106 protein-coding genes, 4 tRNA genes and 1 pseudogene (2 of these 111 running past the window's edge) are annotated in these 113772 nt (G+C 72.1%); 68 read left to right on the top strand and 43 right to left on the bottom strand.

The window, feature by feature from the left end; genetic code table 11:
- A protein-coding gene (locus tag SPOPO_RS0126100) for an AAA family ATPase (RefSeq protein WP_019878170.1) crosses the window boundary here: on the bottom strand, positions 1–914 show its 5' portion. It extends 2047 nt beyond the left edge of the window; the window shows 914 of its 2961 coding nt (coding positions 1–914); its start codon is at positions 912–914; the stop codon falls past the left edge of the window.
- Complete coding sequence (locus tag SPOPO_RS0126095; protein WP_019878169.1) at positions 911–2155, bottom strand: exonuclease SbcCD subunit D; 1245 nt, start codon at positions 2153–2155, stop codon at positions 911–913. The genes SPOPO_RS0126100 and SPOPO_RS0126095 overlap by 4 nt, the downstream gene beginning before the upstream one ends.
- Before the next feature lie 123 nt (positions 2156–2278).
- Here SPOPO_RS0126095 and clpS point away from each other — a divergent pair, with 123 nt between their 5' ends.
- The 7 genes from clpS to SPOPO_RS0126060 all read left to right on the top strand — a co-directional run bounded on the left by clpS (position 2279) and on the right by SPOPO_RS0126060 (position 6768).
- A complete protein-coding gene (gene clpS / locus SPOPO_RS0126090) occupies positions 2279–2569 on the top strand; it encodes an ATP-dependent Clp protease adapter ClpS (protein ID WP_019878168.1) in 291 nt (96 codons plus the stop codon).
- 22 nt (positions 2570–2591) lie between these two features.
- Entirely contained in the window at positions 2592–3155 is a 564-nt protein-coding gene (locus tag SPOPO_RS0126085) for a DUF2017 domain-containing protein (protein WP_019878167.1), read from the top strand.
- Between the two features lie 43 nt (positions 3156–3198).
- On the top strand, positions 3199–3615 hold the full coding sequence (locus tag SPOPO_RS0126080; RefSeq protein WP_019878166.1) for a M67 family metallopeptidase: 417 nt from the start codon (positions 3199–3201) through the stop codon (positions 3613–3615).
- A gap of 147 nt (positions 3616–3762) precedes the next feature.
- On the top strand, positions 3763–4035 hold the full coding sequence (locus SPOPO_RS0126075; protein ID WP_019878165.1) for a MoaD/ThiS family protein: 273 nt from the start codon (positions 3763–3765) through the stop codon (positions 4033–4035).
- Between the two features lie 42 nt (positions 4036–4077).
- Positions 4078–5025: a PLP-dependent cysteine synthase family protein gene (locus SPOPO_RS0126070; protein ID WP_019878163.1), complete on the top strand. Its 948-nt coding sequence runs from the start codon at positions 4078–4080 to the stop codon at positions 5023–5025.
- A 178-nt stretch (positions 5026–5203) separates the two neighbouring features.
- Positions 5204–6025, top strand: coding sequence for a glutamate racemase (murI, locus tag SPOPO_RS0126065; protein WP_033385201.1), 822 nt, complete (start codon positions 5204–5206; stop codon positions 6023–6025).
- Positions 6022–6768, top strand: coding sequence for an MBL fold metallo-hydrolase (locus SPOPO_RS0126060; RefSeq protein ID WP_019878161.1), 747 nt, complete (start codon positions 6022–6024; stop codon positions 6766–6768). Before murI ends, SPOPO_RS0126060 begins: the two co-directional genes overlap by 4 nt.
- Here the strand turns inward: SPOPO_RS0126060 and SPOPO_RS0126055 are convergent.
- Positions 6756–9782 (bottom strand): ATP-binding protein, encoded by a 3027-nt coding sequence (locus tag SPOPO_RS0126055; RefSeq protein WP_019878159.1) that lies wholly within the window; start codon positions 9780–9782, stop codon positions 6756–6758. The two genes, SPOPO_RS0126060 and SPOPO_RS0126055, sit on opposite strands and share 13 nt — an antisense overlap.
- A 125-nt stretch (positions 9783–9907) precedes the next feature.
- On the opposite strand from SPOPO_RS0126055, the gene SPOPO_RS0126050 reads away from it, so the two are divergent.
- The 5 genes from SPOPO_RS0126050 to SPOPO_RS0126030 are packed head-to-tail and all read left to right on the top strand — an operon-like array spanning position 9908 to position 13377.
- A complete protein-coding gene (locus SPOPO_RS0126050) occupies positions 9908–10783 on the top strand; it encodes a class I SAM-dependent methyltransferase (protein WP_019878158.1) in 876 nt (291 codons plus the stop codon).
- Between the two features lie 38 nt (positions 10784–10821).
- On the top strand, positions 10822–11556 hold the full coding sequence (gene rph, locus SPOPO_RS0126045; protein WP_019878157.1) for a ribonuclease PH: 735 nt from the start codon (positions 10822–10824) through the stop codon (positions 11554–11556).
- On the top strand, positions 11553–12185 hold the full coding sequence (gene rdgB, locus SPOPO_RS0126040; RefSeq protein WP_019878156.1) for an RdgB/HAM1 family non-canonical purine NTP pyrophosphatase: 633 nt from the start codon (positions 11553–11555) through the stop codon (positions 12183–12185). The genes rph and rdgB overlap by 4 nt, the downstream gene beginning before the upstream one ends.
- Before the next feature lie 11 nt (positions 12186–12196).
- Positions 12197–12661 carry an SMI1/KNR4 family protein gene (locus tag SPOPO_RS33340; RefSeq protein ID WP_019878155.1) on the top strand — a complete coding sequence of 155 codons (465 nt, stop codon included), beginning with the start codon at positions 12197–12199 and terminating at the stop codon, positions 12659–12661.
- A gap of 5 nt (positions 12662–12666) precedes the next feature.
- Positions 12667–13377 carry a sulfotransferase family protein gene (locus SPOPO_RS0126030; protein WP_156870271.1) on the top strand — a complete coding sequence of 237 codons (711 nt, stop codon included), beginning with the start codon at positions 12667–12669 and terminating at the stop codon, positions 13375–13377.
- A 15-nt stretch (positions 13378–13392) separates the two neighbouring features.
- Here SPOPO_RS0126030 and SPOPO_RS0126025 read toward each other — a convergent pair whose 3' ends face one another.
- Genes SPOPO_RS0126025 through SPOPO_RS31750 form a run of 3 tightly spaced genes read right to left on the bottom strand, consistent with a single transcriptional unit; the run spans position 13393 to position 17399 of the window.
- Positions 13393–14481 carry a glycosyltransferase gene (locus tag SPOPO_RS0126025; protein WP_019878153.1) on the bottom strand — a complete coding sequence of 363 codons (1089 nt, stop codon included), beginning with the start codon at positions 14479–14481 and terminating at the stop codon, positions 13393–13395.
- Between the two features lie 19 nt (positions 14482–14500).
- Positions 14501–15766, bottom strand: coding sequence for a nucleotide sugar dehydrogenase (locus tag SPOPO_RS0126020; RefSeq protein ID WP_019878152.1), 1266 nt, complete (start codon positions 15764–15766; stop codon positions 14501–14503).
- Positions 15767–15824: 58 nt separating this feature from the next.
- Complete coding sequence (locus SPOPO_RS31750; RefSeq protein ID WP_019878151.1) at positions 15825–17399, bottom strand: glycosyltransferase family 4 protein; 1575 nt, start codon at positions 17397–17399, stop codon at positions 15825–15827.
- Between the two features lie 61 nt (positions 17400–17460).
- Between SPOPO_RS31750 and SPOPO_RS0126010 the strand changes: the two genes are divergently transcribed.
- Entirely contained in the window at positions 17461–18723 is a 1263-nt protein-coding gene (locus SPOPO_RS0126010; RefSeq protein WP_019878150.1) for a sulfotransferase domain-containing protein, read from the top strand.
- 3 nt (positions 18724–18726) lie between these two features.
- On the opposite strand, the gene SPOPO_RS31745 is transcribed toward SPOPO_RS0126010, so the two are convergent.
- Entirely contained in the window at positions 18727–19722 is a 996-nt protein-coding gene (locus SPOPO_RS31745) for a sulfotransferase family protein (protein ID WP_169577234.1), read from the bottom strand.
- Between the two features lie 103 nt (positions 19723–19825).
- Here SPOPO_RS31745 and SPOPO_RS0126000 point away from each other — a divergent pair, with 103 nt between their 5' ends.
- Together SPOPO_RS0126000 and wecB are read left to right on the top strand one after the other, a co-directional pair.
- Positions 19826–21097 (top strand): sulfotransferase family protein, encoded by a 1272-nt coding sequence (locus SPOPO_RS0126000; protein ID WP_019878148.1) that lies wholly within the window; start codon positions 19826–19828, stop codon positions 21095–21097.
- Positions 21098–21151: 54 nt separating this feature from the next.
- A complete protein-coding gene (wecB, locus tag SPOPO_RS0125995) occupies positions 21152–22249 on the top strand; it encodes a non-hydrolyzing UDP-N-acetylglucosamine 2-epimerase (protein WP_084671566.1) in 1098 nt (365 codons plus the stop codon).
- Here the strand turns inward: wecB and SPOPO_RS31740 are convergent.
- The 6 genes from SPOPO_RS31740 to bcp form a co-directional block, all read right to left on the bottom strand.
- On the bottom strand, positions 22221–23177 hold the full coding sequence (locus SPOPO_RS31740; RefSeq protein ID WP_019878146.1) for a polysaccharide deacetylase family protein: 957 nt from the start codon (positions 23175–23177) through the stop codon (positions 22221–22223). The genes wecB and SPOPO_RS31740 overlap by 29 nt on opposite strands.
- Before the next feature lie 2 nt (positions 23178–23179).
- Positions 23180–25402, bottom strand: coding sequence for a glycosyltransferase family protein (locus SPOPO_RS0125985; protein ID WP_028985128.1), 2223 nt, complete (start codon positions 25400–25402; stop codon positions 23180–23182).
- Positions 25399–26607, bottom strand: a complete 1209-nt coding sequence (locus SPOPO_RS0125980) for a hypothetical protein (RefSeq protein WP_019878142.1) — start codon at positions 26605–26607, stop codon at positions 25399–25401. The genes SPOPO_RS0125985 and SPOPO_RS0125980 overlap by 4 nt, the downstream gene beginning before the upstream one ends.
- A 58-nt stretch (positions 26608–26665) precedes the next feature.
- Positions 26666–26750 (bottom strand) — tRNA-Leu (locus tag SPOPO_RS0125975).
- Between the two features lie 58 nt (positions 26751–26808).
- Positions 26809–28506 (bottom strand): HNH endonuclease signature motif containing protein, encoded by a 1698-nt coding sequence (locus SPOPO_RS33335; protein ID WP_019878141.1) that lies wholly within the window; start codon positions 28504–28506, stop codon positions 26809–26811.
- A 409-nt stretch (positions 28507–28915) separates the two neighbouring features.
- Entirely contained in the window at positions 28916–29386 is a 471-nt protein-coding gene (bcp, locus tag SPOPO_RS0125965) for a thioredoxin-dependent thiol peroxidase (protein WP_019878139.1), read from the bottom strand.
- 196 nt (positions 29387–29582) lie between these two features.
- Here bcp and SPOPO_RS34940 point away from each other — a divergent pair, with 196 nt between their 5' ends.
- The 7 genes from SPOPO_RS34940 (at position 29583) to SPOPO_RS0125930 (ending at position 35502) form a co-directional block, all read left to right on the top strand.
- Positions 29583–29846 carry a DUF3618 domain-containing protein gene (locus SPOPO_RS34940; RefSeq protein WP_169577233.1) on the top strand — a complete coding sequence of 88 codons (264 nt, stop codon included), beginning with the start codon at positions 29583–29585 and terminating at the stop codon, positions 29844–29846.
- A 203-nt stretch (positions 29847–30049) separates the two neighbouring features.
- Positions 30050–30814, top strand: coding sequence for a hypothetical protein (locus SPOPO_RS0125955; RefSeq protein WP_019878136.1), 765 nt, complete (start codon positions 30050–30052; stop codon positions 30812–30814).
- Between the two features lie 153 nt (positions 30815–30967).
- Entirely contained in the window at positions 30968–31264 is a 297-nt protein-coding gene (locus SPOPO_RS0125950) for a co-chaperone GroES (RefSeq protein WP_051098721.1), read from the top strand.
- Positions 31265–31451: 187 nt separating this feature from the next.
- Entirely contained in the window at positions 31452–32456 is a 1005-nt protein-coding gene (locus SPOPO_RS0125945) for a sigma-70 family RNA polymerase sigma factor (protein WP_019878134.1), read from the top strand.
- A 27-nt stretch (positions 32457–32483) separates the two neighbouring features.
- Positions 32484–34163, top strand: coding sequence for a phosphoglucomutase (alpha-D-glucose-1,6-bisphosphate-dependent) (gene pgm / locus SPOPO_RS0125940; RefSeq protein WP_033385199.1), 1680 nt, complete (start codon positions 32484–32486; stop codon positions 34161–34163).
- Positions 34160–34732: an isopentenyl-diphosphate Delta-isomerase gene (gene idi / locus SPOPO_RS0125935; protein ID WP_019878132.1), complete on the top strand. Its 573-nt coding sequence runs from the start codon at positions 34160–34162 to the stop codon at positions 34730–34732. The genes pgm and idi overlap by 4 nt, the downstream gene beginning before the upstream one ends.
- Positions 34732–35502 carry an SDR family oxidoreductase gene (locus tag SPOPO_RS0125930; protein ID WP_019878131.1) on the top strand — a complete coding sequence of 257 codons (771 nt, stop codon included), beginning with the start codon at positions 34732–34734 and terminating at the stop codon, positions 35500–35502. The genes idi and SPOPO_RS0125930 overlap by 1 nt, the downstream gene beginning before the upstream one ends.
- Before the next feature lie 53 nt (positions 35503–35555).
- Here the strand turns inward: SPOPO_RS0125930 and SPOPO_RS0125925 are convergent, their stop codons facing one another.
- Genes SPOPO_RS0125925 through SPOPO_RS0125880 form a run of 10 tightly spaced genes read right to left on the bottom strand, consistent with a single transcriptional unit; the run spans position 35556 to position 47705 of the window.
- Positions 35556–36251 (bottom strand): ABC transporter ATP-binding protein, encoded by a 696-nt coding sequence (locus SPOPO_RS0125925; protein ID WP_019878130.1) that lies wholly within the window; start codon positions 36249–36251, stop codon positions 35556–35558.
- Positions 36252–36264: 13 nt separating this feature from the next.
- Positions 36265–37746, bottom strand: coding sequence for an ABC transporter substrate-binding protein (locus SPOPO_RS0125920; RefSeq protein WP_019878129.1), 1482 nt, complete (start codon positions 37744–37746; stop codon positions 36265–36267).
- Positions 37743–39218, bottom strand: a complete 1476-nt coding sequence (locus SPOPO_RS0125915) for an ABC transporter substrate-binding protein (RefSeq protein ID WP_019878127.1) — start codon at positions 39216–39218, stop codon at positions 37743–37745. Before SPOPO_RS0125915 ends, SPOPO_RS0125920 begins: the two co-directional genes overlap by 4 nt.
- Positions 39215–40699, bottom strand: coding sequence for an ABC transporter substrate-binding protein (locus tag SPOPO_RS0125910; RefSeq protein ID WP_156870263.1), 1485 nt, complete (start codon positions 40697–40699; stop codon positions 39215–39217). Before SPOPO_RS0125910 ends, SPOPO_RS0125915 begins: the two co-directional genes overlap by 4 nt.
- Positions 40696–42213, bottom strand: a complete 1518-nt coding sequence (locus tag SPOPO_RS31725) for an ABC transporter substrate-binding protein (protein WP_169577232.1) — start codon at positions 42211–42213, stop codon at positions 40696–40698. The genes SPOPO_RS0125910 and SPOPO_RS31725 overlap by 4 nt, the downstream gene beginning before the upstream one ends.
- The gene (locus SPOPO_RS0125900) at positions 42174–43643 is read right to left on the bottom strand and encodes an ABC transporter substrate-binding protein (protein WP_156870259.1); all 1470 of its coding nucleotides are present in this window, start codon (positions 43641–43643) and stop codon (positions 42174–42176) included. The genes SPOPO_RS31725 and SPOPO_RS0125900 overlap by 40 nt, the downstream gene beginning before the upstream one ends.
- Entirely contained in the window at positions 43640–45556 is a 1917-nt protein-coding gene (locus SPOPO_RS31720; protein WP_019878121.1) for an ABC transporter permease, read from the bottom strand. Before SPOPO_RS31720 ends, SPOPO_RS0125900 begins: the two co-directional genes overlap by 4 nt.
- Complete coding sequence (locus SPOPO_RS0125890; protein ID WP_019878120.1) at positions 45549–46085, bottom strand: hypothetical protein; 537 nt, start codon at positions 46083–46085, stop codon at positions 45549–45551. Before SPOPO_RS0125890 ends, SPOPO_RS31720 begins: the two co-directional genes overlap by 8 nt.
- A gap of 13 nt (positions 46086–46098) precedes the next feature.
- Positions 46099–46491, bottom strand: coding sequence for a hypothetical protein (locus SPOPO_RS35385; protein WP_019878118.1), 393 nt, complete (start codon positions 46489–46491; stop codon positions 46099–46101).
- The gene (locus SPOPO_RS0125880; RefSeq protein WP_156870257.1) at positions 46491–47705 is read right to left on the bottom strand and encodes a hypothetical protein; all 1215 of its coding nucleotides are present in this window, start codon (positions 47703–47705) and stop codon (positions 46491–46493) included. The genes SPOPO_RS35385 and SPOPO_RS0125880 overlap by 1 nt, the downstream gene beginning before the upstream one ends.
- A gap of 77 nt (positions 47706–47782) precedes the next feature.
- Between SPOPO_RS0125880 and SPOPO_RS0125875 the strand changes: the two genes are divergently transcribed.
- From SPOPO_RS0125875 to SPOPO_RS0125775, 20 genes are all read left to right on the top strand, one after another.
- Positions 47783–48919, top strand: coding sequence for an acyl-CoA dehydrogenase family protein (locus SPOPO_RS0125875; protein ID WP_019878117.1), 1137 nt, complete (start codon positions 47783–47785; stop codon positions 48917–48919).
- A gap of 150 nt (positions 48920–49069) precedes the next feature.
- Complete coding sequence (locus SPOPO_RS0125870) at positions 49070–50023, top strand: pirin family protein (protein ID WP_019878116.1); 954 nt, start codon at positions 49070–49072, stop codon at positions 50021–50023.
- A gap of 19 nt (positions 50024–50042) precedes the next feature.
- Positions 50043–50864, top strand: coding sequence for a lysophospholipid acyltransferase family protein (locus SPOPO_RS0125865; RefSeq protein ID WP_019878115.1), 822 nt, complete (start codon positions 50043–50045; stop codon positions 50862–50864).
- Positions 50865–51207: 343 nt separating this feature from the next.
- Positions 51208–52269 (top strand): hypothetical protein, encoded by a 1062-nt coding sequence (locus tag SPOPO_RS0125855; RefSeq protein WP_156870255.1) that lies wholly within the window; start codon positions 51208–51210, stop codon positions 52267–52269.
- 71 nt (positions 52270–52340) lie between these two features.
- Positions 52341–54284 carry a hypothetical protein gene (locus tag SPOPO_RS0125850; RefSeq protein WP_019878114.1) on the top strand — a complete coding sequence of 648 codons (1944 nt, stop codon included), beginning with the start codon at positions 52341–52343 and terminating at the stop codon, positions 54282–54284.
- Between the two features lie 152 nt (positions 54285–54436).
- The gene (locus SPOPO_RS0125845; RefSeq protein WP_019878113.1) at positions 54437–56155 is read left to right on the top strand and encodes a type 1 periplasmic-binding domain-containing protein; all 1719 of its coding nucleotides are present in this window, start codon (positions 54437–54439) and stop codon (positions 56153–56155) included.
- Positions 56156–56186: 31 nt separating this feature from the next.
- Positions 56187–56546, top strand: a complete 360-nt coding sequence (locus tag SPOPO_RS31710; protein ID WP_033387436.1) for a hypothetical protein — start codon at positions 56187–56189, stop codon at positions 56544–56546.
- A complete protein-coding gene (locus tag SPOPO_RS31705) occupies positions 56543–56872 on the top strand; it encodes a DUF3817 domain-containing protein (RefSeq protein WP_019878111.1) in 330 nt (109 codons plus the stop codon). The genes SPOPO_RS31710 and SPOPO_RS31705 overlap by 4 nt, the downstream gene beginning before the upstream one ends.
- Before the next feature lie 12 nt (positions 56873–56884).
- The gene (locus SPOPO_RS0125830; protein ID WP_019878110.1) at positions 56885–58024 is read left to right on the top strand and encodes an AI-2E family transporter; all 1140 of its coding nucleotides are present in this window, start codon (positions 56885–56887) and stop codon (positions 58022–58024) included.
- Positions 58025–58495: 471 nt separating this feature from the next.
- Positions 58496–59404 carry an acyl-CoA thioesterase gene (locus SPOPO_RS0125825; protein ID WP_019878109.1) on the top strand — a complete coding sequence of 303 codons (909 nt, stop codon included), beginning with the start codon at positions 58496–58498 and terminating at the stop codon, positions 59402–59404.
- A gap of 249 nt (positions 59405–59653) precedes the next feature.
- Positions 59654–60664: a branched-chain amino acid ABC transporter permease gene (locus SPOPO_RS0125820; protein WP_019878107.1), complete on the top strand. Its 1011-nt coding sequence runs from the start codon at positions 59654–59656 to the stop codon at positions 60662–60664.
- Between the two features lie 60 nt (positions 60665–60724).
- The gene (locus SPOPO_RS0125815) at positions 60725–62020 is read left to right on the top strand and encodes a branched-chain amino acid ABC transporter permease (protein WP_169577231.1); all 1296 of its coding nucleotides are present in this window, start codon (positions 60725–60727) and stop codon (positions 62018–62020) included.
- Positions 62017–63030: an ABC transporter ATP-binding protein gene (locus SPOPO_RS31700; RefSeq protein ID WP_019878104.1), complete on the top strand. Its 1014-nt coding sequence runs from the start codon at positions 62017–62019 to the stop codon at positions 63028–63030. The genes SPOPO_RS0125815 and SPOPO_RS31700 overlap by 4 nt, the downstream gene beginning before the upstream one ends.
- Positions 63023–63733: an ABC transporter ATP-binding protein gene (locus SPOPO_RS0125805; protein WP_019878103.1), complete on the top strand. Its 711-nt coding sequence runs from the start codon at positions 63023–63025 to the stop codon at positions 63731–63733. Before SPOPO_RS31700 ends, SPOPO_RS0125805 begins: the two co-directional genes overlap by 8 nt.
- A 43-nt stretch (positions 63734–63776) precedes the next feature.
- Positions 63777–64778 carry an ABC transporter ATP-binding protein gene (locus SPOPO_RS31695; RefSeq protein ID WP_019878102.1) on the top strand — a complete coding sequence of 334 codons (1002 nt, stop codon included), beginning with the start codon at positions 63777–63779 and terminating at the stop codon, positions 64776–64778.
- A gap of 8 nt (positions 64779–64786) precedes the next feature.
- Positions 64787–66832, top strand: a complete 2046-nt coding sequence (locus SPOPO_RS0125795) for an ABC transporter permease subunit (protein WP_019878101.1) — start codon at positions 64787–64789, stop codon at positions 66830–66832.
- Positions 66833–66834: 2 nt separating this feature from the next.
- Entirely contained in the window at positions 66835–67632 is a 798-nt protein-coding gene (locus SPOPO_RS0125790; RefSeq protein ID WP_019878100.1) for a hypothetical protein, read from the top strand.
- A 17-nt stretch (positions 67633–67649) separates the two neighbouring features.
- Positions 67650–68603, top strand: a complete 954-nt coding sequence (locus tag SPOPO_RS0125785) for a peptidyl-prolyl cis-trans isomerase (RefSeq protein ID WP_019878099.1) — start codon at positions 67650–67652, stop codon at positions 68601–68603.
- Complete coding sequence (locus SPOPO_RS0125780; protein ID WP_019878098.1) at positions 68604–69818, top strand: hypothetical protein; 1215 nt, start codon at positions 68604–68606, stop codon at positions 69816–69818. It begins immediately after the preceding gene.
- Positions 69819–69822: 4 nt separating this feature from the next.
- Positions 69823–70374, top strand: coding sequence for a hypothetical protein (locus tag SPOPO_RS0125775; protein WP_019878097.1), 552 nt, complete (start codon positions 69823–69825; stop codon positions 70372–70374).
- 5 nt (positions 70375–70379) lie between these two features.
- On the opposite strand, the gene SPOPO_RS0125770 is transcribed toward SPOPO_RS0125775, so the two are convergent.
- On the bottom strand, positions 70380–70790 hold the full coding sequence (locus tag SPOPO_RS0125770) for a PaaI family thioesterase (protein ID WP_019878095.1): 411 nt from the start codon (positions 70788–70790) through the stop codon (positions 70380–70382).
- Between the two features lie 11 nt (positions 70791–70801).
- Positions 70802–72199, bottom strand: coding sequence for a glycoside hydrolase family 15 protein (locus SPOPO_RS31690; protein WP_084671554.1), 1398 nt, complete (start codon positions 72197–72199; stop codon positions 70802–70804).
- 64 nt (positions 72200–72263) lie between these two features.
- Here SPOPO_RS31690 and SPOPO_RS0125760 point away from each other — a divergent pair, with 64 nt between their 5' ends.
- The 6 genes from SPOPO_RS0125760 to SPOPO_RS33325 all read left to right on the top strand — a co-directional run bounded on the left by SPOPO_RS0125760 (position 72264) and on the right by SPOPO_RS33325 (position 78604).
- Positions 72264–73784 (top strand): ATP-dependent DNA ligase, encoded by a 1521-nt coding sequence (locus tag SPOPO_RS0125760; RefSeq protein WP_019878093.1) that lies wholly within the window; start codon positions 72264–72266, stop codon positions 73782–73784.
- An 11-nt stretch (positions 73785–73795) separates the two neighbouring features.
- Positions 73796–74635 (top strand): C40 family peptidase, encoded by an 840-nt coding sequence (locus SPOPO_RS31685; protein ID WP_019878092.1) that lies wholly within the window; start codon positions 73796–73798, stop codon positions 74633–74635.
- A gap of 11 nt (positions 74636–74646) precedes the next feature.
- Positions 74647–74940, top strand: coding sequence for a DUF1905 domain-containing protein (locus tag SPOPO_RS0125750; protein ID WP_019878091.1), 294 nt, complete (start codon positions 74647–74649; stop codon positions 74938–74940).
- Between the two features lie 25 nt (positions 74941–74965).
- Positions 74966–75493, top strand: a complete 528-nt coding sequence (locus SPOPO_RS0125745; RefSeq protein WP_019878090.1) for an SDR family oxidoreductase — start codon at positions 74966–74968, stop codon at positions 75491–75493.
- A gap of 25 nt (positions 75494–75518) precedes the next feature.
- Positions 75519–76535, top strand: a complete 1017-nt coding sequence (locus SPOPO_RS0125740) for a hypothetical protein (RefSeq protein WP_156870253.1) — start codon at positions 75519–75521, stop codon at positions 76533–76535.
- A 317-nt stretch (positions 76536–76852) separates the two neighbouring features.
- Positions 76853–78604, top strand: a complete 1752-nt coding sequence (locus SPOPO_RS33325) for an HNH endonuclease signature motif containing protein (protein ID WP_028985123.1) — start codon at positions 76853–76855, stop codon at positions 78602–78604.
- A gap of 92 nt (positions 78605–78696) precedes the next feature.
- Here SPOPO_RS33325 and SPOPO_RS0125730 read toward each other — a convergent pair.
- The 4 genes from SPOPO_RS0125730 to SPOPO_RS35985 form a co-directional block, all read right to left on the bottom strand.
- Positions 78697–78772, bottom strand: a tRNA-Lys gene (locus tag SPOPO_RS0125730).
- 346 nt (positions 78773–79118) lie between these two features.
- Positions 79119–79194 (bottom strand) — tRNA-His (locus SPOPO_RS0125725).
- Between the two features lie 58 nt (positions 79195–79252).
- A complete protein-coding gene (gene orn, locus SPOPO_RS31675; protein WP_019878088.1) occupies positions 79253–79903 on the bottom strand; it encodes an oligoribonuclease in 651 nt (216 codons plus the stop codon).
- A gap of 10 nt (positions 79904–79913) precedes the next feature.
- Positions 79914–80657, bottom strand: a complete 744-nt coding sequence (locus tag SPOPO_RS35985) for a hypothetical protein (RefSeq protein WP_028985122.1) — start codon at positions 80655–80657, stop codon at positions 79914–79916.
- A gap of 283 nt (positions 80658–80940) precedes the next feature.
- On the opposite strand from SPOPO_RS35985, the gene SPOPO_RS34935 reads away from it, so the two are divergent.
- A complete protein-coding gene (locus SPOPO_RS34935) occupies positions 80941–81336 on the top strand; it encodes a Rieske (2Fe-2S) protein (protein ID WP_019878087.1) in 396 nt (131 codons plus the stop codon).
- A 23-nt stretch (positions 81337–81359) separates the two neighbouring features.
- Here the strand turns inward: SPOPO_RS34935 and SPOPO_RS0125705 are convergent.
- Positions 81360–81432: transfer RNA gene (locus tag SPOPO_RS0125705), tRNA-Arg, on the bottom strand.
- Between the two features lie 167 nt (positions 81433–81599).
- Here SPOPO_RS0125705 and SPOPO_RS31665 point away from each other — a divergent pair.
- Genes SPOPO_RS31665 through SPOPO_RS0125685 form a run of 4 tightly spaced genes read left to right on the top strand, consistent with a single transcriptional unit; the run spans position 81600 to position 84657 of the window.
- Positions 81600–82040 carry a single-stranded DNA-binding protein gene (locus tag SPOPO_RS31665; protein WP_169577230.1) on the top strand — a complete coding sequence of 147 codons (441 nt, stop codon included), beginning with the start codon at positions 81600–81602 and terminating at the stop codon, positions 82038–82040.
- A gap of 10 nt (positions 82041–82050) precedes the next feature.
- A complete protein-coding gene (gene ettA / locus SPOPO_RS0125695) occupies positions 82051–83715 on the top strand; it encodes an energy-dependent translational throttle protein EttA (protein ID WP_019878085.1) in 1665 nt (554 codons plus the stop codon).
- Positions 83716–83725: 10 nt separating this feature from the next.
- A complete protein-coding gene (locus SPOPO_RS33315; RefSeq protein ID WP_019878084.1) occupies positions 83726–84223 on the top strand; it encodes an acyl-CoA thioesterase in 498 nt (165 codons plus the stop codon).
- Entirely contained in the window at positions 84220–84657 is a 438-nt protein-coding gene (locus tag SPOPO_RS0125685) for an acyl-CoA thioesterase (RefSeq protein WP_019878083.1), read from the top strand. The genes SPOPO_RS33315 and SPOPO_RS0125685 overlap by 4 nt, the downstream gene beginning before the upstream one ends.
- Positions 84658–84672: 15 nt before the next feature.
- Here SPOPO_RS0125685 and SPOPO_RS0125680 read toward each other — a convergent pair whose 3' ends face one another.
- Genes SPOPO_RS0125680 through SPOPO_RS0125640 form a run of 9 tightly spaced genes read right to left on the bottom strand, consistent with a single transcriptional unit; the run spans position 84673 to position 94953 of the window.
- The gene (locus SPOPO_RS0125680; protein WP_019878079.1) at positions 84673–85068 is read right to left on the bottom strand and encodes a globin domain-containing protein; all 396 of its coding nucleotides are present in this window, start codon (positions 85066–85068) and stop codon (positions 84673–84675) included.
- 5 nt (positions 85069–85073) lie between these two features.
- A complete protein-coding gene (locus tag SPOPO_RS0125675) occupies positions 85074–86252 on the bottom strand; it encodes a mechanosensitive ion channel family protein (RefSeq protein ID WP_019878078.1) in 1179 nt (392 codons plus the stop codon).
- Positions 86253–86270: 18 nt separating this feature from the next.
- Positions 86271–86987, bottom strand: a complete 717-nt coding sequence (locus tag SPOPO_RS31655; RefSeq protein ID WP_019878077.1) for a mechanosensitive ion channel family protein — start codon at positions 86985–86987, stop codon at positions 86271–86273.
- Complete coding sequence (locus SPOPO_RS0125665; protein ID WP_019878076.1) at positions 86984–89092, bottom strand: prolyl oligopeptidase family serine peptidase; 2109 nt, start codon at positions 89090–89092, stop codon at positions 86984–86986. Before SPOPO_RS0125665 ends, SPOPO_RS31655 begins: the two co-directional genes overlap by 4 nt.
- Positions 89093–89116: 24 nt before the next feature.
- Complete coding sequence (fdhD, locus tag SPOPO_RS0125660; RefSeq protein WP_019878075.1) at positions 89117–89947, bottom strand: formate dehydrogenase accessory sulfurtransferase FdhD; 831 nt, start codon at positions 89945–89947, stop codon at positions 89117–89119.
- The gene (locus SPOPO_RS0125655; protein ID WP_019878074.1) at positions 89947–90162 is read right to left on the bottom strand and encodes a formate dehydrogenase subunit delta; all 216 of its coding nucleotides are present in this window, start codon (positions 90160–90162) and stop codon (positions 89947–89949) included. Before SPOPO_RS0125655 ends, fdhD begins: the two co-directional genes overlap by 1 nt.
- The gene (gene fdhF / locus SPOPO_RS0125650; RefSeq protein ID WP_019878073.1) at positions 90159–92942 is read right to left on the bottom strand and encodes a formate dehydrogenase subunit alpha; all 2784 of its coding nucleotides are present in this window, start codon (positions 92940–92942) and stop codon (positions 90159–90161) included. The genes SPOPO_RS0125655 and fdhF (SPOPO_RS0125650) overlap by 4 nt, the downstream gene beginning before the upstream one ends.
- On the bottom strand, positions 92939–94480 hold the full coding sequence (locus SPOPO_RS0125645) for a formate dehydrogenase beta subunit (protein WP_019878072.1): 1542 nt from the start codon (positions 94478–94480) through the stop codon (positions 92939–92941). The genes fdhF (SPOPO_RS0125650) and SPOPO_RS0125645 overlap by 4 nt, the downstream gene beginning before the upstream one ends.
- Positions 94477–94953, bottom strand: a complete 477-nt coding sequence (locus SPOPO_RS0125640) for a formate dehydrogenase subunit gamma (RefSeq protein WP_019878071.1) — start codon at positions 94951–94953, stop codon at positions 94477–94479. The genes SPOPO_RS0125645 and SPOPO_RS0125640 overlap by 4 nt, the downstream gene beginning before the upstream one ends.
- 123 nt (positions 94954–95076) lie before the next feature.
- Here SPOPO_RS0125640 and SPOPO_RS0125635 point away from each other — a divergent pair, with 123 nt between their 5' ends.
- A complete protein-coding gene (locus SPOPO_RS0125635) occupies positions 95077–95997 on the top strand; it encodes a LysR family transcriptional regulator (protein WP_019878070.1) in 921 nt (306 codons plus the stop codon).
- On the opposite strand, the gene SPOPO_RS0125630 is transcribed toward SPOPO_RS0125635, so the two are convergent.
- A complete protein-coding gene (locus tag SPOPO_RS0125630; protein WP_019878069.1) occupies positions 95994–96206 on the bottom strand; it encodes a formate dehydrogenase subunit delta in 213 nt (70 codons plus the stop codon). The genes SPOPO_RS0125635 and SPOPO_RS0125630 overlap by 4 nt on opposite strands.
- A gap of 223 nt (positions 96207–96429) precedes the next feature.
- On the opposite strand from SPOPO_RS0125630, the gene SPOPO_RS0125625 reads away from it, so the two are divergent.
- Genes SPOPO_RS0125625 through SPOPO_RS0125615 form a run of 3 tightly spaced genes read left to right on the top strand, consistent with a single transcriptional unit; the run spans position 96430 to position 99039 of the window.
- Entirely contained in the window at positions 96430–96957 is a 528-nt protein-coding gene (locus SPOPO_RS0125625; RefSeq protein WP_019878068.1) for an HNH endonuclease, read from the top strand.
- A 19-nt stretch (positions 96958–96976) separates the two neighbouring features.
- Positions 96977–97213 (top strand): MoaD/ThiS family protein, encoded by a 237-nt coding sequence (locus SPOPO_RS0125620; protein WP_019878066.1) that lies wholly within the window; start codon positions 96977–96979, stop codon positions 97211–97213.
- Positions 97214–97242: 29 nt separating this feature from the next.
- Positions 97243–99039 (top strand): aldehyde ferredoxin oxidoreductase family protein, encoded by a 1797-nt coding sequence (locus SPOPO_RS0125615; protein ID WP_019878065.1) that lies wholly within the window; start codon positions 97243–97245, stop codon positions 99037–99039.
- Here SPOPO_RS0125615 and SPOPO_RS31650 read toward each other — a convergent pair.
- The 3 genes and pseudogenes from SPOPO_RS31650 to SPOPO_RS0125600 form a co-directional block, all read right to left on the bottom strand.
- Positions 99022–99999 (bottom strand): annotated as a pseudogene (locus SPOPO_RS31650) (ATP-binding cassette domain-containing protein); the annotation flags it as partial. The gene SPOPO_RS0125615 and the pseudogene SPOPO_RS31650 sit on opposite strands and share 18 nt — an antisense overlap.
- 20 nt (positions 100000–100019) lie before the next feature.
- Positions 100020–100730: an ABC transporter permease gene (locus SPOPO_RS0125605; RefSeq protein ID WP_019878063.1), complete on the bottom strand. Its 711-nt coding sequence runs from the start codon at positions 100728–100730 to the stop codon at positions 100020–100022.
- A 12-nt stretch (positions 100731–100742) separates the two neighbouring features.
- On the bottom strand, positions 100743–101585 hold the full coding sequence (locus SPOPO_RS0125600) for an ABC transporter substrate-binding protein (RefSeq protein WP_019878062.1): 843 nt from the start codon (positions 101583–101585) through the stop codon (positions 100743–100745).
- 54 nt (positions 101586–101639) lie between these two features.
- Between SPOPO_RS0125600 and SPOPO_RS0125595 the strand changes: the two genes are divergently transcribed.
- The 11 genes in view from SPOPO_RS0125595 to SPOPO_RS0125545 are tightly spaced (at most 55 nt apart) and all read left to right on the top strand, a layout consistent with a single transcriptional unit that may run on beyond the window.
- Positions 101640–102578, top strand: coding sequence for a substrate-binding domain-containing protein (locus tag SPOPO_RS0125595; RefSeq protein ID WP_019878061.1), 939 nt, complete (start codon positions 101640–101642; stop codon positions 102576–102578).
- Between the two features lie 50 nt (positions 102579–102628).
- A complete protein-coding gene (gene fdhF / locus SPOPO_RS0125590; protein ID WP_084671552.1) occupies positions 102629–105517 on the top strand; it encodes a formate dehydrogenase subunit alpha in 2889 nt (962 codons plus the stop codon).
- Positions 105514–107238 (top strand): NAD(P)H-dependent oxidoreductase subunit E, encoded by a 1725-nt coding sequence (locus tag SPOPO_RS0125585; RefSeq protein WP_019878059.1) that lies wholly within the window; start codon positions 105514–105516, stop codon positions 107236–107238. The genes fdhF (SPOPO_RS0125590) and SPOPO_RS0125585 overlap by 4 nt, the downstream gene beginning before the upstream one ends.
- Positions 107235–108470, top strand: coding sequence for a molybdopterin molybdotransferase MoeA (locus SPOPO_RS0125580; protein ID WP_019878058.1), 1236 nt, complete (start codon positions 107235–107237; stop codon positions 108468–108470). Before SPOPO_RS0125585 ends, SPOPO_RS0125580 begins: the two co-directional genes overlap by 4 nt.
- A gap of 29 nt (positions 108471–108499) precedes the next feature.
- Positions 108500–108961, top strand: a complete 462-nt coding sequence (locus SPOPO_RS0125575) for a hypothetical protein (RefSeq protein WP_156870245.1) — start codon at positions 108500–108502, stop codon at positions 108959–108961.
- Positions 108954–110048: a serine/threonine-protein kinase gene (locus tag SPOPO_RS31645; protein WP_084671549.1), complete on the top strand. Its 1095-nt coding sequence runs from the start codon at positions 108954–108956 to the stop codon at positions 110046–110048. Before SPOPO_RS0125575 ends, SPOPO_RS31645 begins: the two co-directional genes overlap by 8 nt.
- 20 nt (positions 110049–110068) lie before the next feature.
- The gene (locus tag SPOPO_RS0125565) at positions 110069–112000 is read left to right on the top strand and encodes a molybdopterin biosynthesis protein (RefSeq protein ID WP_019878052.1); all 1932 of its coding nucleotides are present in this window, start codon (positions 110069–110071) and stop codon (positions 111998–112000) included.
- Positions 112001–112047: 47 nt separating this feature from the next.
- Positions 112048–112833 (top strand): sulfite exporter TauE/SafE family protein, encoded by a 786-nt coding sequence (locus SPOPO_RS0125560; RefSeq protein ID WP_211210965.1) that lies wholly within the window; start codon positions 112048–112050, stop codon positions 112831–112833.
- Between the two features lie 55 nt (positions 112834–112888).
- On the top strand, positions 112889–113092 hold the full coding sequence (locus tag SPOPO_RS0125555; protein WP_028985119.1) for a type II toxin-antitoxin system VapB family antitoxin: 204 nt from the start codon (positions 112889–112891) through the stop codon (positions 113090–113092).
- A 10-nt stretch (positions 113093–113102) separates the two neighbouring features.
- Entirely contained in the window at positions 113103–113477 is a 375-nt protein-coding gene (locus tag SPOPO_RS0125550; RefSeq protein ID WP_019878049.1) for a type II toxin-antitoxin system death-on-curing family toxin, read from the top strand.
- A 53-nt stretch (positions 113478–113530) separates the two neighbouring features.
- Positions 113531–113772 carry the beginning of an amidase gene (locus SPOPO_RS0125545; RefSeq protein ID WP_019878048.1) on the top strand. It continues 1186 nt past the right edge of the window, so the window shows 242 of its 1428 coding nt (coding positions 1–242); it begins with the start codon at positions 113531–113533; its stop codon lies beyond the right edge, outside the window.

Raw genomic sequence — 113772 nt, 5'->3', positions numbered from 1 at the left:
TCGCACTCGGCGGCCAGGGCCGCGATCGCCGGTTCGGCCGCCGCGAGTTCGGCCGCCCTCCGGTCGGCCTCGACCCGCCGCTCCTGGCGGCGGGCCAGCGCGCGCGTCGCCTCGGCCGCGGCCCGGGCGTTCTCGAGGTCCACGCCGCGCTCGGCGACGGTCCGTACGGCGATGTCGACCGCCGCGGCGGCCGTGGCACTCAGGTCCGACGCCCACAGGGCGTCGGGCAGGCCGGCGGGCGGCTCGACCTCGGCGATCGAGGCGATCAGTGCGACTCGCTGGGCGATGCCGTCCCGGCGCCGGTCGAGGGTCGCGCTCGTCGTCCGGCGGCGCTCGGCGAGCCACTGCTCGACGTCGCGGAACCGGTCCGTGCCGAAGAGCCGCTCGAGCAGGACGACCCGCTCGTCGGACGGCGCGCGCAGGAAGCGCGCGAACTCGCCCTGCGGCAGCAGGATCACCTGGAAGAACTGATCCGCCGTCATGCCGAGGCGGGTCGTGATCTCGTCGTCCGCCTCGCCGACGCGGTTGGAGACCAGGTCCCACCCGGCCCCGGTCCAGCGCTCCAGCAGCACCTTCGCCGGCTCGGTCGTTCTGCCCTCGCCGCGGACCTTCGGTCGGGACTGCTCGGGCGTACGGGTGATCCGTAACCGGCGCCCGCCGATCGTGACCTCCAGGCGCACCGACGTCCGCTCGGTCGCGCCCGCGTGGTCCGACCGCAGCCGCCGCACGATCCCGCGCTCACCCGGCACCCGGCCGTAGAGCGCGAAGCCGAGCGCGTCGAGCAGCGTCGACTTGCCGGCCCCGGTCTCGCCGTGGAGCAGGAACAGCCCGGAGGAGGCCAGGTCGTCGAAGTCCACCCGCACGGTGCCGGCGAACGCCCCGAACGCCGTGACCTCCAGGGAGTGCGGCCTCACGCCACACCCTCCAGGCCCGCGAACAGCGTGCCGGGTGCCGCGAACGGGTCCGCGTCCTCGGCCACGCGCACCGCCTCGAAGGCCTGCTCCAGCAGGGCGACCTCCTCGCCGGTGACGCCGGCCCCGCGCACGTGGGCGACGAAGTCGGCGGCCACGGCGAGGTCGGAGCGGCCGCGCACCCGCTCGGTGTACCCGCGCTCGTCGACCAGCGCCCCGACCGGCTCCCAGGTCAGGACGAGCACGTGCGGGAACCGGGTGCGCAGCCGGTCCATCGCCGCCGCGGGGCGGACGACGTCGGTCAGCGTCACGCTGACGAAGTCGTCGACGTGGCCCTCCAGCGCCGGGTCGGACAGCAGCTCCTCGAGGTTCCCGCGCACGACCGCCAGGGCCCGCGGAGTCGGCGCCGGCACGAACTCGACCCGGCTCAGGCCGGACGCGTCGAGCTCCACCAGCCATGAGCCCTTGCGGTGCCCGGCCTCGGAGAAGGAGTAGGCGAGCGGCGAACCGCTGTAGCGCAGCCGGTCCGAGAGCGTCTGCGGGCCGTGCAGGTGCCCGAGGGCGACGTAGTCGACGCCGTCGAACAGCGCGGCGGAGACGGCACCCACGCCCCCGACGGTGATGTCCCGCTCGGACTCACAGGCGGCGCCGCCGGTCACCCAGCCGTGGGCCATGACGACGGACCGGCCGCCGCGGGACTCCCGGTCGGCCCGGACCGCGGCCATCGCGCGGCCGAGCACGTGCGCGTGCCCGCGGGTCGGGACCTCCTCGTCGCAGGAGTGCCCGGCGGCGGGGGCCCCCGTGCTCGGCAGCGGGGGCAGGTCGTCCGCCCCCACCGCCGCGGGCTCCAGGTAGGGGATCGGGTAGACCGCGACCGGCCCGTGCCGGTCCTCCAGCACCACCGGGGTGCCGACGTCGGAGACCCGCGTCCGCAGGTGCACGCCGGCGGCGTCGACCAGCCGGTCGTGGACGCCGAGCCGCTTCGCCGAGTCGTGGTTGCCGCTGGTCACGACCACCCGCGCGCCGGCCTCGCGGAGCCGGAACAGAGCGTCGTTGAGCAGGTCGACGGCCTCCAGCGGGGGCAGCGCGCGGTCGTACACGTCGCCGGGGACCAGCACCGCGTCGACGCGCTCGGCCCGCACCGTCTCGACGAGGTGGTCGAGGAACGCGGCCTGCGCCGGGGCGAGGTCCGCCCGGTGCAGGGAGCGCCCGAGATGCCAGTCCGAGGTGTGCAGCAGCCGCATACCCACGACGCTAGGGGCGGGCACCGACAACTCCCGGCAACGCCGCGCGCCGCGTCGCGCACACCGTCGAGCAGAGCGGGGCGCACCGGACCAGCCGCCGCTCGTGGGGTGCAAGATGGAGGCATGTCGGTCGCACCCGTCGAGCTCGAGCAGCCGGAGGCCTCCGAGCAGCTCCGCACGGACGTTCCCTGGGTGACCATCGTCTGGAACGACCCGATCAACCTCATGTCGTACGTGACGTACGTGTTCCAGACCTACTTCGGCTACAGCAAGAAGCAGGCCACCAAGCTCATGCTCGACGTCCACCACGAGGGCCGCGCCGTCGTCTCGACCGGCTCTCGCGAGGAGATGGAGCGCGACGTCAGCGCCATGCACGGGTTCGGCCTGTGGGCGACCCTGCAGAAGGACGACTGAGCGCGCCCGACACAATCGCCGGGTGAGTCTGGACATCAAGCGCGAACGCGGCGGCGTGATCACCGTCGCCCTCGACGAGCACGAGGTGCGAGTCGTGCGCAGCGCTTGTGAGCAGATGGCGGAGCTGTTCGACTCGCGAGACCGGGACACGCCCCGCGGCGGCACGGAGTCGGTGATCCCCGGCGTCCTCGACCCGTTCGCGGACAACGAGGAGAAGACGCGCCCGGACGACCCCGCGCTCGCGCGCCTGCTGCCGGACGCGTACCCGGACGACGTCGAGGCGACCGGCGAGTTCCGCCGCTACAGCGAGTCCGACGTGATCGCCTTCAAGCGGGGCAACCTGAACACGATGCTCGCGACGCTGGGCGACGGCACCGAGCCCGTCCGGCTGGACCGCGAGCAGGTCCACGCCTGGATGTACGCGATCAACGACCTGCGGCTGACGATCGGCACCCGGCTGGAGCTGGAGGAGGGCTACGTCGAGCAGATGGCGGCCCTCCCGCCCGAGGACCCCCGGCTGCCGCTCTACTACCTGTACGAATGGCTGTCCGCGCTCCAGGACGGCCTGATCCGGGTCGCGAGATAACGTCCGGACAAGTGGTCCGGTCGGTCCTGGATAATCTGGCCCCGTGCTGACCATCGAAGCGTCGCTCCGCGAGGCGATCATCGCCCACGCCCGCGCCGACCACCCCGACGAGGCCTGTGGCGTGATCGCGGGCCCGATCGGCTCGGACCGCCCGGTGCGCTTCATCCCCATGGCCAACGCGGCGCGCTCGACCACGTTCTACGAGTTCGACTCGATGGACCTGCTGCGCCTGTACAAGGAGATGGACGCAAACGACGAGGTGCCGGTGGTCGTCTACCACTCGCACACCGCGACCGAGGCGTACCCGTCCCGCACCGACATCCACTACGCGTCGGAGCCGGACGCCCACTACGTGCTGGTGTCCACCCGGGAACCCGACGAGGTGGAGTTCCGCTCGTTCCGCATCGTGGACGGCGAGGTCACCGAGGAACCGGTGAACGTCGTCACCAGCTACGACTGATCCCCGCACGATCTCCCGCCCAGCACCCACCCCGGGGCGCGGGGGAGAATGACCGCTCGGAATGTCCACCGCTCGTGCACGGTTTGCGCGGGCAGCACCCCGAAGCACCCCGAAGCACGAACCGAAGAACACGAGGAGAGCAGCCCGATGGCGATCGAGGTCCGGATCCCGACGATCCTGCGCCAGTACACCGGCGGCGAGAAGGCCGTGAACGGCGAGGGCAAGACGCTCGACGAGCTGTTCGACGACCTCGAGAGCCGCCACGCGGGCCTGCGCGCCCGGCTCGTGGACGAGAACGGCCTGCGCCGCTTCGTCAACGTGTACCTGAACGACGAGGACGTCCGCTTCCTCGGCGGGCTCCAGACCGAGCTCAAGGACGGCGACAGCGTCACGGTCCTCCCGGCCGTGGCCGGCGGCTGACGCCGCCCTGACGTCGCGCTGACGCCGCGAACCCTCGTCCCCGTGCGCTTCGACTCCCTGCTCGACTCCGTCGGCCGGACCCCGTTGGTGGGCCTGCCGCGGCTGTCGCCGTCCGCGGACGTACGGCTGTGGGCGAAGCTCGAGGACCACAACCCGACGGGCTCGATCAAGGACCGCGCCGCGCTGCGGATGATCCTCGACGGGGAGAAGGACGGCCGGCTCAGGCCCGGTTGCACGATCCTCGAGCCGACGTCCGGCAACACCGGTATCTCGCTCGCGATGGCCGCCAAGCAGCGCGGCTACCGGATGGTCTGCGTGATGCCGGAGAACACCTCCGAGGAACGCCGGCAGATCCTGCTGATGTTCGGCGCGGAGATCGTGTCCTCGCCGGCCGCGGGCGGCTCGAACGAGGCCGTCCGCGTCGCGAAGCGGCTCGCGGAGGAGCACCCCGACTGGGTGATGCTCTACCAGTACGGCAACCCCGCGAACCCGCAGGCGCACTACGAGGGCACCGCGCCCGAGCTGCTCGAGGACCTGCCCTCGATCACGCACTTCGTCGCCGGTCTCGGCACCACCGGGACGCTGATGGGCGTCGGCCGCTTCTTCCGGGACCACAAGCCCGAGGTCCGGATCGTCGCCGCGGAACCCCGCTACGGCGAGCTCGTCTACGGCCTGCGCAACATGGACGAGGGCTTCGTGCCCGAGCTCTACGACGCGTCCCTGATCGACGCGCGGTTCTCCGTCGGCCCCCGCGACGCGGTCCGGCGCACCCGGCAGCTGGTCGAGGAGGAGGGCATCTTCGCCGGCATCTCCACCGGTGCGATCCTGCACGCCGCCCTCGCCCAGGCCGCGAAGTCGATGGCGGCCGGCGAGCAGGCCGACATCGCGTTCGTCGTCGCCGACGGCGGCTGGAAGTACCTGTCGACCGGGGCCTACTCCGGCACGATCGCCGAGGCCGAAGAGGCTCTCGAAGGCCAGCTCTGGGCCTGAGCAGCACCTCGCGGGAGTGTTCACCGCACGTGTCGGAGTGCTAGCTGAACGAGCCGAAAGTGCTAACAAAATTTAGCACATCTGTCCGGGCAAAACGCCGCGTCACCTGCGAAGTGTGACCAAGCTGACCGCGGGTTTCCCCGCTGTTTCCCCGCCGTCTCCCTTACCGTCTTGGCATATGTCTGAGGCAGGCATCGGCATCTTCGACAGTGGAGTCGGAGGACTGACGGTGGCTCGCGCGGTGCTGGATCAGTTGCCCGCCGAGCCCATCGTTTATGTCGGTGACACGGCTCACGCGCCCTACGGTCCCCGCCCGATCGCCCAGGTGCGCGCCCTCGCCCTGGACGTTCTGGACCATCTCGTCGACGAAGGCGTGAAACTGCTCGTGATCGCTTGCAACACCGCCTCCGCCGCGGTGCTGCGCGACGCCCGAGAGCGGTACCCGGTACCGGTCGTCGAGGTCATCCGCCCCGCCGTGCGCCGGGCCGTCGCGGCCACCCGCAATTCCCGCGTCGGCGTCATCTGCACGCAGGCGACGAAGACGTCCAAGGCCTACGAGGACGCCTTCGCCGCCGCCCCCCAGATCGAACTGACCGTGACGGCCTGCCCGCGGTTCGTCGAGTTCGCCGAGCGGGGCCGGACCTCCGGCGACGAGGTGCTCGCCGTCGCCACCGAGTACCTCGCTCCGCTGCAGGAGGCCGGTGTCGACACGGTCGTCCTCGGCTGCACGCACTACCCGTTGCTCACCGGCGTGCTCGCGCACGTCCTGGGCGACGGTGTCACCCTCGTCTCGTCCGCCGACGAGACTGCCAAGGACGTGTACCGGGTACTCGTCGACTCAGGTCTCACGCGTTCGGCGGAGCTGCCCGCTCCGACGCACCGGTTCCTCGCCACCGGGGACCGGCAGCCGTTCGCCGCCGTGGGACGTCGGTTCCTCGGACCGGACATCGGCGTCGTGGAGGCGCTGGGGTCGGTCGGCGTGATGGGAGCTATCGCGTGAAGCTGACGGTGATCGGCTGCTCGGGGTCCTTCCCCGGGCCGGCGTCGCCCGCGAGCTGCTACCTGCTCGAGGTCGAGGGCTACAAGGTGCTCCTCGACATGGGCTCCGGGGCGCTGGGCGCCCTGCAGCGCTACACGGACGTCTACGACATCGACGCCGTGCTGCTCTCCCACCTGCACGCGGACCACTGCATGGACCTGTGCGGCTACTACGTCGCGCGCAAGTACCGGCCGGAGGGCTCGGCCCCGCGGATCCCGGTCTACGGCCCGGTCGACTCCGCGGACCGCATGGCCCGGGCCTACGACCTGCCGATGGACCCCGGGATGCACGGCGAGTTCGACTTCACGCTGTTCCCCGACGGCGCCTTCGAGCTCGGCCCGCTGCGCATCACCACCGACCTGCTCGTGCACCCGATCGACGCCTACGGCCTGCGGATCGAGCACGAGGGCAAGGTCCTCACCTACTCCGGCGACACCGGCGCCTGCGACGGCCTGGTCCGCCTGGCGAAGGACTCCGACCTGTTCCTGTGCGAGGCCTCGTTCCACGACGGTCGCGACGACGTGCCGGAGATCCACCTCAACGGACGTGAGGCCGCCGAGCACGCCGCCCGCGCCGGCGCCCACCGGCTGGTGCTCACGCACATCCCGCCGTGGAACGACCCGGAGCGCACGCTCAACGAGGCCACCGGCAACTTCGAGGGCCCGATCGACCTCGCGCACCCCGGCGCGGTCTACGTCCTCTGACCGGATGAGTGACCGGGCGACACCCGGACATCCCACTCCACACCCTCGTCGGTGCGGTACCGGCAGTAGTTGCCGGTGACGACCGTGCGGTCGAGGTGCGCGGCGAGGTCGGGCAGATCGCCCTCGATGCGGCGGATCGCGTCCCGCACCCGGGCCGAGACCGCCTTGCGCGCGCGTTCGGTGGTTGAGTTCGCCCAGTTCCGCGCGCGACCCTGACGGTCCGTCAGTCGCGAGAGCTCGGCGACGAGAGCGGCGCGCTCGGGCGCGGAACTCCCCGAGTCCTCGAGCTCCGCCAACCGGCGGCGGTAGGCCCGCAGCGCGGCGGCGTCCGCCACCGGTCCCGCGGGGCCGGACCGGTCGGCGGCGTCCATCAGGTCGAGGACGTGCACCTCCCGGCCGGCCGCGGCCAGCAGCTGCGCGAGATCGGTCAGGCCGCGGGCGGGCCGCAGGAGCGCGCTCTCGCCGTCCCAACCGATCTGCCACCCGGTCCCGACCCGGTGGAACGAGGCGCGCGGGCCGCCGGCCGTGGCGTCGTCGAACGTGGTCGCGCCGAGTCGGCGGTGAGTGGCGGCGGCGCGCTCGAGCAGGGTCGCGGCGGCCGCCGCGTCGCCGAGGGTGGCGGCCAGGCGGCCCGCGGTCCGGGCCCAGCTGCCCGCGAACGCGACGACCGAGGCGTTCACCCCGCACGTCGCGGCGAGCGGTTCGGTGTGGGCGACGAGGTCGGCGCACAGCTCCCGGTCGCCGACGGCGATCGCGGCCTCGGCGAGCTCGCGCAGGAAGACCGCGCGCAGGTAGGACGTCTCGGCCCGCCAGCCGCCGAGGTCGGCGACGGTCCGCAGGTGCCGCTCGGCCGCAGCGAGATCGCCGCCCCGGGCGCAGAACCCGGCGGCGACCGCGTGAGCGTGGATCGGGACGCCGGTCCAGTGCGCGACGGCCTCGGCCGCGAAGGTGAGCAGCTCCGCGGCCTCGCCCCGGGCCCGGACGAGCTCGATCCGCTGGGACATCCGCACGTTGCCGGTGTCGGGCTCCCGGATGCGGTCGCCGAGGTCGGCCGCGCGCTCGATGAGGTCCTCGGCCGCGTCGAGGTCGCCGCGGAGGAGGGCGAGGCACGCGCGCCGGGTCAGGGCGAGGTAGCGGTGCCGCGGCTGGCCCAGGCCGTCGAGCAGAGCGAGCGCCTCGTCGAGGGCGGGCTCGAACGCGGGGGAGCCCTCCTCGAGCAGTGCGGTCGCGAGCAGCAGCAGACCGTCCGCGCGGCGTTCGGGGTCGCCGCACGCGTCGGCGACGGCGACGATCTCGCGGGCGAGCTCGGCGCGTTCGGGCGCGGTGCCGGGTGCCCACAGCACGTCGTGCCGCGCGAACAGCGAGGCGAGCAGCGTCGCCGGGTCGCCCGCTTTCCGAGCCAGGCGGAGGGCGTGCTCGCTCAGCGGGCCGGCGCGCGGCCGGTCGGCCGCGACCGAGTGCTGCAGTTCGCGTGCGAGCGTCGCGCACACCTCGGCCTCGCGGGCGTCGTCGATGCCACGGACCGCGTCGAGTGCCGCCGTCAGGTCGGCGACGACGTCGTCGCGCCGCACGGCGAACCGCGCCCCGAGGGCGGTGACCGCGAGCGCCGCGCGGGCGATCCGGTCCGGGTCGGCGGTGCGCCGGCTGAGGTCCGTGGCGGCGCGGAGCAGCCCGCGTGCCTCGATCATCTCCCCGGCCCGGGCGAGCGCGTCCGCCTCGAGGAGCAGCACCTCGAACATCGCGGCGGGCGCCAGCTCGAGACCGGCGTCCGCGACCGCCGCGCGCAGTCGCCGCAACTGCCCGGCCGCCTCGTCGAACGCGAGTGCGTCGCGATCGGCCGCGGCGGCGGCGAGGGCCCACTGCAGGGCGCGGTCGGGGCCGTCGACGGCGACCGCCGCGACGAACTGGCGCGCGAGCTCGGTGGGGGCGACGTCACCGGCGCGGTCGGCGCGGTCCGTCAGCGCCTCGCCGAGGGCGTGGTGCAGCGCAACGCGGTCGGCGGCGGGCACGGACTCGACGACGGTCTCGCGCAGGAGGTCGTGGCTGAAGCGGGGCCCGTCCGGGAGCAGGACCCCCGCCGCCACCGCCTCGCGCGTCGCGTCGGCCACGACGGTCGGGTCCAGCTCGAGCGCCCGGGCCAGGACGTCGGGCCGCGGGGTGGTGCCCAGCAACGCGATCGCCTCCAGCACGCGCCGGGTCCGGTCGGACAGGCGCCCGATCCGACGGGCAATCAGATCCGAGGCGGCGGCGGGCACCTGATCAGTGCCCCCGGGTGGGAGCAGTGCGATCTCGCGGACGAAGAACGGGTGCCCCTGGGTGCGGGCGGCAACGGCTGCGGCGTCGACGGGGTCGACCGCGGTGTTCCGCACGCTCTCCATCAGCCGGTGCACGGCGTCGGCATCGATTCCCGGGACCGGGACGACCTCACCGGCGGACAACAGGCGGTCGCGGATGCTCGACCGCAGCTCGTCGGGACGGAAGCACCCGATCAGGCACAGCCGCGCGGCGACGGGGGAGCGGGCGACGAAGTCGAACAGCGCCAGCGTCGAGTCGTCGGCCCAGTGGAGGTCGTCGAGCACGATCACCACCGGCGCGTCGGCGGCGACGGCGTCGAGGAAGCGCGTCGTCGCGTCGAGCAGCAGCAGCCGGTCCCGGTCGGTGGCGGGGTTCCGCCCCACCGACCCGAGGGCGGGGGAGAGCACGGCGAGCAGGCCCGCGTCGTCCCCGGCGAGCTTCCGGGCCGCGGCGGCACCGAGATCGCGGATCAGTGCGCCGAGCACCTGCGTCCAGGGCCAGAAGCCGGGGACGCCCGGGGTGTCCGGGCAGCTGCCCCAGGCGACGCGGTGCCCGCGGCGGGCGGCCGCGGCCGTCGCGGCGCGGACCAGGGAGGTCTTCCCGATCCCGGCCTCGCCGCTGACGAGCAGGGCGACGCGATCGCCGTGCTCCGCCCGCTCGACGGCGTCGGCCAGCCGGGCGAGCAGGGGTTCGCGGCCGATCAGGCCCTCGGCGCCCACGCCCCGCATTCTTCCGCCCGACCGGGCCCGCTGTCGTCTGGCGAATCGCCAGATCGGCTCAGCCGGTCCGGCGCCGATTTCTGGCGCGTACGGGGTGAGGGAACACCACAGACCTGGAGGACGACATGACCGCCACGAGACTCGACACGACGCAGTTCGACGCGACGCAGTACAAGGTGACCACCCGCGCCCAGTGGGAGGACGCCGCCGAGGCCTGGCACCGCTGGGGTCCGACGCTGGAGAGCTGGCTCGGGCCGGCCACGCTCGCGATGCTCGACGCCGCGGGGGTCGGCCCGGGGACGCGGGTGCTCGACGTCGCGGCCGGGGCGGGCGGGCAGAGCCTGGCCGCGGCCCGCCGGGTCGGGTCGGCCGGCTCGGTGCTGGCCACCGACATCTCCCCGACGATCCTCACCTACGCCGCGAAGGTGGCGGCCGAGGCCGGGCTGACCAACCTCGCGACGCGGGAGATCGACGGCGAGACGCTGGAGACGCTGCCGGCCGCTGCGTTCGACGCCGCGATCTGCCGGGTCGGGCTGATCTACTTCCCGGACCAGGCCCGCGCGCTCGCCGGGATCAGGCGCGCCCTGCGCCCCGGCGGACGGTTCGCCGCGATCGTGTACTCGACCCCGGCGGCGAACGAGTTCTTCTCGCTGCCGGTCTCGATCATCCGGACCCGCGCGCAGCTCCCGCCGCCGGCGCCGGGCCAGCCGGGCCCGTTCAGCCTCGGCGCGCCCGGGGTGCTCGCCGAGACGCTGACCGCCGCCGGCTTCAGCGACGTCCGCGTGGAGACCGTGCCGGCGCCGCTGCTGCTCGGCTCGGCGGCGGAGTGCGTCCGGTTCGAGCGCGAGTCGTTCGGGGCGCTGCATCAGATGCTCAGCGGCGTGCCCGAGGACGAGCGCCCCGCGGTGTGGGACGACATCGAGGCCGCGCTGCGCCGGTTCGAGACCGCCGGTGGCTTCGCCGGCCCGTGCGAGCTGCTCGTCGGCAGCGGCGCGGCCTGACCGCGGGCCCCGAGGACGGGGCTGGTTAGGCTCGCGGGATGCCTCGACCCGAGAACCGCGCGAACGACCAGCTCCGTCCCGTCACCATCACTCGGCAGTGGCTCGACCACGCCGAGGGGTCGGTGCTCGTCGAGTTCGGCAAGACCCGCGTGCTGTGCGCGGCGTCGGTGACGCAGGGCGTCCCCCGGTGGCGCAAGGGCTCCGGCCTCGGCTGGGTCAGCGCGGAGTACGCGATGCTCCCGCGCGCGACGCACACCCGCGGCGACCGCGAGTCGGTCAAGGGCAAGCTCGGCGGCCGCACGCACGAGATCTCCCGCCTCATCGGCCGCAGCCTGCGCGCGGTCATCGACTACAAGGCGCTCGGGGAGAACACGATCCTGCTCGACTGCGACGTCCTCCAGGCCGACGGCGGCACCCGCACCGCGGCGATCACCGGCGCGTACGTCGCCCTCGCCGACGCGGTCGAGTGGCTGCGCGCCAAGGGCGCGCTCGCCGGCGAGCCGCTGACCGGCTCCGTCGCGGCCGTCAGCGTCGGCATCCTCAACGGCGAGCCCCGGCTCGACCTGGAGTACGTCGAGGACGTCGCCGCCGAGACCGACATGAACGTCGTCTGCACCGGCGACGGGCGCTTCGTCGAGGTCCAGGGCACCGCCGAGGGCGAGCCCTTCGACCGCAAGCTGCTCGACGCCCTGCTCGACCTCGCCGTCAAGGGCTGTGCGGATCTGACGCGCATTCAGGCCGACGCGCTGGCTGTCCCGCTGGGGAACCGGTGACCGCGAAGCCCCAGCTGGTCCTCGCCACGCGCAATTCCAAGAAGCTCGCCGAGCTCCGCCGGATCCTCGACGAGGCCGGGCTCGACGTCGAGCTCGCCGGGCCCGAGGTGTTCGCCGAGGTGCCCGACATCGCCGAGACCGGCGCGACGTTCGCCGAGAACGCGGTCCTCAAGGCCCGCGCGGTCGCGGCCGCGACCGGGCTGCCGGCGGTGGCGGACGACTCCGGGCTGTGCGTCGACGCCCTGAACGGGATGCCGGGCATCCTGTCGGCCCGCTGGGCGGGGAAGCACGGAGACGACGAGGCGAACCTCGACCTCGTCCTCGGCCAGCTCGCCGACCTCCCCGACGACCGGCGGGGTGCCCACTTCGCGTGCGCCGCGGCGCTGGCTCTGCCGTCGGGGGAGGCGGAGGTCGTGACCGGCGAGGTCGTCGGTGTCCTGCTCCGGGAGCGGCGGGGCGAGAACGGGTTCGGCTACGACCCCATCTTTCGTCCGAACGGGTACGACCGGACCACGGCCGAGATGGACGCGGCGGAGAAGGACGCGATCAGCCACCGGGGTCGCGCCCTGCGCGCGCTCGTCCCCCACATCGCCGTGTGCTTGAGGGGAACTCCCAGCACCGGCGGCTAGATTGAACCGCGATGTGGACCGCATGGCTACGTGGCCTCGACACCCTTGAGGGCACGATCGCGCTCACCGAGCCGGTGGATCCGGACGTCCTTGCCGACGCCGAGGACCGGCTCGGCCTGATCCTGCCCGACGCCCTGCGCACGCTGCTGCTGGAGTCCGACGGCGTGGTCGGCATCGGTCGTGGGGAGCCCGTGTGGCCGGCCGAGCGGATCGCCGAGGAGAACGTCCTGCTCCGCACCGCGGGGTCGACCCCCGCGCTGCCCGACGGCGCCGACGACGACCTGCTGTTCTTCGGCGACGCAGGGGACGGCCGTCTGCTCGCCTACGAGCTCGAGGGTGACGAGGTCACCGAGCCCGACGTGTACCTCTGGCAGCCCGACCTGCGCGAGGCGGTCTGGATCGCCTCGGACCTGCAGAGCCTGCTCGACGACTGGTACCGCGGAGACCTGCCGGACGAGGACCGCTCGTTAGGGTGAGCGGCGTGATCTCGAAGCTCCGCCCCGGGCGGCGCCCGGCGCTGATCTTCGTGCTCGGCTCGCAGCGCTCGGGGACGAACGCGCTGCGGCAGTCCCTTTCGCTCGACCCGTACGTGATGGGCTTCAACGAGCGGGCGAACAGTGAGCTGTACGCGCGGTGGAAGCTGCGCCCGGAGCCGGAGATCCGCGGCTTCCTGCGCTCCTGCGCCCCGCACAAGGTGCTGCTCAAGCCGATCCAGTCGGTGTTCAAGACCCCGGTGGCGGAGTTTCTCGCCCCGTTCGCGGACTACGACCTCAAGGTCGCGTGGATCTACCGCGACCCGGTGGCGGTGTTCCGCTCCCGCAGCGCGCGCTGGACCGACCGCAACGACGCCGCCCGCTTCGCGAACGAGTGGAACCGCATCAACTCCTCGGCCCTGGACGCGAACGACCCCCGGATCGGGGTCGTCAGCTACGACCGCCTGCTCCAGGGCGGGCCGTCCTTCGGGGCGATGAACAAGTTCCTCGGCACCCGCGGCGACAACCTGTTCCGCGCGACCCGGAGCAAGGAGGAGATCCTCGACGAGGTCGGCGAGGCGAACGCCGAGCGCATCGGCGCCGAGACCGCCGGAACGCTCGCGCGCATGGACGCCGCCGCGGACGCGTTTCTCGCGGCGTGGGGCACCGCCCTGCCGGCGGAGGAGCCGAGCTCCTCCGACGACCTCGTCCTGGACTGAGCGCTTCGAGAACGGTCAGGACCCGGCCCGCGCCCAGGCCTCCAGCTGGGCGACGAACTTCTCGCCGGCGGTCCGCCAGTCGTGCTCGGCGAGGGCGGCCTCGTGACCGCGGCGGCCGTAGGCGACCCGCCGCTCGGCGTCGTCCCGCAGCCGCAGCACCGCGGCGGCCGCGGCGGCGGGGTCGTCCCAGCCGACGACCGTCCCGCAGCCGTGCCGGGTGACGAGGTCGGCCGCGGGCGGGTTCGGGGTGGTGACGACCGGCAGCCCGTGGGCCATGTACTCGATGACCTTGGTCGGCATCGAGTGCCGGTAGTTCGGCTGGTCGGTCAGCAGGGACAGGCCGGTCAGGGCGCCGGGCAGTCGGGCGAGTGCGGTGTCGTTGGGCTGGAACCCGGCCCAGTCGAGGACACCGTCGGCGACGGCCTGCTCCAGCAGCGGCGTCGCGGCCGCGTCGGCGCCGCCGATCAGCTCGACCCGCACACCCTCGGGCGCGAGGCGGCGGGCGACGGCGACCATCTCGGCCGCGCCGCGCTCGAGGGTGATCGCGCCGAGGTACACGGCCCGGTCCGCGCCCGGGGGCGGGACCTGCGCGGGCACCAGTGTCTGGTTCGGCACCACCGGGTGGGGGCGGCGGAACCGGCCGACGTAGCCGTGCTCGGCGAGCAGCAGGTGCACCGAGCGCTCCGCGGCGCTCTCCGCGAGGCGGACGGCGGCCGCGAGCGGCACCCGCGCCGGCCGGGGGAGCCAGGCCTTCATGCCGAGCGCGGCGGCGGTGTCCTCGTGCACGTCCCACACCACCGGGCGCCCGCGGTGCGCGCCGGCGACGGCGAGCAGCAGCTCGGGGTCGTGCAGGACCGTGATGTCGACCTCGTCCCGCAGCCGCCGGTAGGCGGCGCGGGCGGCCTTCACCGCGCCGAGCCGGTTGCGGCCGGCCGAGCGCGGCAGGTCGACGCCCTCCAGCCCGTCCCGGGGCGTCACGCCGCGCGCCGAGAACGGCGCCGCGTACACGACCGAGTGCCCGGCCGCGGTCAGCGAGGCGATCTCGCGGTGCAGGATCCGGGCGTCCTCCGGATGGTGCACGACCGTCATCACGAGGACGCGCATGACCTTGGGCGCCTCCGCGTCAGAGGCGCTCGACCGTGGACGACGCGGTCAGTACGCCGCGGGTGTCCAGCACGAGCTGCCCGCCGGTGATCACGTCGAGGTCGAAGGCGCGGTGCGGCGCGAGCAGGATCGACAGGTCCGCGAGGCGGACGCCGTCGCCGAGGTCGTCGACCTTCGGCACCGGCGTGCCGTCGACGTTCCACGACGGGACGTGCGGGTCGCAGTAGCTGACCTCGGCCCCGAGCGCCCGGAGGCGACGGACCAGCGGCAGCGCCGGGGTCTCGCGCTCGTCGGCGATGTCGGGCTTGTAGGTCACGCCCAGCAGCAGGATGTTCGAGCCGTTGACCGCTTTGCGCTGGGTGTTGAGCAGCCGCGTCGCGCGCTGGGCGACGTACACCGGCATGCGCTCGTTGACCTCCTGCGCCAGCTCCACGAAGTGGAAGGGGTAGCCGAGCTTGCGAACCGCGTGCGAGAGGTAGTTCGGGTCGATCGGGATGCAGTGCCCGCCGACGCCGGGGCCGGGGCGGAACGCCTGGAACCCGAACGGCTTCGTCGCGGCCGCGTCGATCGCCGACCACAGGTCGATGCCGAGCTCGTTGCAGAACATCGCCATCTCGTTGACGAGCGCGATGTTCACGTGCCGGTAGGTGTTCTCGAGCAGCTTGGCCATCTCGGCCTCGGCGGTGCCCTTCACCGGCACGACGGTCTCGACGATCTTCCCGTAGAACGCGACGGCGCGGTCCCGGCACGCGAGCGTGTGACCGCCGACGACCTTCGGGGTGTTGCGGAGGCCGAAGGTCGGGTTGCCCGGGTCGATGCGCTCGGGCGAGAACGCGAGGAAGAAGTCCGAACCCGCTTCGAGACCGCCGGCCTCCAGCGCGGGCAGGAGGACGTCCCGCGTGGTGCCCGGCCAGGTCGTGGACTCCAGCACGACGAGCTGACCCGGCTTCAGGTGGGCCGCGATGGCCGCGGTCGCAGCGTTGACCGCGCCGAGGTCGGGGCGGCGGTCGTCGTCCAGCGGCGTCGGGACGCAGATGACGACCGTCTCGCAGTCGCCGACCACGGTGGAGTCGGTGGTGGGGAAGAAGTTGGTGGCGATCAGGTGCGCGACCTGCTCGTCGCTGATGTCGTCGACGTGGGACTGCCCGGCCAGCAGCCCGGTGACCTTGCGCTCGCTGGCGTCGACCCCGGCGACGCGCATGCCGGCGGCCACCGCCTCGACCACGAGCGGCAGGCCTACGTAGCCGAGGCCGATGACGCCGAGGTCGTACTGAAAGCCGCTCATGTCCCCATCCAGTCCGCCGTGCCGGGGCCAGTTTTCCCCCGGTGATCGACTTCCCAGGTTACGCGTTCGGGGTGCCCAGCCGGGCGTAGAGGGCGCGATACGTCTCCGCCAGCCGGTCCCAGGTGAACCGCTCGGCCACGACGTCCCGCGCGGCCGCCGCCAACTCCGCGCACCGGGAGGAATCGGTGCGCAACCGCTCCAAACCGGCGGCCAGGGACTCCGCGTCACCCGGCCGGACCAGCTCGGCCGCCACTCGCCCGGGCGTCGGGCCGCTGCGCTCGTCGACGAGCTCGCGGAGCGCAGGAAGATCCGAAAGGACCAGCGGCCGGCCCGCGGCCATGGCCTCCAGCGGTTTGAGCGGGGTCACCAGCCGGGTCACCCGCAGGTCGAGACGGGGGCAGACGAAGACGTCCAGGGCGGCGACCACGCGCAGCGCCACGTCGGGGGCGACCTGACCGGGCATCAGCAGGTGCTCCGGCCCCAGACCGAGCTCGGCGGCGAGCTTGTCGAGGGTCGACCGGAACGGCCCGCCCCCGACCAGGAGCACCCGGACCTTCGCCCCGCGGTCCCGCAGCAGGGCGGCGGCCTGGAGCAGGACGTCGAAGCCCTCGTACGCGGCGAGCTTGGACACGGTGCCGACGACGAACTCGTCGTCGGCGAGGCCCCACTCGCGGCGCGCGGCCGGTCGGTCGTGATGCTGCGTCAGAAGTGCTGCGTCGACGGCGTTCGGGGTCAGCACGATCTTCTCGGCCGGAATCCCGCGGTTCAGGATCTCGGCGCGCATGGTCTCCGACAGCGTCGCGACCAGGTCGGCCTCGGCCATGATCGCGGTGTCGCGGTCCCGGTGCAGACGCATGCGTTCGGGCATCGTCGCCTCGAGGTCCGCGTTCGGGTCGAGCGCGGCCCCGGCGGCCCAGGACTCCTCGAGGAAGCCGCGGATCTCGTAGAGCACCGGCAGCCCGGTCCGCTCGCGGACGGCCAGGGCGACGGTGCCGTTGCGGTGGTCGGTCGCGGCGTGCAGGACGCTCGGGCGCAGCGTGCGCACGAGCTCGGTCGCGGCGTCCGCGCCGCGCTGCAGGCGACGGTCGGCCTCGGCCGGGATCCGGCCGGTGGGGATCAGGCGGTGGTAGACGATCCCGTCGATCGTCTCCGCCGGCGCCGCCTCCGGGTGGCCGTCGCGGGCGGGCCAGCCCCACTGGGTGACCGCGACCGGGTCCAGCCCGGCCGCCCGCTGTGCGCGCAGGATGCGGTGCGTCCGCAGTGTGTAGCCCGCCTGGGCGTAGGGGAGCGCGTTGGTGACGAGGTGCAGCACGCGGCCGGGCGTCCCGACCACGCGCTCGCCGCCGCGGGAGGGCACCGGGTCCTTGCCGTAGGCGCGCAGTTCCCCCTCGTAGCGCCGGCGGAGGCGGTCGCCCGCCGGGAGCAGCGCGACGGCCGCGGAGAGCTCACCCGCCCGGGCGAGTGCCCGGGCGCGGTCGCGGGTCTGCCCGGCCGCGGTGCGGGGGAGCCGGTTCAGTCCGGGGAGGCGGGCGGGGTCCTCGGTGATGCGGTCACGGACGACCCGGGCGGTCAGCGCGGGCCGCGTCAGGGCCCCGCGCAGCAGGGGACCGACGAGAGCCCGGAGCGCGTTCACCGGCGCAAGTATGCTCGGTGCCCGTGAGGGGTGGCGTTCGGACACGGATCGGATTTCGGGCATGACGTGCATCGCGGTCGTCGGGGCCGCCAAGTCGGGCACGTCGGCGCTGTTCGCGGCCGTCCGCAACGTGGGCGACTGGCTGGCCATCTACGAGATGAACAACGAGCGTCAGCTCGCGTTCCTGACGAACCATCCGGCACCGCAGCGGATGACGAAGATCCTCGTGCGCCGGGTCGTCGAGCGGAACCTGGACCTGACCGCGTTCGACAAGCAGGTCTACCTCGTCCGTGACCCGCGGGACATGCTCATCAGCTGGATGCTGTTCCGCCCGCTGCTGCACGGCAGCGCGCGTGACGACGACTTCTGGAACGAGTTCCTCGCCGCGCTGCGGAAGAAGGAGGCCGACCCGGCGTCGGTGTCGATCGCCGACCTGGAGGCCATCTATCTGCGCCGTTCGATGGACATGCCGTTCTCGCGTCGGCTCAAGCGCGGCTTCTTCGACCAGAAGCAGGTGCTGACGCAGTACCCGGACATGCACGTACTGCGCTACGAGGACTTCCTCGACGGCAAGGTCGACGCGGTCTCCGAGTACCTCGGCATCCCGATCGCGACGAAGGTTCGCCTCGGTGAGCACAGCGGCTACAACGAGCGCAGCAAGTCCGCCGGCGGCTGGCGCCACTGGTTCACCCCGGGCGACGTCGAGACCTACCGCGAGCTCTTCGAGCCGCAGCTGGCCAAGTACGACTACGACCTCGACTGGACGCTGGCCGCGGACCCGCAGATCAACCCCGCGACGTCGTCGGAGTACCTGGAGCGCAACCGGAACCGGCCGCAGCTGATCGGCAACGGTCCCGAGCAGTTCCTCCCGGCGGAGAAGTACGACGAGGAGCGCTTCGCGGTGCTCCGCTCCGGCGTGCAGGACGGCCGCGAGGCCGCGATGATCGAGCTCGCGCTGGTCTACCTCCGTGGGGTGCACCAGCCGCAGGACCTCGCCGCGGCGAAGGAACTGCTCGAGGACGCCGCGGCCCGCGGCAACGCGTACGCGATGGTCCACCGGGGCCTCGGCGCCCGGTACCGCGTCCCGGGCTGGGGGACCGACCCGGGTCCGTTCTTCTCGAAGGCCGCGTCGGTCGCCGGCCGCAAGCGGACCGACCAGATCATCCTCGCGCTCGACCCGGCCTGGCGGCAGCACGTGCTCCCGGCCGCGGGCAAGGCGCGGCCGTTCGCGGTCCCGACGGAGCGAATCCGGCTGCAGCTGGCGGACGGGCTCGCCCGCGCCAAGGCGCTGCGGTCGAAGCTGCAGGAGCGCGTCGGGCGCTGAGCCTCAGCCCTGGACGGCCGCCACCGAGACGCCGTCCTTGGCCTCCTGGCGACGGCGGAGCAGGTCCTTCTGCTGCCGCCGGAGCCGCCGGGCGCGGTGCTCGACGTCGGCCTGGATGGTGCGGAGCACGCCCTTCGGCGACGGCCGGGCGCCCTTCGGCACCTCGTAGCCGAGAGAACGCAGCCGGCGGCCCGACATCGCGTTCATCAGCTCGGCCTCCCAGGGCTGGAAGCGCTCCTGCCAGCGGCCGATGCTGCTCGTCGTCACCTCACCGGCGAGCTTGCCCGCGAGCGGCCGCCCGTCGACGGTGGCGTCGGAGCCCACCTCCGAGGGAGTGAGCATCTCGGGCGCGAAGTCCTCCCCGAGGAAGTTGCACAGCTCCTTGAGGACGGGCTCGGGGTCGCTGACGAGGGCCTCGTAGCGGATCTCCATCCACTGCCCGGACGGCACGCGCTTCGCGGCGCGGCGGCCGTAGTCGATCGCGCGGTTCCACTGGGCGATCGCCTCGGGGGTGTCGCGCTTGGACCAGCGCTGCCGGGTCAGGGACGCGGCGGCGTCGCGGCCGTCGCGGACCATGTTGACCAGCTGCGCGTTCGGGTACAGCCGCAGCAGGTCGTCGACGTGCTCGATGTAGGTGGGGAACTTGTCGCCCCAGCGCGGCTTGTCGAAGCGCGCGGCGTACTGCTCGAACGTCGCGGACAGCGCGGACCCGATCGTGGGCGGCGCGGCGACGATGGCCTCGATCGTGGTCTTCCGGTCGATGCCGAGGCGGTCGAACTGGCCCTGCTTGCCGGTGATGAACTCGGCGAGCTTGCGCCGGTTCGCCTCCTGCGTGAGGTCGCCGAAGCGCTCGCGCTCGTAGTAGCTGCGGAGCACGAAGCGCGTCTCCGGCGGGACGGCGATCCGCGGGTGCGAGAGCAGCATCAGCCGCATCAGCGTCGTTCCGGAGCGCGGGCACCCCATGACCAGGACAGGACGTTCGGCACGCGCATTCGACACGCGCAGCAGGCTATCGGTTCGTTCCTGGCAAGGTCCTGAGATGTTCGCGTGCGGCGCCTGAATTGGGCAGAAGTCGCCCACGACGTCCGTACGGTCGTGTGACATGGCGAACCGATCCGCGGACACCGGCCAGTCGGCCGGCCTGAGCGTGGTCGTGGTGGGCGCCGCCAAGTCCGGTACCTCCGCCCTGTTCTCGGCCATCCGGAGCTCCGGGCACTGGCTCGCCATCTACGAGACCAACCACCAGGGCCAGGTCCACTTCCTGACGACCCATTCGGCACCGCGACGCGTGACGAAGGTGCTGCTGAGCCGCGTGGTCGAGCGCGGCCTCGACCTGACCGGCTTCGACCACCGCGTCCACATCGTCCGCGACCCGCGGGACATGCTCGTCAGCTGGATGCTCTTCCGTCCGCTGCTCGGCGGGTCCGCGCGCAATCCGGAGTTCCTCTCGGAGTTCTGCGGGGCGCTGCGGCGGAAGGAGGCCGATCCCCGGTCGGTTCCGCTCGCCGAGCTCGAGGACGTGTACCGCCGGCACGGCGTCGGGCGCCCGTTCGCGGAGCGCTTCGAGCGCGCCTTCGCCGACGAGGACGCCGTGTGCGAGCGGTACCCGGACCTGCACCGCATCCGGTACGAGGACTTCCTCGCCGGCGAGGTCGCGGATCTCGCTCGGCAGCTCGGGGTGCCCGTCCGCACCGAGGTCAGCGTGGGGCAGCACATCGCCCACAACGAGCGGGCCAAGACCGCGGGCGGATGGCGGCACTGGTTCACCCCGAGCGACGTCGACACCTACCGGCCGCTGTTCGAGGCCCAGCTCCGGCGGCACGACTACGACCTGGACTGGACGCTCGAAGCCGCGCCGCGGATCGACCCGGAGACGGGGTCGCGGTACGTCGAGAAGAACCTGGAACGTCCGCGACTCGTGGGTGCCGGCCGGCCGGAGATGCTCGCCCGGGCCGACTACACCCCCGAGCGCATCGCGTTGCTGGTCTCGGGCGTCGCCGACGGTCGCGAGGCGGCGATGGTGGAGCTCGCCCTGGTCCACCTGCGCGGGCTGGGCAGCGCGCAGGACTTCGGCGCCGCCCGGGAGCTGCTCGCGGACGCGGCCGCCCGGGGCAACGGCTACGCGATGATCCACCTCGGTCTCGCGGCGAGATACCGGGTCCCCGGGTTCGGCAAGGCGTCCGGTGCGTACTTCCGGCAGGCCGTCGAGGTGATGGGCCGCCGGCGCGCGACCCGCCTGATCGGCGAGCTCAACCGCGGGTGGCAGCAGCACGTCCTGCCGGCCACGTCCACGGCTTCCGGGCTCGCGGCGCTGCCGCACCGGTGGCGCATTCGGGGGCGCCGCGGCTCGCGGACCTTCGCGATCTCGGGCTGACAGCCGGCGGGCCTGCTGGGCTCCGGCCGCTCGGCGCCCACTACACTGCCGCCGATGGACGCGGAGATCCTGCACGTACTCGGAGCGCGTCCCAACTTTCCCAAGGCCGCCCCGGTGATCCGGGCGCTCGACGCCCTCGCGATCCCCGGCCTGACGCAGCAGATCGTCCACACCGGTCAGCACTACGACGCGTTGATGTCCGACGTGTTCTTCGCCGACCTCGGGCTGCCGGAGCCGGTGGCCAACCTCGGCGTCGGCTCGGGCAGCCACGGCAAGCAGACCGGCGCCCTGCTGGCCGGGCTCGAGGACCTGATCGCGGAGCGCCGCCCCGAGCTCGTGCTCGTCTACGGCGACGTGAACTCCACCCTCGCCGCGGCGCTGGTGTGTTCGAAGATGGGCGTCCCGTTCGGCCACGTCGAGGCCGGCCTGCGCTCGTTCGACCGGACGATGCCGGAGGAGATCAACCGGATCGTCACGGACTCCCTCGCCGACCTGCTCTTCGCCACCAGCCCCGAGGCGATCGGCCTGCTCGGGCAGGAGGGCATCAGCCCGGACAAGGTCCACCTCGTCGGCAACCCGATGATCGACAGCCTGTTCGCCGCGCTGCCCAAGCTCGACGCCGCGGCGATGCGCGCCCGCTTCAGCCTGCCGGAGCGCTACGGCGTCGCGACCCTGCACCGGCCGGGCAACGTCGACGACGTCGCCTCCGCGCGTGAACTTGTCGAGGCGGTCAACGAGGTCAGTCGCATGCTGCCGATCGTGCTGCCGCTGCACCCGCGTGGCCGGGCGACGCTGGCCGAGGCGGGGCTCGTCGCCACGCCCGACCTGCAGATCGTCGACCCGCTCGGCTACCTCGACTTCATGTCGCTGGTGCGCGGCGCCGCCCTGGTGCTCACCGACTCCGGTGGCGTCCAGGAGGAGACGACGGCGCTGAAGGTGCCGTGTCTGACGGCCCGTCCGAACACCGAGCGTCCGATCACCACGACCCACGGCACCAACAAGCTCGTGACGCCGGCGACGATGGTCGCCGCCGCGAAGGAGGCGCTGTCCGCCGAGGCCGAGTGGCCGCCGGAGGGCCCGCCGCTGTGGGACGGTCAGGCCGGCCCGCGCATCGCGCACGTCCTCAAGCGCTGGCTCGCCGCCCGCCACTGACCCGGTCGGGGTCGCCGTCGGACGTGTACCGCAGCTCCGGGCGGCGGCGCAGCTCGGCGAGCACCGCTTCGGCGGCGGAGAGCCCGGCGGCGAGGCGCGGGATCGCGTAGGGGTCGAACGCCGTCGCGAACGGGGAGAGCGCCGCCGTGCGTCCGGTGCCGAAGACGGCGGCGAACTCGTACGGGACGCCGTTGTACGACCCGCGCCAGGCGAGTTCGGGATTGCGCGGCAGGTGGCCGTACGGCGTCGCGAACGTCCGGACCTGGTAGCCGGGGACCGCGGCGTCGATGTCGGCGAGATTGGCGCCGATCTGCTCCTGCACGGCGAGGTCGTCGAGGTGCTGCAGCTCCGGGTGCGACTGGGTGTGCGCCCCGATCTCGTAGCCGTTGGCGGCGAGCCAGGGCAGGACGTCCGGGTCGTTGAACGGGATGCGGTTGGTGACAACGAAGAACGTCGCGGTGGGGCGGAAGTCCGGGTGCGCGCGGCCGAACGCCTCGAGAATGCCGAGTGCGGTGTTCGGCTCCGGTTCGCCGTCCGGACCGATCTGGGCCTGGCCGGCCGAGGAGTCGTCGAAGGTCAGCACGACCGGGTGCGTGCCGACGGGCAGGTCGATGTTCCCGGCGACGTAGTCCGCCGCGGTGACGGGCCGGTAGCCCTCGGCGTGGAGCCGGCGCAGGTCCGCGCGGAACTGCGCGGGCGTCCGGTCCGACGGGGCGCGGGCCTCGGGCCGGATCTGGTGGTACATCAGAATCGGGATCTGGCCGAGCTCGTCGATCCCGCCCGCGGCGGGGACGCGGGTGGCGGGGACGCGGGTGGCGGGGGACGGCGTCGGGCTGGGTTCGGCCGCCCGGGAGTCGTCGCCACCGCCGCAGGCCCCGAGCAGGGCGAGGCCGAGGACGAACGCCGCGGCTCGGGTCCCTCGGGCCACGTTCAGCTCTTCGGAGCCCCGGTCAGCAGGTCCGCGAAGGTGCCGCAGACGACCGGGAGGTCGAACGCGGCGGTGACCTGACGCTGTGCCTCGGCGCGCCGGTCCTCCCAGGTCCCCTCGGCGGTCACCGTGCGGATCTCCGCCGCGATCGCGGCCGCCGAGTCGTGCACCCACTCCTCGGCGTAGACCGTGCGCGCGCCCGGCCAGGGCAGGACCGCGGGCACCGCGCCGGAGGCCATGCCCTCGGCGGGGGAGAGGTGGAAGCTCTCGTCGTCACTGGTCGAGAGCACCCAGCCGATGCCCCGTAACCAGGCCGGCACGTCCGGCCCGAAGCCGTCGAAGACCACCGCGTCGCGCAGGTTCGGGTCCGTTCGGATGCGGCGCATCAGGTCGTCGACGTGCGCGCGCTCGGCGGGCTGCTTCCAGACCCACCAGTAGTCCCAGGCCTGCTTGCTCTTCACGAACAGGTGGAAGCGCTTGTCGTCCCGGCGGAGTTCGGAGAGGACGTCGAGCGCGAGGTCCATCCGCTTGCGGGCGGGGGCGATGCCGATCATGCCCAGGTGGAACTGAGCACCCGTCAGCTTCGGGCGGTCGAGCTGCGCACCGTCGACCCAGTTCGGGACCACGACGATCTTCTCCGTCGGCCACCTCGTGATCTGAGCGGTGAGGTCGGCGTAGTGCCGGTTCACGCAGACGACGGTGTCGACGTTGCGGATCTTCACCTGCTTGACGTAGTTCGTGAACAGCTCGAACCGGTGCAGGCGGATGATCAGGCGCTGGTTGGACCGCTTGTGCTTCGAGTACCAGATCGCGTTGCCGCCGCACCACTCGCAGATGATGACGTCGGCCCAGTCGAGCAGTTCCCGGCTGCGCTCCTTGTCGTGGCGGCCCAGGGTCTCCCAGTTGTCCATGCGGAGCTCGACGCCGGGGAGCGCGGCCAGGTAGTCCGCGATGCGGGTGAAGAACTTCATGTCGTGCCCGGCGACCACGACGCGCAGCGGGCGCGCGCCGGCGGCGGGCAGGTTCGGCCGGGCCGAGGGGAAGGCGCGCTCGAGCAGCGTGGACATGCGCTCGGTCGCCTTCGTCATCGTGTGCTGCGCGGCGGCGGCACCCGTGCGCTCGCGGGCGAGGGCGTACCTGGCGGGGTCGGTCGCGACACCGGCGATCAGGCCGACGACCTCGGCGAGGCCGTGGTCCGGGCCGTCCGCGCCGATGCCGTCGACGAACAGCGGGTAGTCGGGCCCGAGCAGCCGCTCGTGCATCGGCGTCCGGTTGAGCACGGCCGGCAGGCCGAGGACGCCGTACTCCAGGACCTTGGTCGAGAGCTCGAGGCTGTCGTCGAGGTCCGCGTCCCGCCAGGACAGGCCGACGTGCGCGGCGCCGGCGAGCTGCATCGCCTTCTCGCGCGGCTGCCCGCCGTGCCAGACGACGCCCTTGCCCGACTCCAGTGCGGATTGCATCCGCTCCTTGTACGTCGGGTCCTTCGGGTCGTCGTGGACCTTGTCGCCGACCATGTGCAGCTCGGCGTTGACCCCGCGGGCGGCGAGCTGCTCGGGCAGCGCCGCCATCTCGAGGGTGTTCCACCGCGGCGCGTACTTGCCGGTGTAGACGAGCTTGAGGGTGCTGTCCGCGGACGGCGGGGGCGGCGACTCGACGCCGGTCACCTCCGGCGCGACCGGCGGGAAGAGCACCGAGCGGCCGCAGGCCTCGGGCACCAGGCCCTCGAAGAACCCGCGGAGCTCCTCGGTCTGGCAGAGCAGGAAGCGGGACGCCTTCGCGATCGCGGTCAGTTGGCTGACGGCCTCCGGCGTCGCCTCGACCACGGACTGCGGGACGTCGGTGAGGTAGGTCCAGAGCCGGCCCGTCGCGACGTCGTCGGCGACGAGGCGGGACACCGCGGGCAGGCCGCGCACGACCACGAGGTCGTAGGGCGCCTTGGTGTCCAAGGCTTTCAGGACCTGCGAGACCTGAGGCGGCGTCAGACCGTTGGACTTGCCGTTCGCGAGTTCGGGCAGTAGCGCGTCCTCGAACGGCTTCACGAGCGTGACGTTCGGCAGCGCCGCGAGGGGAGCGGTGAGGCGATCGGTCTTGATCGGCGCCTTGAGCACCAGGTCGACCTGACACCCGGCGTTCGACAGCGTCTGGACGATCCCCTGAACCCAGATGGCCGAGCCGTCGATCAGGTTGAGGTCGACGTGGCCGTAGACCATTGCGCGGCGGGTCATGCGTTTTCCTCCACGACCCGCTCGGCCGGCAGGTCGAAGCCGAGGTCGAGCTGGGTGTTCAGCCGCGCGACGAGGGCGGGGCCGGCTTCGGCGTCGGTCAGGACGAGGTCGGCGTGCGTCGCCACGCGGTTGAGTCCGGGGCTGGCGTAGTGCGGCGAGTTCCACCAGACGACGACCGGGCGCCCCATCGCGCGCGCGGCCGTGATGATGTCGACCAGGGCCTGGTCGCGCACCCCGTACGCACCCTGGGTCGTGTAGGCCCACGGGCCGGGCGCGCCGAGCGCGGCCGACTCGATGAGCACCACGTCGGGGTCGGTGCGCGTCACGATGCCCTCGCCGTCGTGGGGGAGCAGCTTGTTCACGACCGCGTGCGGGGTGGCGGCCTCGCCGCGCAGCGCGGGTGCGGTGTCCGCGGTGAGGATGCCCGCGATCACCGGGACGGTCCGTGGCCCGATCGCCATCGCGGTGTGGGTCAGGTAGAGCAACCCGGCGTCGATGTCGTCGAGCTCGTTGACCTGGCGGGCCGCGAGGCCGCGGTTCGGCACGGACGCCGCCGGCGCCGCGTCGCCGCCCTTGCGCGACCGGCCGGCCCGGCCCTTCCACATGCCCCACAGGTCCGCCGGGAGGGTCTTCGCCTTGCGCGGGTTGCGGGCCGCGTTCACCAGGGTCCGGCCGACGACGTAGGTCGCAGAGGACTCCAGGGCGGAGATCCGCGCCTCCAGCGACTGGATCCGCCGGTCCCGACCCGCGAGCGCCCGCTCGTACCGGGCCGTCGCCGCGGCCCCGCTCATGACGTCGATGTCCTCGTCGTCGTCCGGCTCCGCCGCCGGGAGCCCGGAGTGCGCCTCGACGCAGGTCAGCAGCGCCGCTCCCACGACGGTGTCGTCCTGGCTGTCGGCGCTGTCCAGCGCGCCCGCGGCGACCAGCTGCAGCGTCCCCCCGCGAGGGATCAGGTGCAGCGGCACCGGCTCGCCGGCGTCGGTCGAGAGCAGCAGCACCCGCGCCCCCGCCTGCAACCGGTCCGCGATCCCCGCGACCGGCGCGTCGGCCAGGACGACCAGCGTCCCCGGCCCGAACCGCTCGTCGTCCGCGGCCGGCCGGGCCTTCAGCCCACCCGGCAGCTCGACCGCCGGGCCACTGAGCTGGACCACGGCCTGGACGCCCGTGAGGTGCGGAGTCAGCAGGTCGGATAGCTGCACGGGCACGCCGAAATCCTCCGCGCGGCTGCGCTGGTCAGGGGCCGAAAGATCGCTTCAGCCTAGGTGGTGCGGAAGGGGGGACTTGAACCCCCACGCCCGAAGGCACCAGATCCTAAGTCTGGCGCGTCTGCCAATTCCGCCACTTCCGCGTACCGACGAGGGTAGGGCAGCGGGGGACCGCGGCCGCCCGTCATCGCCCCGGGAGCCTCAGGCTGCTGGCTCGTCGGGTCCGTAGCGGGGTGCTGGTCGCTCCTCCCCGGGTGCTCGGGGCCGGCCGGGTGGGTCGGGCTCGATCAGGGGTGGGATCTCGACGTCGTAGCCGACGCCGAGGCGGGTGATCCAGCGGACTCGGTCGTGGCCGAGCCGGATGAGTTGCCACCCGCCTTTGGTCTTGAGGTCGTGGTCGTGCTCGCAGAGCGGGCCGAGGTTCCCGGCCAGGGTCAGTCCCCCGCGGGCGTGGTCGATCGTGTGGTCGATCTCGGACCGCGCGGCGGGGAGCCGGCAGCCGGGGGCCTGGCAGGTCGTCATCCGCAGCTGGGTGTCCCGGCGTAGTCCTTGGCGGGGGAAGCGCCGCCGGGCGTCGTCGTCCGGGTCCTCCGGGGCGGGCTCGTTCTCGGCGCCGGCGGTCGCGAGGAGGTGTTGGCGGCCGATCTCGACCAGCACGGCCCGCCAGGTGGGGACGTGTTCACCGGTGACGGTGCCGTCGAGCAGCGCTTGCAGGAGGGTGGCGGGGATGAGCAGGTCGACGATGCCGTGGTCACTGGTCCGGCGTCGTTCCCAGTCGACCGGCCGCGGGCTGACGAGGCCGGAGCTGACCGCGTACCCGTCGGGGCCGGTGACCGCGAACCGCCACTGGCCCGCCGCCAGTCGGTGGGCAAGGTCGCGGGCGTACTCGGCGTGCACCGGGCCCTGCCCGGCCAGCTCGGCCGGGTCCCGGTCCAACCCGAGCAGGGTGGAGACCTTCGCGGTCAGCTGCACCCCGTGGTGCGGAGACACCGCGCTCGGGGCGGGCTCCGGCTCGGGCGCCGCCTCCGGCCCGGGCGCTGCCTCCGGCTCGGCCTCGGGCTCGGGCTCGGGCGCTGCCTCCGGCTCGGGCTCCGGCTCGGGCGCCGGCTCCGGCTCAGGCTCGGGTTCGGGCTCTGGCGGGAACTCCTCGCCCATCTCCTCGTCGGTCGGGCGTGTGGTGGCGAGGTGGGCGAGGATCGCCTCGTCGGTGAACCCGGCGTAGGTGCCGTCCAGCAGGTTGAGGGCGATCTCCGAGCGCAGGTGATCCAGCGGTCGCGGGTCCCCGGTTCGTTTGGCGTCGTCAGCGAGCTTCCGCACCCGCGCGATCGCGGCGGCGACCCGGGCGGGGTCCTGGTTCTGCGCGGCCATGGTGGCGGTGCCGTCCTCGTTGCGCCAGGAGATGACCCGCCGTTCCCGGTGGGCTTCGGTGAACCGGCGCAGCGCCCAGTCCGGGTCGAGCTGGATGCCGAGTTTGCGGCACCGCGCGGCGAGCTGCTCACTGGTCCAGGGCCGGTCGGCGTCGATCGAGCAGTGCCCGAGGACCTCATCGATCACGGTGTTGGCGTGCTCGTCGCTCATGTCCCGGACCCAGAAGTGGATCACCCGGGCCCGTTCGATGCTCAACTCGCCGGCGGCCATGGCGGCGTGCAACTTGGGGAAGCGCCGCACGACGGCCCAGGCGAAGTCGAGCAGCTCATTCGCGGTATAGCCCGAGATGTGCAGGGCGGTGCGGACCTCATCGGCGCCCCACCGGTCCGGGGCCGCCAGGCGCACGATCTCCTCCTGCGAGTCCAGGCCCCGGGACCCGACCTCGGCCACCATCGCCAACCGCACCGCGTCGGCGGCGTTGGTCTGCCGCTGCGCCGCCCGCAGCACCGCGACCGTCTCGGCCCCGGTCATCGACGCGCACTCGGCCTCACTCGGCCTCAGGCCGAGCGAGACCTGCCACGCACTCGGCGTGGGTGCTGCTGCCGTCGATGTCCCCGTCATCACGAATGAACCTAGCGGGCACCACCGACAGTCCATTTTCGACGGGATCGAGGCGCGGGGGCGGAGGAGCGGAGGAGCGGAGGAGCGGAATCCGCGGTGCCACAACGCCTCTGACGCCCCATCAACACCACGCGACCCCCATTGAAGATGTCATCTCCAACGGGTTGTGGATAACCCCGACGAAAGGGTGACACCCCATTACTCGGGAGTACGGGGTGTCGGCGCCCCTTCTCGACCACGGGTGCGGCGGGCCAACTGACCGACGGGGTCGTTCGTTGAGTCGGATTCAGCGGTCGGCCGAGTTCGACCCACCAGAGGGTCAGACCTCCAGGTCGCGCAGCAGGCGCTCGACGTGGCCGGTGGCCTTCACGCCGTACATCGCCTTGGTCAGCTTGCCCTTGGGATCGATGACGAACGTGCTCCGGATGACGCCGGTGACCGTCTTGCCGTACATCTGCTTCTCGCCGAAGGCGCCGTAGGCGGTGAGGACGGACTTGTCCGGGTCCGAGAGCAGCGGGAACGGCACGTTGTCCCGGTCGCGGAACTTCGCGAGCTTGGCCTCTGAGTCGGGGGAGAGGCCGAGGACGACGTAGCCGGCGTCGGTGAGCCGGGCGAAGTTGTCCCGGAAGTCGCAGGCCTGCTTGGTGCAGCCCGGGGTCATCGCCGCCGGGTACGCGTAGAGGATGACCGTCCGGCCTCGGTAGTCCTTGAGCTTGTGCTTCTTGCCGTCGGCGTCGGTCAGCGTGAAGTCGGGTGCGGTGTCCCCGGGGGACAGGCGGACGTTCGCCACGGCGCGGCTCCTCGGTCAGGTGTCTGATCGCACATCTGATCAGGACGAGGAATCCATCCTGTCCCCTGGGCGCGCGCGACCCGCGTCGGGTCCCGTCGGCGGACACTCGGCGGGCGCGGCGTGCGGGGCGTCCGGCGTGATTTGTCCGGAACCTGACAGACTGCGCGGGTCCACGCAGGTGAAGGAGGCGAGCGTCGTGGCGAAGAGCGGGGCACCGGAGTCGGGGGGCGCGAACGCCCGTCTCGAGGCGCAGATCGAAGAGGCGCGCAACAACCTCGCCGAGACCATCGACGCGATCGCCGAACGGGTGGCACCGAAGAATGTGGCCGCCGAGGCGAAATCGAAAGCGCGATCTTTCGTCGTGAATGAGGACGGATCGCTGCGAACCGACCGCATGGTCAAAATTGCCGCGGTCGCCGGGATTGTCCTCGTCATCGGGCTCTGGCGGCGCTACCACTGACCGGGTTTCGCCCGACTTGAGGGCCTTTGGGCCCGAGTTTTCGCAGGTCAGAAGACCTGGAACCGAACGGCCCAACGTCACGTCAAAGGCGGGACAGTTCATCGCCCGATCTGGGGAATCGCGGCGGCGGGCTTTCTTCAGGGGAAATACGCTGCATCTCGGTGTCCGCAGCAAGAAGCTTTGATTCCAGGGGTGGGATTTTCATGTCCAGCATCAACGCGGCTGCGATTGCGGCCAAGCACCGTGGCAACGCCGAGGGTTCGGTCCGGGTTCTCGGGCAGACCGCGGCTGTGGCCGGTATCTCCGGCGCTCTGCTCCTCGCACTCAAGGCGATGGTTCTCGTCTCGCCGGCCGTCCTGCCGGGCAGCGACGGTCTCGACGCGCTGGGTCGTCCCAACGCCGTGACCGCGCCGGTCGAGCCCGCGCCGGTCGTCTTCGAGCCGGCCTCGAACAGCGCCCCCGTCGGCGCCTCCGAGCGCACCGCTCCGACCGTCACCCGCACCGTCGTGCTCCCGACGCCGACCACCACCAAGCCGGTCGTGGTCGACAAGCCGAGCACCACGCCGACCAAGCCGAACACGCCGTCGACCCCGTCGACGCCGTCGAAGCCCGCCGACACGTCCAGCTCGGTCGGCACCGTCACCAAGCCGGTCACGGACCTGGTCGACGGCGTCCTGCCGGGTGTCGGCACCACCGTCGGCGGCGTGGTCGACACTGTCGGCGGCACCGCGGACGGCCTGGTCGACACCGTCAACGGCACGACCGGCAACCTGCTCAAGCCCGTCACCGACACGCTCGGCGTCGGCTCGAGCCAGGAGGCCAAGCAGGGCCTGGTTCCGTCGCTGGGCAACACCGTCGGCGGCGTGGTCGGCACCGTCACCGGCTCGACCGGTACCAGCGGTCAGCAGAGCGGCGGCCTGCTCGGCGGCGGGGGCCTCCTCGGCACCGGCCTGCTCGGCAAGAAGTGACCTCCGCGTACGTGATCTGACGCACGCGTCCGGGACCCCGCAGCTTCGGCTGCGGGGTTCCGTCGTTTAACCGGCGTTCGGGTGCCCGGGCGCACCGCCTACGCTGGAAACGTGAGTTCCTCTGAGAGTGCGGCGGACAAGTTGCCGATCCGGATGCTGCACGACCGCGTCCTGGTACGGGCCGACGCCGGTGAGGGGGAGCGGCGGTCCGGCGCGGGCATCCTGATTCCGGCGACGGCGCAGATGGGCAAGCGGCTGGCCTGGGCCGAAGTGGTGGCGGTGGGCCAGCACGTGCGGTCGGTCGTCGTGGGCGACCGGGTCCTGTTCGACCCCGAGGACCGCTCCGAGGTCGAGGTCCGCGGGACCGACTACGTCCTGCTCCGCGAGCGTGACGTCCACGCGGTGGCGTCCGAGCGGATCGACGACGGCTCGCCCGGCCTGTACCTGTAAGCCCGTTTCGTCACCGTGCGCTGACCGATCGGTCACGCAGCGTCGCTGTGCGTGCGCTGGGTGTGGGATAAGCGTTTGTTTTCTGGAGTCATTCCGGGAACACTCCGACACCCATCCGAGGTTCCACCCATACGCGAATCGCATACGCGAATCGCATGCGCGACCGCGGCGCGGGGAGGAGACACGAATGAACCCGATGAAGCAGGAGGACACCACGGCGACCAAGAAGCGTGCGCCGTTGCCGGTCCAGGGGCGGCGCAGCCGTCCGGACGAGAGCGGCGACCCGGACCTGGTCCGGTTCTACCTGGACGAGATCGGTATGACCCCGCTCCTGACCGCCGAGGAGGAGGTCGAACTCTCGAAGCGCATCGAGGCCGGGCTGTATGCCGAGCGGCTGCTGGTCGAGGCCTCGCAGAAGGGCGGCCGCCGCATCGGCCCCAAGCGCCGCCTGGAACTGGAGCGCCTCGCCGCGGACGGCGTCGCCGCCAAGGACCACATGGTGCGGGCGAACCTGCGCCTGGTCGTCTCGGTGGCGAAGAAGTTCGCCGGCCGGGACGCAGCGTTCCTGGACGTCGTCCAGGAGGGCAACCTCGGCCTGATCCGGGCCGTTGAGAAGTTCGACTACAGCAAGGGCTACAAGTTCTCGACCTACGCGACCTGGTGGATCCGCCAGGCCATCCAGCGCGGGCTCGGTGAGCTCGGCCGGACGGTCCGGCTGCCCGTCCACGTGGTCGAGGAGCTGTCCCGGCTCAACCGGCTGGAGCGCACGCTGAGCGCCTCGCTCGGCCGCGACCCCAGCGTCGAGGAGCTGGCCGAGGCGTTCGAGGCACCCGTCGAGCGGGTCATCGAGCTCAAGCACATCGGCCGCGTCCCGGTGAGCCTGGACCAGAACGTCGGGGACGACGGGGACACCCGCATCGCCGACCTGATCTGCGACGACGACGCCGTCGCCGCGGCGGAGATCGCCGAGCACAACGCGATGCTCGACACCCTCCGCTCGATGGTGCGCTCCCTGCCCGAGCGGCAGGCGACGGTGCTGACGATGCGGTACGGCCTGCGCGACGGGAAGCCGCGCACGCTCGCCGAGATCGCGGCCCCGCTCGGCCTGACCCGCGAGCGGGTCCGCCAGCTGGAGAAGGAGGCCCTCGCGGCGCTCCGTGCCCCCGACTCCGAACTGGTCGGATGGAGCTGACCCGCACGAGTTGGGCAGACTGATCGGATGAGTAACGCTGTGCACCCCGAGGCCGGCCGGATCGCTGATCCGGCCGGCCTCGTCGATGTCGCCCGCCTGATCACGGCGTACTACGCCGAGCACCCGGACCCGGCCGAGCCGGGCCAGCGGGTCGCGTTCGGGACATCGGGTCACCGGGGCAGCGCCCTGAACCTGAGCTTCAACGACGACCACATCGCGGCCACGAGCCAGGCGATCTGCGAATACCGCGCAGCGCAGGGCATCGACGGTCCGCTGTTCCTCGCGAAGGACACCCACGCGTTGTCCGAGCCGGCCGCCGCGACCGCGATCGAGGTCTTCGCGGCCAACGGCGTGACGCTGCTGCTCGACAGCCGCGACGGGTACACCCCGACGCCGGCGCTGTCCCGCGCGGTGCTGACGCACAACCGCGGGCGAGCGGATCAAGGAAAGGCGCGTGGCCTCGCCGACGGGGTCGTCATCACGCCGTCCCACAACCCGCCCCAGGACGGCGGGTTCAAGTACAACCCGCCGCACGGCGGGCCCGCGGACACCGACGCGACGGGCTGGATCCAGGACCGTGCCAACGAGCTGCTCGCCGCCGGCCTGGCCGGGGTGCGGCGCATCCCGCTCGCCCGCGCCCGCGCCGCTGAGACCACCGGCACCTACGACTTCCTCGACCGCTACGTGGCGGACCTGCCCCTGGTTGTCGACCTCGAGGCGATCCGCGCGGCCGGCGTCCGCATCGGCGCTGACCCGCTCGGCGGATCGAGCGTCGCGTACTGGGGCGTGATCGGCGAGCGCTACGGCCTTGACCTGACGGTCGTGAACCCGCTCGTCGACGCGACGTTCCGGTTCATGACCCGGGACTGGGACGGCAAGATCCGGATGGACTGCTCGTCGCCCTACGCGATGGCTGGGCTCATCGAGAAGGTGACCGCGAACCGGGCGACCTACCAGATCGCCACCGGCAACGACGCCGACGCCGACCGCCACGGGATCGTCACGCCCGACGGCGGACTGCTCAACCCCAACGCCTACCTCGCGGTCGCGATCGACTACCTCGTCGCGCACCGGGACGGCTGGCCCGCGGGTGCCGCGATCGGCAAGACGCTGGTCTCCTCGGCGATGATCGACCGCGTCGCGGCCGCGCTCGGCCGCGAGGTCGTCGAGGTGCCGGTCGGGTTCAAGTGGTTCGTCTCCGGGCTGCTCGACTCCACCCTGCTGTTCGGTGGCGAGGAGAGCGCCGGTGCCTCGTTCCTCTGCCGCGACGGCTCGGTGTGGACGACCGACAAGGACGGCCCGCTGCTGTGCCTGCTCGCGGCGGAGATCGCGGCCGTCACCGGCCGGTCGCCGAGCGAGCGCTACGCCGAGCTCACCGCGAAGTTCGGTGACCCTGCCTATGCGCGGATCGACGCCCCCGCGACCCCGGCCCAGAAGGACGTCCTGAAGAAGCTGACGCCGGATCAGGTCACCGCCACCGAGCTGGCGGGTGAGCCGATCCGGGAGCGGCTCACGGCGGCGCCCGGCAACGGCGCGGCGATCGGCGGCCTCAAGGTCACCACCGAGAACGGCTGGTTCGCCGCGCGTCCTTCCGGGACCGAGGACGTGTACAAGATCTACGCCGAGTCCTTCCTGGGTGCCGACCACCTCGCGCAGATCCAGGACGAGGCCCGAGAGGTCGTCACGGCTGCGTTGGGTGGGGCATGAGCAACCTCGACGCGTCGGTGGTCGAGCAGGTCGTCCTGCTGACCCCCGACGGGACTCCCTGCGGCGTCGCCGACAAGGCCAGCGTCCACGGTGAAGTGACGCCGTATCACCTGGCGTTCTCGTGCTACGTCTTCGACCGCGACGGACGGCTGCTCGTCACCCGGCGGGCGCTGGACAAGCCGACCTGGCCGGGCGTGTGGACCAACAGCTGCTGCGGGCACCCCGGGCCGGGGGAGGACCCGGCCGACGCCGTCCTCCGCCGGCTCGACCAGGAACTCGGCATCCCGGCGGCGGACCTGACCCTCGTCCTGCCCGACTTCTCCTACCGCGCCAGCTTCCGCGGGGTCGAGGAGTACGAGCTGTGCCCGGTGTTCCTGGCGCGCTCCGACGCCGTCCCCACGCCCGACCCGAGCGAGGTCGCGGACGCGGTCTGGCGGAGCTGGGACGAGTTCGTCGCGGCGGCCACGGCGCCTGAGAGCCAGATCTCACCCTGGGCGCAGGAACAGGTCCGGGCGTTGATCGCCGGGGGCCATGTGGAAACCTTCCTAGGCAGATCGAGGGAGGACTGATGGGCCAGGGATCGTTCGAGGGCCGGGTGGCGATCATCACCGGCGCCAGTCGCGGCATCGGGTACGCGGCGGCCGAGGAGATCGTGCGGCGCGGCGGCAGGGTGACCATCACCGGCCGGGACGCGGACGCGCTCGCCGCGGCGGTCAAGGAGCTCGGTGGCCCCGGCGTCGCGCTCGGGATCGCGGGCAAGGCCGACGACGCCGACCACGCGCGTTCCGTGGTCGAAGCGACGATCGCCGAGTTCGGCCGCATCGACCACTTCGTCGCGAACGCCGCGGTGAACCCGGTCTACGGCCCGATCCTGGAGGCCCCGCCGGCCGCGATCCGCAAGGTCTTCGACGTCAACATCATCGGCGCGGTCGAGTGGATCCGGCTGGTCCACGGGGCGTGGATGAAGGAGCACGGCGGCTCGATCGTCACGATGTCCTCCGTCACCGGCCTCGGTGCCAGCCCCGGCATCGGCGTCTACGGCGTCAGCAAGGCCGCGCTGATCGCGCTGACCCAGCAGCTCGCCGTCGAGCTCGCCCCGACCATCCGTGTCAACGCGATCGCCCCCGGCGTCGTGAAGACCAAGTTCGCCGAGGTCCTCTACGCCGGCGACGAAGAGGGTGCCACGGCCCCGTACCCGCTCAAGCGCCTCGGCGTCCCGAGCGACATCGGCTCCGCCGTCGCGTTCCTGCTCTCCGACGACTCGGCCTGGATCACCGGCCAGACCCTCGTCATCGACGGTGGCCTCACCGTCCCGCTGGGGGACATGCAGCAGCACTGAGCCGGACGTCCGAGGATGTGGCTGCTATTGCAGCCGGATGTTCGGACGCAGCGTCAGGCGGCGTGGCCGAGGTACCGGGCGAACAGGTCCTCGCCGTCGAGCTCGCCGGGTTCGCCGGCGAACGCGACGCGGCCCTTGTGCAGCAGGTAGACGAAGTCCGCGAGCTCGAGGGCCTTGGTCACGTACTGCTCGACGAGCAGCAGGCTCGCGCCGCCGGCGGCGATGGTGCGCAGGAAGTCGAAGATCTCGTCGACGATGATCGGCGCGAGGCCCATCGAGACCTCGTCGAGCAGGACGGTCTTCGGGTTCTGGACGTAGGCGCGCATCAGCGCGAGCATCTGCTGCTCGCCGCCGGACAAGGTCCCCGCGAGCTGGTCCATGCGCCGGCCGAGGACGGGGAAGACCGACGCGGCGGCCTCGAACGTCTTCTCCTCGTCGCCGCGCTTGCACTGGACGACGAGGTTCTCCCGGACGGTCAACGACGGGAACACGCCGCGGCCCTCGGGGACATGGCAGACGCCCTGATCGACGAGGGTGTGCGGTGCCCAGCCGGTGACGTCGGTGCCGTTGACGAGAAGAGCGCCGGACGTCGGCCGGACCAGGCCGGCGGCGACGCGCAGCACCGTGGTCTTCCCGGCGCCGTTCGCGCCGAGCAGCGCGACGATCGAGCCCGGCGGCACGTGCAGGGTGACGTCGTGCAGCACCCGCGTCCCGCCGTACCCGGCGTGGACCTCATGGAGCGTCAGCATCGCGGCCTCCCTGTCATCTCTTGGCGCACACGGCCTTGGACCCGTTCGGAGCGGTCCAGCCCTTCTCGGTCAGCAGTTCGAAGTACACGCAGGGAATCTGCGGCGCCGCCTTCTGGCCGGGCGAGAACGTGATCGGGGGCGCGAGCCCGCCGAGCGTCTCGTTCTTCACCTTGCCGAGCCCCGTTCGCAGGTCCGTCGCGGTCAGCGGCTTCGCCGCCGCGCCGGGGCCCAGGTTCTGCACGGCCGCCTCGAGGAGTTTCATCGAGGCCCACGCCGAGAGCGAGTTGCCGTCCGCCTCCGTGCCGGGGGCGTAGCGGGCGAGCGCCGCGTGGTACTCCTTCAGACCCGGGGTGTCCGTCAGCATCCACGGGGCGTTGCCGGACGACGTGGTCATCGTGTTGCGGCGAATGCCGGGGTCCTTCGACTGGGCCGGGCTGATCACCCCGCCGCCGGAGGCGAACTGGGGGTAGTAGCCCAGCGCCGCACAGGACCGGGCGACGCGCGCAATGGCCGACCCGTCGACGCCCATCCCGAACGACTCCACGCCGGCGTTCTTCGCGTTCTGGCACTGCGCGGTGAAGTCGGTCTGCGTCAGCGAGACCGCGGAGCTGTAGACGATCTCCGCCCCGACGGCCTTCGCCCGGTCCGGGATCGACTTCGCGATCGAGGTGCACAGGCTCGCCTCGACGCAGTAGAGCAGGCCGAGCTTCGTCTTGCCGGACTGCACGGTCTGCCGCAGGCCACCCTCGACCAGGGCGTCCAGACCCGCGCCCTGCGGGAACAGCAGCGGGTTGGCGAACCACGCCGGGTCGATGGCGTCGCCGCCGATCATCGGCACCTGGTGACGCTCGACGACCGGGACGATCCCCGACATCGACATCGGCGCGAAGGTGGCGACCAGCGCCACCGCCTTACGGGTCGTCAGGAGTGCCTGGGCGTGGGAGGCGGCGCGGCTGGGGTCGCCGCCGTCGTCGACCGCGTACAGGGTGACGGGGTGGCACGCCAGCCCGCCCGAGGCGTTGATGTGCTGAACGTGGATCGCGGCGGCCGTCCGCGCGGAGGCGAAGATCGCCCCGAGGACGCCGCTGAAGCTGCCGATCTGGCCGAGCACCACGGGCGCCTCGGAGCCGGAGCACGTCGCCGAGCTGACCGCGGCCGTCCCGCCGGAGGACTTGGACCCGGCCTGCGGTCGGGTGCCGTTCGCCGGCGCGGCCGCGGCTGCGGGCGCACCGGGTACGAGCGCCGCGGACGGATCGCCGCTGTCGACCGACACCGGCGCCCGGCCGACCGCGGCGGGGGCGTTCGGCACGGCACCGTTCCCGCCGGCCGTCGCGGCGCGCAGCTGGTCGAGCGTCGCCGAATCCAGAGTTACGGCTCCGCCGCCGGCACCGGCGCGGACCTCCTCCTCGCTCGCGCGCGTTCCGCACCCGGTGACGAGCACGGCGGCGGTGAGCACGGCGAGGGCCGCGCGCCGCAGCGGGTGCCGGCCGGTCATCGGTCCACCTTCGTGCAGACGTACGTGCTGTTCGGAGCCGTCCAGCCCTTCTCGGAGTCCAGGGCGAAGAACACGCACGGGATGTCCGGCGCCGCCTTCTGACCGGGTGTGAAGGTGATCGGGGGTGACAGCCCGTCGAGGGTCTCGTTCCTGATCTTGCCGAGGCCGGTGAAGATGTCGGCGCTCGTCACCGGGGCGTTGCGCGCCGCGTCACCGAGGCGCTCAACGGCCGCCTGGAACAACTTGCCGGCCGCCCAGGCGAGCATGGAGGGACCGTCCACCTCGAAGCCGGGGGCGTACCGCTTCAGCGCCTCGGCGTACTCGCGCTGGCCCGGGGTGTCGGTCCGGAACCAGGGCGCATTGGCGCTGGCGGTCGACATCGTGTTCCGGCGGATCCCGGGGTCCTTCGCCTGCTCGTTGCTGACGACCGGGCCGCCGGTGACGAACTGCGGGAAGTAGTTCAGCGCGGCGCAGGAGCGGGCGACCCGCGCGATCGCGGACCCGTCCACCGCCATCCCGAACGCTTGCACGCCGGCGTTCTTGGCGTTCTGGCACTGCGCGGTGAAGTCGGTCTGGGTCAGGGACACGGGGGAGCTGTAGACGACCTTGGCCCCCGCCACCTTCGCGCGGTCGGGCAGCATCTTCGCGACCGATCCGCAGACCCCGACCTCGACGCAGTAGAGCAGACCGTGGACGGTCCGACCGTCGGCCACGGCCTGCTTGAGCGCTCCGTCGACGATCGCGCGCAGACCGCCGCCCTGCGGGAAGAACTGCGGGTGCGCGAACCACGGGTCGGAGACCAGATCGCCGCCGACGACGGGGAGCTTGGTCCGCTCGATCGCACCGACCATCCCGGGGAGCGCCATCGACGCCATTCCCACGAAGGCCTGGACGTTGTACTTGCTCACCATCTCGCCGACCAGGGCGGACCCACGGCTCGGGTCCCCGCCGTCATCGACGGCGTGGAGCACGATCGGGTGGCAGGCCAGCCCGCCGGACGCGTTGATGTGCTTGATCCACACCGCGAATCCGGTCCGGGCGGAACCGACCAGCGGCCCGAAGACGCCGCTGAAGCTGCCGACCTGACCGATGTGCAGGGGGACGCCCGGCTTGGTGCAGGCGCCGCCCGACGAGCCGGTGCCGGCCGCTGCGGCGGGCGCCGACGTGCTCGGGGCGCCGGCGGTGCCGGGGGAGTCGGTGCCCGGGGCGGTGCCGGAGCCGGACTGCGGGACGGTGCCGGGGACGGCGTCGGTGCTCGCGTCCGCGGGCCCGCGCGCGGGTGCCGGCGCGCCGGGGAGGGCACCGGTGCCGGCACCGGCATCGCGCAGCTGGTCGAGGGCCGCCGGGTCGAGCTCGACGGGCCCGCCGCCGACGCCGGCGCGGACCTCCTCCTCGGACGCGCGGGTCCCGCAACCGCTCGCCAGCAGGGCGACGGCGGCCGCGAGCGCGGCGACGGTCCGGCGTGCTCTCATCGCAGGTCCCTCGCACCGCTGATGCACAGCGGCTTCGACCCGTTGGGCGCGGTCCAGCCCTGCTTGCCCAGCAGGGTCACGAAGACGCAGCCGCTGCTGCGGCTCTTGTTCTTCTCCGCGTAGTTCAGCGGTGCGGTGATCCCACCGAGGGTCTCGTTCTTGATCCGGTTCAACCCATTCAGGATCTGATCCGCCGTCAGCGCCTTGTCCCGCGCGGTCGGCCCGAGCAGGCCGACCGCCGCCTCGAGGATCTTCCCCGCCGACCACATCTGCAGCGTCATCCCGCTGCTGACGATCTGCGGGGCGTAGGTCTTCAGCGCGGCCTGGTACTCCCGCAGGCCAGGCTGGTCGGTGGCGAACCAGGGTGCGTTGGGGTTCACCGCGGCCAGGCCGAGCTCACGCACCTGCGGATCCTCGGCCTGCTTCGGGTTGACCGCCCACGCGGCGCCGACGAGCAGCGGCTTGTAGTTCAGGGCCAGGCAGGAGCGGGCCAGCCGCGCCATCGCGGAGCCCTCCATCGCGACGACGAGTTCCTCGACCTTCGCGTTCTTCGCGTTCTGGCACTGGGCCGTGTAGTCGGTCTGCGTCAGCGAGATCGACGACGAGTAGACGAGCTCGACGCCCGCCCGCTCGGCGGCCGACCCGATGTCCTTGCCGATCGAGGAGCAGGTGTTGATCTCGACGCAGTAGAGCAGCCCCAGTCGCTTGTGCCCGCGGTCGGCGGCCTGCTGCACCAGACCGGCGATCGACTCGCGCCAGCCCCCGCCCTGCGGGAACAGGCAGGGCTCGGTCGACCACTCGGCGCCGAAGTCGATCCCGACCGTCGGGATGCAGTTCTTCTTGATCTCAGGCAGGAAGCCGGACTGCGTCAGCGCGGTGAGGTTGCCGACGAACGCCACGACCCCGCGGCCGATCAGGTCCTTCGCCGCCGCGGCCGCACGCGACGGGTCGCCGCCGTCGTCACGGGTGTAGAGCGTCACCGGGTGGCACGCCAGGCCACCGCGGGCGTTGATCTGCTTCGCCCACACGGCCATCGCGGTCAGCCCGTCCCCCGCGATCGGGCCGGCGAGGCCGGAGAACGTCCCGACCTGACCGAGGGCGATCGGTGCGCCCTGCGTGGCGCACTTCCCGCCGTCCCCGGTGGTCGGCGTCTGGGCGGGCGTGCCCGGCTTGGTGGTGGTCGCGCCGGGCGCCGGTGCGGTCGCCGAGGCCCCCGCCGTCGTGCCCGGTGCGGTCGCGCCGCCGACGACGGCGGGCAGGTCGCCCGCGGCGCCGGGGGCGGCCGGGGCTCCCGCACCGTTCGTCGCGGCCGCGGCGGCCTCGCGCAGCTGCTCCAGGGCCGCCGAATCCAGCGTCACGGAACCGTTCGCCTGCGCGCCGGCGCGGACCTCGGCGGGATCGACCCGCGTTCCGCACCCGGAGACCAGGACAACGCCGGAGAGCACCGCGGCCACCAGAGCCGCGGCACGACGCTGCCTCATACACACACTTTCCGGCTGCCCTTGGGCGCGGTCCACCCGTCGGGGGTCAGCAGCTCGTAGTAGATGCAGCCGCTGGACACCGCGTGCTTCTGGTTCGGGGTGAACGTCACGCCGGCCGTCAGCCCTTCGAGGTCCTCGTTCTTCACGGTCCCGAGGGCGTCCAGGATCAGGGCGGTCGTCAGCGGGCCGGAGCGCGCCTTCGCGCCGAGCCCGGCCACGGCCCTCTCCAGCAGCTGCCCGGAGGTCCAGGCCTGAATCGACGGGCCGTCCGGCGCCAGGGAGGGCGCGTAGCGGCGCAACGCGTCGCGGTACGCCTTGAGGCCGGGAGTGTCGGTCTCCGTCCAGGGCGCGACGCCGCTGGCGACCGCGAGCCCGAAGGAGCGCAGGGTGGGGTCGGCGGCCTGGGCCGAGCTGATCGTCCCGCCGATCCCGGAGAGCAGCGGCTTGTAGCCGATCGCCGCGCACGACCGTGCCACCCGCGTCATCGCCGAGCCGTCCATCCCGAGCACGAGCTGGTCGGCCCCCGCGTTCTTGGCGTTCTGGCACTGGGCGGTGAAGTCGGTCTGGGTCAGGGAGATGGCCGAGTCGTAGACGAGTTCTCCGCCGGCCTTCTTCACACCCTCGGAGCGGCCGTAGGCGATGCCCTCGCTGCAGGCGGTGACCTCGACGCAGTACAGCGTCGCGATCTTCTTCTTGCCCATCTCGACGCCCTGCTTGAGGAACCCGACGATCTGGTCGAAGAAGCCCGCGCCCTGCGGGAACATGTACGCGCTCTCGTTCCAGTCGGGGGCGAGCAGTTCACCGCCGACGGCCGGCAGCTGAAGGTCCTCGACCGCGGTGCGGAAACCCGCGACCGAGAAGACCACCACGCTGTTGATCAGCGCGACCACCTTGCTCTGCGCGTGCAGCTCGCGCACCAGCGCCGCGGCCTTGGCCGGGTCACCGCCGTCGTCACGCGCGAAGACCGTGACGGGGTGGCAGGCCAGCCCGCCCCGGGCGTTGACGTCCTGCGCCCAGATCGCGGCCGTCGTCCGGGCCGAGGCCGAGACGGCCCCGGCGAGGCCGGAGAAGGTCCCGACCTGCCCGAGGGCGACCGGGGGAAGTTGCTCCGTGCACGCCGCGTCCGCACCGCCCCGCGCCGCGGCGGGCTGATTCGCCCGGCCGGTCGCGGGGCTCGCGGGACCGGCCGCGGCGCCGGTGGTGTCCTGACCGGCCGTGGCGTTGCTGGTCGTGGTCCCGGGCGCGAGCGGCCCGGTGTCGACGGTGCCGCTGGCGACCTCGCCCGTGGGTGCCCCGGGGACGGGAACGGTCCCGCCACCGGCCGCGGCCGCGCGCAGCTGATCCAGCGACTCCGAAGTGAGCGTCACTGTGCCGGAGCCGGCGGCGCCGGCGCGGATCTCGGTCTCGTCGGCGCGGGTCCCGCACCCGGTGAGCAGGAGCGCGGCGGCGACGGCCAGCGCCGGAACGGAGCGGGTCAGATGCAAATCTGCTTGCTCCCGCGCGGTGCCGTCCACCCCTGGGGGGTGAGGAGTTCGTAGAACAGGCATCCGCTGCTCGGCGCCTTGGCCTGTCCGGGTTTGTAGGTCAACGGGCCGGTCAGTCCACCGAGCGTCTCGTTCTTCAGCTTCCCGAGCCCCGAAACGATTCGCGCGGTCGTGAGCGCGCCGTCGCCGCCGAGTTCGACGGCCTTCTCCAGCAGCGCGGCCGACGTCCACACCGAGATCGAGGCGCCGTCCGGGGCGAGAGAGGGCGCGTAACGCTTCATCGCGGCCTGGTACATCTTGAGGCCGGGGGTGTCGCTGAGCATCCACGGCGCCACCGAGGTCGCGGTCGCCAGGTTGAACGAGCGCAGCAGCGTGTCGGTCGCCTGGCCGGGACTGATCGTGCCGCCGACGCCGGAGAACAGCGGCTTGTAACCCAGCGACGCGCACGAGCGCGCCAGCCGGATCATGGCGGACCCGTCCATCCCCAGCGCGATCTGCTCGGCGCCGGCGTTCTTCGCGTTCTGGCACTGGGCGGTGAAGTCGGTCTGGGTGATCGAGATCGCGGAGCTGTAGACGATCTCGGCCCCGGCGCGCTTCGCGCCGCCGCCCTTGAGGATCTTGTCCGCGTACGTGCACGCGCCGACCTCGACGCAGTACAGGTAGGCGAGCTTCTTCTTCCCGCCCTCGACGCCCTGCTTGACGAAGCCGATGATCTGGTCGCCGATCGACGCGCCCTGCGGGAACATCCACGGGCTCTCGTGCCACTCCGGAGCGATGAGTTCGCCGCCGATGGCGGGGATCTTCTCGGCCTCGACGGCGGAGCGGAACCCGGCCGCGGAGAACGCGACCGTGCTGCCGACGAGCGCCACGATCCTGTGCTGGGAGACGAGTTCCTTGACCAGCGCGGCTGATCGCGACGGGTCGCCGCCGTCGTCCCGGTTGTAGATCGTGACGGGGTGGCAGGCCAGCCCGCCGCGGGCGTTGACGTCCTGACCCCAGACGGCGAGCGCCGTGCGGCCGGGCGCCGAGATCGCTCCGGTCACGCCGGAGTACGTGCCGACCTGGCCGATGTTCACCGGCGCGCCCTTGGTCGTGCACGTGGCCGCGGGCGCATCGGCGGAGGACGCCTGCGCCTGACCGGCGGCGGGCCGCCCCGCCGCCGGGGTGTCCGCGGTGCCCGTCGACCCGGTCGTGCCCGGCGCGGTGTCCGGCACGGCCCCGCCGGGAAGGGCCGACGGCGGAACGACCCCGGAGGGCAGGCCGACGACCGGAGCTCCCGGCACCGCCGCCGGGAGTGCGCTCTGCAACTCGGCGATCGCGGACTCGGGCAGCGCCACCGGGCCGCCACCCGCGCCGGCCTGGATCTCGGCGTCACTGGCGCGGGTGCCACAGCCGGCGAGCAGGAGCACCGCGCAGGTGCCGATCGCGACCAGCCGGGCCCGTCCCGAACGGCCGGTCATCGGGACGCTCCCACCGGTTCGCGCTCCGCGGCGGCGGTCTCGGAATCCGCGGCCCGGCGCGCCGCGGTGGTGCTCTCGGTGCGCCACGAGTACTCGGCGGCCCACGTGCGCAACGGCAGGTGCGGGCGCCGCGTCGCGTACACGGCGGCGAGGATCGCGCCGAGCCCGAAGAGGACCTGGAAGCCGTCCTCGAAGCCGGTGTTGTACGCCGGGCCCACGAACATCAGCAGCGGTCCGACGATCGCGCACGTGACGGTCGTGCGGCCGGAGATGGCGAGCACGGCGAGCAGAACGAGCGAGAAGACGAAGTTGAAGCTGGTGCCCGACACCGAGCCGAACTGCCCGGCGTAGAGGGCCCCGCTGATGCCGGCCAGGAACGCCGAGATGCAGAAGACCAGGACGCGGGTGACGTTGGCCGAGGTGCCGAGCGTCGTCAGCGCCGTGGGGGAGTCGCCCAAGCTGCGCAGCAGACGGCCGAGGCGGGCCCGCTCGATCGCCATGACCAGAGCGATGCCCGCGACCGCGAACATCAGCAGCAGGTAGTAGTACGAGGTGTCGGAGGTGAAACCGGACGGACGGGAGGTCTTCAGATCGGCGAGGCCGAACATGTAGCTCTTCACGTAGAAGAACTGGGCGATGAAGATGCCGAAGCCCAACGTCGCGAGGGCGAGGAACAACCCGGACAGCCGGATCGCCGGGATCGCGACCACGGCACCCACGGGCACGGCCACCAGACCGGCGAAGAGGACGGCGAGGCCCCACGGCACGCCGCCCGAGACCGCGTGGGCGAACGCCGCGGCACCGACCGCGGCCAGACCCATGTGGCAGAGCGAGACCTGGCCCGACGTGTGCACCAGCAGGCCGAGCGAGAGGAACAGCAGCACCTGGCTCATCGCGTTGATCCACACCGGCAGACGTGAGCCCACGACGTGCGGGACCAGGACGGCACCGAGCAGGACCAGCGACATCACCAGGTACCGCAGGTGCGGGGGGAGCACGAGCGGCGCCGCGGTGCGCGACCGCACCTGGGCACCCAGGTCGCCGAGGCGCCGACGGCCGAGGACCAGCAGGGCGATGAACAGGACGATGAACGGCAGGTTGAAGTCCAGGCCCTGCAGCCAGTCCCGGGTCGCGGTCTCCTTGGAGACGAGCTTCTGCGCGACGCCGATCGCGAGGCCACCGGCGTACGCCAGTGGCAGGCTGCGGAACGAGCCGAGGGCGGCGGCCCCGAAGGCCTGCACCACCAGCAGCGAGAGCAGGGTCGCGTCGAGTTGCTGTTGCTGCGAGGCGAGCAGGACCCCGGACGCGGCGGCGAAGCACGAGCCGATCAGCCACGCCTGCCGGCGTACCCGCGTGGGCGCAACGCCGGCTGTGTCCAGCAACGCCGGGTCGTCGACGACCGCGCGCATCATCACGCCGAGGCGGGACCGTTCGACGAGCAGGTAGAGCCCGAGGGCGGCAATCGTCACCGAGACGAGGGTGATGACCGAGTCCCAGGTGACGGAGACCCCGGAGATCGTGAACGCCTCGTCGCGCGGCAGGAACGGTTCGAAGAGGCGGTACTCGGAGCCGTAGATCCAGGTCGCGGTCGCGCGGATCAGCAGCAGCAGACCGATGGTGCCGACGATCTGGTACGAGACCGGGACCCGGGCCAGTCCGCGGGCCATGCGTTCGAGACCGAGACCGAGGATCGCGCCGAACAGACCGATCGCGAGGATCGCGGCGACGGGCCACGGCAGGCCCCGCTGCTCGCGCAGCTCGTAGAACGCGTAGGCCGCGCCGGCACCCACGGCGCCGTGGCCGAAGTTGAACAGACCCGAGGTCCGGTACGTGAGCACCAGGCCCATCGCGGCCAGGCCGTAGATCGAGCCGTAGACCAGCCCGAAGACGAGGTAGGGGACGTACTCACTCATGACCGAGCCCCCCGACTGTGCAGATGGGGCACGGGCGGAGCCCGGCCTCGACGTGCGCGGCCTCGGCGGCCCAGCGGACGCCGTCCTTGCCGGCGAGCATCTGGCAGTCCGGCGCGTGGTAGCGGCGCATGCCGGCCGCGGTGCCGAATCCCGAACGGTCCGTCACCAGCGCGGTGGCGACGGCCGCCGCGGGCGCGGGGTGCCGGCGGTCGAGCTCGGCGAGCACGTCGCGCCGGAGGACGGCGACGCGGCGCAGCCCGAGCAGCAGCCAGAAGACCATGCCGAAGCCGCCGACGATGAGCGCGGTGATGCCGAACCCGAGCCAGCGGGTCTGGGAGTTGAGGTCGACGGTGTCGCTGACGCCGAGCCATCCGACGACCAGGCCGGCGACCGCGACGGCGAGCACCACCGCGACGACCACGACGTCACGCCGGGCCCAGGGTTCGGGCCCGTCGTGGAGCGGCGCGCTCCGGGCGGTGCCGGCCCGCGCCACGCGGGTGCGCGCCCCGCCGAGGCTGATCGAACTCATCGGTGTCGAATCCTCAGGCGTGGTCACGACCGGTCACGTCCGGCGCGGCCGGGCCGGACGCTGACGCCGCCGGTGCACCCGCCGCCGTTGCACCCGCCGCCGCGGGGACCGGAGCCGGCGCGGGATCGGCATCGAGCCGGGTGCGGATGCCGCGCAGTTCGCGCCACTGGTCGCGCAGGTCGGCGGAGAGCCAGAGCATCCCGCCGAAGCCGAGGAGGAACACGCCCCCGAGCCCGGCGGAGGCCAGGTAGGGGAGCTGCTCGCTGACGAAGCCGGTGTCGCTGATCTGGAACCAGCCGACGATCAGCAGGATCGCGCCGAGCAGCACGGCCCCGGCGCCGAGGGCACGGTCCCACTGCACCCGGGCCCAGTCGACCAGGGCGATACGCGACTTCGGGGGTGCCATCAGCGAGCTCCTCGGTACAGAACGGCGCAGCCACCGACCGCGGCCAGACCCACGGCGGCAACCATCAGGTAGATCCAGCCGACGTCCGAACCGATCGCGGCGCGGGTGGCCGACAGGGACGCCAGGTCGATCCCCGGCACCGCGCCGGCGGCGGGTGCCAGGACGGGGACGCTGCCGGGGGCGACAGCGAAGTCGGTGCCGGGCAGGGCCGGCGCGGCGGGAGCCGCGGGGACGCCCGTCGCGGCGTCGACGCCACCCGGCGCGGCCGCGGCGGGGGTGTCGGGCAGGACCGTGTAGGCGACCTCGGCACGGAGCAGGCCGATCGACACCGTCACGGGCGTCTCGCCGGAGAGCCCGCCGGGCAGGCCGGGTGGGGGAGCCGGGAGCGTGGTGATGATCTGCAGGCCGGCGCCGATGATCCCGTCCGGGGTTTCCTTCGGCGCCTGGTACGTGGTGGGGTACCCGGCGGACGTGAGGGCGTCGGCGATCGCACTGGCCGGGACGTCGGTCTCGGTCGGGGCCTCGGTGCCGTTCTGCAGCGAGAACTTGCCGTTGGTCAGGCCGACCACCAGGCCCGGGGCCGTCAGGCGCGTGAAGCTCAGCTCGGAGACGCGGGTCAGCTTGCCGGCGGAGTCGCGCGATGCGGTCGCGAGGCCGTGCAGGCCGCTGATCACCAGCGTCTCGCCGATGCGCAGCGCGTCCAGGTCGGTGACGGCCTTCGCCACGACCTCGTCGCCGGTGCGGGCGACGCGGGCCGACGACGTCGCCCCGGCGCCGGTCGAGCCGCCCGTCGCGGTGGCCTGGGTCAGGGTGTCGGTGCTCTCGCTGCGCAGCTCGATCCCGGGGTAGGAGAGCTGCTTCGCGCCGTCGCCGAAGCTGGTCGAGATGACGAACGGGTAGGCCGGCAGCGGCACGCTCGCGGCGCCGCCGACGACGCCGGGCAGGCCCGCGACCTCCTCACCCGGATAGGGGAACGCGGCGTAGGCGTCGGACTGCTGGAGCGAGTTCTGCGTCGCCGACGCCGTCGGGCCCTGCAGCTGCGGGGCGACGTTCAGCGGGATGGACTCGTTGGTGAAGATGACGCGCGCACCGGTGGCCTCGGCGACCGCGGCGTAGGTGGCGTCAGCCTGGGCGTCGGCGCTGATCAGCGGCACGACGGCCAGGCCCAGTGCCACGCAGACGGCGGCGCCAGCCTTACGGTGTAAGTAAGCCATGCCTGAGAGTATCCCTACTAAATGTGTCCATTGTGTGGCCTGCTCCACATTTTTTCTCAATTGGGAGGAAGATTCACATGCGTCGGACCCTGCTCGACGAGTCGCATCAGGCCTTCGCCGATGCTGTCGCGGCGTTCGTGGCGAAGGAAGTCCTCCCGCACTACGAAAAATGGGAGACCGAGGGGATCGTCGACCGCGAGGCCTGGCGGGCCGCGGGTCGCGCGGGGCTGCTCGGCCTGTCCGTCCCGGAGGAGTACGGCGGCGGTGGGAACACCGACTACCGCTACAACGCGGTGCTCTGTGAGCAGATCGAGGGGACGCCGGGCCTCGCCATCCCGCTGCACAGCGAGGTCTGCGGCCCGTACCTGACCGAACTCTGCACCGAGGAGCAGAAGCAGCGCTGGCTTCCCGGGTTCTGCACCGGCGACCTCGTCACCGCGATCGCGATGACCGAGCCCGGCGCCGGCAGCGACCTGCAGGGCATCAAGACCACCGCGGTCAAGGACGGCGACGACTGGGTCATCAACGGCTCGAAGACCTTCATCACCAACGGCATCCACTCGGACCTGGTGATCGTCGTCGCGAAGACCGACAAGGAGGCGGGCCACAAGGGCATCTCGCTGTTCGCCGTCGAGCGCGGCATGCCGGGCTTCGAGCGCGGCCGCAACCTCGACAAGATCGGCCTGCACGCCCAGGACACCGCGGAGCTGTCGTTCACCGACGTCCGCGTCCCGGAGCAGAACCTCATCGGTGAGCTGAACCGCGGGTTCTACCACCTGATGCACAACCTGCCGCAGGAGCGACTGGTCATCGCGATCGGCGCGATCGCCCGCGCGGAGCGGATCTTCGAGCAGACGCTGGAGTACATCAAGACGCGCACCGCGTTCGGCCAGCCGATCGGCAGCTTCCAGAACAGCCGCTTCGTCGCCGCCGAGATCGCGACCGAGCTCGACGTCGCCCGCGCCTACGTCGACCGCTGCATCGCCGACCACACCGAGCGCCAGCTCACCGCCTCCGACGCCGCCAAGGCCAAGTGGTGGACCACCGAGCTCTCCCGCAAGGTCATCGACCAGTGCCTCCAGCTCCACGGCGGCTACGGGTTCATGGAGGAGTACCCGGTCGCCCGCGCCTTCCGCGACGCCCGCGTCAGCACGATCTACGGCGGCACCACCGAGATCATGAAGGAGATCGTCGGTCGTTCCCTGGGGCTGTGACCCGCAGCGGGCGTGGACGTTTGGTCGCTTCCTCCGTGGACGTTTGGTCGCACCCTCCGTGGACGTTTGGTCGCACCCCCCGTGGGCGTTGGCGGGAATAGTGGACACGTCAACTAGGTTCTGGCAGCATCAACTCCCGAGGAGGCCGCCATGCCAGCCGTGACCGTTCCCGACATCACCGTCCTGCCGCGGGTCGCCGAGCCGGACCCCGCCACCACGACCGCCCGCCCGGTGCTCGCGGCCCGGCCGTCGCCCCAGGGGTTCGAGGGGGAGGGGTTCCCGGTCCGCCGGGCGTTCGCGGGCATCAACCAGGCCTACCTCGACCCGTTCATCCACATGGACCAGATGGGCGAGATCGAGTACTCGCCGGGGGAGCCGAAGGGCACGCCGTGGCACCCGCACCGCGGGTTCGAGACCGTCACCTACATGATCGACGGGGAGATGCAGCACCGTGACTCCGTCGGTGGGGGCGGGCTGATCACCAACGGCGACACCCAGTGGATGACCGCCGGCAGCGGGCTGCTGCACATCGAGACCCCGCCCGAGCACCTCGTGATGTCCGGTGGCCTGTTCCACGGCATCCAGCTCTGGGTGAACCTGCCGAGCGCGGACAAGATGATCACCCCGCGCTACCAGGACATCCGCGGCCGCGAGGTCGCGCTGCTGTCCTCGCCCGACGGGGGAGCGCTGCTCCGCGTCATCGCCGGTGAGCTCGGTGGGCACGCCGGTCCGGGGTCGACGCACACGCCGATCACCCTCGTCCACGCGACGATCGCGCCGGGGGCGCAGGTCCGCCTGCCCTGGAACCCGGCCTGGAACGCGCTGGTCTACACGCTCTCCGGCGACGGCACCGTCGGCGCGGAGCGGACGCCGCTGAGCACCGGCACCACCGCGGTGCTCGGGGCGGGCGACGCGATCGTCGTCGCCGCGAACGGTGCGCAGGAGGCCCGCCACGGCGGTGGTCTGGACGTCCTGATCCTCGGCGGCCGGCCGATCCGCGAACCCGTCGCGGCCTACGGTCCGTTCGTCATGAACACGCGGGAAGAACTGCTCCAGGCGTTCGAGGACTTCCAGGCGGGTCGCCTCGGGGTCGTCCCGGAGTGACGCCCTAGGCTCCGGACCCATGGCGGACCAGAAGGCCAACCAGCAGGCCAACCAGCAGGCCAACCAGCAGGCCAGGGAGCCGAAGCCGATCGCGTACGACGGACCGGAGCGGGTGTACCCGCCCGTCATCGCCGCCGCCCACGTGTGGTTCCGCGCGTTGGGTGTGAAGGTGACGGTCGACGGCGCGCATCACGTGCCCCGCTCCGGTCCCGTCGTGCTGGCGTCCAACCACGTCAGCTACCTCGACTTCATCTTCGCCGGCTGGGGCGCCCGGCCGTCGAAGCGGCTGACGCGCTTCATGGCGAAGGAAGCCGTCTTCACGCACCGGATCTCCGGCCCGCTGATGCGCGGCATGAAACACATCCCCGTCGATCGCGAGGCGGGCATGGGCTCGTTCCGCGAGGCGCTGCGCGCGCTGAAGGCGGGGGAGGTCGTCGGCGTCTTCCCCGAGGCGACGATCAGCCGCTCGTTCACCGTCAAGGAGATCAAGTCCGGCGCGGTGCGGATGGCGATGGCCACCAAGGCGCCGCTCGTGCCCGTCGCGGTGTGGGGCGGTCAGCGGCTCTGGACGAAGGGCCGGCCGCGCCGGCTGCTCCAGCGCAAGGTGCCGATCCTCGTCTACATCGGCGAACCGCTGACGCCGCAGCGCGGCGACGACCCCGAGGCGGCGACCGTCGAACTGCGGCGTCGGCTGCAGGAGCTGCTCGACCGCGCCCAGCGCGAGTACCCGGTCGCGCCCGCCGGTCCCGACGACCGCTGGTGGCTGCCGGCCCACCTGGGCGGCACGGCCCCCACCCCGGAGGAGGCCGCCGCCCTCGACGCGGCCGCCACTCCCTCGTGAATGTACGCACAAAGTCCGGCCGAGTTGGGCCGTTAATGTCCGAACATGCAGGTCAGGCCGGTTTCCCGTTAAACTCCATTGAGTTGGTCGGCTTAGTTGCGATAGTCCGAATCGCCTGATAACGTCTCAGACATGACGAGCGCGTTCCTGGTTGCGCGCCTGCACGTCGACCTGATGCGGCAGGACAGCGACCTCTGTCAGTACCTGGCCTGAGACCGGCCTGAGCCCGGTCTCCCTGGACGCCGACCCCCGGCGTCCGCGCTCGTAACTCTCCCCCTCCTCGCTCCGGCTGCCTGCGCGTGTGCGCGCAGACCGGCGCGCCTTCCCCCTCGAGGAAGCCTTCATGGGCGAACCCACTCCTGCGCCGCGGTGGCGGCGCCGGCCGGTGCTGCTCGCCCTCGTGGCTCTGCTCGTGGTGGCGCTGCCGACCGGGGGTTTCCTCGCGTACGGCGCGTGGACGCGGAGCGGGGAGATCGTCTACGACCGCGGTGGCGAGGTCTTCGGGGCTGATGCCTCGCTGCCGCCGGTCGCGGACGCCGGCCCGGAGACCCCGGCGGCCTCGGCCCCGGCGGTGCCCGGCCCGGCATCCGCGACCGGTTCCCCCGACGGGTCCGCCGGTGCCGCCACACCGGCGCCCGCCGCGACGGGGAAGGCCAAGGCGCCGGCTTCGACCGGGAGCACGGCGGCGCCCGCGGGCCGTGCCAATTCCGGTGCCCGGGGCGCGCGGGCGAACGCCGTGCCGCTGCCGCGCACCGAGCCGATCGCGGGGACCTATGGTCTGAGCGTCTCCGGCTCGGAGAAGGTGACCTTCGGTCCCTTCTCGTTCTGTGGTCGGGACCTGCCGAAGCAGTCGCAACTCGTCGTCGCTCCGGCGCGCAACGAACCGGCTGGGTCGTACAACTTCGACGTCCGGTACTTCCCCGGTGAGGCCGGCAAGCACGACGAGCGGCACATCTACCGCTACGCCGGTGGCGCCGTCGACCTCACGTTCGAGTCCGCGACCGTGACGTGCAGCGGGGTCCGTCAGGGCTCCGACATCTCCTTCTCCCCGGCCCAGCGCTGCGTTCCCGCGGTGCTCAGGGTCGGCGAGACGTGGTCCGGCACCGGCGGCGACGCCGACCGGACCGAGAAGTACACCTCGACGGTGACGGGGGTGGACACCCTGACGATTTCGGGCATCCGCGTCCCCGTCTTCGTTCTCGACACCCGGACCACCTTCACGGGTTCGGAATCCGGTGAGCGCACGCGGCGGTGGTGGTACGCGCCGTCGCTGGCCATGCCGGTGAAGTGGGCGGACACGACCTCGGGGGGTCGGTCCGGCGCGAAGTACAGCAACGAGATCACGGTGACGGTGTCCAGCCTGCCGGATACAGCTGCCGAGGTGCTCGAGGCAGGGGGCCGATGACGCTCTGTTCAACGACGAGCACGCGTATCTGACCCCCGATCACTTTCCTACAACCTCTGGAGCGAAACCAGATGACCACCCCCACCCAGGCTCCGCCGGGGCGCAGTCGCAAGCTGCCCCGACCGGGCCGGCGTCTCGCCGCGGTCGCCGCGGTCCCGACGCTGATCGCGGCGGGCTTCGTCGGCTTCAACTCGCCGGCGGCGGACGCCACCGACAAGGTCCTCACCTACACGTCGAAGTTCACGGCGACGAACGGTGAGATCTTCACTGCCACGAACCACCTGGTCCAGGACAGCCCGGCGATCACGCAGGCCAAGCGCAACCTGGTCGACTCGGTGCTCGACGGCACCAACACCGACCTGGACGCCCAGAAGATCGTCACCAAGGACGGCAAGATCCGCCACGAATACCTCGTGGTCTGGGCCGGTGACTGGAACGCGGCCGACAACAACTCGGCGGGTCTCTACGCGAGCCGCCCGGCGATCAACCCGGTCACGCTGCCGGAAACCGTCCGCGACAACGCGGTCGGGCCGGACTTCCTGGCCGTCGTCGACGCCACCAAGGGCTCGCCGACCTACGGCAAGGTCGTCAACACCGTCACGACCGCTCCGGTCGTGGAGAACGAGCCGCACCACATGCAGTACCTGTGGCACAAGGGCGACTCGATCTACGCCGGTGGTCTCTACAGCGACATCACGTACGTCTTCGACGTCAAGGCGCTGCCGAAGATCGAGATCAAGGGCGTCAACCTGCCGACCGACACCCCCTGCGGTTCGATCCCCGACGCGTACTGGACGCTGAAGGACGGCACCGCCTACGGCACCTACATGGGTGGCGCGGACGTCCCCGGCCCCTGCACCTACACCAACGGTGAGGTCCGGGTCTCCAACGGCTTCGGCGGTTCGCCGGGCTCCCTGGTCCGCATCGGTCCGGACGGCAAGACCCTCTCCGAGGTCCCGGCCGCGCTCCCGAACTCCGAAGACCCGGTCCGCTGCATCAACTACCCGGTGCTGCCGCAGGCCACCTGCGCCAACCCGCACGGCATCCAGGCCCGTGAGGACCTGAACCGCCTGATCGCCTCGGACTACGCCGAGCCGCGCAACATCGTGCTCGACCCGGTTCGTCCGCCCGGCCCGAACGTCTTCCGTGACACGGTCCGCATCTGGGACATCTCCGACCGCGACAACGCCAAGCTGGTCTCGGTCTCGCAGATGCCCGACGGCCCCCGCGTGCACCGCAACCCCTCGCACGAGGAGCCGCGGGGCATCATGGAGGTCACCGTCACCAACACGCCCAAGAACAAGGGCGCGTTCGCCTCGTCGATGTGCGGCGGTGTCATCTACTACACCCCGGACATCACCGACCCGAAGCCCGTGTGGCGTGAGGTCTTCGACGTCACCACCGCCTCGGCCTCGCTCGACGAGCAGGTCACCGAGGGTGGCGGCTGCACCGGCGCCGGATGGATCCAGACCAGCCCGGACGACAAGTACCTGTTCCACGCCGTGATCGGTCGTGGCCCGGGTGCGACGAGCCCGTTCGACACCGGCTCGGCCAAGATGGTCTACATGCTGGACATCCAGAAGCTGCTCAAGGCCGGCAAGAACACCAAGTGCAGCATCGACACGATCCACGAGGTCAACAAGGGCGGCGACGAGGCCGACTGCCCGACGCTCTCGGATGCCTTCCGCGTGCAGGACAACACCTCGGGTGGCCCGCACTGGGGCGCGATGGACAACTTCGAGCTCGGCAAGGACGGGTACTACCGCGAGACCGACAAGGTCAAGCGGATCGCCTTCTCGAACTACTTCGTGGCCCGCACCAACACGGACGGCAACCACAAGCTCTGCATCCTGGACATCAAGAAGGGCAAGCTCGTCCTCGATGACCGGTTCGTCGACGAGTACGACGGCACGAGCTGCGTCAGCTTCAACCGGACGTCGTGGCCGCACGGCGACTTCGGTGACGCGAAGCCGCACTCGATGCTCTTCGTGGTCGCTGACGAAGACGTTCGATAGAGGGACTCGCAATAACACGCAACATTGCTCGTAAGGTCGCCGCCGTCTCGATCCTGACTTTCGGTCAGATCGGGGCGGCGGCGCCCGCGTTCGCCCACGGCGGGGGAGAGTCCGCCGCCGACCTCTCGGCCGCCGACGCCGTCGCCCGCGCGGTGGCCCTCGCGGCCACGGCGCTGCTGGCCGGGGTCGCATTGCTCCGGCCCCTCGCCGGCCGCCCGACCGAGACCGCCCGTCGGCTGCTTGCCACCGCCGCCGCGGCCGGTGCGCTCGCTGCCCTCGTCGGCGCCGTCGGCGACCTGGAGACTCTTCGCTACCTCCTGCTCGTCCCGCTGCTGGCCGCCACGGCGGCCGCGATTCTCCGCGGGCCGGCCGCCGTCTCCGCCGCCGCCGGCGCCGCCTCCGTCGTCTGGCTCTCGTGGAGCGCGCTGACCGACTCCGTCGGCGACGCGGTCCTGATGCTGGGTCACGTCGCGGTCGCCACCGTGTGGGCCGGCGCCGCGCTGGCGTCGGCGACCGCCGAGCCCGGCACCCGGGCCGCGCTCGTCCGGCGCCTCGGCCCGGTCGCGGTCGGCGCCGGTGCGCTCGCCGCGGTCACCGGTGTCCTGTCCGCGCGCAACTACGACGTCACCCTCGACGGCATCACGATCACCGACTTCGGCACGGTCGTCGTGATCAAGGTCGTGCTGCTGGTCGCGGCCGGGGCCCTCGGCCTCGGCGTCCGCTACCTGCTGCGGGCGCGGCGCGGCGGGGTCGCGGGGTCGGACGCCACCGGCCCGCAGGGCGGGGGAGTGCTGGCCCGCCTCGAGCTCGGCGTCCTGTGCGCCGCGATCGTCGCCGGAGTGGTGCTCACCAGCTTGCCGCCGCCCGGCCCGCCGCCCGCCCCGGGCGCGCCGCTGGTGCGTGCGCTCGACATCGACGAGGCCATGACCGGCCTCGCGATCGCCCCGCAGCAGCCGGGGCTCAACCTCGTCCACCTGATGACCGACCGGCTCACCGACGTCGTGGTCGACGGCCGGCGCTACCGGGCCGCGCCGCGGCCGGGCGCGCCCGGCCAGTGGGCCGAGGTCTCGCTGCCGCCGGGCCGTTCGCTGCTCGAGATCCGCCAGGGTCGCCAGGTGGCCGCGCAGATCGTCGACACCGGCTCCGGCCCGGCACAGGACGGCCTGTCCGGCGCGGACGGCGCGGAGTGCGCCGCCGCGGCCATGGGCGCCGCCCTCGCCGGCTCGAAGCTCCCCTTGGCGGCCTGCCCGGCCGAGGCCCTCTCGCCGCCCGACACGGCCGCCCTGCGGGCGCTCGTCGCGTCCCTGCAGGGGCGCGGGGTGAAGAGCCTGCGGCTGATCACCGACACCTCCCCGCGCGGCGTCGCCGCCGAGCGCGTCGTCCGCGCCCAGGCCAAGAGCGCGAAGATCGCGATCCGGACGGGCAAGGTCGACGCCGTCCTCGCGATCGCCGGGTGGGAGGTCTCCCAGGCCGCGCTGGAGGCGCAGCGGAAGGCAGCCCCGCCGCTCTACGGCGTCTACCTGGCCCCCTGGCTGGTCCAGTCCTCGCTGGTGGCCGCCACCGGCGGCTCACCGCTGGCCGTGCTGCCGTTCGACCCCGCGAGCCCGGAGGCGCAGGCCTACATCACCGCCCTGCGCCGGGTCGGCCCGGACGAGAGCGCGACCGCGGCCGGGTACCTGGCCTTTCTCGCCGCGCTGGACCAGCGGCTGCCGCCGCGGGAGCTGTTCCTCTACGCGGCGACCGTGAGCTTCGAGATCATGCCGATGGGGGACGGGGCCGGTGGGTCCATGGATCACAGCGGCGTGACCACGACCTGGTTCGAGGGCGGGGCGCTCACCCCTGTGAGCAAGGCCCTGCCCGTGCCCGGCTGAGGCCGGACGGGGCGCAGGTACCGTGGAAGCCGTGTCGGTCCTGCTTCAACCCCGCTGGGTGGCGTTGCACGTCTTCGCCGTCGTGGTGGTCGCGGGCTGCACCTGGGCCGCCTGGTGGCAGTTCACGGTCGCGAAGGACGGCAGCGGGCGGAGCCTGGGCTACGCCCTGCAGTGGCCCGCGATCGGGATCTTCGGTCTCGGCGTCTGGGCCTGGCTGTGCCGGGACGGTCTCCGTGTCGCCCGCGAGGGCGGCCCGTCGGAGCCCGAGCCGCCCGCCCCCGCGCCGGTACGGCGGACCCCGGTCGTGACCGTCGACCCCGACGAGGACCCCGAGCTTGCCGCGTACAACGCGATGCTGGCCCGGTTGCACGAGAAGGACGAGAACGCGTGAGGAACACTCCGGCCACCCGCTACCAGGTGGCGGCGTACATCGTCGGCGTCCTGCTGCTGCTCGTGTGCGTCGAGATGGTGATGGCCTACGGGTTCGGCAACAAGTCGCTGAAGTGGGTCGTCTTCGCCCACGGCTACTTCTACATCCTGTACCTGGTGCTGGCGTTCGACTTCTTCCGCCGGTACCGATGGCCGCTGCGCCGGCTCGCGGAGATGATCCTCGCGGGCGTCGTCCCGGGCATGACGTTTCTCGTCGAGCGGCGGATCGCCCGCCTCGCGGAGGAGACTCCCGCGCGCCTCGACGGATCCGGGGCCGCCGCGCTCTAGCGTCGGGTCGACATGACCGCACCCGAGGGCAGCGCACCGGAGACGATCCCGGTCGCGGGCGGCACCAGTTGGCCGCCGATGATGTACATCGCCAAGGCCACCGCCACGGTCCTCGGCGTGATCGCGCTCGCCCTGCTGATCTCCGAGGTGCGGTCGGTGATGGCGTCGATCTTCCTCGGCTTCTTCTTCGCGGCCGGCCTCGAACCGATGATCCGCCGGATGGAGGCGCGCGGCCTGCGGCGCGGGGAAGCGGTGCTGATCCTCGTCATCGGGGTGCTGACGGCGATCACGCTGATCATCTGGCTGATGGTCGTCCCCGCGGTCGAGCAGGCGAGCGAGTTCGTCGCGAACATCCCGTCGCTGCTCGACGACCTGAACGAACGCGGCGAGGGCCGGGAGATCCTCGGCGTGAAGCTCGACGACCCCGAGGTCCAGCGCAAGATCCAGGAGCAGGTCGACAAGATCCCGGAGATCCTCGCCGCCTCGCTGGGCACGGTCTACGGGATCCTCGGCGGCATCGTCACCGCGCTGTTCGGCATCTTCTCGGTCTTCGCGCTGACGATCTACTTCATGATGGCGATGCCGCGGCTGCACTCCTTCGCGGCGCGGGCCCTGCGGGACCCGGAGAAGGTCGAGGTCCTCGACAGCTCCCTCGACCGGATCGGCGGGTACGTCACCGGCCAGTTGGTCGTCTCGCTGACCGCGGGCATCTTCGCCGGCGTCGTCCTCAGCGTCCTCGGGGTCCCGTACTCGATGGTGCTCGGCCTGGCGGTGGCGTTCTTCAGCGCGATCCCGCAGGTGGGCGCGACGATCGGCGCGGTCGTCTGCACCCTGGTCGCGCTGACGGAGAGCTGGCACCTCGCGCTCGCGGTGTTCGTGATCCTCGTGGCCTACCAGCAGTTCGAGAACTACTTCCTCGCGCCGCGGGTGTTCTCCAAGGCCGTCGACCTCTCCCCGATCGCGGTGTTCATCGCCGTCCTCGTCGGCGCGGCGGTCGGCGGCGCGATCGGCGCCCTCACCGCCCTCCCCGTCACCGCCGCCCTCAAGGTGATCTTCCGGTACGTCTTCCGCGAGCAGCTCGGCCGAATCGACTCGGAGGCCTATCTCGGCCGCGGTGTCTACGGTGACGACCAGCGCGAGGACATCCCCTGACGTCCCCCGCCGGGTGCGCCCTCCCGGCGTTGCGGCTTCACTGGCTGAGCCGTCGCTTCACCGGGCGGCCCGGCTGGTGAAGCGAGTGCTCGCCTGGTGAAGGGCGCGGGGTGGCTGGTGAAGCTGCGCGCCGGGGCGGTGCCGCCGGCTTCCCACGAGAGAACTCAGCTCCCCTCGCCCGCTCCGGCGAGCGAGGGCGCACTGGGGCGAGGGAAGCGCGCGGCGGAAGGATGGAAGAGCGCGACGGGGCGAGGGAGGCGCGCGGTGGGGCGAGGGAGGCGCGCGGCGGGGCGAGGGAAGCGCCGCTTTCGGTGCGGCTTCACTGGCTGAGCCGTCGCTTCACCGTGCGGCCCGGCGGGTGAAGCGAGTGCTCGGCTGGTGAAGGGCGCGGGGTGGCTGGTGAAGCTGCGCGGCGGGGCGAGGGGCGAGGACGTCCGCTGCCGGGGACAGGGGTTTCACTAGGCTGGCGGCGTGCCGCGATCCACGGGTGAACTCGTCGATCTGTTCGTGCTCGAGACGATCGAGGACGGCCTCTATCGGGGCAAGCAGCCCGCCACGGTCATGCAGCGGGTCTTCGGGGGCCAGGTGCTGGGCCAGTCGCTGCTGGCGGCCAGCCTGACGGTCGACCCCGACCGGCTGGTGCACTCGTTCCACGCGTACTTCCTGCTGCCCGGCGACCCGTCGGTCCCGATCGTCTACGACGTCGACAACCTGCGGGACGGGCGCTCGTTCAGCGCACGCCGCGTCGCGGCCCGGCAGCACGGGAAGCACATCTTCTACCTGACCGCGTCCTACCAGGGCGAGGAGCCGGGGCTCAGCCACCAGGACGTCGCGCCCGCGGACGTGCCGCCGCCGGCGGAGTGCCCGCCGCTCGCGGACTCCCTCGCGGGCGTCATGCGCTCGGACGTCGCGGCGGCGATGGCGGACGAGTTCGGCGCGATGGACTTCCGCTTCGCGGGTTCCTCGGCCCCGGGCGGGCGCTACCACGACCCCGCGCACCCCGCGATCGCCCGCGTCTGGATGCGGGCCGGCGCCACGTCCGGGCAGGCCGCCGAGGACCCCGCGGACGAGCACGGCATCCCGGACGGGCACATGCTCCACCGGTGCCTGCTCGCGTACATGAGCGACCTGACGCTGCTGCACGCGAGCCTGGTCCCGCACCTGACCGTCCGGCCCGAGGACATGGTCCGGGCCTCGCTCGACCACGCGATGTGGTTCCACCGCCCGTTCCGGGCCGACCAGTGGCTCCTGTACGACCAGGTCTCCCCGTCCGCCTCCGGGGCCCGGGGGCTGTCGTTCGGGCGGATCTACCAGGACGGCGTCCTCGTCGCGAGCGCCGTTCAGGAGGGCCTGATCCGGCCCACCGTCGCCCTGCCCTGAGGACTGCCGGAATGATCTCCGCGGGGGGATTTCCTCTCCCACACGGGGGGTCAGGTCTGGCCAGAGGGGTACTCGCTGGGTCTAGACTGCACCGGTCCGCCCCACTTTCGGCTCGTCCCTGAAGTTGCGCCGCGAGTGGAGCAAAGGCCACCTACCTGACATGTGGGGGCCCCGCGGTGCGTCTTTGGCGCGTCCGCAGTGCCTCCTGAACTGGCCGCGTCCCGGCGGCAGGGAAGGCAGCGATTACGCATGGATTCGCTGACAACACAAGCACTCAGCTTCGAGGGCGGCCTGTTCGGTCCGTCGATCGTCGCCGGAGTGACCACCTCAGGCCTGTACGGCCTCGTCGCGGTGGCGCTGGTCCTCAGTTACCGCATCAGTCGCACGATCGCGTTCGTGCACGGCGGCATCGTTCTCTCCGGCGCGCTGCTGTACTGGTACTTCGTCACCCCGACCTACTCGGGCGGTGAGGACATCCTCGCCGGCCTGGACGACGGCGGTGGGGGTGGCGGCCGACCGGAGCTGCCCAAGTGGGTGGCGGTGTTCGGCCTGATGCTCGCGGGCGCCGCGGTCGCCGCCTTCTACGGCTGGATCGTCACCAGCACGCGGATGGCGACCTATCCCCGCGTCACGCTGACGAACTTCTCGCTGGCGCTGATGCTGATCATGGTCGGCATCATCTTCACCAAGAACAAGTCCTCCGGCGAGCAGGCCCCCAGCCCGTTCGGCGGGGACGGGTTCGAGTTCCCCACACCCGGGGGGACCGTCGATCAGCGTGTGTCGTACCACCAGCTGGCGACGTTGATCATCCTCGTCGCGGTCGTGATCGGCTTCGCGATCCTCCTCCAGCGGACCCGCTTCGGCGTCTACACCCGTGCGGTCGCCGACAACGTCGAGGCGAGCAAGCTGGTCGGAGTCCCGATCGGCAAGGTCGGCACCATCGTCTACGCGATCTCCGGCGCCATCGCGGCGCTCGGGGGCATCCTCATCGCGAACCCGGTGGGCACCGAGACGACCGGCATCCTGTTCATCTTCCTGCGCGCGTTGATCGTCTGCGTGTTGGGAGCGTTCGCCAGCATCCCGCTCGCGCTCGCCGGCGCGGTGCTCATCGCCGTCATCGACTCGATGATCGAGTCCGGCGTCTTCGGCACGCCGGACAAGGCGGTCAAGGAGATCGTCGTCGTCGCGATCCTGTTCTCCGTGGTCATCGGCATCGACCGGTTCGGAAAGAAGAGCTCGTCCGTCCTCGCAGGTCACTGACCTGCAGGCGGACGTTCCGCGCTCTCACCCGAATCGTCGACACGCAAGGAGAAGATGGTCATGGCACAGGGCAAGTCGAAGAAGACAGAACCGAAGACGACGAAGACCGCGCACACCACCAAGGTTGCTCCGTCGGCCAACGGCTCCGGTCCACGTATCGCCGTCCCGCCGCGGGTCGGCGGGGCCGGGTCGAACCCGGTCGACAAGGTGCACGGCTTCCTCGGGATCCACCCGGGGTTGCTCGTGCTGTTCGCGATGCTGGCGATCTACCCGCTGATCGGCACCGACAGCTGGGTCTACAACGTCACCACCGGTCTCGTCCTCGCGATCTCCGCCCTCGGGCTGCTGGTCGTGGTCGGGTGGGGCCGCGAGATCTCGCTGGCACAGGCGGGCATCACCGGCGCGGCGTGCTACATCTCCGGCTTCGCCGCCCGGGAGTTCGACGGCAGCGTCTGGGACATCCCGGTCGTGGACCTGCCGCGGTGGCTGTACACCGACCTCGCGTTCCCGCTCGCGATGCTTTGGGGCATCGGGTTCGCGGTGGTCGTGTCGGTGCTCGTGTCGCTGGTCGCGATGCGCCTCTCCGGCGTCTACGTCATCGTTCTGACGCTGTCTCTGCAGTTCCTCATCGAGAACTCGCTGTTCACCGAGGCTGCCCTCACCGGTGGCCTGAGCCCGCTCGAGACTCCGCGGCCGGAGATCTTCGGCGCAAGCCTGAACTGCGCGCAGCCGTGCAACGCGACGCTCTCGGCGGACGACCGGATGTACTACTTCATCCTGGCGTTCTTGTTCGTCTCGATGTACTTCCTGCACCGGTTCCGCCACTCGCGGTTCGGCCGCTCGATGATCATGGTCGGCGTCGACCCCGCGGCGGCCGCCGCGGTGGGTGTCTCACCGTGGAAGTACAAGGTCGCGGCGTTCGCGATCGCGGGTGGCTTCGCCGGCCTCGGCGGTGCCCTGCTGGCGCCGCTCTACGGCACACCACCGGGCGTACTGGAATTCAACTCGTTCAACTCGCTGTTCTACCTCTCGATCCCGATCATGGCCGGGTTCGAGTCGCTCACGGCCGTGCTCGCGGTGGCGTTGCTGTTCCGCCTCGCCCCGCTCCTGCTCGCCGAGATCGACATCGAGCTGAACGGCTACCTGCTCGGCGGTCTCGGCCTCGCGATCGGCATCCTCCTCGGCCCACGCGGCGCCGGCGGCTTCGTCTCCGACATCTTCGACACGCGTGCGCGCGCCAAGCGCAAGGCGGCGAGAGCCCAGGGACGGAACTCCTCGACAGGTGGCGGGGCGGCGGCGAAGCCACCTCGTCCGGAAGCCAAGGTGCCGGTGACGGCGGGATCGGAGTCCAAGTGAGTGCCACAACTGCGGAAGCCGGTCACTCCGCCGGCCACATCGTCTCCGAAGCCGGCGTCGACCCGGAGCGCGACCAGGCGCTCGCGGTCCTGGAGGCGTTCCTGCCCCCGCACCGCGGGGACAGCGGGGATGCCCTGGTGGGCAGCAACCTCTCCATCGCCTTCGGTGGTGTGAAGGCCCTTCAGAACGTCACCATCACCGCGCCGTCGAAGACCTTCGTCGGTCTGCTCGGACCGAACGGTGCGGGCAAGTCGACGTGCTTCGACGTGCTGAACGGCCTGAAGGTGCCGGACTCGGGCACGATCACGATGTTCGGCAAGGACGTCACGAGCATGCGGCCGTGGGACCGCGCCAAGTTGGGCATGGGACGCACGTTCCAGGCCAACCGGCTCAACCACGACCTGTCGGTGGGCGAGAACCTGCTCTCCGCGGCGCACCTGGCGATCAAGGGCAACCCGATCACCACCTTGCTCGGTTTCCGGTCGGTGCGGAAGTCCGAGCAGAGAGCCGAGCAGGCCGCGTACGCCATGTGCGTCCTGCTCGGCATCAAGGACCACTGGCACGACCGGGTGTCCGACCTGGACTTCGGTCGTCAGCGGCGGATCGAGATCGGCCGGTCGTTGATGTGCGGTCCGGCGATCGTGCTGCTCGACGAGCCGGCCGCCGGTCTGGACGCCGACGACGCCCACGCCCTGTTCGCGCTGCTGCGCCAGCTGCAGCGTGACCTGGGTCTGACGATCATCCTGGTCGAGCACTACGTGAAGGCCGTGCTGGAGAACGCCGACCTCGTCTACGTGCTGAACCAGGGTCAGCTGCTGGCCTCGGGATCCCCGGCCGAGGTGGCGGCGGACCCGGTCGTGCGGGCCGAGTACCTGGGTTCGGTCCTCGACCTGGACGAGACCGCCGACGTGAACGAAGCCCCGACCCTGGCCGACGAGGCCGACGAGGTCATCGCCGAGGCCGAGGCCGAGGGCGTGCCCGCGAAGCAAGGGAGCACCGAGAATGCTTGAGCTCAAGGGTGTCGGTTCCGGCTACGGCCGGCTGCCGGTGCTGTTCGACATCGATCTGACGGTCGATCAGGGTCAGATGGTCTCGGTGCTGGGGTCCAACGGCGCGGGCAAGTCGACGCTGCTGAAGACGATCCTGGGCGCGATCCCGCCGAGCAAGGGCGAGATCATCTTCCGTCGACAGAAGGTCTCGGGCATGCCCGCGCACAAGCGCGTGGGGATGGGCATCGCCCTCTCGCCCGAGGGGCGGCAGGTGTTCCCGTCGTTGTCGGTGCGGGAGAACCTGATCACGGGTGCGTACGGCGTCAGCACGCCGAACATGAAGGAGCAGTTCGAGCGCGTCTACGAGCTGTTCCCGCGGCTCAAGGAGCGCCAGAACCAGGCCGCCGGGTCACTGTCCGGCGGTGAGCAGCAGATGCTGGCCGTCAGTCGCGCGCTGATGTCCCGCCCGCGACTGCTCCTGGTCGACGAGCTCTCCCTCGGCCTCGCCCCGGTCATCGCGGAACGCCTGTACTCCGCTTTGCGTGCGCTGTGCGACGAGGGTCTGTCGGTCGTCATGGTGGAACAGTTCCACCTCGTCGCCGTCGGCTTCTCCGACAAGCAGTACGTCATGGAGAAGGGCCGGTTCGTCAAGGTGACCGAGCAGCAGGTCAAGAAGGGCGACAAGCCGGCCGCGGCGGCCGCGAGCGGAGGGTCCGGATCCTGACCGCAGCACAACCGGCACGGGTAGGGTCGGGCGAATGCCCAGCATGAGCACCGACACGGCCGCTTCCCGGACGGCCGGCGGAGGTTCGAGCACGGACCTCGAGCCGTTGCTGGCCGTCCAGAACCTGACGCGCCGTTACGGCACGCGGACCGCGGTGGACGACGTCTCGTTCACGCTGGGGCCGGGGATCACCGGTCTGCTGGGCCCGAACGGTGCCGGCAAGTCCTCTCTGATGACGTGTCTGGCCGGGTTGGCGGCGTGGGACGCGGGGTCGATCCGGATCGGGTCGGCGGACGTGGCGCGCAACCCGCGGGCGGCACGCAAGCTGCTGGGGTTCATGCCCGAACGGGTGGCGTTCCCGAACGAGATGCGGGTGACCGAGTACCTGGGCTTCGTGGCCGAGGTGAAGCGGATCCCGCGGGCCGAACGGGCGGCCGCGGTCGAGCTGGCGATTACCCGCACCGGGCTGGGTGCGGTGCCGGACCGGATCGTGGGGAACCTGTCCAAGGGCAACCGGCAGCGGGTCGGTATGGCGCAGGCGCTGATGGGCGATCCGCTGGTGACGATCCTCGACGAGCCGATGAACGGGCTGGACCCGCTGAACATCCTCGACATGCGCGCGATGCTGCAGGAGTACGCGCGCACCCGGGCGGTGATCGTGTCCACCCACCTGCTCACCGACGCCCGCCTGATGTGCAACAACGTGCTGGTGATGGCCCAGGGCAAGCTGGTCTACCGCGGCGCCCCCTCGGAGATGGCCGAGGGCATGGGCCACACCGTTCGGCTCCGCGTGCGGATCCACGCGCAGGTGGAGCCCGGCGCGGACGACCTCGTGGAGGGCACGTCGCTGATCGACACGGCGGTCGACGACCGCGGGACGACCGTCCTGGTGCAGGCCGCGGACGACCGCGCGGTCGCCGCGCTCGTGCAGGCCTGGTCGGCGACGTGGCCGGTGACCACCGTCGAGTCCACCGCCGACAGCCTCGAAGAGGCCTTCCGCGAAGCCGTGATGGGGTCCGTCGCGACCCGCGAGGAAACGGACTGAGGGTTCACGTGCTCACCCTGCTCAAGCGCGAGATCACCTCGCTGGTCCTGTGGCCGGCGACGTACCTGATCGCGGCCGCGTACATCGTGATCTCGGGGATCCTGTTCATCGACCTGGTGAGCGCGAACGACTCCGCGGACCTGGAGTCGTACTACGCGAACACCGTGAACACGCTGCTGGTGCTGTGCCCGATCCTGGGGGCCCGGTCGCTGGCCGAGGAACGCGCGAGCGGCGCGTTGTCGATCAGCCTGTCCTGGCCGATCTCGCGGACGGCGATGGTGGCCGCGAAGTTCGTGGCGAACACGCTCATCACCTGGCTGGTCGTGTCGATCTCGTGGATCTACTACATCCGGCTGGACGCGATCGCCGAGCCCGAGTTCGCCCGCTCGATGGGCGGGTGGATCGGACTGCTGCTGCTCTCGGCGATGTTCAACGCGGTTTCGCTGGCGATCTCCTCGCGGATGAACACCTCGGTGGGGGCGGCGTTCCTCTCCTTCGTCGTACTGCTGGTGCTGCGCCTGATTGCGTTCCTGCCGGAGAACCTGCGGGAAAAGGTGGATCAGTTCGGTCCGCTCGACCGGCTCAACCCGATGCTGGACGGAGTGCTGCCGGCCGAGGACGTCGCGTACTTCGTCGTGCTCTCGATCGCGGCGCTGGCCGTGGCGGTCTACAGCCTGGGGCGCCGGCGGGCCGGCAACGACCGCCGGGTGCTCGCCCAGCGGGCCGCCGCGGTGGTCGGGGTGACGGTGTTCGTCGTCGCCACTCCCGCGGTGGCCGGGGCGGCCTCAGGAGAGATCGACCTGACGCCCGGCAACCGGGAGACGATCTCCACGGCCACCAAGGAGGTCCTGGCTCAGGTCGGGAAGGTCCCGATGACCCTGACCGCGTTCTCCCCGACGGTCAGCCTGGAGGCCTCGCAGGCCCGGGCGACGGTGCGCAAGTACGCGGCCGGTGGGGCGAACATGCAGGTCCGCATCATCGACCCGGACATCTCCCCGGCGCTGGCCCGCGCGTCCGGCGTCATCGATTACAACGACTACCTGCTCGAGGTCGGCGGGAAGACGCAGGAGATCGACGACCTCGTCGAGTCGACGGTCACCACGGCGATCGCCCACCTGGCGCAGACCGACCCGCCGCTGGCGTGCTTCATCCAGGGTCACGGCGAGCGCCGGATCAACGACATCCAGCCCGAAGGGCTGACGTCGCTCGCCGCGCGGCTGCGGATCATCGGGTGGAAGACCGGCGAGGTCTTCCTCTCCGGCCGGGGTGGCCAGGAGCTGCTGCGCGAGTGCGGCGTCGTGCTCGTGATGGGCCCGCGGTCGACGATGCCGAACCGCGAGCTCCGGATGCTGCAGGACTACGCCCGGGGGCAGGGCCGGCTCATCGTCGCGGCCGACGCGGTGCGCGGGGACGTCGAGCAGCTCAACCAGCTGATCGTCCCGTGGGGGCTGAAGCTGGGGACGAACCAGCTGCGTGACCCGCAGTCACTCGCGGACGACCCCGCGGCCATCGTGTCCTCGCGCTACCCGTCGGCGTCGTCGGTCGTCGACACCCTCAACAAGGACGACACCCCGGTGGTGTTCAGCGACAGCCTCTCGATCGACAAGGCCGGGCCCGACAGCGAGGAGGGCCCCCAGGTCGCGGCACTGGTCCAGAGCTCGCCGAAGAGCTACGAGGTCGACGCCACCGGCAAGCGCATTCCGGGGACCGAGGGCGTCCACACCCTGGCCGGGTTCACCTACACCCCGGAGCGTGAGGCGGCGGGGGAGACTCCGCGGCTGAGCAGCACCCGCGTCGGGGTTCTCGGCACGGCGGACGTCGCGTCGAACCAGTACCAGAAGTCCTTCGGCAACCAGGAACTGATGGTCCGCCTGGTGCAGTTCATCGCCGGCAACGACGTCATCATCTCCGCCTACCGCGACGTGGGGCAGAGCGCGCAGTTCCAGATCACCGGCGACCAGCGCAGCTCGCTGATCCGGCAGACGGTCGTCCTGCCGACGCTGGCCGCCTTGGTGTTCGTGCCGTTCGTCTTCCTCCGGTTAAAGCGGGGCTGACCGTGCGCGGACGGCTCCCCGGAACCCTCGTCGGCCTGGCTCTCCTGGCCGGGAGCCTGACCGCGTGCGGTGACGACTCCTCGGGCGCGGTGGACATCGCCGCGATCCCGGTGCCGGCCGAACGCATCGCGTCCGTGACCTACACGGCGGCGGGGAAGTCCGCGACCTTCACGACCCGCAACGGCCTCTTCCTTCCCGGGGACGGCGCCACGGCGGAGTCCGCGACGCTGCTGAACGCGTCCACGACGGCGTTCCCGGTCAACGCGTACCGGACCATGACCGACGTCGACGCCGCGACCCCGGACTTCGGGCTGGTCTCCACCGCGGCCTCCCGCCGCGTCAAGGAGTGCGGCGCCGGCTGCGCGATGACGGTGACCGCGACGGACGGCCGGACGTATCAGCTGAGCGTCGGCGCCCGAACGTTCAACTCCGCCGGGTTCTACGCCGCCGTTGAGGGGGACCCCCGTGTCTTCCTGCTGATCAACGCCACGGTCGCGCAGATCATCTCGTTCGCGACCGGGCGGCCGTTCTCGTTCCCGCCGACCAAGCAGGAGCTCGACCTGCAGGCCCGGCAGGACCGACTCGCAGAGGAAGCACAGGGTCGCGGAGACCCCGCCCGGAACTACGATCCGTTCCTGAGGCAGGTGCTCGCCGCCGAGGAGGATCGCAAGGCCGCTCGGGAGGGCAAGCCGACGGGTGCGCTGGTGCGAGCGGCGACGTCGACACAGGATCAGCCCGGCGGCGCCAAGCCCGAGGGTGAGCAGGCGGACGGCGAGCAGGCGGAAGGAACGGACCAGTGAGCGGACGAGCATCGCGGGTGCGCAGGGCGGCAGCCGCCGGGGCGGTCGCGCTCTCGCTGGCGCTCTCCGGTTGCGGCGGGGACTCCGAGCCGTCGGTCGCGGCGAACGTCGAGGGCACCGAGATCACCTCGGCGCAGGTCAACGAGCTCTACGACGTCTTCGCGCGGACCGACGCCGGCGCCGAGAGTCTCCAGGGCGCCGGCGGGGTGAAGGTGGACCCGGCCCAGATCCGCGCCACCGCGCTGTCCTACCGGATCAAGATCGCCTTCATCGAGTACCTCGCCCAGCGCGAGGGCGTGAAGGTGTCCGACGACGCCACCAAGGACGACGTCTACGACGAACTCGCGCAGATCGGCAGCCTCAAGGTCTCCGGCTACCAGGGCCAGGACCTCAAGGTCGCCGCGCGGATCGAGGCCATCAGCAAGGCCATCGCGGCCAAGCTGCTGCCCGAGGTGTCGGTGACGAAGGAGGAGCTGCAGAAGGCTTACGACGAGCGCAAGGACATCGTCGGCAAGAGCTTCCGCGCCACCACCGGCATCGCCTTTATGGACAGCGAGCAGTCCGCCCTGGCGCTGAAGAAGGAGCTCGACAAGGGCACCGACTTCACTCGAGCCTCCGACGCGGCCGGTGACGTGGTGCTCGCGGCCCAGACCGTCGACATCAACCCGATCACGCCGATCCAGGCCGACATCATCGAAGCGGTTCGGAAGCTCGATCCGGGTAAGACCAGCGACCCCATCCGATACGACATAGGTGACGTGCCGGTGTACGCGGTCCTGCACCAGATCAAGCGCAAGGACCTGCCGGCGCTGACGCTCGAAGAGGCAACTCCGGAGCTGAAGAAGATCGTCATCGATCACAAGCGGTTCCTCGTGTTCGACGACTGGCTCAAGAAGCAGTACCTGACGGCGCGGATCGAGGTCGACAAGTACTACGGGAAGTGGAACCCCACATACCAGGCGGTGGTCTGATTGATCGTCACGAGTGCTCGCCGGCGCCCGGTCGCGGCGCTCGTGACGATGGCCGCGGTGCTGCTCGGCGCCGTGGCCGCCCTCCTGCTCACGCCGGCCTCGGCCGCGGCGGCCGAGAACCCCGAGAACATCAAGGTCACGCTGACCCGCTCGGAAATCGTGACCACCAACCCGAACAACATCACGATGGACATCACCATCGTGAACACCGGGACGAAGAAGCCGCCGGTCTACCGGTACGGCGTCTTCCTCAACGCCCGTGAGGGCGACGGCGAGTCGATCCTCGAGGAGCCGGAGAACTGCCAGCAGGTCTCCGACAACGACCCCGAGGTGACCCCGGGGATCTACCGCTGCTCGGTGATCGTCAACAACCCGGGTGCCTGGACGTTCACCGCGTTCGTCAACCTGCCGACGGAGACGGGGCAGCAGCAGCTCGAGGTCGTCGAGTCGACGATCGACATTCCCGACGCCGTGGTGCTCGAAGGCCAGTTCAAGGGTCTGCGGTACGTCGTCGAGGGCAGCTCGTTCGAGGTCTTCCTGCTGCAGTTCCACGTCGTCATGGCGTTCGCGTGGCTGATCCTGGCCGCCGCCATCGCGTTCGTCGCCGTCCCACGGCTGCGGCGCATGCTCTCGACGCCGGCGCTGCAGACGCTGGAGGTCCGGCGCTCGGTCCTGACCAGCGGCATGTGGGTCTGCTTCGGTGGCACGCTGATCACGGGTCTGTGGCTGCTGGGGACCCAGACCGCCTACGACGCGCCGTTCTCCACCAGCAACTTCTCGTTCTCCGACTACGACAACATCACGCGGCTGCCGTACGCGGCGATGTACTTCAACGCGCTCTACCTGAAGATCCTCGTCTTCCTCGCGATGGGCGGGGCGAACATGGTGCTCGCGATGGAGGCCGCCCGGCAGGCGCAGGCCGCCCAGGACGCCGCGCTCGCCGACGAGGACGAGGTGGACATGTGGGCCACCGGCGTCCACTTCGACGAGTTCGGTCACGTGCTGCACGACGAGACGGCGGCGACGTCGACCTCGCGCACGGCCGTCGCCACGCGCGCGCCGGCCGTACCCGAAGGCGTGAGTTCGCGCACGTTGTGGGCCTGCGTGGCGGTCATGGTCGGAGGGACCGGCGTCGTTGGCGTGTGCGTAACAATCCTGAAGTACTGTCACGACCTGATCGAGACCGCGAACGCGGCTCGGATCCTCGGAGGGTAAGGACATGCGAATTCGTCAGGGTGTCGCCGTCGGTCTGGCGGCCATCGGGTTGGCCGCTCTCGGCCCCGTCGCGACGCCGGTCTCGGCGCACAGCGGCGGCAAGGCGGTCGTGCTCGTCGCGGACCTCACCCTGACGCCGTCCGGCAACTCCTGGACCGCGAACACAACGCTCGTCGACGGCGACTCCGGCTCCCCGATCCGCGGTGCGGCCGTGAAGGCCATGCTGGGCACTCCGGCCAAGGCACACGACCTCGAGCCCGGCTCGACGCTCGGCAACTACACGGGGACGCTCGGTGCCCTGCCGGCCGGCCCGACGCACCTGGAGCTCCAGGTGCGCACCCTGCCCGGCTCCGAGCCCGTCGTGCCCTACACCAACGCGTGGGACTTCGAACTGACGGCGGGTCAGCCCGTTACGGTCGCACGGGAGACCGCGGGCGGGGGCGGCAGCAAAATCGCGCTGATCCTCAGCGTCGCCGGCGCCGTGATCCTGCTGGCGCTGATCTACGGCCTGTTCTCGCTGCGGCGGCGCACCGCCGGGCCGCGCATCGAGCGGTAGGCGCGTCAGAGCGCGTTGAGGTTCTGCAGCCGGACCTCGCCGCGGGCGATCAGCTTGCCGCCGTCGTCGGAGATCTCGACGAGCCAGAGCTGCTGCGACCGGCCCCGGTGGATCGGCGTGCCGGTGCTGATCAGGCGCCCGCCGCGGAAGCTGCGGATGAAGTCGGTGTGGTTCGAGACGCCGACCACGGGGCCGCCGTCCCAGAGGTGAGCCCCGATGCTGGCGGCCGTCTCGACCAGCGCGCAGTGGACGCCGCCGTGCAGGACGCCGGCCGGCTGGTGGTGCCGCTCGTCGACCTCCAGGCTCAGCACGACCCGGTCCGCGCTCGCCTCGACCACCGTGGCCCCCATGAGGTCCACGAAGCCGCGGGTGGCCTCGGAGATCGGAATCCGGCCCTCGATGCGTTCGGTGCTCATGGGCGGCGAGCCTACGTGGGCGGTGCCCCGAGGCTGCCGTCCCGGGTCGCCAGCGCGAGCAGCACGATCGCGGACGTCCAGCCCAGCGGGGCCACCGACGCGGGCGCGCCGTCGTTCGCGACCTTCTCCGGGAACGCGCCGAAGCCGGTGCGGTGCTCGGTCAGCCAGGTGAACCAGTGGGTGAACGACTCCTCGTCGTCGCGGCCGGCGGCGGCGAGCGCGAACAGGGCGGTCGACGGAGTCCAGGCCACGTCCCCGACGCGGGGGATGTTGCCCGGGCGCAGGCCGCCGGAGGGCATCCGGAGCTCGGCCTCGGCGCGCCGGACGGCGGCAGTGACAGCGTCGGCGTCGGCGTCGAGCCGGGCGAGCGGCGCGGCCAGGAACGTCACCGCGCTGTCCGGCCCGGCCCCGCGGACCGGGTGCCGGCGGTACCCGGTTGCGCCGAACCGCTGCTGGATCGCGGCGGCGAGGCGGGTCGCGGCGGCGCCCCAGCGGCGTTGCGCGTCGGCCTCGCCGAGGTCGCCGGCGAGGGCGGCGGCCGAGCGCAGCCCGAGGAGCAGGGGAGCGGCGATCCCGATCGTGGGCCGCCGTTCAGGCTGCTCCCAGTAGTCCGACGAGGGGCGGGGCAGGCCGCTGTCCGTCAGCGACCCCACCGCCGCGTCCGCCGCGCGCCGCAGCATCGGCCAGAACTCGCGGAGGGCGTCGGTGTCGCGGGTGATCGCGTCGCTGTCGTTCCGCGGCGGCGCCACCCGCCACCACGACCACAGCGCCCAGGGCACCCAGCCGACGGCGTCGAGCTGGCGCGCCCGGCCGTCGCGGACCGGCCTCCCGTCCGGGTGGTACCGGCTCACCCACGTCCCGTCGTCGTCCTGGACCCGGGTGAGGAAGCGCAGCACGGCGCGGGCCTGGTCGGGGTGCCCGGTGGCGGCGAACGCGGCGGCGTGCCAGCTCGCGTCCCGGGGCCAGACCAGGTGCCAGGGGCCGAAGGGGGAGGCGACCGAGGCTCCGTTCGGGTCGGTGAGCAGGGCGAGGTCGAGCAGGGCGCGGGTGGCGACCTCGCGCTCGGCGTCGGTGCGGCCGGGGATGATGCCGGCGCCGAGCCAGGCCCGGGTCGCGTCGGCGAGGGCGGCGTGGTCGACGGGCGTCGTGGTCGGGACGACCGGGTAGGCGCCGGTCGGCAGCAGGTCGCCGGGGCCGGGCAGGGGCGCGTCGGCGAGCAGGCTGGTCCCGGGGAGGTAGGAGCCGGACGCGTCGGGCAGCAGCGTCACACGGAACGCGCCCGGCCCGAACGCCGAGCCCGCGACCCCGGCCGAGTACAGCGGCGGCCGGGTCTCCCGGGCCGCCCCCGCCCCGGCCGCGCCGGCGGTCGCGAGCGTCACCGCCAGCACGGCAGCCACCGCCCCACGCATGCGGTGAGCATAGGGAGAGCCGCGGGGTCCGGGACCTGTCGGTGGCGTCAGTCAGACTGCGTGCGTGCTCCTCGACGTCCTGGCGCGGACCTCGGCCGAGGTGGCCGGGACGTCGGCGCGGTCGGCGAAGATCCGGCTGATCGCCGACTGCCTGCGCGCGGCCGATGCCGCGGACGTCCCGATCGTCGTCGCCTATCTCGCCGGTGAGCTGCGCCAGCGCCGGACCGGGCTCGGGCCCGCCGCGCTGCGCTCGCTGCCGCCGCCGGCCGCGGAGCCGACGCTGACGGTGACCGAGGTCGACGCCGCGTTCGCGACGATGGCGGGCCTGGCCGGCGCCGGGTCGTCCACCCGGCGGGCGGAGCTGTTCCGGGACCTGGTGGGTCGCGCGACGGCCGTCGAGCAGCGGCTGCTGGCCGGGCTGGTGGCGGGGGAGCTGCGGCAGGGCGCCCTGGACGGCGTGATGGTCGAGGCGGTCGTCGCGGCCTCGGGCCGGCCGCCGACGGAGGTCCGCCGCGCGGTCATGGTCGCCGGGGCCGTCGGGCCGGTCGCGGAGGCGGCGCTCGCGGCCGCCCCGGACGCGCTCGCGGCGTTCGGCCTGCAGGTCGGCCGCCCGGTGCGGCCGATGCTCGCGCAGTCCGGGACCGACGTCGAGGACGCGCTCGCGCGCACCGGCCCCGCGGCGGTGGAGTGGAAGCTCGACGGGATCCGGATCCAGGTCCACCGGGACGGGGACGACGTCGCCGTCTTCACCCGGAGCCTCGACGAGATCACCGGCCGGGTGCCGGAGGTCGTCGCCGCGGTGCGCGAACTGCCGGTGCGGTCGGTGATCCTCGACGGCGAGGCCATCGCCCTGCGCCCCGACGGGCGCCCGCTGCCGTTCCAGGCGACGGCGGCCCGGAGTGCACGGCAGCGCTCGGAGCGGGCGGCGCCGGTGCCGCTCACGCCGTTCTTCTTCGACTGTCTGTCCCTCGACGGCGTCGATCTGACCGGGGCGCCCGCGTCCGCGCGGCGGGCGGAGCTGGAACGCATCGCGCACCCGGGGCTGCTGGTGCCGCGTGCGGAGGTGACGTCTACCGAGCAGGCCGGGGACTTCCTCGCCGCGGCCATCGCCGCCGGGCACGAGGGCGTCGTGGTGAAGGCCCTCGCGGCCGGCTACGACGCCGGGCGGCGCGGGGCCGGTTGGGTGAAGGTGAAGCCACGGCACACGCTCGACCTCGTCGTCCTCGCCGCGGAGTGGGGCCACGGGCGGCGGCGCGGGTGGCTCTCGAACCTCCACCTCGGGGCCCGCGACCCGGCGGGTGGGTTCGTCATGCTCGGCAAGACGTTCAAGGGGCTCACCGACGCCCTGCTGGAGTGGCAGACCGAGCAGCTCCTGGCCCGGGCCGTCCACCGGAGCGACTGGGTCGTGACGGTCCGGCCCGAGCTCGTCGTCGAGATCGCGTTCGACGGGGTGCAGACCTCGCCCCGCTACCCCGGCGGCGTCGCGCTGCGCTTCGCCCGGGTGCTCCGGTACCGGGAGGACAAATCCGCCCAGGAGGCGGACACGATCGACGCAGTTCGCGCGATACATGCGCGACAGGGGTGACGGATGTGACGATGGACCTCATGCGGATCTGGGGGCGGAAAGCAGCGGTGCTCGTCGGTGGCCTGACGGCGGTCGCAGTTGTGGGCGGGATGCTGCCCGCGGAGGCGGCACCGGCGGCGCGCGGTGCGAAGACGGCGATGGCGCCGGTCACGAAGATCACCCCGGCGAAGGGCTGCGTCGTCCTGACGCCCGGGATGAACGGCGTCAAGGTCCGGATGGTGCAGCAGCGGCTCGGGCTCCCGGACTCCGCCTGGGAGACCATGGACGCCCGGACGCGCAACGCGGTCAAGAAGTTCCAGCGCGCCCGCGGCCTCGCCGTCGACGGCGTCGTCGGGCCGAAGACCTGGGCGGCCATGGGCTTCCGCGAGGACTTCTGCATGGACCGGTGGACGGCCAAGCCCGCGCTGCCGCTCACCGCGACCGCCACCGAGCGGCGCAAGACGATGATCACGTTCGCGCGCACCTACCTCGGTGCCGAGTACGTCTGGGGCGGGGCCGGGAAGGTCAAGTACGGCATCGACTGCTCGGGCCTGGTGCTCCAGGCGCTCTACCGCGCCGGCCTCGACCCGCAGCCGATCACCGTCGACAAGCACGTGCTGCCGAAGTACCGGACCAGCCTCGAGCTCTACCGGCACTCCGGCTTCGCGCACTTCCCGGTCGCCGAGCGCAAGCGGGGAGACCTGATCTTCTACCGGAGCAACGAGACCGGCCGCGTCAACCACGTCGGGATCTACCTGGGCAAGGGCAAGATCCTCGAGGCCGTCTCCGGCCCCGACACGGTGCGGATCGGCAAGGTCACCACCTACCGGTACAGCCAGACGATCATGCCGACGGTCGTCCGGCCGTTCTGACGAGCCATCAGATGGAACTCGCCTTCGACGGCCCGGTCCTGGAGTGGCGAGGTCCTTCTCCGTACTTCTTCGTCGAAATCCCCGAGTCGGTGTGCGCCGACATCGCCGAGGTCGCAGCGATGGCGACCTACGGGTGGGGCGTGATCCCGGTGGAGGCGACGATCCGGGGCCGGACGTTCAGCACGTCCCTGTTTCCCAAGAACGGCGGGTACCTCTTGCCGCTGAAGGTTGCGGTCCGCAAGCCGTTGGGCCTCGACGAGGGTGACGTCGTCGCCGTGGAGATGACGATCTCGCTGCGCAGTTGAGCCGTTTCCGTGGTGAGGTGGGTCCATGCGGATCCTCGTCACGGGCGCGACGGGCAACATCGGACGGATGGTCGTGGGGCACCTCGTCGAGGCCGGCGGGTGCACGGTCCGGGCGCTGACGGTGGATCCCGCCCGTGCGGCGTTGCTCGACGGTGTCGAGGTCGCGGTCGGCAGTGTGCGACGGCCCGAGACTCTGCCGGCGGCGCTGGAGGGCGTCGACGCGTTGTATCTCGCGCCGGCCCCACCGACCGTGGCCGCGGTGATGGAGCACGTCCGCGCCGCCGGCGTCCGGCACGTCGTCGACGTGGAACTGCTCGACCGGATCGCGGCGGCCCTGGGTCGGCCGCTGCAGTTCGTCCGCGCGACCCGGGACGAGACCGTCGCCGTCCTCGAGCCGGTGATGGGCAGCAACGCCGGGTGGTACGTCGACAACGTGCTCGGCGGCTACAACGCCCTCGGGGTCGACCCGGTCCCCACCGTCCCCGAGGTCACCGGCCGCCCCGCCACCACCTTCGCCACCTGGGCCACCACCCACGTCCACCGCTTCCGGTGAGCCGTTCGACCGTTAGCCTCGAATCATGGCGGTGAGGTGGCAGCCCGTCGCGGCTGTTGTTGCCGTTGCTGCGATGGGACTCGCCGTTGCGGTTGCCGCTGCGGACGTACCGTCCTCCGCGCGGATCCTGCCGGACGGCACCCATGGGAACGGGCCCACTGAAGCCCTCGCGCGATGGAACGCGTTTCCGGTCACGGCCAACCCTCGGCCCTTGGTTGTGTTCGACCCGATCGAGTACGAGGTCAGTCTCGACAACTCCGCGGAGGAGAACGGGTTCAGCCGTGGGCTCTGGACAATCCCCTCATCCTTGCCGGAGGGTCCGGGGACTCGTGGCGGCTACGAGGTCCTCTCCGCCCGCGCCGCGGCTGAGCAGATCCGACACTCCGTGCTCGGCGACGTCGACGAGGAACTGGACGGCATGACCATCCCGCCGCGACCCATCGCGCTGACGTCCGCCCGCCTGGTCGAGCGGCGATTCTTGACGGACCGGGGATCAGCCGTACTGCCCGCGTGGGAGTTCGAGTTCGAACCCCGACTGGAGGCGTCAACGGTGGTGCTCGCGGCGACAGGGAACGCCGTCTTCGCCTCTCCGGCGTTTTCGGCGGCGGACGGTGTCGCGGTCGTCTCTGCCGACGGTCACTCGCTTGTCTACCGGTTCACCGGCTACGCGCCCGGTGCTGGGCCCTGCGAGGCGGAGTACGCCCCGCTGGTGCAGGAGTCCGCGACCGCCGTCGCAATCGGGGCGCTGGAACGCTCCGGCCGGATGGAGGTTGGCGAGGGCTGTGCGGACGTCGGCCACAGTCGCGAGATTCGAATTGGTCTCGATCAGCCGCTGGGTAACCGTGGCCTGATCTCGCACGGACGGGGAGTGCCCATCCAGGTGCTGACCCGTGAACAGGAGGCAGCCAAGGAGCGGGCAGTCGCTGAGTTTCGGGACTGCGTGGCACGAGCGGAAGCCGCCGCGTGCCTTCGCAAGATCACCGCTCTCGGTACGGTGCGGATGTCCGATCTGCAGGCAGGACCGCGGACGGCCGTTGAATAAGGGGTGACACCCCTTGTTGAACGCTTCGGTCGATCGTCTGGTGCGTGACGGGGCGTCAGAGACGTTATCGGTAAAGGATGACCGCTCGTCGTAAAGGCCGCCGCGGAGCCGTGGAGCCAGATCCGCGGCGGAAATGAACTGTCGGACCCGACCTCTAGATTCAGCGACATCACGAGGAGTCCGACGGCGAAAACAGACTGTCGGACCTGGGTTCTAGGTTGACGGTGATGACGGGGACATCGACAGCAGCCACGTCCACGCCGAGCGCGTGGCAGGTTTCGCTCGGCCTCACGCCGAGTGAGGGCGAGTGCGCGTCGATGACCGGGGCCGAGTCGGTCGCGGTGTTGCGCGCCGGCCAACGACAGCTGAACGCCGCGAACGCCACCTGGCTGGCGATGGTGGCGGAGGTCGGGTCCCGGGGCCTGGACTCGCAGGACGAGGTCGTGCGCCTGGCGGCCCCGGATCGCTGGGGCGCCGATGAGGTCCGCACCGCGCTGCGGATCTCGGCCTACACCGCGAACGAGCTGCTGGACTTCGCCTGGGCGATCGTACGGCGCTTCCCCAAGCTGCATGCCGCGATGGCCGCCGGCGAGTTGAGCATCGAACGGGCCCGCGTCATTCACTTCTGGGTCCGGGACATGAGCGACGAGTACGCCAACACCGTGATCGATGAGGTCCTCGGGCACTGCTCGATCGACGCCGAGCGCCCGTGGACCAGTGAGCAGCTCGGCACACGGTGCCGCAAACTCGGCATCCAGCTCGACCCGGACTGGGCCCAACGGCGCTTCGCCGAGGCCCACCGCGAGCGGCGGGTGATCTCCTGGCGCAACGAGGACGGCACCGCCACCCTCGCCGCGCAGAACCAGGACCCCGCCCGGGTCGCCGCCGCGATCGCGCGGGTGCGGAAGCTCGCGGATGACGCCAAACGAACCGGGGACCCGCGACCGCTGGATCACCTGCGCTCGGAAATCGCGCTCAACCTGCTGGACGGCACCTACGCCGGGTTCACCGACGAGGCGATCCTCGCCCACCTCGCCGCCACCCGCCCGACCGACGTCGAGACCGACGCGGGCGACGAGACCGACGCGGGCGACGAGACCGACGCGGGCGAAGAGTTCCCGCCGGAACCCGAGCAGGAACCCGAGCCCGAGCCCGAGCCCGAGCCCGAGGCCGAGCCGGAGGCAGCGCCCGAGCCGGAGGCAGCGCCCGAGCCGGAGGCGGCGCCCGAGCCGGAGGCGGCGCCCGAGCCGGAGCCCGCCCCGAGCGCGGTGTCTCCGCACCACGGGGTGCAGCTGACCGCGAAGGTCTCCACCCTGCTCGAGTTGGACCGGGACCCGGCCGAGCTGGCCGGGCAGGGCCCGGTGCACGCCGAGTACGCCCGCGACCTCGCCCACCGACTGGCGGCGGGGCAGTGGCGGTTCGCGGTCACCGGCCCCGACGGGTACGCGATCTCCTCCGGCCTGGTCGCCGCCCGACCCGACGGGTGGGAACGACGCCGCTCCAGCGACCACGGCATCGTCGACCTGCTCATCCCCGCCACCCTCCTGCAAGCGCTGCTCGACGGCACCGTCACCGGTGAACACGCACCCACCTGGCGGGCCGTGCTGGTCGAGATCGGCCGCCAGCACCTCCTGGCGACCGCAGGATCGGACGACCCGCCCCCGCCGGAGGACCCGGACGACGCGGACACTGCCGAGGCGCGCCGGCGCTTCCCCCGCCAAGCCCTGCGCCGGGACACCCAACTGCGCATGACGACCTGCCAGGCCCCCGGCTGCCGACTGCCCGCCGCGCGGTCCGAGATCGACCACACGATCGACCACGCCCGCGGCGGACTGACGCTGGCCGGGAACCTCGGCCCCCTCTGCGAGCACGACCACGACCTCAAGACCAAAGGCGGGTGGCAACTGATCCGCCTCTCGGACCAGAAAGTCCGCTGGATCACTCGCCTCGGGGTCAGCTACGACGTCGAGATCCCACCCCTGATCGACCCCGACCCACCCGGCCGGCCCCGCGCCCCCGAACCCGAACGACCAGCACCCCGCCCCGCACCCGACGAGCCAGCCGCCTGAGGCTCCCGGGGCGATCAAAGCCGCCCGAGGCCGCCCCGGGGCGCGCGGCCGAGAAACGAAGAAACCGCAGGCCTCAGGCCTGCGGTTCCCGCTGGTGCGCCGCGAGGGACTTGAACCCCCAACCCGCTGATTAAGAGTCAGCTGCTCTGCCAGTTGAGCTAGCGGCGCGCGAGCGGTGTGAGGCTAGCAAACGGGTGAGGCTTCGGTGAAACCGGTTGGCGCGTCGCGCTTCGAGGTCGTCCGGCCAGGCAAGATCGGGGAGCAACGTCAGCGGGATTCCGCGGTCGAGCATGTCGAGAGCCAGGTACTCGCGAGAGCCGTCGTGAGGTCGTCGGTTGCAGCTACCCATGTCATACAAATCGGTCGACACCGGCCGAATCCGTAGCGCCCGAACGGGTGGAAAGCAACCACATCGCGACACGGCGTGTCGGGCACACGGCTGAACGCGTGAGGCGAGCGGAAATGCGTGAGGCGGGTGGGAGCTGTTGCTCCCACCCGCCTCAGCGTTTCCGTCTGGGGTGAGCGACGGGACTTGAACCCGCGGCCACCGGGACCACAACCCGGTGCTCTACCAGCTGAGCTACGCCCACCATGACCGCCGCAGCGGCCAGCAGAGTCTACCCATGCCGCAGCGGGGTTCGTGACCGGTTATGCGGTCGGCTCCCCGGAGGCCGGGCTCGGCTCGGCCGGAGACGGCGCGGGCGGTGGTGAGGCGTACTTCGCGGCGATCGCCTTGGCGGTGGAGGTGTCCGGCCCGGGGTCGGGGACGAAGACGGCCTCCCGGTAGTACCGGAGCTCGGCGATGCTCTCCCGGATGTCGGCCAGCGCCCGGTGGTTACCGGTCTTCGCCGGCGCGCTGAAGTACGCGCGCGGGTACCAGCGGCGGGCGAGCTCCTTGATCGAGGAGACGTCGACGATCCGGTAGTGCAGGTACTGGTCGACCTTCTCCATGTCCCGCGCCAGGAAGCCGCGGTCGGTCGCGACGCTGTTGCCCGCCAGCGGCGACTTGTTGGGCTCGGGCACCCACTCGCGGATGTAGGCGAGGACCATCTCCTCCGCCTCCGCCAGCGTCTTCCCACCCGGCAGCTCGTTCAGCAGGCCCGAGGAGGTGTGCATCGTCCGGACGATGTCCGGCATGGTCTCCAGCGCCGCGTCCGGCGGCTTGATGACGACGTCGACGCCGTCGCCGAGGATGTTCAGCTCGGAGTCGGTGACGAGTACCGCCACTTCGATCAACGCATCGTGGTCGAGGCTGAGCCCCGTCATCTCGCAGTCGATCCACACCAGGCGGTCATTCATTTGACCCACCCTAGTCGCGGGGCTCGGACGTCCTCCCCGGTGAACCGAGCTCGTCCAGGTGAGTGTCCGTCAGTGCCATCACCGCGACGGCCAGGACGACGATCCCGCTCAGCGCCCCCACCCACAGCGCCGCGGTCCCGACGCTGACGTCACTGAGCGCGATCACCACGAGCGCCACGACGGCCGCGAACCCGCCCCAGGCAACGGTCTCCAGCAGGACGCGGGGCAGCGTGGCGACCCGCTTCGCCAGGCTCACCCGCGCGGGCGACGCCTGCTCCGCGACCGGCGCCGGCTCGTCCAGCACGACCGTCGGAAGTTGGGTCGCCGTCGGTGCGCCTGCGGCGGGACGCGTGGCGGTCGGCCGCTCGAGCGTCGCGACCCGGCCGGGCGGGGGAGCCGGGGCCGGTTTCGGGGCCGGCTTCGGGGCCGGCTTCGGGGCCGGCTTCGGGGCCGGAGGCGCGGTGACCCGGACCGGCTGGGGTGCCGGGGGCGCGGGTCGCGGCGGCGGCTGCGGCCTGGGCGCCGTCGGCTTCGGGGGAGCCGCCTTCGGGGCCGGAACCGGCTCGGGTTCGGGGGCGGGGCGGGCGTGCCGTCCCCGGGGTGGGGCGAGGCGGAGGGGCTCGATGCCGGCCTCGCGCATCGAGGCCGGGGTGGGGAGCGGGGGCGGGACCGGCAGCGTCTGGGGTTCGACGTCGAGCAGGACCGGCACGGGGTCGAGGACGACATCGGTGGCCGGGACCGGATCCGGCGCCACTCCGACCGGCGGAACGGGAGAGGACTCCGGGACGGCTGGGGCGGTTGGGGTCGCGTTGGGGCGGCGGCGTCCCGAGGCGCGGTGTGAAGAAGCCGACCGGGACGTCGTCGCGCGATCGAGCGGACGCGCACCGGCCGGCGCGCTGTGCCGACCCATGAGGGCCACAGGATACGAACTATGGCCTTTGTGGGGCTATCAACGATTTGCCCGTTTGCGCTTTGCTCTACGACGGGGAACGTCGCCGCCGTGCCCGACGGCGGCGCGAACGCCCCGGAGGTCTGGTATGGCTGCGGAAGTCTCGGCCGGAAAGCTCGACGAGTTCGCCGACGGGGGCCTGACGCCCGTCGAGGTCAATGGGGAGTTCGGCCGGAAGAAGGTGCTCGTCGCCCGCACCGGGGAGTCGGTGTGCGCGGTGGTGAACCGGTGCCCGCACCTCGGCTTCTCCCTGACGAAGGGTCCGGGCGGGCTCACGTTCGACGACGGCGTCGTGCAGTGCGCGTGGCACAACTCGCGCTTCGACGTCTGTTCCGGCGAGAACCGCGACTGGGTGGGCGGCTTCGCCGGCCGCTCGATCCCGAAGTGGTCGCGCGGCATGCTCGCCCTCGGCCGCAAGCCGAGGGGCCTCGACACGATCCCGGCCACGGTGCGCGACGGCGAGGTCCTGCTGCAGATCGACTGACGGTCGACCGCGGCAGGAACCGGCGCCCCCGGAGAGATTCGAACTCCCGGCACGCGGAGTAGAAATCCGCTGCTCTATCCGCTGAGCTACGGGGGCATCGCGAATGACGCTCGAGGATACGCAGCCCGGGGCCGTTCTCCTTCGAGTTGTCCACAACGCGCACACCCCCGAAGTTGTCCACAGCACGGGGCGGTGGGGTCGGTCCGAGGGCGCAGGCTGTGTCCCGGCGGTCGGAGATGCCGACCGCCGGGGAGGAGCAGCACATGTCCAACGAGACCTGGGTGACCGTGTTCGGCGTGGTCGCGGCGGACGACCCGTCGCAGGCGGCGGGGGAGAACACGCCCGTGAAGTTCCGGCTCGCCAGCACGGTGTCCCGGAAGGGGGATGACGGGCTGTGGCGCGACGGAGTGACCAACTACTTCGACGTCGTCTGCTGGGACAAGCTCGGTCGCCACGTCCTTGAGTGCGTGCGCCGTGGTGACCCGGTCATCGTCCAGGGCAAGCTCGAGATCCGGGACTGGGAGACCGAGCGCGCCCGCGGCCGGTCGGTGCAGATCAACGCGAAGCACGTCGGCTTCGACCTCAAGATCCGTAAGGCCTACAGCCAGCAGCCGCCGGTGCGCTCCGCCTGGGCGGCCGAACCGGAGGAGACCCCGGTCACGGCCCTGGAGGGCGCGCAAACGCGGAGCGAGCCCGCGGCATAAAGTGCCGGGCGTGGCTGAGTTCATCTACACGTTCCGCAAGGCGCGCAAGGCGCACGGCGACAAGGTCATCCTCGATGACGTCACGTTGTCGTTCCTGCCCGGCGCGAAGATCGGCGTCGTCGGCCCGAACGGGGCCGGCAAGTCGACGGTCCTGCAGATCATGGCCGGGCTCCAGCAGCCCTCGAACGGTGACGCCATGCTCTCGCCGGGCTACACCGTCGGCATCCTGCTGCAGGAGCCGCCGCTGAACGAGGAGAAGACCGTCCTCGAGAACGTCGAGGAGGCGGTCGCGGAGACCAAGGCGATCCTCAACCGCTACAACGAGGTCTCCGAGCTCATGGCCACGGACTACACCGACGAGCTCATGGAGGAGATGGGCAAGCTCTCCGACGAGATCGAGCACCGCAACGCCTGGGAGCTCGACTCGCAGATCGAGCTCGCGATGGACGCGCTGCGCTGCCCGCCGCCGGACGCCGACGTCAAGGTGCTCTCCGGTGGCGAGCGGCGCCGCGTCGCGCTCTGCAAGCTGCTGATGGAGGAGCCTGACCTGCTCCTGCTCGACGAGCCCACCAACCACCTCGACGCCGAGAGCGTGGAGTGGCTGGAGCAGCACCTGGAGAAGTACCCCGGCACCGTCGTGGCCGTCACCCACGACCGGTACTTCCTCGACAACGTCGCGCAGTGGATCCTCGAGCTCGACCGCGGTCGCGCCTACCCGTACGAGGGCAACTACTCGACCTACCTGGACCTCAAGGCGCAGCGCCTCAAGGTCGAGGGGCAGAAGGACGCCAAGCGCAAGAAGCGCCTCGAGCAGGAGCTCGAGTGGGTGCGGTCGAGCCCGAAGGCCCGGCAGACCAAGAGCAAGGCGCGTCTCGAGCGGTACGAGGAGATGGCGGCCGAGGCCGACAAGTACCGCAAGCTCGACTTCGAGGAGATCCAGATCCCGCCGGGCCCGCGCCTCGGCGACGTGGTCATCGAGGTCGACCATCTGTCGAAGGGCTTCGGCGACCGCCTGCTCATCGACGACCTGAGCTTCACGCTCCCGCGCAACGGCATCGTCGGTGTCATCGGCCCGAACGGCGCCGGCAAGACGACGCTGTTCAAGATGCTGCTCGGGCTGGAGCAGCCGGACTCCGGCACCGTGAAGGTCGGCCAGACGGTCAAGATCTCGTACGTGGACCAGGGGCGCAGCAACCTGGACCCGGAGAAGAACATCTGGCAGATCGTCAGCGACGAGCTCGACTACATCAAGGTCGGGCAGGTCGAGATGCCGTCGCGTGCGTACGTGTCGGCGTTCGGCTTCAAGGGCCCGGACCAGCAGAAGCCGTCGAAGGTCCTCTCCGGTGGTGAGCGCAACCGCCTCAACCTGGCGCTGACGCTCAAGCAGGGCGGCAACCTGATCCTGCTCGACGAGCCGACCAACGACCTCGACGTCGAGACCCTGTCCTCGCTCGAGGACGCGTTGCTGGAGTTCCCCGGCTGCGCCGTGGTCATCTCCCACGACCGGTGGTTCCTCGACCGCGTCGCGACGCACATCCTCGCCTACGAGGGTGACTCGCAGTGGTTCTGGTTCGAGGGCAACTTCGAGGGCTACGAGAAGAACAAGGCCCAGCGGCTCGGCCCGGAGGCGTTGCGTCCGCACCGCGCGACGTACCGCAAGCTCACCCGCGGCTGAGGTCGGGGAGTTGCCGGCACACCTGGTCACCGTGCAGATCCGGTGGGTGGACATGGACGCCTACCGGCACGTGAACAACACGCTGTACTTCCGGTACTGCGAGCAGGCGCGGATCCAGATGCTCGGGTTCGAGGGTTCCGCGGAGGCCGAGCAGCGCGCGCGGACCCCGGACCCCGAGGCGTTGCCGACCGACGGCTTCGTCCTGCTGTCGGTCGACATGGAGTTTCAGCGACCGGTGGTCTACCGCGACACCCGCGCGGTGGACGTGCAGTCCTGGGTGACGCGCATCGGGAACTCGTCCTTCGACGTCGCGCACCGGATCGTCCCCGTGGGGGAGCACGGCCCGGACGCGAAGCCGTTCGCGGCCTGCACCTCCGTCATGGTCGCGGTGGACCGGGAGGCGCAGCGCTCCCGGCACCTGCGGCCCCGGGAGATCGAGATGCTGCGGAGCTACGAGGACGCCGCGCTGCCGGTGCCGCAGCCCGGCGGACGACGGGGGCCGCAGTGAGCACGGGCCGGAAGCACCGCACCGAGATCGAGGTGCGCTGGGGCGACCAGGACACCTACCAGCACGTCAACAACGTCGCCTACGCCGCGTACCTGCAGGAGGCCCGGGCGGAGCTGCTCGCGGCCGCCGGGGTGCGCGCGTCCGCCCACGCGCGGCACGGCACCTTCGTCGTGGCCCGGCTCAAGGTGAACTACCTGCGCCAGCTCACGTTCCGGCCGGCCCCGATCGCGGTGACGACCTGGGTCAGCGCGATGTCTCCGGCCCGAATCACGCTGCGCAGCGAGGTGCACGAGCCCGTCGACGACGGTCTCGGCCCGTACTGCACCGGCCTGACGGTCCTGGTGCCCTACGACCTCGAGGAGGACTTCCCGCGCCGCGTCTCCGAGGAGGAGCGCACGGCGCTGAGCCACTTCCTCGTCCCGGACCCGGACTGACGGGCCGGACCCGGACTAGCCCTCGACGTTCCGCATCGAGTCGGCGGCCATCTCGAAGTAGCGCCACAGCCAGCTCTCGAGCTCCGGCTCGGGCTGGAGCTTGTCCAAGGCGGCGCGCATGTGGCGCAGCCAGCGGTCGCGCATGTCGAGGTTGACCACGTACGGGGCGTGCCGCATGCGCAGGCGCGGGTGGCCGCGCTGCTGGGAGTAGGTCCCCGGCCCGCCCCAGTACTGCATGAGGAACAGCCGCAGCCGCTCCTCGGCGGGGGCGAGGTCGGGGTACTCCGGGTACAGCGCCCGCAACTCGGTGTCCTCCGCGACGCCCCGGTAGAACTCAGCGACGAGGTCGACGAAGAACTGCTCGCCGCCGACGCGGTCGAAGAAGTCGGCGGGCGGGCGGTCGAAGGTCATGCCCCCTAGTTTTCCCCAGTACCGCCCGAGCGGGGTGCGGGCGGTCCCTCCCGGCGGCTGGATGTGCTGGACGGCACACCCACCTGCACGGTCTCGACCTGCGTGTCGCTGCCGTCGCCCTCGGACCGGACCCACACCGTGCGCTGCGGGAACGGGATCTCGACGCCGGCCTCGTCGAACGACGCCTTGATGGCCTCGCGGAGCAGGCGGGCGGCCTTCCACTGCTGGAGCGGGACGGTCTTCACGACCAGGCGGACGACGACCGAGTCGGCGGACAGGGCCTCGACACCCCACACCTCGGGCTTGTCCATGGCGATCGCGGCGTTCTCCGGCTTCGAGAACACCTCGTTGGCGGTGCGCAGCAGCAGCTCACGGACCCGCGAGACGTCCTCGTCGTACGCGACGTCGACGTCGACGACCGCCCGCGCCCAGCCCTGACTCTTGTTGCCGACGCGGAGGATCTCGCCGTTGCGGACGTACCAGACGGTCCCGTTGACGTCCCGCAGCCGGGTGACGCGCAGGCCGATCGACTCGACCGTTCCGCTGGCGTCGCCGAGGTCGGTGACGTCGCCGACGCCGTACTGGTCCTCGATGACCATGAAGATGCCGGAGAGGAAGTCCTTGACCACGGACTGGGCGCCGAAGCCGAGCGCGACGCCGATGATCCCGGCGCTGGCGATCAGCGGGCCGATGTTCAGCCCGATCTCGGACAGGGCCATCAGCATCGCGAGGGTGTAGATCACCCCGGTCGCGATGCTGCGCAGCACGGAGGAGACCGTCGCGGCCCGCTGTGCCCGGCGTTCGCTGGCCAGCGTCCCCTCGGACTCCGCCTCCTCGCCGTTGCGGCTCAGGTGATGCCAGCCCCGGGCGAAGTTCGGCTGGGCGACGCCGTCGGCGAGCCGGCGGCACATGCGCCCGATCGCGCGGTGGACCAGCTTCCGGATCAGCCACGCGGCCAGCAGGATCAGCAGGACCTTGGCCGGCTTGGCGATCAGCCAGTCCGAGGACTCGGCGAGGGTCTCGTTCTTCCCGAGGTTGTCGTAGACCCAGCGGCAGAGCGTGCCCTTGCTCTCGACGCCCTGGAAGCAGGCGCGTCCGTCGGTGACCAGCAGGGACGGCTCGGGGCTGGGGCCCGGATCGGCGACTCCGGGCGGGGCCAGGGGGAGGGTGGACCAGAAACTCATGCGGTACCCCTGCCCCGGTCAGGTCGTGGCAGACCCGCCTTCCGCGCGATTTTGCGAACGCGGCCGGCTCCGGTTGCCCACCCGCAGGACCTCGCCGTTGCGGACGTGCCACAGGACGTCGTCCGGGTCGCGGATGCTCGTGATGCGCAGACCCACCGACTCGACGACGCCGACCGTGCCCTCGAGGTCGACGACCCCGAGGTCCACCTCGTCGCCGACGCCGTACTGATCCTCCAGCAGCATGAACATGCCGGACAGGAAGTCCGTGACCACCGACTGCGCGCCGAATCCCGCGGCGACGCCCATGATCCCGGCGCCGGCGATCAGCGGACCGATGTTGAAGTCGAGCTCGTCGAGGGCCATCAGGGCGACGAGGACGAAGATGACGACGGTCGTGATGCTCTCGAGCAGCGAGCCCAGCGTCGCGGCACGCTGGCGGCGGCGGCGCTTGGCCGTCGCCGTCTCGGCGACGCCGTCGGCCAGCACCGGGGCCCGGTTCAGGAACCGCCCGATCGCGCGGTGCAGCAGCCAGCGCAGGACGAGACCGAAGCCGATGATGACGACGATGCGCAGCGGTTTCGTGATCAGCCAGTCCGAGGACTGGGCGAGCCAGTCCGAGCCGGTCCAGTCGTAGATCTTCTTGCACAGCGAGTCCCGCGCCTCACGGAAGCACGGCACCACCTCGCCGGTCGTCCCCGGCGCCGGTTCCGGTCCCGGGTCGGCTGCACGGGTCATCGGAACGTCGGCCCACCGGTGTGGGCGGCGGTGAACGTCAGGGCGTCGACGCTCACCTCGATCGCGCGGGACAGGGCCCGGGCCCCGTGGCCGACGTCCTTCTCCCGGCGGACCAGGATCGGGGCGTCCCCGCTGGTCGCGTGCTGCAGGGCCGCGGCGAACTTGCGGGCGTGCAGGGTGTCGACGCGGGTGTCCCCGTCGAAGACCGTGAGCAGCAGCGCCGGGTAGGCGACCCCGTCGCGCACCTGGTGGTACGGCGAGTACGAGAGCAGCCAGCCGAGCTGCTCGGCGTCGGCCGCCGAGCCGTACTCGACGTTCCAGGTCTCGCCGAGCCCGAACAGCTCGTACCGGACCATGTCGAGCAGCGGGGCGGAGCAGACCACCGCGGCGTAGAGGTCGGGCCGCTGCGTCAGGGCGGCGCCGACGAGCAGGCCGCCGTTCGAGCCGCCGGAGATCGAGAGCTGCGCCGGGGTCGTCCAGCCGTGCTCGACCAGCCACTCGGCCGCGGTGTGGAAGTCGTCGAAGACGTTCTGCTTGGAGCCGAGCATCCCGGCGCGGTGCCAGTCCTCGCCCTCCTCGCCGCCGCCGCGGAGGTTGGCGACGGCGTAGACGCCGCCGGCCTCGACCCAGGCGAGGATCCCGGCCGAGTACGCCGGGGTCAGCGAGATGCCGAACCCGCCGTAGCCGTAGAGGGTGGTCGGCCGCGGGCCGGCGACGTCGGGCGTCTCGCCGGTGCGGTACATGACGAACATGCGGACCTGCGTGCCGTCCCGCGAGGTGTAGACCACCTGCTCGGTGGTGACGTCGGGGACGTCGACGACACCGGGCGCGCTGGCCCACAGCGACGTCGTGCCGGTCCGGGCGTCGAAGCGGTAGACCGACGACGGCGTCGTGTGGTCGGTGTAGCCGAACCACGCCTCGTGGCCGCCCTCCGGCCGCTCGCTGACGCCGGAGATCGAGCCCAGCCCGGGCAGCGGCACCTCGCCGCGGCGCTCACCGGTGGCGAGGTCGTGAAGGGTCAGCTCGCTGACCGCGTGCCGGGTCCACGCGCACAGCAGGACGGGGCTCTCGCCGAGCTCGGGCCCGTCGAGGATCGCGTAGCCCTCCAGCACCGCCTCGGGGTCCTCGGGAATCAGGTCGCGCCAGTGCTCCGCGGTCGGGGCGTCCGGGGTCGTGACGCACAGTCGACCGCGGCGGGCATCGAGATCGGTGAAGACGTAGAGCCGGCCGTCGCGCGCGACCTCGATGCCGGTCGAGGCGTCGACGTCGTTCTGCACGACGAGGAGTTCGGGCTGCTCCAGCGGCGAGGCGGAGAGGTCGGCGAGCCAGACGTCGTTGCGTGGCGCCGTCCCGGTGTTCGCGGTGATCGTCAGCCACCGGCCGTCGCGGCTGACGGAGACGCCGTAGTAGTTCCGCTTGTCGAGCCCCGCGCCGAAGATCTCGACGTCGGTCTCGGGATCGGTGCCGACGCGGTGCAGGTACACGCGGCGGTGGTACTGCTCCTCACCGGCCGGCACGAGGTCCGGGGCGAGCCGGCGGACGTAGTAGAACGCCTTGCTGTCCGGCATCCAGGCGACGGGGGAGTAGCGGCCGCGGTCGATCGGGCCGTCGACGAGCTCACCGGTCGCGACGTCCATGACCCGCAGCACCGACTCCTCGGTCCCGCCCGCGGAGAGCTGGTAGGCGAGGTACTTGCCGTCCTTCGACGGCTGCCACGCGTCGAGGGTCGTCAGGCCCGACGGGTCGATCTCCATCGGGTCGAGCAGGATGCGCTCGCCTCCTCCTTGGTCGAAGGGGTCGACGGTCACGAGCACCGCGTGCTCCTGCTCGGCGGTGCGGCGCATGAAGAACTGCCGGTCTCTGCGCCAGGCCGGCGCGCTGACGACGCCGGCGCCGAGCAGCTGGGTCAGCCGCGCCCGCAGGCCGTCCGCGCCGGGCCAGGTCGCGCGGTGCGCGGCGAACAGCTCGTCCTGCGCGGTGGACCAGGCTTCGGTCCCGGGGTCGGCGGGGTCCTCCAGCCAGCGGTACGGGTCGGCGACCGAGTGACCGTGAAGGTCCTCGACGATGTCCTGGCGGCGGGCGGTGGGGTAGTCCGGTCGAGGCATGACCCTCAACTTAGAGGGCTGAGCTCACTCGCCGCCGCTGACCCGCTCGGCACCTGCATAGACCGTCATGTGATCGCCCCGCACGAAGCCGACGAGCGTGATGCCGCTGTCCTCGGCGAGCTCGACGGCCAGCGTCGAGGGGGCCGAGATCGCCGCGACGACGGGAACCCCGGCCATCGCGGCCTTCTGCACCAACTCGAAGGAGGCCCGGCCCGAGAGCATCAGGACCGACCCGGCCGCGGGCACGAGGCCGTTCAGCAACGCCCAGCCCAGCACCTTGTCGACCGCGTTGTGGCGCCCGACGTCCTCGCGGGCGACGAGCAGCTCCCCGTCGGCGGTGAACAGACCCGCGGCGTGCAGACCGCCGGTGGCGTCGAAGATGCGCTGCGCCTCGCGCAGCCGGTCCGGCAGTGCCAGCAGGGTCGCCACGTCGACCCGGACCGGGTCACCGGCCGGCGAGAACGCGGTCCTGGTGCGGACGGCGTCGAGCGACGCCTTCCCGCAGACTCCGCACGAGGACGTCGTGTAGAAGTTGCGCTCCACCCCGGGGCCCGGGACTGGCACTCCGTCCGCGAGCGCCACGTCGAGGACGTTGTAGGTGTTGCGGCCCTTGTCGTCGACCCCGTCGCAGTACCGGGCCGTCACGACGTCGTCGACCTTGGTGATCACGCCCTCACTGAGCAGGAAGCCGTGCGCGAGTTCGACGTCCGCGCCGGGGGTGCGCATCGTGACCGCGAGCGAGCGACCGCCGACCCGCAGCTCCATCGGCTCCTCGGCCGCGAGGCTGTCGATGGTCGACGTCCGCCCGGTCGGCGTGACTCGGGTGACCGAACGTCGACCGGTGACCCGGCCCATCAGGCTCGCAGGCGCTCGACGGCGGCGCGCACGAGCGAGTCGTCGACCTCGCCCGCGGACTCGGCGGCGAGCAGGGTCGTGCGCATGCGCGGGTCCCAGAACATGCGGATGTGACTGGCGATGGCCTCGGCGGCCACGTCCTGCGGCTTGTGGCGGAACTGGTCGGCGATCTCGCCGGCCAGACGCACCTCGGGCCGGATCGTTCCCTCGCTCACACGACCGCCGGTTCCGCGGTGTCGACGGTCGAGGCCGGCGCCGTCGCCAGCGCCACCTGAACCGCCGTCACTTTGTACTCGGGGCAGTTCGTCGCCCAGTCCGAGTTCTCCGTCGTGACCACATTCGCTCCGCTGAGGGGGTGGTGGAAGGTCGTGTAGCAGACCCCGACCGGCATGCGCTCGGAGAGCACCGCGCGCAGCTTGGTCTCGCCGACCCGGCTGGCCAGCGTGACCAGGTCGCCGTCGTGAATCCCGCGAACCTCCGCGTCGTGCGGGTGGATCTCCAGCACGTCCTCCGGGTGCCAGGTGACGTTCGCCGTCCGCCGGGTCTGTGCCCCGACGTTGTACTGGGACAGGATGCGCCCGGTCGTCAGGATCAGCGGGTATTTGCGGGTGCTGCGTTCCTTCGTCGGCACGTAGGCCGTCGACTGAAACGCGCCCTTGCCGCGGGTGAACTCCTCGACGTGCATGACCGGCGTGCCCAGCGGGTGCTGGTCGTCGCACGGCCACTGCACCGACCCGACGCGGTCGAGCAGGTTGAAGGAGACGTTGGCGAAGGTCGGCGTCGTCAGCGCGATCTCGTCCATGATCTGCGCGGCGCTGTCGTAGTGCATCGGGTAGCCCATCGCGTTGGCGATGTCGCAGACGATCTCCCATTCGTGCTTGCCGGTGCGCGGCTCCATGATCGGGCGGACCCGGTTGATCCGGCGCTCGGCGTTGGTGAACGTGCCGTCCTTCTCCAGGAACGAGGTGCCCGGCAGCAGGACGTGCGCGAACTTCGCGGTCTCGTTGACGAACAGGTCCTGCACGACGAGCAGGTCGAGCGACGAGAGCGCCGCGTGCACGTGCTGGGTGTTCGGGTCGGACTGTGCGACGTCCTCACCCTGGACGAACAGGGCGCGGAAGCTGCCGTCGACGGCCGAGTCGAACATGTTCGGGATCCGCAGCCCGGGCTCGGGCAGGATCGGGACGCCCCACAGCTTCTCGTAGACGCCGCGCACGTCGTCGCGGGAGACGTGGCGGTAGCCGGGCAGCTCGTGGGGGAACGAGCCCATGTCGCACGAGCCCTGGACGTTGTTCTGGCCGCGCAGCGGGTTCACGCCGACGCCGCTGCGCCCGATGTTGCCGGTCGCCATCGCCAGGTTGGCCATGCCCATGACCATCGTCGAGCCCTGGCTGTGCTCGGTGACGCCGAGGCCGTAGTAGATCGCGGCGTTCGGCGCGGTCGCGTAGAGTCGGGCCGCCGCGCGCACCTCCGCCGCCGGCACGCCGGTGACGGGCTCGAGCGCCTCGGGGGAGTTCGACTCGTCCGCGATGAAGGACTCCCAGTCCTCGAAGCCCTCGCAGCGGGCCGCGACGAAGTCGCGGTCGACCAGACCCTCGGTGACCACGACGTGCGCCATCGCGTTGACGATCGCGACGTTCGTGCCCGGGGCCAGCTGGAGGTGGTGCTCCGCGCGGATGTGCGGCGTCTTCACCAGGTCGATGTGCCGCGGGTCGACGACGAGAAGCTTCGCGCCCTGGCGCAGCCGCCGCTTCATGCGAGAGGCGAAGACCGGGTGGGCGTCGGTCGGGTTCGCGCCGATCACCAGAATCACGTCGGCGTCGGCCACCGAACGGAAGTCCTGAGTGCCGGCCGACTCGCCGAAGGTCTGCTTCAGCCCGTAGCCCGTGGGGGAGTGGCAGACCCGGGCGCAGGTGTCGACGTTGTTGTTGCCGAAGGCCGCGCGCACCATCTTCTGGACGACGTAGACCTCCTCGTTCGTGCAGCGGGAGGAGGTGATGGCGCCGATCGAGTTCTGGCCGTACCGGGACTGGATCTCGCGCAGTCGGTTCGCCGTGAACGAGATGGCCTCGTCCCAGCTGACGGTCCGCCAGGGATCGGTGAAGGAGTCGCGGATCATCGGCTCGAGCACGCGGTCCGGGTGGCTCGCGTAGCCGTAGGCGAAGCGGCCCTTCACACAGCTGTGGCCCTCGTTCGCCCCGCCGTTCTTCGACGGCACCATGCGGACGAGGCTGTCGCCGCGCAGCTCGGCACGGAACGAGCACCCGACGCCGCAGTACGCGCAGGTGGTCTCGACGGCGCGGGTCGGCATGCCGAGCTCGACGACCGACTTCTCCTGCAGGGCCGTGGTCGGGCAGGCCTGCACGCAAGCCCCGCAGGAGACGCACTCGGAGTCGAGGAAGTCGGTGCCGCCGGCGCTGACCATCGACTCGAAGCCGCGGCCCTCGATGGTCAGGGCGAGCGTGCCCTGTACCTCGTCGCACGCGCGGACGCAGCGGGAGCAGACGATGCAGGACTTCGGGTCGAACTGGAAGTACGGGTTGGACGCGTCGACCTCGGCGTCCTGGTGGTCGTGGCCGGGGCCGTAGCGGACGTGCACGAGGCCGACGGTGTCGGCGGCGGCGTGCAGCTCGCACGCGCCGTCCATGCAGTCGGCCGAGTGGTCGGACAGGTAGAGCTCGACGACGCCCTGGCGGAGCCGGTCGACCTTCTCGCTGCGGGTGCGCACGACCATGCCCTCGCCGCACGGCGTCGTGCAGGACGCCGGGGCGCCCTTGGCGCCGTCGATCTCGACGACGCACAGGCGGCAGGAGCCGAAGGCCTCGAGGGAGTCGGTGGCGCACAGGCTCGGGATCTCGATGCCCGCCTCGCGGGCGGCGCGCATCACCGACGTGCCCGGTGGCACGGCCACCGCCACCCCGTCGATCCTCAGGGAAACGGTCGCCTCGCCCTGGCGGGCGGGGGTGCCGAAGTCGAACTCCTGGAGCAGGCTCATGCGAAGTCCTCCCGGAAGTGTCGGACGGCGCTGCGCACCGGCAGGGGCGTCAGCCCGCCCATCGCGCACAGGGAGCCGTCGGTCATCAGCTCGCAGAGGTCCTCGAGCAGGGCGAGTTGGGTGCGGTCGCCGGCCCGGATGCGGTCGATCGTCTCGACGCCGCGCACCGCGCCGACCCGGCACGGGGTGCAGCGCCCGCAGGACTCCTCGGCGCAGAACTCCATGGCGAACCGGGCCATCTTCGCCATGTCGACGGTGTCGTCGAAGACGACGACCCCGCCGTGGCCCACCATCGCGCTCGCGGCGGCGAAGGCCTCGTAGTCCAGCGGCAGGTCGAACTGGCCCACCGGCAGGTAGGCGCCGAGCGGACCGCCGACCTGCACGGCCCGAACCGGACGCCCGGAGGCGGTGCCCCCGCCGAAGGTCTCGACGAGTTCGCCGAGCTTCAGACCGAACGCCGTCTCGAAGACGCCACCGCGGGCGACGTTCCCGGCGAGTTGGAAGACCTGCGTGCCGCGGGACCGGCCGACGCCGAGTGCCGCATAGGCCGCGGCGCCGTCGGCCAGGATCCCCGGGACCGAGCCGAGCGTGAGGACGTTGTTGATGACCGTCGGGCGGCCGAACAGGCCGGAGATCGCAGGGATCGGCGGCTTCGGGCGGACCAGCCCGCGCTTGCCCTCGAGGCTCTCGAGCATCGAGGTCTCCTCGCCGCAGATGTAGGCGCCGGCGCCCACGCGGACGGAGAGGTCGAAGGTCAGCCCGGAGCCGAGGATGTTCGGGCCGAGCCAGTTCGCGGCGTACGCCTCCGTGATCGCGGCCCGCAGGGTCTCGACGGCGTCGGGGTACTCGGAGCGGCAGTAGATGTAGCCCTCGCTCGCGCCGACCGCGTAGGCGGCGATCGTCATGCCCTCGATGAGGGTGAACGGGTCGCCCTCCATCAGCATGCGGTCGGCGAAGGTGCCGGAGTCGCCCTCGTCGGCGTTGGCGCAGACGAACTTCAGGCCGGGCGGCTGCTCCAGGACGGTCTTCCACTTGATGCCGGTCGGGAAGCCGGCGCCACCACGGCCGCGCAGGCCCGAGTCGGTCACCTCGGCGACGACCTCGGCCGGGGTCATCGACAGGGCGCGCTGCAGGCCGGCCAGGCCGCCGTGCGCGAGGTAGTCCGGCGCGGAGCGCGGGTCCACGACGCCGACGCGGGCGAAGGTGATGCGCTGCTGCGCCTTCATCCAGGGCAGCTCCTCGACGAGCCCGAGGGCCGCGCCGTTGCCGCCGATGCCCGCCAGCATCCCGCCGGCGAGCAGGCCGTCGACGTCCTCGGGGGAGACGGGACCGAACCCGACCCGCCCGTCCGGGGTGTCGACCTCGACCAGGGGCTCGAGCCAGAGCATGCCGCGCGACCCCGTCCGCACGACGCGGGTCCCGGGCGGGGCGAGAGCGGTGATGCGCTCGGCCACCGCGTCGGCGCCCACGGAGACCGCGGCGGAGTCGCGGGGGACGTAGACGGTGTGGTTCGAGGGGGAGAGCGCGGAACCCGTCATCGGAGGTCCCCCAGGAGCGCGTCGAGCCGGTCCCGGCTGACCCGGCCCTGGAGCTTGCCGTCGACCTGGATCGAGGGGCCGAGCGCGCAGTTGCCGAGGCAGAAGACCTCGTCGAGGGTGACGCCGCCGTCCGCCGTGGTCTCGCCGAAGCCGACACCGAGCCGCTGCTTCGCGTGCTCGACCAGGGCGTCCGCGCCGACCGCCTGGCAGGCCTCGGCCCGGCAGATCCTCAGGGTGGTGCGGCCGGGCGGAGTGGTCCGGAGGTCCCGGTAGAAGGACACCACGCCGTGCACCTCGGCGACCGAGAGGTTGAGCTCGTCGGCCAGGACCGGGACGAGGTCCGGGTCGAGAAAGCCGAACTCCGCCTGGACGGCGTGGAGGATGACGAGCAGGGGCCCGCGTTCGGTGGCGTGGTCCGCGGCGATCGCGCGGATGCGGTCGGCATGCGGTGGTGCCGGGGCGCGGAAGGTCATGGGCGGTCCTGCCGGGTCGGGTGTTCCACACTGCGCGACCGCAGAGCGGTGCAGCAAGCTCAACGTGTCGATCCGGCGATAGACGCTGTTTATCAGTGCACGTCAGCGGGCTATCCTCGTCGGGTGTCCGGCGACATCCTGCTGCGCCAGCTGGAGTATCTGGTGGCGCTGCACCGCGAGCAGCACTTCGGCCGCGCAGCGGCCGCGTGCCACGTCAGCCAGCCGGCGTTGTCGGCTGCCGTGCGCAAGCTCGAGCAGCAACTCGGCGTGCAGATCGTGCGCCGCGGTCAGCGCTACGGCGGTCTGACCGAGGAGGGCGGTCAGGTCCTCGGCTGGGCACACCGGATCCTCGCCGAGCGGGACGCGCTGCTGCTCGACCTGGACCGGCTGCAGCACGGTCTGACGGCGACCGTCCGCGTCGGGGCGATCCCCACCGCCGTGCCGATCCTGCCCGCCATCACCGTCGCTCTGACGGACCGTCATCCGCGTGCGCGGATGCGGATCGAGGTCCTGTCCTCCGCCGAGATCGTCCGGGGACTTGCCGAGTTCGAGCTCGACGCCGGGCTGACCTACCTGCCGGAGGAACCCGACGCGCACACCCGTGTCCTCCCGCTCTACCGGGAGCGTTACCTGCTGCTCACTCCGGACTCCGGTCCGCTGGCCGATCGTGAGGCCCTTATCTGGGCCGACCTGGCCGGCGTCCCGATGTGCGCGTTGTCCACGACCATGCAGAACCGGCGGATCCTCGACGCGGCGCTGGCCGAGGCCGGGGTGCGTGCCGACGTCGTCGTCGAGGCGGACACCGTCGAGTCGCTGTACGCCCACCTGCGCGCGCGGCGGTGGTCGAGCGTCGTCGCGCACCCGTGGGCGCAGAGCTACGGGGTCCCGGACGGGCTGCGGCTCATCCCGATCCGGCCGACGCCGCACACGCCTGCGGTCGGCCTGGTCACCGGCCATCAGCGACCGTCGACCCTCGCCGCCGCGGCGCTCCACGACGCGGTCCTGGCCGCGGACCTGGGGGCGCGGCTGGATCGGGCCGGCTAGATCAGGTCGACGGCCTTGAGGATCACCGGGTCGTCGACCTCGCCGGCGGCGATGCCGTCGCGGAGCAGCTTCTGCATGTGGGGGTCCCAGAACATCCGGATCTGGGCCGCGACCATCATCGCGGCCTTGTCCCCGGGCTTGTCCTTGTACTGGGCGGCGATGGCCATCGCCTGCTTGACGGCGGGCCGGGGCGGGGGCTTGGTGTTCACGCGATCACCGGCCCGGACGGGCCCGGGTGGGGGGTCAACGGTGGTCCGATCGGGGCATGGCCGCAATGTATATCGCCGCCCGGCCGCGTTCGCCGAGGTTGCAGTCGGTAATCGATGCCGCGTGGCGGAGCGAAACTTCTGGCCGAATCGGCGTTCGTCACCGACACTGGGGCTGCAGCCCGGCGCGTGCTCTGCGCCGGGTCTGATCTGCGAGGAGGCTCGCGTGGGCCACGCCCTGGTCCTGAACGCGACGTACGAACCGCTGTGCGTCGTGCCGTCCCGACGCGCCCTCGTCCTCGTCCTGAACCACAAGGCGAGCTCCGTGGAGGACTCCGGTTCGGTGCTGCACAGCGCCTCGGCCGCGGTTCCCTTACCAGCGGTGGTTCGTCTGCACCGCTACGTGCGGGTGCCCTATCGCGCCGGAGTCCCGTTGACCCGGCGCGCAATCTTTGCCCGGGACGGTGGCCGCTGCGTGTACTGCGGCGCCCCCGCCAACAGCGTCGACCACGTGATCCCGCGCAGCCGCGGTGGCCTGCACACCTGGGAGAACGTCGTCGCCGCGTGCCGGCGCTGCAACCACGTCAAGAGCGACCGCGAGGTCTCCGAGCTCGGTTGGGCCGTCCGCGTCGCGCCGCGCCAGCCGAGCGGCCCGGCCTGGCGGATCCTCGGCACCGGCCGGCACGACCCGCGCTGGCTGCCGTACCTGACCGGCTACGGCCGGGAGACGGTGCCGGGCGAGGCGACCGCCTGACCCGGGATACGGTCCGGCTGTGTCCGACGTTCCCGAGGTGCGGGTCAGTTGCTACGGCGCGTTGGCGAGCCGGGCCCGGACCCGATCGCTGACCGTCCGGGCGCGCACGCTCGGTGAGGCGGCCGCCGCCGTCGGTTTGGAGCTGAACCTGCACGTGGTGGCCGCGGTGAACGGCGAGCGCATCAGCCGCGACCCGGAGGTGCCGCTGGCGGCCGGGGACTCCGTCGCGTTCCTCTCCGCCGACGCAGGCGGCTGAGCCCGGTCCCAGCGCCTACCCTTCGGAGCATGGCTCCCGGCGGGTACTTCGGGGCGGCGCTCGTCCTCGACGTCAGCGCCGCCGGGGTCGAGGCGTCCCGCGAGGAACTCAGTGCCGACGTGCTGCGCGCCTACCTCGGCGGGGTCGGGCTCGGCACCTACCTGCTGCAGCGCCTGGGTCCGGCCGGCGTCGACCCGCTCGCGCCCGAGGCGCCGCTGGCCTTCGTGTTCTCCCCGCTGGTCGGGACGCCGCTGACGACCAGCGCCAAGTTCGCCGTCGTCGCCAAGTCGCCCCTGACGGGCCTGTTGACCGACGCTTTGGCCTCCAGTCAGTTCGCGATCGCCGGCAAGCTCACCGGGCACGACGCCCTCGTCGTCCGCGGCCGGGCGGACGGACTCTCCGTCCTCCTCGTCGACGCCGAGGGCGCGCGGGTCGAGCCCACTCCTGAACTGGCCGGCCTGTCGGCCGCGGCCGCCGAGGACGTGCTGCGGGAGCGCTTCGGGCGCGGTTGGCGCGCGGCGGTGATCGGGCCGGCGGGGGAGCGGGGCGTGCGCTACGCGACCGTCAGCCACGACGGGCGGCACGCCGGCCGCGGCGGGCTCGGGGCCGTGCTCGGCGCGAAGAACCTCAAGGCCGTCCTGGTCCGCGCGGCGGGGAAGGCCGCCGTGCACGACGCCGAGGCCGTACTCGCCGCCGCCCGCGACCTCCGCGAGCGCAGCTTCGGCCCGGCCACCGCGAAGTACCGCGAGCTCGGGACGCTGGCCAACCTGCTGGCGTTCAACGCGGTCTCGACGTTGCCGACGCGGAACTTCACCGCCGCCACCTTCGAGGGTGCGCCGAAGCTCGCGGCGGAGGAACTGCACGAGCTGCGGCTGGTGGCCCGCAACTCCTGCGCGTCCTGCTCGATCGGCTGCGAGCACATCTACTCCCGCAAGGGCGGCGGGTCGCAGCGGATGGAGTACGAGAACGTCTTCGCGCTCGGTCCGATGTGTGGCGTCTCCGACCCCGACGACGTCTTCGCCGCCAGCGCGAAGTGCGACGAGCTCGGCCTCGACACGATCTCGGCCGGGGGCACCGTGGCGTGGGCGATGGAGTGCGCCGAACGCGGGCTGCTCGACGAGCCGTGGCTGCGTTTCGGTGACGGGCCGGCGCTGCTGCGCGCGCTCGACGCGATCGGTGCGCGCTCGCCCGGTCTCGGCGAACTGCTCGCGCAAGGGTCACGGCGGGCGGCGGCACAACTGGGGCAGGGCTCCGAGGCCTTCGCCCTGCACGTGAAGGGTCTGGAGCTCCCGGGCTACGAGCCGCGGACGATGCAGGCCATGGGTCTCGGGTTCGCGGTGAACTCCCGCGGCGCCGACCACAACCGGTCCGGCGCCTACGAGGCCGACCTCTCCGGCGACCTCGACCGGCTCGCGGGAGCGGCTCCGCACGTGGCGGCGGCCATCGCGACCGAGGACCGCGCCGCGGTCATGGACTCGATGATTCTCTGCAAGTTCCTGCGCGGCGTCTTTACCGAGCCCTTCGCGGAGTGGGCGAACCTGCTGCGTCCGGTGACGGGCTGGGACGTCGACGCCGACGAGCTGCGCGCCACCGCGCGCCGCATCGTCGACGCGAAGCGGGCCTACAACCTCCGCGAGGGCGCCACCGCCGCGGACGACACGCTCCCGCCGCGCATCCTCTCCGAGGCGGTCGCGATGTCGTCGGGCCGCGAGGCGCGGCTCACCACGGAGCGCCTGCAGTCGATGGTCGCGGCCTACTACACCGCCCGGGGATGGGACGCCGAGGGCCGTCCGCCGACTGACGTGGCGTCAGCTGCTTCGGTCTGACGGGAGCTCTCGGCTCTGCCGGATCTCGACGAGGACCGCCTCGCCGTCCCCGGGTGCGTCGCCGCCCGCGTCCCCGGTCGGGTGCAGACAGGTCAGCAACCCCGTGGAGACGTGGACGTCGATCCGTGTGAGCGGGCCGAGCGGAATCCGGCGGCGCACGACGCCGGGGACGATGAGCGCCGCGGGTGGCGCGGCAGACCGGTGGGCCACACAGTGCTCCGGCCGCGCCACGTGCTCGCCCGGCCGCCCGGTGAGCGCGCTCGGCAGGTGGTTGACGAACCCGAGCAGACGGGCGGTGTCGAGGTCGACGGGGGTGTCGAGGACCTCGGCCGTCGGCCCGTGATGGCGGACCTGACCCTGGATCAGCAACGCCGTGGTGTCGGCGAGCGCGCGGGCCTCGTCGACGTCGTGGGTGACGAGCACGACCGCCAGCGACCGGCCCGAGAGCGCTGACCGCAGGTCAGCGAGGAGATCGGCCCGGGTCGGCGCGTCCAGTCCGGCGAACGGCTCGTCGAGCAGGAGCACTGCCGGTTCGGTCGCGAGCGCCCGCGCGATGCACGCCCGCTGCGCCTCCCCGCCGGACAGCGACCGGACGTCGCGGTCCGCGAGGTGGTCCAGCCCGAGGGCCGTCAGCCAGGGCCGGCTGCGTTCGGCCGCTTCCGCCGCCCCGGCCCCGCGGAAGCGCAGACCGCTCGCGACGTTCGCCGCGACCGTTCCCCGGCGCAGGATCGGCCGCTGCAGCACGGCGGCCGTCGCGGTCCGTGCGCGGGCCGGGGTGGCCGGGGCGCCGTCGAGCAGCACCTCGCCGGACACACGGTGCCGGCTGAGTAGTCCCAGGGCGCGCAGGAGCGTCGACTTCCCGGCGCCGTTCGGGCCGAGGACGGCCAGGCAGGTGCCGGCGTCGACCTCGAGGTGGGGGACGTGGAGCAGTTGCCGTGCGCCGCCCTCCACCCGCAGGTCCCGGCACGCGAGGGCGGGGCTCACCGGACACCGCCGCGCTCGGGTGCACGTTGTTGGGCCAGCACCAACGTCAGGTTCACCACGAAGGCGATCAGCAGCAGGATCAGGCCGAACGCGATCGCCAACGCGAACTGGCCGCGGCTGGTCGCGAGCACGGCCGCGGTGGTCAGCACCCGCGTCTCGCCGGCGACGTTCCCGCCGACCATCTGCGCCGCGCCCACCTCGCTGATGACCGCGCCGAACCCGGCCATCGCGGCGGCCAGCAGCGGCAGGCGCGCCTCGTCGAGGAGCGCGAGGAAGGCGCGGACCCGGCCGGCGCCGAGACCGCGCATCTGGACGAGGAAGTCGGGGTCGACCTGCACCAGCGCCGCGACCACCAGTGCCGTGACGATGGGGGTGGCGATCGCGGCCTGCGCCGCGATCATCGCCGTCGGGGTGTAGAGCAGGCCCAGACTGCCGAGCGGGCCGCTGCGCCAGAGCAGCACGGTGACGAACAGGCCGACCACCACCGGCGGCAGGCCGAGGCCGGTGTTGGCCATCGCGAGCACCATGCGTCGGCCGGGGAACCGGCCGAGGGCGATGGCGGCTCCGAGCGGGAGGCCCAGGCACACGGCGACGACGGTCGCGGTCAGTGAGATCCGCAGCGTCAGCGCGGTGATGGACCACGCTTCCTCGTCGCCCGTGACGAGCAGGCGCAGGGCATCGACGAACCCGTCGCCCAGGATGTCCACGGCGTCCCCGGCTCAGGCGGCCAGCTCGTCTTCGTCCCGTCCGGCGTCCGGGGTGAACAGCGCCTCGCCGTAGGTGTCGACGCCGAACCGGCCGATCAGCTCCTGCGCGGTCGCGCTGACGATCCAGTCCGCGAAGGCCGCTGCGCCGTCGGTCTGCACCCGGTCGCCGGCGCGCTCGGTCAGCTCGATGACGTGGTAGACGTTCAGCAGTTCCGGGCCGCCCGCACCGAGTTCGACGAGATCGACGGTGTCCCGCTGGCTGAGGAACGTCGCGCGGTCGGTGAGCGTGTACGCGTTGCGTTCGGCCGCGACCTGCAGCGTCGCGCTCATGCCCTGGCCGGTGGACGAGTACCACGAGCCCTCGGGCGCGATCCCGGCCTTCGCCCAGATCGATTTCTCCTTGGCGTGAGTGCCGGACTCGTCACCGCGCGAGATGAAGGGGACCTCGCCCTCCGCGATCGCCGTCAACGCGTCCGGGGGGTTCCGCTCGCCGATCTGCGCCGGGTCGTCCGGCGGCCCCACGATCAGGAAGTCGTTGTGCATCACGAGCAGCCGCCGCCCGGTCGTGCCCTCGGCGACCAACTCCTCCTCGGCCGTGGGGGAGTGCACCAGGAGGACGTCGGCCTCGCCGCGCCGACCCAGTTCGATCGCCTGGCCGCTGCCCACCGCCAGCGTCGTGACCTCCCACCCGGTGTCCCGGGTGAACGCCGGGAGCAGGTCGTCGAGCAGCCCGGAGTCCTGCGTGCTCGTGGTGGTGGCGAGGATCAGCTTCCGCGGCGACTCGTCGTCGTCCCCGCACCCGCTCGGGAGCAGGACCAGAGCCGCGGTCAGCAGGAGAGGGAGACCCCGTCGCATGCGGTGCGCCTTTCTGCACTACCTCAGATGGGTGCAACTCTAGACTCGGTCGCCGTGAGCCGATACCGCGAGATCTGCGTCGATCTCGCCCAGCGGGTCGCGAGCGGTGCGCTCGAGCCCGGGACCGAGCTGCCCGGCGTGCGCGAGCTCGCGCGTTCCTGGTCGACCACGGCCACGACGGTCAGTCGCGCGCAGCGCGAGCTGGCCGACGCCCGCGTGCTCGTGCTGCACGAACGCCGCCGGGCCCAGGTCGCACCCGGCGCCGCGCTCGCGGCGCGGGAGTTCCTGACCGGCCACGTCGTGTTCCGGCTGGTCGGCAGCGACGACCCGGCGCTGGATCTCGTCGCGCGGGGAGTGCCGGAGCTGGAGGTCCTGACCGGCCGGGGGAGCTTCGGCGGCCTCAGCGAGGTGCGGCGGGGGCGGGCGGACGGCGCGGCCCTCCATCTGCTGCACCGCACGGGTGTCTACAACGCGCCGTTCGTGCAGCGCCTGCTCCGCGATCAGGCCCCTCACCTGCTGCATCTCTGGCGCCGGGAGCAGGGACTGATCGTGGCGCCGGGCAACCCTGACGGCCTCCGGGACGTCGGTGATCTGACGGGCCGTCGCGTAGCCCTACGCCGTTTCGGCACCGGCACCCGGGTCCTCTTCGACCGGCTCGCGGTCGCCGCGGGGCTGGACCCGGACGGCGTGCACGGCCCGGAGGTCGAGACCCATCTGGAGGTCGCGCTCGCGGTCGCGACCGGCACCGTCGACGCGGGTCTGGGCGTGCGCTCGGCCGCTGTCGATCTTGGTCTCGACTTCGTCCCGCTGACCTGGGAGTCCTACGACGTGGGGCTGCCCGGTGCGGCTCTCGGGGCAGTGGCACCGCTGATCACCGCGCTCGGTTCCCCGGCGCTGCGGGCGGCCATCACGGCGCTCGGGGGCTACGACACCGCCGACTCGGGTCGGCTGGACGAACTCGACGCCATGGGCGAGCCCGCGATCCGCGGTTAGGCTTCGCGAGAAGAGCCCGTCCCTCGCCCCGGGAGGCTGCGATCACCGCCCTGCACGAGCCCGAGACCACGACCGTCCCGACCGTCGGTGTCACCATCGACGGCGTCCCGGTCACGGTGCCGGTCGGCACGACGATCTACGACGCCGCGCGGTCGGCCGGGATCGACATTCCTGTCCTGTGCCACAACGAGCGGTACGACCCGGTCGGCGTCTGCCGCATGTGCGTGGTGGACACCGGGGGTCGCGTGTTCGCGGCGGCCTGTGTGCGGCCGTGCGACGACGGCATGACGGTGCAGACCTCGACGCCGGAGCTCGAACGCAGCCGGTCGGTCCTGACCGAGCTGCTGCTCTCCGATCAGCCCCCGCGCGAGTCGGACCCGAAGCAGACGACGACGGCCGACAATCAACTGCTCGAGCTCGCGGACCGGTACGGCGTTGCGCGAGAGACGACCGACCTGCCGGTGGGCACCGGGCGGGGTACGGACGTGTCGAACCCCGTCATCGCGGTCGACCACGACTCGTGCATCCTGTGCGACCGCTGCGTGCGGGCCTGCGACGACATCCAGGGCAACGACGTCATCGGCCGCTCCGGCAAGGGCTACTCGACCCGGATCGCGTTCGACTTCAACGACCCGATGGGGTCGAGCTCCTGCGTCACCTGCGGCGAGTGCGTGCAGGCCTGCCCGACGGGCGCGCTGACCAACAAGGCCATCCGCTCGATCCCGATCCGGCCGCGGGAGCAGCTCGAGGCCGTCGAATCCGTCTGCCCCTACTGCGGCGTCGGGTGCGCGCTCACGTACTGGGTCGACCGCGAGCGCGGGGCGATCTCGTTCGCGGAGGGGCGGCCGCAGCCCGGGTCGCAGAGCCGGCTGTGCGTCAAGGGCCGCTACGGCTGGGACTACTCCGCCTCGCCCCAGCGGCTCACGAAGCCGCTGATTCGCGTCGACTCCTCCTACCCCAAAGGTCCGCTGTCCGCGGACGTCCGGGGTGAGAGCACCGGCAAGCGCGCCACGCAGCCACAGAAGGACGGGCGCCCGGGGAAGGACCGCGGCCGCAAGCCCGGTGGCCTCGTCGACTACGACGAGGTGATGCCGCACTTCCGGGAGGCCACCTGGGACGAGGCGCTCGACCTGGTGGCGCGGCGGCTCCAGGAGATCCACGCCGCCGGCGGGCCCGGAGCGATCGCCGGGTTCGGCTCGGCGAAGTGCTCCAACGAGGAGGCCTACCTCTTCCAGAAGCTGATCCGGGCCGGCTTCGGCACCAACAACGTCGACCACTGCACGCGGCTGTGCCACGCGTCCTCGGTGGCGGCGCTGTTCGAGGGCGTCGGCTCCGGTGCGGTGTCGACCACCTACGGCGACGTCGCCAACGCCGACGTCGCGATCATCACCGGTTCTAACCCGACCGCGAACCACCCCGTCGCGAGTTCGTTCTTCAAGCAGGCCCGGCGGCGGGGCACGACGATCATCTACGTCGACCCCCGTGCCTCGACGGTGTCCGAGCACGCCGACATCTTCGTCCAGCTCAAGCCGGGCACGGACGTCGCGTTCTACAACTCCGTGATGTGCGAGATCATCCGCCTCGGCATGACGGACCCTCAGTTCATCGCCGAGCGGACCTCGAACTACGAGGCCCTCGCGGCCACCGTCGCGGACTACCCGCCGGAGCGGGGCGAGCAGATCACCGGCGTCCCGGCCGACACGATCCGGGCCGTCGCCCGGGCGTGGGGCGAGGCCGGGTCCGCGGTCATCTACTGGGGGATGGGGATCTCCCAGCACACGACCGGCACCGACAACGCGCGGTGCCTGATCGCGCTGTGCGCGATCACCGGTCAGGTCGGGCGGCCGGGCACGGGGCTGCACCCGCTGCGTGGCCAGAACAACGTGCAGGGTGCTTCCGACGCGGGTCTGATCCCGATGTTCTACCCGGACTACCAGGGCGTGACGAAGGAGTCCGCGCGCGAGGTCTTCGAACGGGCGTGGGGCACCTCGCTCGACCCCAACCGCGGCCTCACCGTCACCGAGATCATCTCCTCGATCCTCGAGGGCGGGGTCCGGGGCATGTACATGCTCGGGGAGAACCCGTTCCTGTCGGACCCGAACACCAACAAGGTGCGCAAGGCGCTGTCGGCGCTGGAGTTCCTCGTCGTCCAGGACATCTTCCTGACCGAGACCGCCGAGTTCGCCGACGTGATCCTGCCCGCGACCTCCTACCTGGAGAAGGACGGCACCTACACCAACACCGACCGGCGCGTGCAGCTCGGCCGCAAGGTGCTGGACCCGCCGGGCGAGGCGATGGCGGACTGGTGGATCGTCCAGGAGATCGCCCGCCGCGTCGGGCTCGACTGGAACTACGGCTCGCCGTCCGAGGTCTTCGACGAGATGGTCCCGTTGATGCCCTCGTACACGAACCTGAGCTACGCGAACCTGGGATCGAGCGGCAAGCTCTACCCGAACGCCGACCCCGAGCACCTCGACGGCACCGTCGTGATGTTCGACGAGCGGTTCAACACCGAGGACGGCCTCGCCCACCTGGTGCCGGCGCAGTGGCTGCCGCCGAAGGAACTGCCGGACACCGAGTACCCGCTGGTCCTCAACACGGGCCGGCTGTTGGAGCACTGGCACACCGGGTCGATGACGCGACGCTCGTTCGCGCTCGACGCCATCGCGCCGGTGGCCGAGATCTACATGCATCCCAAGGACGCCGCCGACCGCGGGCTGGTGCACGGAGCCATGGCCCGGGTCCGTTCGCGCCGCGGCCAGATCGAACTGCAGGTCCGCATCAGTCACCGGGAGCAGCAGGGCAACGTGTTCATTCCCTTCCACTTCCGTGAGGCCGCCGCGAATCTCCTAACGATCGACGAGGTCGACCCGTTCGGGAAGATCCCCGAGTTCAAGTTCTGCGCCGTCCAGGTCGAGGCCGTCGGGACGACGGCGTGAAGGCCCCGCAGCGGGTCCCCGGCGTCGAGGCGCGCGCGGGCAAGTTCCCCGGCCCGTCGCTGATCCCCGCGCTCAACGCCATCCAGGCGCGCCTCGGCTGGCTGCCGCGCGAGGAGCTGGAGAAGCTCGCGCTCGACGCCCGTCGGCCCCGGTACGAGATCGAGGGCCTGATCTCCTTCTACCCGCACTTCCGGACCTCGCCGCCCCCGCCCGTGTCGGTCTCGGTGTGCCACGACCTCTCGTGCTTCCTGCACGACGGGGAGGCGCGGATCGCGGAGCTGAGGGAGCGTCACGGCGAGGCCGAGGACGTGGAGATCGTCGAGGTCTCGTGCCTCGGGCGTTGTGACTCCGCCCCGGCGTGCGCGGTGAACTCCCGCCCGGCTCCGATCACCGAGGTCGACGACCTGATCGCGGCCGCCCGGAATGCCGGCGTCGGGCACGCGGCCGCGAGGACCCGGTCGGAGCCCTGGCCGAACGACCCGTACCCGGCCGGATCCGGGATCGTCGAGCGCTACACCACCCTGCGCGCCCTGCTCGCCGGTGACCTCGCCCCGGACGACCTGGTGAGCGCGCTCAAGGACTCCGGGCTGCGCGGCATGGGCGGCGCCGGCTTCCCGACCGGCCAGAAGTGGGACCTGGTCCGTGGCGCCGAGGGGTCCGTCAAGTACGCGATCTGCAACGCCGACGAGTCCGAGCCGGGCACGTTCAAGGACCGTCAGATCCTCGCCACGCAACCGCATCTGGTGCTCGAGGGTCTGCTGTGCGGTATGGCCGTCATCGGGGCCGAGGAGGGCTGGGTCTTCATCCGCCACGAGTACGGGCCCGAGGAGCACGTCCTGCGCGAGGAGCTCGAGACGCTCCGGGCCGCCGGCGTCGTCGGGCCGGACTCGTGCGGCAGCGGCCGTCGGCTGAACGTCGAGATCTTCGTGTCCCCGGGCGGCTACATCCTGGGCGAGGAGACCGCGCTCATCGAGTGCATGGAGGGCCACCGCGGCGAGCCGCGGAACAAGCCGCCGTTCCCCGGCGTTCACGGCCTGCACGGTCGTCCGACGCTGATGAACTCGGTCGAGACCTTCGCCGACGTCCCGATCATCGCCCAGCGCGGTGCGCAGTGGTGGAAGGACCAGGGCCGCGGCGAGGCGGTCGGCTGGAAGTTCTTCGCGGTGTCCGGGCACGTGGAGCAGCCCGACGTCTACTGCGTCCCGATGGGGACGACGGTCCGCGAGCTGATCGACCTGGCCGGTGGCGTGACCGGCGGCCGCGGGGTCGGCGCGGTGCAGCCGGGCGGAGCGTCGAGCAACTTCATCGGGCCGGACCTGCTCGACCTCGAGCTCGACTTCGGCACCGCCGCTCAAGCCGGGACGATGCTCGGCTCCGGCGCGCTGGTCGTCCTGGCGGAGGGCACCGACGAGCTCGCGGCGGCGACCAACGTCCTGCGGTTCTTCCGCAACGAGTCGTGCGGCAAGTGCGTGCCGTGCCGGGTCGGGTCGACCAAGGCCCACGACATCCTGCGCGGGGTTCTCGACGAGGGCGTCCCGCTCGACGGGCCGCGGCGCGCGCGGATCATCGAGCTGGAGGAGGTCATGCGCAAGACCTCCATCTGCGGTCTCGGGCAGGTCGCGCTCGGCCCGGTGATCAGCGTGCTCGGTCTGGACAAGGGGGGAGCGGCCGCGCGCCCCCAGCCGAAGCCGGAGGGCGCGGCGGGGCAACCGGAGCGATGACGGGGCGGGAGTTCTTCACCGCCCGGACCGTCGCCGAGGCGCTCGCCGGTTTCCGGCCGGAGCGGCGGACCGCGGTGGAACCGGTGCCGCTCGACGGTGCCCTCGGTCGCGTCCCGGCCGCGGACGTGCGCGCGGACTCGCCCCTGCCCGGCTTCGCCCGCTCCACGGTCGACGGCTACGCCGTCCGGGCCGCCGACACCTACGGGGCGTCCGAGGGCCTGCCGTCCTACCTCGACCTCGCCGGGGCCGTGCGGATGGGCACCGCGCCCACGGTGACGGTCACCCCCGGGCACTGCGCGGCGATCCCGACCGGCGCCGTGCTGCCGCCGGGTGCGGACGCCGTGGTGATGGTCGAGTACACCGCCGAGACGATGCCGGGCACCGTGGAGGTCACGCGCCCCGTCGCCCCCGGCTCCGGCGTCGTGCAGCCGGACGACGACGTCGCCGTGGGCGCGGCGCTCGTGCCGGCGGGGCGGCCGTTGCGCGCCCCGGACCTCGGCCTGCTGGCCGCGGCCGGGGTGACGAGCGTCGACGTCCACGCCCGGCCGCGGGTGGCGATTCTCTCCACCGGGGACGAGGTGGTTCCCTCGGAGACCAAGGAACTGACGGTTGGTCAGGTGCGGGACGCCACCGCCAGTGCGCTGGCCGGGCTGGTTCGCGAGGCCGGCGGCGACCCGGTGTACGCGGGGATCGTTCCCGACGACGAGGGCGCGCTGCGGGCGGCGCTCGCCGACGCGCTCGGCACCGCGGACCTCGTCGTGGTGTCCGCCGGTTCCTCCGTGGGCGCGCGGGACGAGACCGCCGCGGCCGTGGCCGCCCTCGGCGAGGTGTGGTGCCACGGGCTCGCGCTGAAACCGGGGAAGCCGACGATGCTCGCCGAGTGCGCGGGTGTCCCGCTGATCGGGCTGCCGGGCAATCCGCTCTCGGCCCTGGTCGTCTTCCGCCTGCTCGGGGTGCCCCTGGTCTGGCGTCTCGCCGGGTGCGACCGGCCCCCGCCCACCCCGCGCGTCCGGGCCCGCCTTGTGCGCGACCTGCCCTCGGCCGCCGGCCGGCTCGACGTCGTCCAGGTGTCCGTGACCGAGGACGCGGACGGTACCTACCGGGCGGAACCGATCTTCGGTCCGTCCGCCCTGCTGTCCGTCCTCGCCCGCGCCGACGGTTACCTCCTCGTCCCCGAACCGGCCACCGGGCTGGACGCGGGTACGGACGTCGAGGTCGTCCTCCACGCGTGAACGCGCGACGCGCCGGGTATCGGCTCGGGGTGACAATCCCTGGCGGAAGGCATCGACTCGGCGCGGTCGCGCTGGCCGCTGTCCTGCTCGCCGGCTGCGGGTCCGGGGCCGAGACCCTGACCGCCGACGACGCGGCCGCCCTGCACGGCCGGGTGGACACGATCCGGACGGCGATCGCCGACGGCCGCACCGGAGCCGCACGCAAGGCCGTGGCGGACCTGCGCACCGCGATCCGCCGGCTCGCCGACACCGGCGAACTCGACCCCGCCGACGGCCTCGTGCTCCTCACCCAGGTGGACCGGATCGAGCAGGAGATCGCGCGGACCGCGACCCCGACCCCGGTCCCGACACCGACCCCCGCGCCCGCGCCGGACCCGGAGCCGCAGGACAACACGCAGCCGGAGCCGAAGAAGGACGGGCCGAAGGACAAGCCGAAGGGCCCGGGCAAGAACAAGGGCAAAGGCAAGGGCAAGGGCAAAGGCAATGGCTGACGCGGGGGCGGCGGCCGATGCGGGACCGGTGATCGTCGGCGCGCGGCTGGGGGACCGGTACACGCTGACCCGGCTGATCGGGACCGGCGGCATGGCCTCGGTGTGGGCGGCGCACGACCCGCGGCTGGAGCGCGAGGTCGCGATCAAGATCATCTCCGACACGCTCGCGCTCGACGCGACCTTCGTGGAGCGGTTCGCGCGGGAGGCCCGAATCGCGGCGGCGCTCGCCCACCCGCACGTGGTCAGCGTCTTCGACTACGGCGCCCACGGCGGCCGGCCGTACCTGGTGATGGAGTACGTCGCGGGCGGGACGCTCTCCGCGCGGCTCAAGGACGGGCGCCGCGACTGGGACCCGGCGACGCTGACGCGCGAACTGCTCGACGCGCTGGGCTACATCCACGCCGCGGGGATCCTGCACCGCGACCTCAAGCCCGCGAACGTCCTCGTCGGGGCCGACGGACGCGCCCGGCTCACGGACTTCGGCATCGCGCACCTCGCGGACGGCACGAAGCTGACCAGCACCGGGTACGTCGTCGGCACCGAGAAGTACCTCGCCCCCGAGGTGCGCCGCGGCGGGCAGCCGACGGTCGTCGCCGACCTGCACGGGCTGGGCGTCCTCCTGCGCGAGTGCGGGGTGGCGGAGGCGGGGCCGGTCTTCGCCGCGCTCGTCGACCGCCTCACCGACCCCGACCCCGCCCGGCGACCCCGCTCGGCGGCGGACGCCCTCGCGCTGCTCGACCGCCCCTCGGGCCCCGCCCCCGACCCCGATTCCGACCCCGGTCCCACGGTCGCGATGCCGGTGGGCGACCCCGCTCCGACCGAGGCCATGGCTCCCACGGAGGCGCTCGCTCCGACCGAGGTCGCTCCGACGGAGGCGTACCCGCCGCCGGACGCTCCGGCCGGGCGGCGGCCGTCGCGCGGGGCTCTGGCGGCCGCGGCGCTCGTGGTGGGGGCGGTCCTGCTCGGCGGGGCGCTCCTGCTCTCCGGCGACGACGGGTCGGACGGCCTGCGGACGCCGCCGGCCGGCGGCTCGGTGGGCGTACAACTCGACCAGCTCGACGAGGCGATCGACCGCGCCCGCCGGTAGGCGCGGGTAGCCTGCGCAACGTGCCGCCGTCGAGCCCCTTCCTCTCCGACGTGCCGGCGGCCGAGGCGCAGGCCGCCTGGCAGGCCGTCTGCGAGGCCGCAGGGTGTCCCGCGCTGACCGAGGCGGTGCCGGTCCCGGTGCAGCACGGCGTGGGCCGGGTGACGGCCGAGCCGGTCTGGGCGCGGCGCTCCTCGCCGGCGTTCGACTCCGCGGCGATGGACGGCATCGCGGTCCGGGCGGCGGACACCGTCGCGGCCACCGAGACCTCCCCGGTCCTGCTGGCTCCGGAGAGCTTCGTCGTCGTCGACACCGGCGACCCGCTGCCCGAGGGCTACGACGCGGTCGTCATGCGCGAGCACGTGCACCGGACCGCGGACGGAGCCGCTGAGCTCCGCGCGGCCGTGCCGCCGTACCAGCACGTGCGGTCGATCGGTGAGGACATCAGCGCGACCGAACTGCTGCTCCCGACCGGCCACCGGCTGCGCGCCGTCGACGTCGCGGCCGCCGCGGCCGCGGGCGTCACGGAACTGACGGTCCGTCGGAAGCCGGTGGTCGTCGTCGTCCCGACCGGGGACGAGATCCGTCCGATCGGCTCCGAGCTCGGCCCGGGCGACATCCTCGACACGAACTCACTCATGCTCGCCGAGCAGGCGAAGGAGTTCGGCTGGGAGGCCCGCACGACGCCGGTCGTCCCGGACGACCCGGACCGGATAATCGCGGCCCTGCGGCAGGCGGCCGCGGAGGCCGACCTCGTCGTCCTCGTCGCCGGGTCGAGCGCCGGCCGGGACGACTACACGGCCCGGGTCGTCGAGGCGGCGGGAACGCTCGCCGTCCACGGCGTCGCGGTGAAGCCCGGGCACCCGGTCGTGCTCGGTGCCGTCACCGAGGTCGGCGAGGGCACCCCGGTGCTCGGCGCGCCGGGTTACCCGGTCTCGGCAGCGCTCACGTTCGAGATCTTCGCGGCACCGCTGCTCTCGCGGCTGGAGGGCGCGGCTCCCCGCGAGCGGCCGTTCGTGCACGCCCGGCTCGCCCGCAAACTGGCCTCGACGCTGGGGAGCGACGACTGGGTGCGGGTCCGCCTCGGGAAGGTCGGCGGGGAGATCGTCGCGACGCCGCTGCCCCGCGGCGCCGGCGTCCTGACGTCGCTGGTTCGCGCCGACGGCCTGCTGGTCGTGCCGGCCGGGATCGAGGGCCACCACGCGGGGGAGCAGGTGCGCGTCAACCTGCTCCGGGGCGCGGAGGAGATCGGGCGGACCGTCGTCGCGATCGGCTCGCACGACCTCGTCCTCGACATCGCCGCGTCGCGGCTGCGTCAGGTGGACCCGCGGATCACGCTGGCGTCGTCGAACGTCGGCTCGCTCGGCGGGCTGGTCGCGATCCGCGACGGGCTCTGCCACCTCGCCGGCTCGCACCTGCTCGACCCGGAGACCGGCGAGTACACGTTGCCCTACCTCGACCGCCTCGTCGGCGACGGACCGAAGGTCGCGGTCGTCCGGCTCGTGCACCGCGATCAGGGCCTGATCGTGCCGCGGGGCAACCCGCTCGGCCTGGGTGGCATCGCCGACCTCGCCCGGCCCGGCCTGCGGTACGTGAACCGGCAGCGCGGCGCCGGCACCCGCGTCCTGCTCGACCAGGAACTCGCACGCCTCGGGATCGACCCGAGCGCGATCGCCGGGTACGGCCGCGAGGAGCACACCCACCTCGCGGTGGCCGCCGCGGTCGCGGGGGACCGGGTCGACACCGGCCTCGGGATCCGCGCCGCCGCGCGCGCGTTCGGTCTCGACTTCGTCCCGGTCGCGCAGGAGCCCTACGACCTCGTCCTGCGCGCCGACGCCGTCGACGACCCGCTGCTGGCCCCGCTGTGGGACCTCCTCGCCGACCCGGCGTTCCGGGCCGAGATCGAGGCTCTCGGCGGGTACTCCTGCGCCGAGACCGGGCTGCGCATCCGGTGAGCATCCGGTGAGCGTTCGGTGAGCCACCGGTGAGCTCGGGGGCCGCCGTGGGACGTCGGTCTCGGCCGCTCGCGTTCGTCGCGGGTGCGGCGGTCGGGATCCTGGGTGGGATGATCGGCCTCGGCGGCGCGGAGTTCCGGCTGCCGTTGCTGTTGCTGCTCTTCGGGTTCACGGCGCTGCCGGCCGTCGTGTTCAACAAGGCGATGAGTCTGGTCGTCGTCGCGACCGCCCTGCCCGCCCGGCTGATTGCTGTTCCGCCGGGTGAACTCGGCGACGAGTGGGACGTCGTCCTCAACCTGCTGACGGGCAGTCTGATCGGCGCCTGGATCGGCGCGACGTGGGCGATCCGCATGCGCACCGCGACGCTCTACAAGGTCCTCGCGGTGCTGCTCGTGCTCATGGCCGTCGTCCTCGCCGCCCACCACGCCGGCACCGTGTCCGAGCTCGACCTGCCCAGCGGGGCGCGCTTCGTCGCGGGGGTCGTGGCCGGCGTCGGCATCGGCGTCGTCGCGGCGCTGATGGGCGTCGCGGGCGGAGAACTGTTGATCCCGACGATCGTGCTGCTGTACGGCCTCGACATCAAACTCGCGGGCAGCGTCAGCCTCGCGGTCTCGCTGCCGACGATGCTCGTCGCGTTCGCCCGCTACAGCCGGGACAGCAGCTTCGCCGTCCTCCGCGAGAACCGCGGCTTCGCGGTCGCGATGGCCGCCGGCTCCGTCATCGGCACCGTCGTCGGCGGGCTGCTGCTCGACGTCGTCGCCGACGACGTCCTGATCCCGATCCTCGTTGCCGTGCTCCTGCTGTCCTCGATCAAGGTGTGGGGGCACCGCTGAGCGTGTCCTGGACAAGCTTGTGGCCCGGTTGATACCACCGAGATACCATCGCGTCATGGCGATGACATTGCGGTTGACGGCGGAGCAGGAGGCGGCGCTCGCCGAGCTGGCTGCGCTCGAAGGCGTGTCGAAGACCGACGCGGTGGTGCGGGCGGTCGAGGAACGTCTCGCCCGGCTGTCCCACCAGACCGAGGTACTGCGGTACGCCCGGGAGGAGGCCGAGCACTACTCGGCGCTCCTCGACCGGCTGGGCCAGTGACCTCGTTGCCGTGACCCGCTACCTCGACACCGAGGACCTGGTGGCGCTGATCCGGCTCACGGGCGCGCCGGTGGCAATCCGCGATGTCGGTCTGCTCGAGTCCGCTGCGGCTCGTCCGCGGGCGAGCGTGTTCGGTGAGGAGGCCTACCCGGACCTGCACACGAAGGCGGCCGCGCTCCTTGAGTCGATCGTGCGGAACCATCCGTTGGTCGACGGCAACAAGCGGCTGGGGTGGTTGGCCATCGCGACCTGCTACCGGCTCAACAGCCACCGGCTGCGGGTGGACGACGACTCGGGCTACGACCTGGTCATCGCCGTTGCCGAGGGTCGGCTGGACGTCGCCACCATTGCTGGGACTCTCGCGCCCTGGGTCCGATCGAACTAGTCCCGCCGGGCGGCGTGACCGCGCGGTCAAGATCGCCCGGTAGCGTCGCGGGGGTGAGCGAGCTGCACGACCTGACCGCGCTCGAGCAGGCGGGCGCAATCCGCCGCCGGGAGGTCTCCGCGACCGAGCTGACCGAGCACTACCTGCGGCGGGCGGAGGTGCACTCCGACACCGTCGGCGCGTTCACGACGCGGACGCCGGACCTCGCGCTCGCGCAGGCGAAGGAAGCCGACGAGCGGATCGCGACCGCCGGGCCGGACGACGTCCTGCCGCCGCTGTTCGGCGTGTGCGTCCC

This window comes from Sporichthya polymorpha DSM 43042, from assembly GCF_000384115.1.
Lineage (GTDB): Bacteria > Actinomycetota > Actinomycetes > Sporichthyales > Sporichthyaceae > Sporichthya > Sporichthya polymorpha.
Note: the sequence above shows the minus strand (reverse complement) of the source record. Positions and strands in the feature narration are given on the sequence as shown.

Excerpts from the sequence above, each read along its gene's own strand:
- SPOPO_RS34935 (WP_019878087.1), top strand. The coding sequence starts at position 80,941 with ATGGCTGCGGAAGTCTCGGCCGGAAAGCTCGACGAGTTCGCCGACGGG.
- SPOPO_RS0125615 (WP_019878065.1), top strand. The coding sequence starts at position 97,243 with ATGGCTCCCGGCGGGTACTTCGGGGCGGCGCTCGTCCTCGACGTCAGC.
- pgm (WP_033385199.1), top strand. The coding sequence starts at position 32,484 with ATGAGTAACGCTGTGCACCCCGAGGCCGGCCGGATCGCTGATCCGGCC.
- SPOPO_RS0126050 (WP_019878158.1), top strand. The coding sequence starts at position 9,908 with ATGACCGCCACGAGACTCGACACGACGCAGTTCGACGCGACGCAGTAC.
- SPOPO_RS0125870 (WP_019878116.1), top strand. The coding sequence starts at position 49,070 with ATGCCAGCCGTGACCGTTCCCGACATCACCGTCCTGCCGCGGGTCGCC.
- SPOPO_RS0125815 (WP_169577231.1), top strand. The coding sequence starts at position 60,725 with ATGGCACAGGGCAAGTCGAAGAAGACAGAACCGAAGACGACGAAGACC.
- SPOPO_RS0126075 (WP_019878165.1), top strand. The coding sequence starts at position 3,763 with ATGGCGATCGAGGTCCGGATCCCGACGATCCTGCGCCAGTACACCGGC.
- SPOPO_RS33340 (WP_019878155.1), top strand. The coding sequence starts at position 12,197 with ATGTGGACCGCATGGCTACGTGGCCTCGACACCCTTGAGGGCACGATC.
- SPOPO_RS0125865 (WP_019878115.1), top strand. The coding sequence starts at position 50,043 with ATGGCGGACCAGAAGGCCAACCAGCAGGCCAACCAGCAGGCCAACCAG.
- clpS (WP_019878168.1), top strand. The coding sequence starts at position 2,279 with ATGTCGGTCGCACCCGTCGAGCTCGAGCAGCCGGAGGCCTCCGAGCAG.
- SPOPO_RS0125880 (WP_156870257.1), bottom strand. The coding sequence starts at position 47,705 with ATGGCTTACTTACACCGTAAGGCTGGCGCCGCCGTCTGCGTGGCACTG.
- SPOPO_RS0126000 (WP_019878148.1), top strand. The coding sequence starts at position 19,826 with ATGGCGAACCGATCCGCGGACACCGGCCAGTCGGCCGGCCTGAGCGTG.
- wecB (WP_084671566.1), top strand. The coding sequence starts at position 21,152 with ATGGACGCGGAGATCCTGCACGTACTCGGAGCGCGTCCCAACTTTCCC.
- SPOPO_RS0125925 (WP_019878130.1), bottom strand. The coding sequence starts at position 36,251 with ATGCTGACGCTCCATGAGGTCCACGCCGGGTACGGCGGGACGCGGGTG.
- SPOPO_RS0125945 (WP_019878134.1), top strand. The coding sequence starts at position 31,452 with ATGAACCCGATGAAGCAGGAGGACACCACGGCGACCAAGAAGCGTGCG.
- SPOPO_RS0125930 (WP_019878131.1), top strand. The coding sequence starts at position 34,732 with ATGGGCCAGGGATCGTTCGAGGGCCGGGTGGCGATCATCACCGGCGCC.
- SPOPO_RS0125805 (WP_019878103.1), top strand. The coding sequence starts at position 63,023 with ATGCTTGAGCTCAAGGGTGTCGGTTCCGGCTACGGCCGGCTGCCGGTG.
- SPOPO_RS0125850 (WP_019878114.1), top strand. The coding sequence starts at position 52,341 with ATGACCACCCCCACCCAGGCTCCGCCGGGGCGCAGTCGCAAGCTGCCC.
- SPOPO_RS33325 (WP_028985123.1), top strand. The coding sequence starts at position 76,853 with ATGACCGGGGCCGAGTCGGTCGCGGTGTTGCGCGCCGGCCAACGACAG.
- SPOPO_RS33335 (WP_019878141.1), bottom strand. The coding sequence starts at position 28,506 with ATGACCGGGGCCGAGACGGTCGCGGTGCTGCGGGCGGCGCAGCGGCAG.
- SPOPO_RS35385 (WP_019878118.1), bottom strand. The coding sequence starts at position 46,491 with ATGGCACCCCCGAAGTCGCGTATCGCCCTGGTCGACTGGGCCCGGGTG.
- SPOPO_RS0125855 (WP_156870255.1), top strand. The coding sequence starts at position 51,208 with ATGGGCGAACCCACTCCTGCGCCGCGGTGGCGGCGCCGGCCGGTGCTG.
- SPOPO_RS0125915 (WP_019878127.1), bottom strand. The coding sequence starts at position 39,218 with ATGAGAGCACGCCGGACCGTCGCCGCGCTCGCGGCCGCCGTCGCCCTG.
- SPOPO_RS0125910 (WP_156870263.1), bottom strand. The coding sequence starts at position 40,699 with ATGAGGCAGCGTCGTGCCGCGGCTCTGGTGGCCGCGGTGCTCTCCGGC.
- SPOPO_RS0125955 (WP_019878136.1), top strand. The coding sequence starts at position 30,050 with ATGTCCAGCATCAACGCGGCTGCGATTGCGGCCAAGCACCGTGGCAAC.
- SPOPO_RS0125920 (WP_019878129.1), bottom strand. The coding sequence starts at position 37,746 with ATGACCGGCCGGCACCCGCTGCGGCGCGCGGCCCTCGCCGTGCTCACC.
- SPOPO_RS31655 (WP_019878077.1), bottom strand. The coding sequence starts at position 86,987 with ATGACCCGTGCAGCCGACCCGGGACCGGAACCGGCGCCGGGGACGACC.
- fdhF (WP_019878073.1), bottom strand. The coding sequence starts at position 92,942 with ATGAGCCTGCTCCAGGAGTTCGACTTCGGCACCCCCGCCCGCCAGGGC.
- SPOPO_RS31685 (WP_019878092.1), top strand. The coding sequence starts at position 73,796 with ATGGACCTCATGCGGATCTGGGGGCGGAAAGCAGCGGTGCTCGTCGGT.
- SPOPO_RS0125675 (WP_019878078.1), bottom strand. The coding sequence starts at position 86,252 with ATGAGTTTCTGGTCCACCCTCCCCCTGGCCCCGCCCGGAGTCGCCGAT.
- SPOPO_RS0125555 (WP_028985119.1), top strand. The coding sequence starts at position 112,889 with ATGGCGATGACATTGCGGTTGACGGCGGAGCAGGAGGCGGCGCTCGCC.
- SPOPO_RS0125600 (WP_019878062.1), bottom strand. The coding sequence starts at position 101,585 with ATGCGACGGGGTCTCCCTCTCCTGCTGACCGCGGCTCTGGTCCTGCTC.
- SPOPO_RS0125745 (WP_019878090.1), top strand. The coding sequence starts at position 74,966 with ATGCGGATCCTCGTCACGGGCGCGACGGGCAACATCGGACGGATGGTC.
- idi (WP_019878132.1), top strand. The coding sequence starts at position 34,160 with ATGAGCAACCTCGACGCGTCGGTGGTCGAGCAGGTCGTCCTGCTGACC.
- SPOPO_RS0125890 (WP_019878120.1), bottom strand. The coding sequence starts at position 46,085 with ATGAGTTCGATCAGCCTCGGCGGGGCGCGCACCCGCGTGGCGCGGGCC.
- SPOPO_RS0125665 (WP_019878076.1), bottom strand. The coding sequence starts at position 89,092 with ATGCCTCGACCGGACTACCCCACCGCCCGCCGCCAGGACATCGTCGAG.
- SPOPO_RS0125750 (WP_019878091.1), top strand. The coding sequence starts at position 74,647 with ATGGAACTCGCCTTCGACGGCCCGGTCCTGGAGTGGCGAGGTCCTTCT.
- murI (WP_033385201.1), top strand. The coding sequence starts at position 5,204 with ATGTCTGAGGCAGGCATCGGCATCTTCGACAGTGGAGTCGGAGGACTG.
- orn (WP_019878088.1), bottom strand. The coding sequence starts at position 79,903 with ATGAATGACCGCCTGGTGTGGATCGACTGCGAGATGACGGGGCTCAGC.
- SPOPO_RS31645 (WP_084671549.1), top strand. The coding sequence starts at position 108,954 with ATGGCTGACGCGGGGGCGGCGGCCGATGCGGGACCGGTGATCGTCGGC.
- SPOPO_RS0126095 (WP_019878169.1), bottom strand. The coding sequence starts at position 2,155 with ATGCGGCTGCTGCACACCTCGGACTGGCATCTCGGGCGCTCCCTGCAC.
- fdhD (WP_019878075.1), bottom strand. The coding sequence starts at position 89,947 with ATGGGCCGGGTCACCGGTCGACGTTCGGTCACCCGAGTCACGCCGACC.
- SPOPO_RS31690 (WP_084671554.1), bottom strand. The coding sequence starts at position 72,199 with ATGCGTGGGGCGGTGGCTGCCGTGCTGGCGGTGACGCTCGCGACCGCC.
- SPOPO_RS0125950 (WP_051098721.1), top strand. The coding sequence starts at position 30,968 with ATGCTGCACGACCGCGTCCTGGTACGGGCCGACGCCGGTGAGGGGGAG.
- SPOPO_RS0125740 (WP_156870253.1), top strand. The coding sequence starts at position 75,519 with ATGGCGGTGAGGTGGCAGCCCGTCGCGGCTGTTGTTGCCGTTGCTGCG.
- SPOPO_RS0125680 (WP_019878079.1), bottom strand. The coding sequence starts at position 85,068 with ATGACCTTCGACCGCCCGCCCGCCGACTTCTTCGACCGCGTCGGCGGC.
- SPOPO_RS0126025 (WP_019878153.1), bottom strand. The coding sequence starts at position 14,481 with ATGCGCGTCCTCGTGATGACGGTCGTGCACCATCCGGAGGACGCCCGG.
- SPOPO_RS0125770 (WP_019878095.1), bottom strand. The coding sequence starts at position 70,790 with ATGAGCACCGAACGCATCGAGGGCCGGATTCCGATCTCCGAGGCCACC.
- rph (WP_019878157.1), top strand. The coding sequence starts at position 10,822 with ATGCCTCGACCCGAGAACCGCGCGAACGACCAGCTCCGTCCCGTCACC.
- SPOPO_RS0125830 (WP_019878110.1), top strand. The coding sequence starts at position 56,885 with ATGACCGCACCCGAGGGCAGCGCACCGGAGACGATCCCGGTCGCGGGC.
- SPOPO_RS0125580 (WP_019878058.1), top strand. The coding sequence starts at position 107,235 with ATGACGGGGCGGGAGTTCTTCACCGCCCGGACCGTCGCCGAGGCGCTC.
- SPOPO_RS0125640 (WP_019878071.1), bottom strand. The coding sequence starts at position 94,953 with ATGACCTTCCGCGCCCCGGCACCACCGCATGCCGACCGCATCCGCGCG.
- SPOPO_RS0125775 (WP_019878097.1), top strand. The coding sequence starts at position 69,823 with ATGCGAATTCGTCAGGGTGTCGCCGTCGGTCTGGCGGCCATCGGGTTG.
- SPOPO_RS0125985 (WP_028985128.1), bottom strand. The coding sequence starts at position 25,402 with ATGACCCGCCGCGCAATGGTCTACGGCCACGTCGACCTCAACCTGATC.
- SPOPO_RS0125900 (WP_156870259.1), bottom strand. The coding sequence starts at position 43,643 with ATGACCGGCCGTTCGGGACGGGCCCGGCTGGTCGCGATCGGCACCTGC.
- SPOPO_RS0125820 (WP_019878107.1), top strand. The coding sequence starts at position 59,654 with ATGGATTCGCTGACAACACAAGCACTCAGCTTCGAGGGCGGCCTGTTC.
- SPOPO_RS0126010 (WP_019878150.1), top strand. The coding sequence starts at position 17,461 with ATGACGTGCATCGCGGTCGTCGGGGCCGCCAAGTCGGGCACGTCGGCG.
- SPOPO_RS31720 (WP_019878121.1), bottom strand. The coding sequence starts at position 45,556 with ATGAGTGAGTACGTCCCCTACCTCGTCTTCGGGCTGGTCTACGGCTCG.
- SPOPO_RS0125645 (WP_019878072.1), bottom strand. The coding sequence starts at position 94,480 with ATGACGGGTTCCGCGCTCTCCCCCTCGAACCACACCGTCTACGTCCCC.
- SPOPO_RS0126020 (WP_019878152.1), bottom strand. The coding sequence starts at position 15,766 with ATGAGCGGCTTTCAGTACGACCTCGGCGTCATCGGCCTCGGCTACGTA.
- SPOPO_RS31665 (WP_169577230.1), top strand. The coding sequence starts at position 81,600 with ATGTCCAACGAGACCTGGGTGACCGTGTTCGGCGTGGTCGCGGCGGAC.
- SPOPO_RS0125875 (WP_019878117.1), top strand. The coding sequence starts at position 47,783 with ATGCGTCGGACCCTGCTCGACGAGTCGCATCAGGCCTTCGCCGATGCT.
- SPOPO_RS31695 (WP_019878102.1), top strand. The coding sequence starts at position 63,777 with ATGAGCACCGACACGGCCGCTTCCCGGACGGCCGGCGGAGGTTCGAGC.